General features: G+C 67.9%; 100 protein-coding genes (2 of these 100 running past the window's edge). 52 read left to right on the top strand and 48 right to left on the bottom strand.

Annotated features, from left to right (window positions below):
- The 13 genes from pyrR to FFF93_RS08815 all read left to right on the top strand — a co-directional run.
- Positions 1-306, top strand: partial view of a bifunctional pyr operon transcriptional regulator/uracil phosphoribosyltransferase PyrR gene (pyrR, locus tag FFF93_RS08875; RefSeq protein ID WP_138769234.1) — the 3' portion only. Its footprint begins 303 nt before the window's first position; only the last 306 of its 609 coding nucleotides appear in the window; its start codon lies off the left edge, out of view; it ends in the stop codon at positions 304-306.
- Positions 303-1,310: an aspartate carbamoyltransferase catalytic subunit gene (locus tag FFF93_RS08870; protein WP_138769235.1), complete on the top strand. Its 1,008-nt coding sequence runs from the start codon at positions 303-305 to the stop codon at positions 1,308-1,310. Before pyrR ends, FFF93_RS08870 begins: the two co-directional genes overlap by 4 nt.
- Complete coding sequence (locus FFF93_RS08865; protein WP_138769236.1) at positions 1,310-2,680, top strand: dihydroorotase; 1,371 nt, start codon at positions 1,310-1,312, stop codon at positions 2,678-2,680. Before FFF93_RS08870 ends, FFF93_RS08865 begins: the two co-directional genes overlap by 1 nt.
- On the top strand, positions 2,680-3,198 hold the full coding sequence (locus FFF93_RS08860; protein ID WP_138769237.1) for a hypothetical protein: 519 nt from the start codon (positions 2,680-2,682) through the stop codon (positions 3,196-3,198). Before FFF93_RS08865 ends, FFF93_RS08860 begins: the two co-directional genes overlap by 1 nt.
- Before the next feature lie 37 nt (positions 3,199-3,235).
- Positions 3,236-4,453, top strand: a complete 1,218-nt coding sequence (carA, locus tag FFF93_RS08855) for a glutamine-hydrolyzing carbamoyl-phosphate synthase small subunit (RefSeq protein WP_261375033.1) — start codon at positions 3,236-3,238, stop codon at positions 4,451-4,453.
- Entirely contained in the window at positions 4,453-7,779 is a 3,327-nt protein-coding gene (gene carB, locus FFF93_RS08850) for a carbamoyl-phosphate synthase large subunit (RefSeq protein WP_138769238.1), read from the top strand. Before carA ends, carB begins: the two co-directional genes overlap by 1 nt.
- Positions 7,780-7,834: 55 nt before the next feature.
- Positions 7,835-8,650 carry an orotidine-5'-phosphate decarboxylase gene (gene pyrF, locus FFF93_RS08845; protein ID WP_395858437.1) on the top strand — a complete coding sequence of 272 codons (816 nt, stop codon included), beginning with the start codon at positions 7,835-7,837 and terminating at the stop codon, positions 8,648-8,650.
- Positions 8,651-8,888: 238 nt separating this feature from the next.
- Complete coding sequence (gene mihF / locus FFF93_RS08840) at positions 8,889-9,206, top strand: integration host factor, actinobacterial type (RefSeq protein ID WP_138769240.1); 318 nt, start codon at positions 8,889-8,891, stop codon at positions 9,204-9,206.
- Between the two features lie 39 nt (positions 9,207-9,245).
- On the top strand, positions 9,246-9,818 hold the full coding sequence (gmk, locus tag FFF93_RS08835) for a guanylate kinase (protein ID WP_138769241.1): 573 nt from the start codon (positions 9,246-9,248) through the stop codon (positions 9,816-9,818).
- A gap of 39 nt (positions 9,819-9,857) precedes the next feature.
- A complete protein-coding gene (gene rpoZ / locus FFF93_RS08830) occupies positions 9,858-10,121 on the top strand; it encodes a DNA-directed RNA polymerase subunit omega (protein WP_138769242.1) in 264 nt (87 codons plus the stop codon).
- A 26-nt stretch (positions 10,122-10,147) separates the two neighbouring features.
- Complete coding sequence (locus FFF93_RS08825) at positions 10,148-11,434, top strand: phosphopantothenate--cysteine ligase family flavoprotein (RefSeq protein WP_138769243.1); 1,287 nt, start codon at positions 10,148-10,150, stop codon at positions 11,432-11,434.
- Between the two features lie 79 nt (positions 11,435-11,513).
- Complete coding sequence (gene metK / locus FFF93_RS08820; RefSeq protein WP_138769244.1) at positions 11,514-12,749, top strand: methionine adenosyltransferase; 1,236 nt, start codon at positions 11,514-11,516, stop codon at positions 12,747-12,749.
- A gap of 189 nt (positions 12,750-12,938) precedes the next feature.
- Entirely contained in the window at positions 12,939-15,104 is a 2,166-nt protein-coding gene (locus tag FFF93_RS08815) for a primosomal protein N' (RefSeq protein WP_138769245.1), read from the top strand.
- A gap of 99 nt (positions 15,105-15,203) precedes the next feature.
- Here FFF93_RS08815 and FFF93_RS08810 read toward each other — a convergent pair whose 3' ends face one another.
- The 4 genes from FFF93_RS08810 to FFF93_RS08795 are packed head-to-tail and all read right to left on the bottom strand — an operon-like array spanning position 15,204 to position 19,107.
- Complete coding sequence (locus tag FFF93_RS08810) at positions 15,204-16,289, bottom strand: glycosyltransferase family 1 protein (RefSeq protein ID WP_138769246.1); 1,086 nt, start codon at positions 16,287-16,289, stop codon at positions 15,204-15,206.
- Positions 16,286-17,215: an alpha/beta fold hydrolase gene (locus FFF93_RS08805; RefSeq protein WP_138769247.1), complete on the bottom strand. Its 930-nt coding sequence runs from the start codon at positions 17,213-17,215 to the stop codon at positions 16,286-16,288. The genes FFF93_RS08810 and FFF93_RS08805 overlap by 4 nt, the downstream gene beginning before the upstream one ends.
- Positions 17,216-17,226: 11 nt before the next feature.
- On the bottom strand, positions 17,227-18,096 hold the full coding sequence (locus FFF93_RS08800; RefSeq protein ID WP_138769248.1) for an aldo/keto reductase: 870 nt from the start codon (positions 18,094-18,096) through the stop codon (positions 17,227-17,229).
- 48 nt (positions 18,097-18,144) lie between these two features.
- Positions 18,145-19,107 carry a sugar-binding transcriptional regulator gene (locus FFF93_RS08795; protein WP_138769249.1) on the bottom strand — a complete coding sequence of 321 codons (963 nt, stop codon included), beginning with the start codon at positions 19,105-19,107 and terminating at the stop codon, positions 18,145-18,147.
- Positions 19,108-19,230: 123 nt separating this feature from the next.
- Between FFF93_RS08795 and FFF93_RS08790 the strand changes: the two genes are divergently transcribed.
- The 3 genes from FFF93_RS08790 (at position 19,231) to glpK (ending at position 23,522) form a co-directional block, all read left to right on the top strand.
- A complete protein-coding gene (locus FFF93_RS08790) occupies positions 19,231-21,045 on the top strand; it encodes a glycerol-3-phosphate dehydrogenase/oxidase (protein ID WP_138769250.1) in 1,815 nt (604 codons plus the stop codon).
- A 152-nt stretch (positions 21,046-21,197) separates the two neighbouring features.
- Positions 21,198-21,950 (top strand): MIP/aquaporin family protein, encoded by a 753-nt coding sequence (locus FFF93_RS08785; protein ID WP_138769251.1) that lies wholly within the window; start codon positions 21,198-21,200, stop codon positions 21,948-21,950.
- A 57-nt stretch (positions 21,951-22,007) separates the two neighbouring features.
- Positions 22,008-23,522 (top strand): glycerol kinase GlpK, encoded by a 1,515-nt coding sequence (glpK, locus tag FFF93_RS08780; RefSeq protein ID WP_138769252.1) that lies wholly within the window; start codon positions 22,008-22,010, stop codon positions 23,520-23,522.
- Between the two features lie 134 nt (positions 23,523-23,656).
- Here glpK and FFF93_RS08775 read toward each other — a convergent pair whose 3' ends face one another.
- Genes FFF93_RS08775 through FFF93_RS08760 form a run of 4 tightly spaced genes read right to left on the bottom strand, consistent with a single transcriptional unit; the run spans position 23,657 to position 31,352 of the window.
- Positions 23,657-24,571 carry a hypothetical protein gene (locus FFF93_RS08775; RefSeq protein WP_138769253.1) on the bottom strand — a complete coding sequence of 305 codons (915 nt, stop codon included), beginning with the start codon at positions 24,569-24,571 and terminating at the stop codon, positions 23,657-23,659.
- A 34-nt stretch (positions 24,572-24,605) separates the two neighbouring features.
- Complete coding sequence (locus FFF93_RS08770) at positions 24,606-27,749, bottom strand: efflux RND transporter permease subunit (RefSeq protein ID WP_138769254.1); 3,144 nt, start codon at positions 27,747-27,749, stop codon at positions 24,606-24,608.
- A gap of 1 nt (position 27,750) precedes the next feature.
- A complete protein-coding gene (locus FFF93_RS08765; RefSeq protein WP_138769255.1) occupies positions 27,751-28,215 on the bottom strand; it encodes a hypothetical protein in 465 nt (154 codons plus the stop codon).
- On the bottom strand, positions 28,212-31,352 hold the full coding sequence (locus FFF93_RS08760) for an efflux RND transporter permease subunit (protein WP_261375032.1): 3,141 nt from the start codon (positions 31,350-31,352) through the stop codon (positions 28,212-28,214). Before FFF93_RS08760 ends, FFF93_RS08765 begins: the two co-directional genes overlap by 4 nt.
- A 769-nt stretch (positions 31,353-32,121) precedes the next feature.
- Between FFF93_RS08760 and leuS the strand changes: the two genes are divergently transcribed.
- The 5 genes from leuS (at position 32,122) to holA (ending at position 39,626) form a co-directional block, all read left to right on the top strand.
- Positions 32,122-34,656, top strand: a complete 2,535-nt coding sequence (gene leuS / locus FFF93_RS08755; RefSeq protein WP_138769257.1) for a leucine--tRNA ligase — start codon at positions 32,122-32,124, stop codon at positions 34,654-34,656.
- Between the two features lie 70 nt (positions 34,657-34,726).
- Entirely contained in the window at positions 34,727-35,767 is a 1,041-nt protein-coding gene (locus FFF93_RS08750) for a DegV family protein (protein WP_138769258.1), read from the top strand.
- 49 nt (positions 35,768-35,816) lie between these two features.
- Positions 35,817-36,686 carry a helix-hairpin-helix domain-containing protein gene (locus FFF93_RS08745; protein ID WP_138769259.1) on the top strand — a complete coding sequence of 290 codons (870 nt, stop codon included), beginning with the start codon at positions 35,817-35,819 and terminating at the stop codon, positions 36,684-36,686.
- A gap of 1 nt (position 36,687) precedes the next feature.
- Complete coding sequence (locus tag FFF93_RS08740; protein WP_261375031.1) at positions 36,688-38,832, top strand: ComEC/Rec2 family competence protein; 2,145 nt, start codon at positions 36,688-36,690, stop codon at positions 38,830-38,832.
- Positions 38,736-39,626 (top strand): DNA polymerase III subunit delta, encoded by an 891-nt coding sequence (holA, locus tag FFF93_RS08735; protein ID WP_261375030.1) that lies wholly within the window; start codon positions 38,736-38,738, stop codon positions 39,624-39,626. The genes FFF93_RS08740 and holA overlap by 97 nt, the downstream gene beginning before the upstream one ends.
- Positions 39,627-39,774: 148 nt before the next feature.
- Here the strand turns inward: holA and rpsT are convergent, their stop codons facing one another.
- A complete protein-coding gene (gene rpsT, locus FFF93_RS08730; RefSeq protein ID WP_056739236.1) occupies positions 39,775-40,035 on the bottom strand; it encodes a 30S ribosomal protein S20 in 261 nt (86 codons plus the stop codon).
- A 226-nt stretch (positions 40,036-40,261) separates the two neighbouring features.
- The gene (locus FFF93_RS08725; RefSeq protein ID WP_138769261.1) at positions 40,262-40,834 is read right to left on the bottom strand and encodes a type II toxin-antitoxin system PemK/MazF family toxin; all 573 of its coding nucleotides are present in this window, start codon (positions 40,832-40,834) and stop codon (positions 40,262-40,264) included.
- A 198-nt stretch (positions 40,835-41,032) separates the two neighbouring features.
- On the opposite strand from FFF93_RS08725, the gene lepA reads away from it, so the two are divergent.
- Both lepA and hemW read left to right on the top strand, forming a co-directional pair.
- The gene (lepA, locus tag FFF93_RS08720; RefSeq protein WP_186372119.1) at positions 41,033-42,886 is read left to right on the top strand and encodes a translation elongation factor 4; all 1,854 of its coding nucleotides are present in this window, start codon (positions 41,033-41,035) and stop codon (positions 42,884-42,886) included.
- 2 nt (positions 42,887-42,888) lie between these two features.
- Complete coding sequence (gene hemW, locus FFF93_RS08715) at positions 42,889-44,127, top strand: radical SAM family heme chaperone HemW (RefSeq protein WP_138769262.1); 1,239 nt, start codon at positions 42,889-42,891, stop codon at positions 44,125-44,127.
- Positions 44,128-44,163: 36 nt separating this feature from the next.
- Here hemW and FFF93_RS08710 read toward each other — a convergent pair whose 3' ends face one another.
- Together FFF93_RS08710 and FFF93_RS08705 are read right to left on the bottom strand one after the other, a co-directional pair.
- Positions 44,164-44,583: a DUF4870 domain-containing protein gene (locus FFF93_RS08710; protein WP_138769263.1), complete on the bottom strand. Its 420-nt coding sequence runs from the start codon at positions 44,581-44,583 to the stop codon at positions 44,164-44,166.
- A 121-nt stretch (positions 44,584-44,704) separates the two neighbouring features.
- Entirely contained in the window at positions 44,705-45,559 is an 855-nt protein-coding gene (locus tag FFF93_RS08705) for a DUF3097 domain-containing protein (RefSeq protein ID WP_138769264.1), read from the bottom strand.
- A 244-nt stretch (positions 45,560-45,803) separates the two neighbouring features.
- Between FFF93_RS08705 and hrcA the strand changes: the two genes are divergently transcribed.
- The 3 genes from hrcA (at position 45,804) to FFF93_RS08690 (ending at position 48,807) form a co-directional block, all read left to right on the top strand.
- Positions 45,804-46,817: a heat-inducible transcriptional repressor HrcA gene (gene hrcA, locus FFF93_RS08700; RefSeq protein WP_138769265.1), complete on the top strand. Its 1,014-nt coding sequence runs from the start codon at positions 45,804-45,806 to the stop codon at positions 46,815-46,817.
- 80 nt (positions 46,818-46,897) lie between these two features.
- Positions 46,898-48,025 (top strand): molecular chaperone DnaJ, encoded by a 1,128-nt coding sequence (dnaJ, locus tag FFF93_RS08695; RefSeq protein WP_138769266.1) that lies wholly within the window; start codon positions 46,898-46,900, stop codon positions 48,023-48,025.
- A 2-nt stretch (positions 48,026-48,027) separates the two neighbouring features.
- A complete protein-coding gene (locus FFF93_RS08690) occupies positions 48,028-48,807 on the top strand; it encodes a 16S rRNA (uracil(1498)-N(3))-methyltransferase (protein ID WP_138769267.1) in 780 nt (259 codons plus the stop codon).
- 32 nt (positions 48,808-48,839) lie between these two features.
- Here FFF93_RS08690 and FFF93_RS08685 read toward each other — a convergent pair whose 3' ends face one another.
- Positions 48,840-49,724 (bottom strand): GerMN domain-containing protein, encoded by an 885-nt coding sequence (locus FFF93_RS08685; protein ID WP_261375028.1) that lies wholly within the window; start codon positions 49,722-49,724, stop codon positions 48,840-48,842.
- Positions 49,725-50,173: 449 nt separating this feature from the next.
- On the opposite strand from FFF93_RS08685, the gene FFF93_RS08680 reads away from it, so the two are divergent.
- From FFF93_RS08680 to FFF93_RS08660, 5 genes are all read left to right on the top strand, one after another.
- Positions 50,174-51,262 carry a PhoH family protein gene (locus FFF93_RS08680; RefSeq protein ID WP_138769269.1) on the top strand — a complete coding sequence of 363 codons (1,089 nt, stop codon included), beginning with the start codon at positions 50,174-50,176 and terminating at the stop codon, positions 51,260-51,262.
- A complete protein-coding gene (gene ybeY / locus FFF93_RS08675) occupies positions 51,259-51,732 on the top strand; it encodes an rRNA maturation RNase YbeY (RefSeq protein ID WP_138769270.1) in 474 nt (157 codons plus the stop codon). The genes FFF93_RS08680 and ybeY overlap by 4 nt, the downstream gene beginning before the upstream one ends.
- On the top strand, positions 51,729-53,060 hold the full coding sequence (locus tag FFF93_RS08670; RefSeq protein WP_138769271.1) for a hemolysin family protein: 1,332 nt from the start codon (positions 51,729-51,731) through the stop codon (positions 53,058-53,060). Before ybeY ends, FFF93_RS08670 begins: the two co-directional genes overlap by 4 nt.
- A complete protein-coding gene (era, locus tag FFF93_RS08665) occupies positions 53,044-54,003 on the top strand; it encodes a GTPase Era (protein WP_138769272.1) in 960 nt (319 codons plus the stop codon). Before FFF93_RS08670 ends, era begins: the two co-directional genes overlap by 17 nt.
- 156 nt (positions 54,004-54,159) lie before the next feature.
- Entirely contained in the window at positions 54,160-55,737 is a 1,578-nt protein-coding gene (locus FFF93_RS08660) for an LCP family protein (protein WP_395858379.1), read from the top strand.
- Positions 55,738-55,824: 87 nt separating this feature from the next.
- Here FFF93_RS08660 and FFF93_RS08655 read toward each other — a convergent pair whose 3' ends face one another.
- The gene (locus FFF93_RS08655) at positions 55,825-57,777 is read right to left on the bottom strand and encodes a M13 family metallopeptidase (RefSeq protein ID WP_138769273.1); all 1,953 of its coding nucleotides are present in this window, start codon (positions 57,775-57,777) and stop codon (positions 55,825-55,827) included.
- Positions 57,778-58,029: 252 nt separating this feature from the next.
- On the opposite strand from FFF93_RS08655, the gene leuA reads away from it, so the two are divergent.
- The 3 genes from leuA (at position 58,030) to FFF93_RS08640 (ending at position 61,466) form a co-directional block, all read left to right on the top strand.
- Complete coding sequence (gene leuA / locus FFF93_RS08650; RefSeq protein ID WP_138769274.1) at positions 58,030-59,769, top strand: 2-isopropylmalate synthase; 1,740 nt, start codon at positions 58,030-58,032, stop codon at positions 59,767-59,769.
- Positions 59,770-59,877: 108 nt separating this feature from the next.
- Positions 59,878-60,633 carry a DNA repair protein RecO gene (recO, locus tag FFF93_RS08645; protein ID WP_138769275.1) on the top strand — a complete coding sequence of 252 codons (756 nt, stop codon included), beginning with the start codon at positions 59,878-59,880 and terminating at the stop codon, positions 60,631-60,633.
- A 2-nt stretch (positions 60,634-60,635) separates the two neighbouring features.
- Positions 60,636-61,466, top strand: coding sequence for an isoprenyl transferase (locus tag FFF93_RS08640; RefSeq protein WP_138769276.1), 831 nt, complete (start codon positions 60,636-60,638; stop codon positions 61,464-61,466).
- 37 nt (positions 61,467-61,503) lie between these two features.
- Here FFF93_RS08640 and FFF93_RS08635 read toward each other — a convergent pair whose 3' ends face one another.
- The 3 genes from FFF93_RS08635 to FFF93_RS08620 form a co-directional block, all read right to left on the bottom strand.
- Positions 61,504-61,737: a hypothetical protein gene (locus FFF93_RS08635; protein ID WP_261375027.1), complete on the bottom strand. Its 234-nt coding sequence runs from the start codon at positions 61,735-61,737 to the stop codon at positions 61,504-61,506.
- Positions 61,738-61,815: 78 nt separating this feature from the next.
- Positions 61,816-62,802 carry an alpha/beta hydrolase gene (locus FFF93_RS08625; RefSeq protein WP_138769277.1) on the bottom strand — a complete coding sequence of 329 codons (987 nt, stop codon included), beginning with the start codon at positions 62,800-62,802 and terminating at the stop codon, positions 61,816-61,818.
- 21 nt (positions 62,803-62,823) lie between these two features.
- A complete protein-coding gene (locus tag FFF93_RS08620) occupies positions 62,824-64,521 on the bottom strand; it encodes an FAD-binding dehydrogenase (RefSeq protein WP_138769278.1) in 1,698 nt (565 codons plus the stop codon).
- 100 nt (positions 64,522-64,621) lie between these two features.
- Between FFF93_RS08620 and FFF93_RS08615 the strand changes: the two genes are divergently transcribed.
- Complete coding sequence (locus FFF93_RS08615; RefSeq protein WP_138769279.1) at positions 64,622-65,695, top strand: quinone-dependent dihydroorotate dehydrogenase; 1,074 nt, start codon at positions 64,622-64,624, stop codon at positions 65,693-65,695.
- Positions 65,696-65,784: 89 nt separating this feature from the next.
- On the opposite strand, the gene FFF93_RS08610 is transcribed toward FFF93_RS08615, so the two are convergent.
- Positions 65,785-66,384, bottom strand: a complete 600-nt coding sequence (locus FFF93_RS08610) for a DUF3043 domain-containing protein (RefSeq protein WP_138769280.1) — start codon at positions 66,382-66,384, stop codon at positions 65,785-65,787.
- Between the two features lie 94 nt (positions 66,385-66,478).
- Between FFF93_RS08610 and FFF93_RS08605 the strand changes: the two genes are divergently transcribed.
- From FFF93_RS08605 to FFF93_RS08585, 5 genes are all read left to right on the top strand, one after another.
- Positions 66,479-67,903: a dipeptidase gene (locus FFF93_RS08605; RefSeq protein ID WP_138769281.1), complete on the top strand. Its 1,425-nt coding sequence runs from the start codon at positions 66,479-66,481 to the stop codon at positions 67,901-67,903.
- A 185-nt stretch (positions 67,904-68,088) separates the two neighbouring features.
- A complete protein-coding gene (locus tag FFF93_RS08600) occupies positions 68,089-68,478 on the top strand; it encodes an iron-sulfur cluster assembly accessory protein (RefSeq protein WP_138769282.1) in 390 nt (129 codons plus the stop codon).
- Between the two features lie 205 nt (positions 68,479-68,683).
- A complete protein-coding gene (gene coxB, locus FFF93_RS08595; protein ID WP_138769283.1) occupies positions 68,684-69,556 on the top strand; it encodes a cytochrome c oxidase subunit II in 873 nt (290 codons plus the stop codon).
- 12 nt (positions 69,557-69,568) lie between these two features.
- Positions 69,569-71,293, top strand: coding sequence for a cytochrome c oxidase subunit I (ctaD, locus tag FFF93_RS08590; RefSeq protein ID WP_138769284.1), 1,725 nt, complete (start codon positions 69,569-69,571; stop codon positions 71,291-71,293).
- Positions 71,290-71,691 carry a cytochrome c oxidase subunit 4 gene (locus FFF93_RS08585; RefSeq protein ID WP_138769285.1) on the top strand — a complete coding sequence of 134 codons (402 nt, stop codon included), beginning with the start codon at positions 71,290-71,292 and terminating at the stop codon, positions 71,689-71,691. The genes ctaD and FFF93_RS08585 overlap by 4 nt, the downstream gene beginning before the upstream one ends.
- A gap of 101 nt (positions 71,692-71,792) precedes the next feature.
- Here FFF93_RS08585 and FFF93_RS08580 read toward each other — a convergent pair whose 3' ends face one another.
- A complete protein-coding gene (locus tag FFF93_RS08580; protein ID WP_138769286.1) occupies positions 71,793-72,083 on the bottom strand; it encodes an HPr family phosphocarrier protein in 291 nt (96 codons plus the stop codon).
- A gap of 157 nt (positions 72,084-72,240) precedes the next feature.
- On the opposite strand from FFF93_RS08580, the gene FFF93_RS08575 reads away from it, so the two are divergent.
- The gene (locus FFF93_RS08575; RefSeq protein WP_138769287.1) at positions 72,241-73,008 is read left to right on the top strand and encodes a GntR family transcriptional regulator; all 768 of its coding nucleotides are present in this window, start codon (positions 72,241-72,243) and stop codon (positions 73,006-73,008) included.
- 82 nt (positions 73,009-73,090) lie between these two features.
- On the opposite strand, the gene FFF93_RS08570 is transcribed toward FFF93_RS08575, so the two are convergent.
- From FFF93_RS08570 to FFF93_RS08555, 4 genes are all read right to left on the bottom strand, one after another.
- Complete coding sequence (locus tag FFF93_RS08570) at positions 73,091-74,770, bottom strand: cytochrome bc complex cytochrome b subunit (RefSeq protein WP_138769288.1); 1,680 nt, start codon at positions 74,768-74,770, stop codon at positions 73,091-73,093.
- Positions 74,748-75,818 (bottom strand): ubiquinol-cytochrome c reductase iron-sulfur subunit, encoded by a 1,071-nt coding sequence (locus tag FFF93_RS08565; RefSeq protein ID WP_138769289.1) that lies wholly within the window; start codon positions 75,816-75,818, stop codon positions 74,748-74,750. Before FFF93_RS08565 ends, FFF93_RS08570 begins: the two co-directional genes overlap by 23 nt.
- A 101-nt stretch (positions 75,819-75,919) precedes the next feature.
- Positions 75,920-76,708, bottom strand: a complete 789-nt coding sequence (locus FFF93_RS08560; protein WP_138769290.1) for a c-type cytochrome — start codon at positions 76,706-76,708, stop codon at positions 75,920-75,922.
- A gap of 87 nt (positions 76,709-76,795) precedes the next feature.
- A complete protein-coding gene (locus FFF93_RS08555) occupies positions 76,796-77,374 on the bottom strand; it encodes a heme-copper oxidase subunit III (RefSeq protein ID WP_138769291.1) in 579 nt (192 codons plus the stop codon).
- A gap of 208 nt (positions 77,375-77,582) precedes the next feature.
- Between FFF93_RS08555 and trpD the strand changes: the two genes are divergently transcribed.
- A complete protein-coding gene (trpD, locus tag FFF93_RS08550) occupies positions 77,583-78,641 on the top strand; it encodes an anthranilate phosphoribosyltransferase (protein ID WP_138769292.1) in 1,059 nt (352 codons plus the stop codon).
- A gap of 8 nt (positions 78,642-78,649) precedes the next feature.
- Here trpD and FFF93_RS08545 read toward each other — a convergent pair whose 3' ends face one another.
- Positions 78,650-78,931 (bottom strand): Lrp/AsnC family transcriptional regulator, encoded by a 282-nt coding sequence (locus FFF93_RS08545; protein ID WP_138769293.1) that lies wholly within the window; start codon positions 78,929-78,931, stop codon positions 78,650-78,652.
- Between the two features lie 85 nt (positions 78,932-79,016).
- Complete coding sequence (locus tag FFF93_RS08540) at positions 79,017-79,433, bottom strand: DUF3054 domain-containing protein (RefSeq protein WP_138769294.1); 417 nt, start codon at positions 79,431-79,433, stop codon at positions 79,017-79,019.
- A 96-nt stretch (positions 79,434-79,529) separates the two neighbouring features.
- On the opposite strand from FFF93_RS08540, the gene FFF93_RS08535 reads away from it, so the two are divergent.
- Positions 79,530-80,096 (top strand): cysteine hydrolase family protein, encoded by a 567-nt coding sequence (locus tag FFF93_RS08535; RefSeq protein WP_138769295.1) that lies wholly within the window; start codon positions 79,530-79,532, stop codon positions 80,094-80,096.
- 15 nt (positions 80,097-80,111) lie between these two features.
- On the opposite strand, the gene FFF93_RS08530 is transcribed toward FFF93_RS08535, so the two are convergent.
- The 5 genes from FFF93_RS08530 to FFF93_RS08510 form a co-directional block, all read right to left on the bottom strand.
- Positions 80,112-80,438, bottom strand: a complete 327-nt coding sequence (locus tag FFF93_RS08530) for a DUF1905 domain-containing protein (protein WP_138769296.1) — start codon at positions 80,436-80,438, stop codon at positions 80,112-80,114.
- A 335-nt stretch (positions 80,439-80,773) separates the two neighbouring features.
- Positions 80,774-81,220, bottom strand: a complete 447-nt coding sequence (locus tag FFF93_RS08525; RefSeq protein WP_138769297.1) for a hypothetical protein — start codon at positions 81,218-81,220, stop codon at positions 80,774-80,776.
- A 267-nt stretch (positions 81,221-81,487) separates the two neighbouring features.
- The gene (locus FFF93_RS08520) at positions 81,488-81,796 is read right to left on the bottom strand and encodes a hypothetical protein (RefSeq protein WP_138769298.1); all 309 of its coding nucleotides are present in this window, start codon (positions 81,794-81,796) and stop codon (positions 81,488-81,490) included.
- On the bottom strand, positions 81,793-82,263 hold the full coding sequence (locus FFF93_RS08515; protein WP_138769299.1) for an HIT family protein: 471 nt from the start codon (positions 82,261-82,263) through the stop codon (positions 81,793-81,795). Before FFF93_RS08515 ends, FFF93_RS08520 begins: the two co-directional genes overlap by 4 nt.
- A 179-nt stretch (positions 82,264-82,442) precedes the next feature.
- Positions 82,443-84,842, bottom strand: a complete 2,400-nt coding sequence (locus tag FFF93_RS08510; protein ID WP_138769300.1) for an excinuclease ABC subunit UvrA — start codon at positions 84,840-84,842, stop codon at positions 82,443-82,445.
- A gap of 170 nt (positions 84,843-85,012) precedes the next feature.
- Between FFF93_RS08510 and FFF93_RS08505 the strand changes: the two genes are divergently transcribed.
- The 5 genes from FFF93_RS08505 to FFF93_RS08485 all read left to right on the top strand — a co-directional run bounded on the left by FFF93_RS08505 (position 85,013) and on the right by FFF93_RS08485 (position 90,021).
- On the top strand, positions 85,013-86,245 hold the full coding sequence (locus FFF93_RS08505) for a type III polyketide synthase (protein WP_138769301.1): 1,233 nt from the start codon (positions 85,013-85,015) through the stop codon (positions 86,243-86,245).
- Positions 86,246-86,256: 11 nt separating this feature from the next.
- A complete protein-coding gene (locus FFF93_RS08500) occupies positions 86,257-86,970 on the top strand; it encodes a class I SAM-dependent methyltransferase (protein WP_138769302.1) in 714 nt (237 codons plus the stop codon).
- Entirely contained in the window at positions 86,967-88,115 is a 1,149-nt protein-coding gene (locus tag FFF93_RS08495) for an NAD(P)/FAD-dependent oxidoreductase (RefSeq protein ID WP_138769303.1), read from the top strand. The genes FFF93_RS08500 and FFF93_RS08495 overlap by 4 nt, the downstream gene beginning before the upstream one ends.
- 238 nt (positions 88,116-88,353) lie before the next feature.
- On the top strand, positions 88,354-89,316 hold the full coding sequence (locus FFF93_RS08490) for a hypothetical protein (RefSeq protein ID WP_261375026.1): 963 nt from the start codon (positions 88,354-88,356) through the stop codon (positions 89,314-89,316).
- 9 nt (positions 89,317-89,325) lie between these two features.
- Positions 89,326-90,021, top strand: a complete 696-nt coding sequence (locus tag FFF93_RS08485) for a peptide deformylase (RefSeq protein WP_138769304.1) — start codon at positions 89,326-89,328, stop codon at positions 90,019-90,021.
- Here FFF93_RS08485 and FFF93_RS08480 read toward each other — a convergent pair.
- On the bottom strand, positions 90,018-92,126 hold the full coding sequence (locus tag FFF93_RS08480; RefSeq protein ID WP_138769305.1) for a S9 family peptidase: 2,109 nt from the start codon (positions 92,124-92,126) through the stop codon (positions 90,018-90,020). The two genes, FFF93_RS08485 and FFF93_RS08480, sit on opposite strands and share 4 nt — an antisense overlap.
- A gap of 110 nt (positions 92,127-92,236) precedes the next feature.
- On the opposite strand from FFF93_RS08480, the gene FFF93_RS08475 reads away from it, so the two are divergent.
- The 4 genes from FFF93_RS08475 to FFF93_RS08460 all read left to right on the top strand — a co-directional run bounded on the left by FFF93_RS08475 (position 92,237) and on the right by FFF93_RS08460 (position 95,452).
- Positions 92,237-93,121, top strand: coding sequence for a methyltransferase domain-containing protein (locus FFF93_RS08475; RefSeq protein ID WP_138769306.1), 885 nt, complete (start codon positions 92,237-92,239; stop codon positions 93,119-93,121).
- 127 nt (positions 93,122-93,248) lie between these two features.
- Positions 93,249-93,725 carry an NfeD family protein gene (locus FFF93_RS08470; RefSeq protein WP_138769307.1) on the top strand — a complete coding sequence of 159 codons (477 nt, stop codon included), beginning with the start codon at positions 93,249-93,251 and terminating at the stop codon, positions 93,723-93,725.
- A 118-nt stretch (positions 93,726-93,843) separates the two neighbouring features.
- On the top strand, positions 93,844-94,821 hold the full coding sequence (locus FFF93_RS08465) for an SPFH domain-containing protein (protein ID WP_261375025.1): 978 nt from the start codon (positions 93,844-93,846) through the stop codon (positions 94,819-94,821).
- Between the two features lie 283 nt (positions 94,822-95,104).
- Positions 95,105-95,452, top strand: coding sequence for an RNA polymerase-binding protein RbpA (locus tag FFF93_RS08460; RefSeq protein WP_026266329.1), 348 nt, complete (start codon positions 95,105-95,107; stop codon positions 95,450-95,452).
- A gap of 78 nt (positions 95,453-95,530) precedes the next feature.
- Here the strand turns inward: FFF93_RS08460 and FFF93_RS08455 are convergent, their stop codons facing one another.
- The 17 genes from FFF93_RS08455 to FFF93_RS08375 all read right to left on the bottom strand — a co-directional run.
- Positions 95,531-96,268 carry a polyprenol monophosphomannose synthase gene (locus tag FFF93_RS08455; protein ID WP_138769308.1) on the bottom strand — a complete coding sequence of 246 codons (738 nt, stop codon included), beginning with the start codon at positions 96,266-96,268 and terminating at the stop codon, positions 95,531-95,533.
- 114 nt (positions 96,269-96,382) lie between these two features.
- Positions 96,383-98,065 (bottom strand): amidohydrolase, encoded by a 1,683-nt coding sequence (locus tag FFF93_RS08450; RefSeq protein ID WP_138769309.1) that lies wholly within the window; start codon positions 98,063-98,065, stop codon positions 96,383-96,385.
- 90 nt (positions 98,066-98,155) lie between these two features.
- Positions 98,156-101,053: an RNA helicase gene (locus FFF93_RS08445; RefSeq protein WP_138769310.1), complete on the bottom strand. Its 2,898-nt coding sequence runs from the start codon at positions 101,051-101,053 to the stop codon at positions 98,156-98,158.
- Between the two features lie 24 nt (positions 101,054-101,077).
- Complete coding sequence (gene tatC, locus FFF93_RS08440; protein WP_186372273.1) at positions 101,078-101,872, bottom strand: twin-arginine translocase subunit TatC; 795 nt, start codon at positions 101,870-101,872, stop codon at positions 101,078-101,080.
- Positions 101,873-101,920: 48 nt separating this feature from the next.
- Positions 101,921-102,190 (bottom strand): Sec-independent protein translocase subunit TatA, encoded by a 270-nt coding sequence (gene tatA, locus FFF93_RS08435; RefSeq protein WP_138769312.1) that lies wholly within the window; start codon positions 102,188-102,190, stop codon positions 101,921-101,923.
- A gap of 35 nt (positions 102,191-102,225) precedes the next feature.
- A complete protein-coding gene (locus FFF93_RS08430) occupies positions 102,226-102,624 on the bottom strand; it encodes a hypothetical protein (RefSeq protein ID WP_138769313.1) in 399 nt (132 codons plus the stop codon).
- Positions 102,625-102,629: 5 nt separating this feature from the next.
- A complete protein-coding gene (locus FFF93_RS08425; RefSeq protein WP_138769314.1) occupies positions 102,630-104,696 on the bottom strand; it encodes a YafY family protein in 2,067 nt (688 codons plus the stop codon).
- A gap of 146 nt (positions 104,697-104,842) precedes the next feature.
- Positions 104,843-105,238, bottom strand: coding sequence for an FKBP-type peptidyl-prolyl cis-trans isomerase (locus FFF93_RS08420; protein ID WP_138769315.1), 396 nt, complete (start codon positions 105,236-105,238; stop codon positions 104,843-104,845).
- A gap of 51 nt (positions 105,239-105,289) precedes the next feature.
- Positions 105,290-106,231, bottom strand: a complete 942-nt coding sequence (locus FFF93_RS08415) for an FKBP-type peptidyl-prolyl cis-trans isomerase (RefSeq protein WP_138769316.1) — start codon at positions 106,229-106,231, stop codon at positions 105,290-105,292.
- Between the two features lie 112 nt (positions 106,232-106,343).
- Positions 106,344-107,708 carry a Pup--protein ligase gene (pafA, locus tag FFF93_RS08410; RefSeq protein ID WP_138769317.1) on the bottom strand — a complete coding sequence of 455 codons (1,365 nt, stop codon included), beginning with the start codon at positions 107,706-107,708 and terminating at the stop codon, positions 106,344-106,346.
- Position 107,709: 1 nt separating this feature from the next.
- Entirely contained in the window at positions 107,710-108,417 is a 708-nt protein-coding gene (gene prcA, locus FFF93_RS08405) for a proteasome subunit alpha (RefSeq protein WP_138769318.1), read from the bottom strand.
- Position 108,418: 1 nt separating this feature from the next.
- Positions 108,419-109,243, bottom strand: coding sequence for a proteasome subunit beta (prcB, locus tag FFF93_RS08400; protein ID WP_138769319.1), 825 nt, complete (start codon positions 109,241-109,243; stop codon positions 108,419-108,421).
- Positions 109,244-109,353: 110 nt separating this feature from the next.
- A complete protein-coding gene (locus FFF93_RS08395) occupies positions 109,354-109,554 on the bottom strand; it encodes a ubiquitin-like protein Pup (RefSeq protein WP_138769320.1) in 201 nt (66 codons plus the stop codon).
- A gap of 126 nt (positions 109,555-109,680) precedes the next feature.
- Positions 109,681-111,291 (bottom strand): depupylase/deamidase Dop, encoded by a 1,611-nt coding sequence (dop, locus tag FFF93_RS08390; protein ID WP_138770466.1) that lies wholly within the window; start codon positions 111,289-111,291, stop codon positions 109,681-109,683.
- Between the two features lie 47 nt (positions 111,292-111,338).
- Entirely contained in the window at positions 111,339-113,153 is a 1,815-nt protein-coding gene (gene arc / locus FFF93_RS08385; RefSeq protein WP_138769321.1) for a proteasome ATPase, read from the bottom strand.
- Between the two features lie 80 nt (positions 113,154-113,233).
- Positions 113,234-114,319 (bottom strand): tRNA (adenine-N1)-methyltransferase, encoded by a 1,086-nt coding sequence (locus FFF93_RS08380; RefSeq protein ID WP_138769322.1) that lies wholly within the window; start codon positions 114,317-114,319, stop codon positions 113,234-113,236.
- 101 nt (positions 114,320-114,420) lie between these two features.
- On the bottom strand, positions 114,421-115,343 hold the 3' portion of the coding sequence (locus tag FFF93_RS08375; protein WP_222424672.1) for a site-2 protease family protein. Its footprint extends 214 nt past the window's final position; the window shows 923 of its 1,137 coding nt (coding positions 215-1,137); its start codon lies beyond the right edge, outside the window; it ends in the stop codon at positions 114,421-114,423.

Genomic DNA, 115,343 nt, shown 5'->3' with positions numbered 1-115,343 from the left:
ACCCAGTTGCCCCGCACCGGAATCGACAACAAAGTCGTGGTGCTGATCGACGACGTCCTGTACTCCGGCCGCACCATCCGCGCCGCGCTGGACGCGATCATCGACCTTGGACGGCCTCGCATCGTCCGGCTCGCCGTCCTGATCGACCGCGGCCACCGGGAGCTGCCGATCCGCGCAGACCACGTCGGCAAGAACCTCCCCACCTCCTCCGCGGAGAAGGTACGGGTCCGGCTCGAGGAAACCGATTCCGCGGCCGGGGCCGACGGGGCCGCCGTGGACGAGGTCGTCATCGAGGCCACCGCATGAGGCACCTGCTCTCCACCGAGGACCTCAGCCGCGCCAACGCCATCCGCATCCTCGACACCGCCGAAGAGATGGCTGCCGTGGGGGAGCGCGAGGTCAAGAAGCTCCCGGCACTGCGCGGCCGGACCGTGGTGAACCTGTTTTTCGAGGACTCCACCCGCACCCGCATCTCCTTCGAGGCGGCCGCCAAGCGGCTCTCGGCGGACGTCATCAACTTCGCCGCCAAGGGATCCTCCGTCTCGAAGGGCGAATCGCTCAAGGACACGGCCCAGACGCTCGCCGCGATGGGTGCCGACGCCGTCGTCATCCGGCACTGGGCCTCCGGCGCCCCGCACCGGCTGGCGGCCACCGACTGGATCGACGCCGCCGTGATCAACGCCGGCGACGGCACCCACGAGCACCCCACCCAGGCCCTGCTGGACGCGTTCACCATGCGGCGGCACTGGTCCAAACTCGCCGGCACCCCGTCTGCCGGGGCGGACCTGACGGGCATGCGCGTCGCGATCGCCGGGGACGTCTTGCACTCCCGCGTGGCCCGCTCCAACGTCTGGCTGCTCCGGACCCTGGGCGCGGAAGTGACCCTCGTGGCACCGCCCACCCTGCTGCCCGTCGGCGTCGAACAGTGGCCCTGCACCGTCAGCTACGACCTGGACGAGACCCTCGCCGGCGGCGTGGACGCGATGATGATGCTCCGCGTGCAGGGCGAGCGGATGAACGCCTCGTTCTTCCCGACCACCCGCGAGTACTCGCGGCGCTGGGGCTTCGACGACAACCGGCTCCGGGCCCTCGACAGCCTGGGGCTCAAGGACACCATCATCATGCACCCCGGCCCGATGAACCGCGGGCTGGAAATTTCCTCGGCCGCCGCCGACTCGCCCCGCTCCACCGTGCTGGCCCAGGTGCGCAACGGCGTGTCCGTCCGGATGGCCGCCCTTTACCTGCTGCTCTCCGGTGACACCCGCGAACCAGCAACCTCCACCGCCGCCTACTCCAAGGAGAGCCACTGATGGCATCACAGCAACAGGACCAAGGCAGCACCGGCGCCTACCTCATCCGGGGCGCCGCCATCCTCGGCGGAGCACCCGAGGACCTGCTGATCCGCGACGGCGTCATCGCGGCCCGCGGGCAGGACCTCGACGCGGACGGGGCCACCGTCATTGAGGCCGCCGGCCTCGTGGCCCTGCCGGGCATGGTGGACATCCACACCCACCTGCGCGAACCCGGCCGCGAAGACGCCGAGACGGTCGAGACCGGCACCCGCGCCGCGGCGCTGGGCGGCTACACCGCGGTGCACGCGATGGCCAACAGCACCCCGGTGGCGGACACCGCCGGCGTCGTCGAGCAGGTACTCACCCTCGGCCGCACGGCCGGCTGGGTGGACGTCCGCCCGGTGGGCGCCGTCACCGTCGGCCTGGCCGGCGAGCAGCTCGCCGAACTCGGCGCCATGGCCGACTCCCGCGCCCGGGTCCGGGTCTTCTCCGACGACGGCATCTGCGTCAGCGACCCCGTGCTGATGCGCCGTGCCCTCGAATACGTCAAGGCGTTCGACGGCGTCGTCGCCCAGCACGCGCAGGAACCCCGGCTCACCGCCGGCGCGCAAATGAACGAGGGCGTGGTCTCCGCCGTGCTCGGGCTCACCGGCTGGCCCGCCGTCGCCGAGGAAAGCATCATCGCCCGCGACGTCCTGCTGGCCCAGCACGTCGGATCCCGGCTGCACGTCTGCCATGTCTCCACCGCGGGCTCCGTGGAAATCGTGCGCTGGGCCAAGTCGCGAGGCATCAACGTCACTGCGGAGGTCACGCCGCACCACCTCTGGCTGACCGACGAACTGGTCCGCAGCTACGACCCGGTCTACAAAGTCAACCCGCCGCTGCGCACCGACGAGGACGTCCAGGCCCTGCGTGCCGCGCTGGCGGACGGCACCATCGACGTCGTCGGCACCGACCACGCCCCGCACCCCAGCGAGCACAAGGAATGCGAATGGGCGCAGGCGGCGATGGGCATGACCGGGCTGGAAACCGCGCTCTCCGTGGTGCAGCACACCATGATCGAGACCGGGCTGATGGGCTGGGCGGACTTCGCCCGCGTGACCTCCACCACGCCCGCCGCGATCGGCCGGCTGGAGGACCAGGGCAGGCCGCTGGAGGCCGGCGAGCCCGCCAACGTCACACTCGTGGACCCGGCTGCGCGCTGGACGGTGGACCCTTCTAAGATGGCAACCATGGGCCGTAACTCTCCGTTTGCCGGCCGGGAACTCCCGGGCAAGGTGGTGGCCACCTTCTTCAAGGGACATCCCACGGTCCTGAACGGCGAACTCAACACGCCGTACCGGTACCCGGCAGAGACCACCGACACCGTGGCAGCGGGCCGCCCCTGATGGTCAAGGAACTCTCCCTCCTGTTCACGCTGCTCCTGATCGGCGTCGCGCTGGTCCTGATCTGGCTCGGCTGGCGGAACCGGCTCCGGCGCCAGGCCGACGTCGAACCCTTGCCCGCGGTTCCCGCCGGGCTGGGCGAGGCGCTGGCCGCCGCCGACGGCCAGTACGTGGCCACCACCACCGCCGGCGACTGGCTGGACCGGATCGCCGTCCACCAGCTCGGCCTGCGCACCAACGCCGGGCTCAGCGTCCACCCCGAAGGCGTGCTCTTCGACCGTTCCGGGGCCGGCCCGGTCTTCATTCCCGCCGGCCGGCTCACCGGAGTCCGGCAGGAAAGCGGCATGGCCGGGAAGTTCGTCGAAAAAGACGGGCTCCTGGTGCTCAGCTGGATGCTCGGCGCCAAGGAGCTGGACACCGGCTTCCGGACCCGGCGAGCCGAGGACAAAGCCCTGCTCCTGGGCGCCCTCCAAGATTTGATCTCCGCAGCCCCTCAGGCAGAAGCCGATAGTGGAAAGTAACGACGTGACGGACCTCAACGAAGTGTCAGAAGAAACAGTGATTGAAAAAACAGTGACAGCAAACGCCTCCACCCCCGCCGCGCTCGTCCTCGAGGACGGCCGGATCTTCCGCGGACGCAGCTACGGCGCCACCGGCACCACGCTCGGCGAAGCGGTCTTCGCGACGGGCATGACCGGCTACCAGGAGACCATCACCGACCCCTCCTACGCCCGCCAGCTCGTGGTGCAGACCGCCCCGCACATCGGCAACACCGGTGTGAACAAGGACGACGCCGAGTCCCGGCGCATCTGGGTGGCCGGCTACATCGTCCGCGACGCGGCGCGCCGGCCGTCCAACTGGCGCTCGGAACGCAGCCTGGACGAAGAGCTCGTCGACCAGGGCATCGTGGGCATCCAGGGCGTTGACACCCGGGCCATCACCCGGCACCTGCGTGAACACAAGACGATGCGCGCCGGGATCTTCTCCGGCGACGCCGCAGCCGCCACCGACAAGGAACTGGTCGACGCCGTGCTGGCCAGCGCGCCGATGGAAGGCTCCCGGCTCGCCGAGGAAGTCAGCGTCGACACCGCCTACACCGTCGAACCCGCCGATTGGGGCTGGGAGGGCGAGCCGCGGTTCAGCATCGCCGCGATCGACCTTGGCATCAAGCGCATGACCCCGATCCGCTTTGCCGAACGCGGCGTCCGGGTCCACGTCCTGCCGGCCACCGCCACGCTCCAGGACGTCCAAGCCGTCAACCCGGACGGCGTCTTCATGTCCAACGGCCCCGGCGACCCGGCCACCGCCGACAGCCAGGTCAATCTGCTCCGCTCCGTGCTGGACGCCAAGCTGCCCTACTTCGGCATCTGCTTCGGCAACCAGATCCTGGGCCGCGCCCTGGGCTTCGGAACCTACAAGCTCCGCTACGGCCACCGCGGCATCAACCAGCCCGTGATGGACCGCCGCACCGGCAAGGTCGAAATCACCTCGCAGAACCACGGCTTCGCCGTCGACGCCCCGCTCGAGGGCGCCACGCAGGCCCCGGAGGAGCGCTTCGGCCGCGTCGAGGTCAGCCACGTGAGCCTCAACGACGACGTCGTCGAGGGCCTGTCCTGCCTCGACATCCCGGCCTTCTCGGTCCAGTACCACCCCGAGGCGGCCGCCGGCCCGCACGACGCCGCCTACCTCTTCGACCGCTTCATCGAGCTGATGGCGGACACCAAGACAGCGGACACCAAGACCTCCACCGACTCCAAGACTGAGGACAAGAAGTAATGCCCAAGAGAACTGACCTTAAGAGCGTCCTGGTCATCGGTTCCGGCCCGATCGTGATCGGCCAGGCGGCCGAATTCGACTACTCCGGCACGCAGGCACTGCGCGTCCTCAAGGAGGAAGGCCTGCGCGTCATCCTCGTCAACTCCAACCCGGCCACCATCATGACCGACCCGGAGTTCGCCGACGCCACCTACATCGAACCGATCACCCCCGAGGTGGTCGAGAAGATCATCGCCAAGGAACGCCCCGACGCGCTGCTGCCCACCCTGGGCGGCCAGACCGCGCTGAACACGGCGATCGCGCTGGACAAGAACGGTGTGCTGGAGAAGTACAACGTGGAGCTGATCGGCGCCAACATCGCCGCGATCGAACTCGGCGAGGACCGCGAGAAGTTCAAGGGCGTGGTGGAGCGCTGCGGCGCCGAATCGGCACGCAGCCACATCATCCACAGCATGGACGAGGCCCTCACCGCGGCCGAGGACCTTGGCTACCCGATGGTCGTGCGGCCCTCCTTCACGATGGGCGGCCTCGGCTCGGGCCTGGCCTACAACGAGGAGGACCTGCGCCGGATCGTCGGCCAGGGCCTGCAGTACAGCCCGACCTCCGAGGTGCTGCTCGAAGAGAGCATCCTCGGCTGGAAGGAATACGAGCTCGAGATGATGCGGGACAAGAACGACAACGTCGTGGTGGTCTGCTCGATCGAGAACTTCGACCCGGTGGGCGTCCACACCGGCGACTCCATCACGGTCGCCCCGGCGCTGACCCTGACGGACCGCGAGTACCAGCGGCTGCGCGACATCTCGATCGCCGTGATCCGCGAAGTCGGCGTCGACACCGGCGGCTGCAACATCCAGTTCGCCGTCGAGCCGGACACCGGCCGCGTCGTGGTGATTGAGATGAACCCCCGCGTCTCCCGCTCCTCGGCGCTGGCCTCCAAGGCCACCGGCTTCGCGATCGCCAAGATCGCCACCAAACTCTCGCTCGGCTACACCCTGGACGAGATCCCGAACGACATCACGCAGAAGACCCCGGCCTCCTTCGAGCCGACCCTCGACTACGTCGTCGTCAAGGTCCCGCGCTTCGCCTTCGAGAAGTTCCCGGCCGCTGACTCCACCCTGACCACCACCATGAAGTCGGTGGGCGAGGCCATGGCAATGGGCCGGAACTTCACCGAGGCCCTGCAGAAGGCGCTCCGGTCCCTGGAGCAGAAGGGCTCGCAGCTGGACTTCAGCCCGGTCCCGGAATGGGAAGTCCCGGAACTGATCGAGAAGGCCAAGCGCCCCAGCACCGAACGCCTGCACCAGGTCCAGCGCGCGCTGCTTGGCGGCGCCACCGTGGAGCAGCTCTTCGAGGCCAGCAAGATCGACCCCTGGTACCTGGACCAGCTCCAGCTGCTGAACGAGATCTCGCAGGAGATCCGCCACTCCACCGCCCTGACCCAGGAGATGCTCCAGCGCGCCAAGCGGCACGGCTTCTCCGACGCGCAGATCGGCTCCCTGACGCACAACTCCGAGGACGTCGTCCGCGGCGTCCGGCAGGCCCTGGGCATCCGCCCGGTCTACAAGACCGTGGACACCTGCGCCGCCGAGTTCGCCGCGTACACCCCGTACCACTACTCCTCGTACGACGAGGAGGACGAGGTGGCGCTGCACGCCAAACCGTCCATCATCATCCTCGGCTCCGGGCCGAACCGGATCGGCCAGGGCATCGAATTCGACTACTCCTGCGTGCACGCCTCGATGGCGCTGCGCAAGGCCGGCTACGAGACCGTGATGGTCAACTGCAACCCGGAAACCGTCTCCACGGACTACGACGTCTCCACCCGGCTCTACTTCGAACCGCTGACCCTGGAGGACGTCCTCGAGGTCATCGCGGCCGAAGAACGCACCGGCGGTGTGATGGGCGTGTTCGTCCAGCTCGGCGGCCAGACCCCGCTCAAGCTCGCCCAGCAGCTCGCCGACGCCGGCGTGCCGATCCTCGGCACGTCCCCGGAAGCCATCGACCTGGCCGAGCACCGCGGCGCTTTCTCCCGGGTGCTCGACGAGGCCGGACTGATCTCCCCGAAGAACGGCACCGCCGTCTCCTTCGAGGACGCCAAGAAGATCGCCGACGAGATCGGCTACCCGGTCCTGGTCCGGCCCTCCTACGTCCTGGGCGGCCGCGGCATGGAGATCGTCTACGACGAGCCCAACCTCTCCCGCTACATCGCCAACGCCACCGAAATCACCCCGGACCACCCGGTGCTGATCGACCGCTTCCTGGAGGACGCCGTCGAGATCGACGTCGACGCCCTCTACGACGGCAAGGACCTGTACCTCGGCGGCATCATGGAGCACATCGAGGAAGCGGGCATCCACTCCGGCGACTCCGCCTGCGTGCTGCCCCCGATCACCCTGGGCAACAACGTGATCGACCGCGTCCGGACCGCCACGCGGGCCATCGCGGAAGGCGTCGGTGTCCGCGGGCTGATCAACATCCAGTTCGCCCTGGCCTCCGACGTGCTGTACGTCCTCGAAGCGAACCCCCGCGCCTCCCGCACGGTGCCGTTCGTCTCCAAGGCCACCGGCGTCCAGATGGCCAAGGCGGCGGCACTGATCGGCACCGGCGTCACCATCAACCAGCTCCGCACCGCCTACAAGATGCTGCCGGAATCCGGGGACGGCTCGACCCTGCCGCTGGACGCCCCCGTGGCGGTCAAGGAGGCCGTGCTGCCGTTCAGCCGGTTCCGCACCCTTGAGGGCAAGGTCGTCGACTCCCTCCTCGGCCCGGAAATGCGCTCCACCGGCGAGGTCATGGGCATCGACAAGCACTTCGACACCGCCTTCGCCAAGAGCCAGGCCGCGGCGAACAACGCGCTGCCCACCGAGGGCAAGGTCTTCGTTTCCGTCGCGAACCGGGACAAGCGCGCCGTCATCATGGCAGTCAAGCGCCTCTCCGACCTCGGCTTCGAGATCGTCTCCACCGGCGGCACCGCTGACGTGCTGCGCCGCAACGGCCTGCAGGCCACCACGGTCCGCAAGGTCGCCGAGGGCTCCAGCGCCGAGGGCGAGGGCACCATCGCGGACCTGATCGTCGCCGGCGAGATCGACATGGTCTTCAACACCCCGTCCGGCGGCGAAGCCCGCGGCGACGGCTACGAAATCCGTGCCGCCGCCACGTCGATCGGCATCCCCTGCATCACGACGGTCGCCGAGTTCAACGCCGCCGTCCAGGCCATCGAGGCCATGCGGACCTACGAGTGGTCCGTCACGAGCCTGCAGGAGCACGCCGCGGCACTGTTCGCTTCGCAGGCACGGGTTGCGCAGGAAGCGAACGCCGGTGCCTGAGGCTGCCGCTGACACGGCCGGCCGGGAGTCCTTCGGCTCCCGGCTGGGCCGGGCCATGGCGGAGCGCGGCCCGCTCTGCGTGGGCATCGACCCGCACCCGGCGCTGCTGCAGCGCTGGGGCCTGGCCGACGACGCCGCCGGGCTGGAGCGCTTTTCGCTGACCGTCCTCGACGCCGTGGCCTCGCTCGCTGCCGCGGTGAAGCCGCAGGTGGCGCTCTATGAGCGGCACGGCTCGGCCGGCATGGCCGTGCTGGAACGGGTCCTGGCGGCGTCCGCGGAGGCCGGGGTGCTCAGCATCGCCGACGCCAAGCGCGGCGACATCGGCTCCACCATGGCCGCCTACGCGGACGCGTGGCTGCGGGACGGCTCGGCCCTGGCCGCGGACTCGGTGACGTTGAGCCCGTACCTGGGCTTCGAATCGCTCCGCCCGGCCCTGGACCTCGCGGCCGAGGCCGGAAGGGGCGTGTTCGTCCTGGCCCTGACCTCCAACCCCGAGGGCGCGTCCGTGCAGCACGTCGGCGGCGCGGACTCCGTGGCCCGGCGCATTGTCCGGGCCGCCGCCGTGGAGAACCAGCGGTACCTTGTTGACCAGGGCGCCGGGGACCTCGGTTACGTCGGACTCGTCGTTGGCGCGACCGTCGGGTCGGCGCTGGCCGACCTGGACCTGGACCTCGCGGCGGTCCGGGGCCCGATCCTGGCCCCGGGCCTGGGCGCCCAGGGCGCCACCGCCGCGGACCTGCGCCGGACCTTCGGCAGTGCCTACGGCCAGGTGCTTGGCACATCGAGCCGGGACATTCTCGGCGCGGGGCCGGGGCTCCGGGAGCTTCGGGACGCCGCCCAGCGCACCCTCGACGAACTCCGCGGAGCGTAGCCGCCCCTCGGTTCGGCTCTTGGGCCCTGTGGCGGGGTCCACCAGTTGACGCAGGTGGCCGCTATGGGCGCCGTCTTTCCGCCCATCTGCGGCAACCTGGCGCAGCCATCATCCATTGATTTCAGCCTGTGCCAGAAGGTAGGTTCAGGAGAAGTCCGTGGTCCGAGCCGGGGTGCTGTACGGTTCGCCCGGGCGGCGTTTTTTGTTTGGGCCGTCCGACTATGCAGGGAGGACCTCAGTGAGCTTGCGACCCCTTACGCCGCAGGAGCGTGCCGATGCCCTGCACAAGGCCGCCGCGGCCCGGGCGGTACGGGCGGCGGCGAAAGAACGGCTGAAGGCGGGGGAGCTGTCCATCGCCGAGCTGCTCGGCACGGGGGAGACAGACGAGGCGATCGCCCGGATGCGGGTCGTGGAGCTGTTGGAGGCACTGCCGGGCATCGGGCACGTGCGAGCCGCCGCGATCATGGACCGGCTCGGCATCGCGGCTTCCCGGCGGGTGCGGGGCCTGGGAATCCACCAGCGCCGGGCGCTGATAGATTTTATAGACGAGAAATAGCCCGGTCCGCCGAGCTTCCACCACCGCCCAAAGGAATACGTGAGCAAGAAACCCGGACTGACAGTCCTCGCCGGCCCCACGGCAGTTGGCAAAGGAACCGTGTCCACCTATATCCGGGACAACTATCCCGAAGTCTGGCTGTCAGTGTCGGCAACCACCCGCCCGCCGCGGCCGGGTGAGATCGACGGGGTGCATTACTACTTCAAGTCCAAGGAAGAGTTCGACGCCCTCGTGGCGGCAGGAGAACTGCTGGAATGGGCTGTGGTGCACGGACAAAACACGTACGGCACCCTCAAGAGCACGGTCGACGCGGCAATTGCCGAGGGCCGGTCGGTGCTGTTGGAGATTGACCTGCAGGGCGCACGCCAGGTGAAGAAGGCCGTTCCGGACGCGCAGTTCGTCTTCCTCGCCCCGCCCAGCTGGGAGGAATTGGTGCGCCGCCTGGTGGGGCGCGGCACTGAATCCGCCGAGGAACAGCAGCGGCGGCTGGAAACCGGTAAAGTAGAACTAGCCGCTGAACCGGAGTTCGATCACACGGTCATCAATGATGACGTGCGTCGGGCAGCGGATGAGCTTGTTTCACTCATGGGGCTAACGCCGCACCCGCACTAACCGCAGGGTCGGATTGGCCCGTTAGAATTTGGAGAATTCGTGTCCACGAACCTTGAAGGCATCATCAACCCGCCGATCGACGAGCTGCTGAAGGCCGCCGACTCGAAGTACGGACTGGTGATTTTCGGTGCCAAGCGCGCCCGGCAGATCAACGCGTACTACGCCCAGCTGCACGAGGGCCTGTTCGAGTACGTCGGCCCGCTCGTCGACACCAAGCTGAACGAGAAGTCGCTGTCCATCGCCCTGCGCGAAATCAACGAAGGCAAGCTCGTTTCCACGCCGATCGAAGCCGCAGCAGAGTAACTTCCCAGCTGCCTGACGGAGGTCACGTGCGCATAGTCCTCGGAGTCGGGGGAGGGATTGCCGCCTACAAGGTGGCGTCGCTCCTCCGGCTTTTTACCGAAGCCGGCCATGACGTCACCGTCATCCCCACGGAGGCCGCCACCCGATTCGTTGGCGTCGCCACCTGGGAGGCACTGTCCGGACACCCGGTCAGTAACAGCGTCTTCGACGAGGTACACACCGTCAACCATGTCCGGCTTGGACACGAGGCGGAACTGATCATCGTCGCCCCGGCAACCGCGGACCTGCTGGCCCGTGCCGCCACCGGCCAGGCCAACGACCTGCTCACCAACACGCTGCTGATGGCGGGCGGCCCGGTCCTGATGGCCCCGGCCATGCACACCGAAATGTGGCGCCACCCGGCAACCCAAGCCAACGTCGAAACCCTCCGCAGCCGGGGGATCACCGTCCTTGAGCCCGCCACCGGCCGGCTGACCGGTGCGGACTCCGGCCCCGGCCGCCTGCCCGAACCGGAGGCGATCTTCGCCGCCGCGCTGGCCCTGGCCGGCGCGCCCGCGGTCCCCAACGCACCGGAGCTGACGACGTCGGACGAACGCGCCTCGGGTGCAGTCCCCGCCGGCCGGCCGCTGGCCGGCCTCACCGTGACGATCAGCGCCGGCGGGACCCGGGAGCCCCTCGACCCGGTCCGTTTCCTGGGCAACCGATCCTCCGGCAAGCAGGGCGTCGCGCTGGCCGTCGCCGCCCGCGAGGCCGGTGCCCGCGTCCGGCTGCTGGCGGCCCACATGGACGTCCCGGCGCCCGACGGCGTTGAGGTGGTGCGGGTCGAAACCGCCCTGGAGCTGCGCAAGGCCGCCCTGCATGCCGCCGCGGACTCCGACGTCGTGGTCATGGCCGCTGCCGTCGCGGACTTCCGCCCCGCGGATGTCTCGGGAACTAAAATCAAGAAACGGGACGACAGCGCCGATCCCGTGATTTCCCTGGTCCGCAACCCGGACATTCTCCGCGAGCTCGTCGAGGTCCGCGACGCGGCCTCACGGAACCAGCTGATCGTGGGTTTCGCGGCCGAGACCGGCGACGCCGACGGGGATGTCCTGGAGTACGCCGCCGCCAAACTGAGCCGCAAGGCCTGCGACCTGCTGGTGGTCAACCACGTGGGGCAGGACAAGGTCTTCGGCGAGGACACGAACGAGGTAGTCATCCTTTCGCGGTCCGGCTCCGAACCCCAAGAGGCGTCGGGTTCCAAATCCGACGTCGCGGCCGCCGTGATTGACCGCATCAGCGCCGAGTTGAGCCGGGTTGTCCCGCCCGCTTGAGCGCTGGCGTAATCAAGGTCTCCTTAGCAGGGGGACACACGCCGCCGGACGTCCGTTTCCCAACCAGTAAGGTAGTTGAGTGACTTTACCGCTGCACCTCCCAGACTTCCACGGGTCCACGCCCGCCTCGCTCCGGCTCTTCACGTCCGAGTCGGTGACCGAGGGACACCCCGACAAGATCTGTGACCAGATCAGCGATGCGATCCTCGACGCCCTGCTGGCCAAAGACCCGGAGTCCCGCGTCGCCGTGGAAACCCTGGCGACCACCGGGCTGGTCCACGTCGCCGGCGAAGTCACCACGGACGCCTACGTTGAGATCCCGCAGATCGTCCGCGAGACCATCCTCGGGATCGGCTACGACTCCTCCGCGAACGGCTTCGACGGCGCCCGCTGCGGGGTCTCCGTCTCCATCGGCCAGCAGTCCAACGACATCGCCGGCGGCGTGTTCAACTCCCTCGAAGCTCGCGAGGGCCGCCAGGAGGACGATTACGACCTCCAAGGCGCCGGCGACCAGGGCCTGATGTTCGGCTACGCCAGCGACGAAACCCCCTCCTACATGCCGGTCCCGATCTGGCTCGCGCACCGGCTGAGCGAGCGCCTCACCGAGGTCCGCAAGTCCGGCCTGCTGGAGTACCTGCGCCCCGACGGCAAGACCCAGGTCACCGTGGGCTACGACGGGGACCGCCCGGTCTCCGTCGAGACCGTCGTGATCTCCAGCCAGCACGCCGAAGGAGCCAGCCTCGACCAGCTCCGGGCCGACCTCGCCGAGCACGTCGTCAACCCGGTCATGGCGCTGTCCAACCTGGACACCTCCCGGTCCCGCAACATCCTCAACCCTGCCGGCGCCTTCGTGATCGGCGGCCCGGTGGGCGACGCCGGCCTGACCGGCCGCAAGATCATCGTTGACACCTACGGCGGCATGGCACGGCACGGCGGCGGCGCCTTCTCCGGCAAGGACCCGTCGAAGGTGGACCGTTCGGCCGCCTACGCGATGCGCTGGGTCGCCAAGAACGTGGTGGCAGCCGGCCTCGCGAAGCGCGCCGAAATCCAGATCGCGTACGCGATCGGCCAGGCACGCCCCGTCGGCACGTACGTGGAGACCTTCGGTACCGAAACCGTCGACCCGGCCAGGATCAGCGCCGCGATCGCCGAGATCTTCGACCTGCGCCCGCGCGCCATCATCGACTCGCTCGACCTGAAGCGCCCGATCTACGCCAAGACGGCCGCCCACGGCCACTTCGGCCGCGACGAGCCCGACTTCACCTGGGAACGCCTCGACCGGGTCGACGAGCTGAAGGCATTCTTCAACGCCTGAGGCCCGGCCTCGCTGCTCCAAAGGCTTTGAACGCCAGCTGTTGAACGCCAGCTTTTGACTGTCAGCTTTTGAATGTCCCAGCCCTGTGATGTGCTGTAGCCAGGCCGCCGAACGGCGGCCTGGCTACGTGCTTAACGCTCTTGCTCAACACACTTGTCCATGACCAGCCGCTGAAGGGAGGCAGGCACCATGACGCCAGCCCGGGGCGGCGCAACAGCGCCGGACGAACCGCTGCAGCTCTCACTGCTGCACGGCTTCCCCGCCTCCGCGGCCGCGGCCGGACCGGCCCTGGCCGCCGAACTGCCGGTTGCCCGGGTGCTGCTGGAGTCATCCCTCCCGCACCTGGACTGGCCGTTCGATTACAGCGTGCCGGCCGAACTGGACGCAGCAGCCCGGCCAGGTGTCCGGGTCAGGGTTAAGTTCAGCGGCCAGGAGCTGGGCGGCTACCTCCTCGAACGAACAGCGGCCTCCGATGCCGGCCACCCCTTGGTGCCGCTATTCAAGGTCGTGTCCCCGGTACCGGTGCTCACACCCGCGGTAGCCGAACTGGCCGGACGGGTGGCGGCACGCTACGCCGGGACCGTCAGCGACGTGCTGCGTGTCGCCGTCCCGCCCCGGATGGCCAAACTGGAAAAGGAGTTCGCACCCGGCGGGCTGCTGGACCCCGCACTTTTCGCCGCAGGCTCCGCCCCCGGCGACGGCGCTCCCGCAGCTCCTGAGGCCCCCGTACCGTCCGGCTGGGCGGTGTACCACAACGGTCCGGCGTTCTTGCAGCACCTCCTAGCGGGGGAATCACCCCGTGCCGCGCTGGGTGCCCTCCAGGGGTTCGGCCCGGGCGGGTGGCCCCGAATGATTGCCGAAGCCGTTGCCGCCGTCCGCCGCTCCGGCCGGGGCGCCGTCGTGGTGGTGCCCGATTACCGCGACCTGGACCGGGTAGAGGCTGCCCTGCTGGAGCTGCTTCCGGCCGGCGACGTGGCCAGGCTCACCGCCGACGACGGACCAACCCCCCGGTACCGCAGCTTCCTGCGGGTGCTCAGCGGCGCGGCCGGGGTCGCGGTGGGGACACGCTCCGCCGCGTACGCCCCGGTCCACAAGCTGGGCCTGGTGGTCTGCTGGGACGACGGCGACGACCTGCACATCGAACAGCGGTCCCCGTATGCCCACGCCCGGGAAGTCCTCCTGCTCCGGTCGGCGCACGAAGGAGCCGCCTGCCTCCTCGCGGGCCATGCACGCAGCACCGAGACGCAACGGCTGGTGGAATCCGGCTGGGCCCGCCTGGTCGAGGCGGAGCGGACCGTGGCGCGACGCACCGTGCCGCGCGTCCTCAACACCGCCGACAGTTTCGAGCAGGAGCGTGACCCGCTGGCCCGGATCGCGCGGCTGCCCGGCGCCGCCTGGCGGGCCGCGAAGGAAGGCCTGGAGCGCGGCCCCGTCCTCGTCCAGGTTGCCAGGGCCGGCTACGCGCCCTCCCTGGCCTGTGAACGCTGCCGCGAGCCGGCACGGTGCACCGCCTGCAACGGCCCGCTGGCGATTGCCGGGCCCGGCGGCAACGCAGCCGTGCCCGTCTGCCGCTGGTGTTCCGCGGCCGCCCCGGAATGGCGTTGTGTGCACTGCAACGGGGTCCGGCTCCGCCGGGGAGCGACGGGCGCGTTGCGGACCGCGGAGGAACTGGGCCGGGCCTTTCCGGGCAAGCCCGTGGTCACTTCCTCCGGAGACCGTGTCCTGGCCACGGTCCCGGACTCCAAGGCCCTGGTGGTGGCCACGGTCGGGGCGGAGCCGGTGGCGGCCGGGGGCTATGCCGCTGCGCTGCTGCTGGACGGCGACTCGCTGCTGCGCCGCGAAAACCTCCGGGCGGGCGAGGATGCCGTCCGGCGCTGGTTCAACGCCGCAGCCCTGGTTCGGCCCGCGGCTGCGGGTGGCCTGGTGGTCATCACCGCCGAGGACACCGCCGGGGTGGGTGCGCTGCTGCGCTGGGACCCGGCAGGCTACGCCGGGCGGGAGCTAGCCCTGCGGCAGGAGCTCTCGCTGCCGCCCGCGGTCCGGATTGCGTCCGTCACCGGAGGCCGGACTGCCGTCGGACATTTCACCCACGCCATCGAGGCCGCCCTGGCCAAGCAGGGCATCATACTCAGATCGGCCGGACCCGCGCCGCTGCACGGCATCGGCGGTTCCGGGGCGGCAGCTTCTCCGCCGGGCGCAGAGCGGCACGGCGAGGAGGTCCGGACCCTACTGTTCATTCCCTATGCCCAGGCCGCCGAAGCCACCAGGGCGATGCGCGCGGTCAAGGCCGCGGCGGCCGCCAAACGCACCGACGATCCGGTGCAGCTGCGGCTCGACGGCGTCGACGTCCTCTAACGGCGCCGTTTCGACGCTTCCCTGCGCATTAGACGTCCGTGCGCGTCGAATCGGCGCGGAACCAGCGAAACGGCGGCCCTTAGCGGCGCTTGGCGGCCCTTAGCGGCGCTTGCGTGCGCGCAGGGCCACGGCCTCCTCGGCGGCGGCAAGCAGGCGCTGCGCGGAGGCGTCCCAGCTGAACTCGGCCGCGCGCTGCACCGCACGGCCCGAACGGTCCTTCCACCGGTCCGGCTCCTCAAGGGCGCGGACGGCCGCGGCAAAGGCTGACGGGGACTCCGGATCCACGTAGCTGACCGCGTCCCCGCCGACCTCGCGGAAGATCGGGATATCGCTGGCGATGACCGGAGTGCCGTGCGACATGGCCTCCACCAAGGGCAGGCCGTAGCCCTCCGCCTTGGAGAGGCTGACCAGGGCGGTGGTTCGGGCCAGCAACCCCTCGTACTCGGCATCCGTCACACCGTTGTGGAACACGATGTCGGCGCCGGCCGGGGCCAGGGCCTCCAGCTCCGCCCTGCGTTCGGGCGTGATCCGGCTCAGCAGGTGCAGGGTCATGTCCGGGAGCTCTGCCATGCCCCTGACCATGGTTTCCACGTTCTTGTAGGGCATAAAGGAGCCCATGTAGAGCAACGTCTTGTCGGCGCCGGCCCCGGGATCCCGAGGCGTGAGCCCCGGCTGCGGGGCGTTGCCGACGATCCGCACCGGCCGTTTCGTCAGGCGGTACTTGGCCATCAGGGCTTCGGTGGTGGAGCTGATGGTGGCGACGACGTCCGCCCGGTTCAACAGCACGCGCTGCGGCCAGAATGCTTTGTGGTACAGCCGCCACAGCACCCGGACCGGTGCGGGGAGGAACCCGGGAGGTGCCGGGTGTTCGTAGTAGATCAGGTCGTGCAGGGTCAGGACCAGGGCGTATTTCCGGCCCCAGCTGCCCATGGTCTGCATCGGGCATACCACCACGTCGGCCCCCAGCGGATTGACCTTGGCTGCGACGAAGAGCTCGGCCGGTGAGAGCGGGCTGTTGATCAGGGTGTAGGGGACGTCTGGCAGCAGCGCCAGCTGGCGCGTGTCGCTGATCAGCATGGAGACGTCCGCGATCTTGGCGGTCGCGGCAATGAGGCTGGCGCCGTAACGGCTGATGCCATCGTGGTGGTCGAGCCTGGTGAAGCGGGCGTCAATGAGGATTTTCACGCGGCGTGGTCCTTCAGGAAGCGTCGGATGAAGCCCGCGGCGGGCGCCGGGGTCTCGTAGTGGATCAGGTGCCCGACGCCGGGAATGACTTCGAGGGTTCCGTCCGGCAGCAGCGGCAACAGCTTGTGCTGGTCCGGGAGGGTGGCGATCTCGTCCTTCTCGCCGGCCACCAGGAGCACCGGCAGCGTGAGGCGCGGCGCCACCTCGGCGACATTGCTGCTGACGGAGGCCTTGAAGGCTTCGAGCAGGCTGTCGCGGTCGGCGAAGGCGGAAAAGTACGCGCTGTGCTGGTCGTGGACGAACTGCCGCACCACCGGGTCCTTGGTCTTGGCCATGGTCTCGCTCATCACCCGGACGATCAGCTGGTTGCGCAGCAGGGCGTTTCCGAGGCGGCGGGGGAGCCGGGCGGCGGCCTCGTAGTACAGCACCGCAGCCTTGGTCATGAGTCCCTTGGGCCCCTCGAGGGCGGGCGCGGCGATGGGGTTGATCAGGATCAGTTCGGCGACCGCGCCGGGGTTGTCGGCCACAAAGTGGCTGGTGACGATTGAACCAAAGGAGTGGCCCAGCAGTACGGTGTCCGGGCCGAGCCCCAGGGCTGCCATGAAGTCCTTGATGAACCGGCCGTAGCCCTCGACGCTGTGGCCGCCGGCGCGGAAGGCGCCGGAGGCGCCGAACCCCGGCAGGTCCGGCATGATCAGGCGCATGTCGGGCAGCTGGTCGACCACGCGGAGCAGTCCGTGGTGGTCGCCGCGGAATCCGTGGATCACCAGGATGGTCCGGGTCGCCTCGGTCTCGCGGACCGGCTCGTAGCTCCAGTAGGCGACCCTGGTGCCGTCGAGGTCCACGGCCGAGGCGCTGCTGCGCGACTCGAGTTCGGCGCTGAGCAGGGGAGGTGCGGGGGAGGATTCGGTGGCCACGTGTTCCATTCGATCGGATCCTAGTTGACGTCGTCGGGGTTCGAGCCGGTGCGGAAGCCCCGTTCCAGGCCGGCGAGGGCGTCCAAATCCGCGGTGCCGAGGCTGAAACCGAAGAGGTCGTGGTTCTCGCGGATCCGGGTGTAGGAGCTGGCCTTGGGAATGACGACGTTGCCCAGTTCCAGGTGCCAGCGCAGGATGATCTGCGCCGCCGTGCGCCGGTGCGCGGCGGCGAGCTCGACTACCACCGGGTCCTGCAGCACCTGGCCGCGGCCCAGCGGGCTCCACGCCTCGGTGGTGATGCCGAGCGAGGCGTGCAGGGCCCTCAGTTCGGCCTGCTGCAGCCACGGGTGGAGCTCGATCTGGTTGACGGCGGGCACCACTTCGGCGGTCTGAAGCAGGTACTCCAGGTGCGCGGGCTGGAAGTTGGACACCCCGATGGCGCGGACCCGGCCTTCGCGGTAAAGCGTTTCGAGGGCGCGGTAGCTCTCGGTGTAGAGCCCGCGCCGGGCGCAGGGCCAGTGGATCAGGTACAGGTCCACGTATTCCAGGCCGAGCTTGGCGATGGAGGTGTCGAAGGCCCGCAGCGTGGCGTCGTAGCCCTGGTCGTCATTCCAGAGTTTCGTGGTCACGAAGAGGTCTTCCCGGGCGAGCGGGGGGTGCAGCTCGCCGGAGCCACCGGCGGAGCCGTCGAAGGCTGACAAGGCGCCGATCGCCTTCCCGACGCCGGTCTCGTTCCCGTACATGGCAGCCGTGTCGAAGTGCCGGTAGCCGGCCTCCAGCGCCATGGTGACGAGCCCGGCGGCGTCAGCGGGTGGAACCTTGTAGAGCCCGAACCCGAGGCGGTCCATCAACACACCGTTGTTCAGCGTCAGCCGGGGGGAAATTCTCATAGCACCGACTCTACCCATTTCGGCGGCCCGGCCGGCGCCGGCCGGCCGTCAGCTTGGGCCTTCAGAACCGACCAGCCGCCGGGCTGTGGCCTCGTCGAGGATCAGGTCTGTGGCCAGCCCGGCGGCCAGCGCCCCGCGCAGCCCGTTGATCTTGGACGCCCCGGACACGACACAGATCCGTCGCCGGACTTGTCGGAGCTGGGCCAGGTCCGGCCCCGTGGAACGCTCGTTGAGGGTGATGCCGTCGGAGGAGCCGTCGGCGCGGAAGAAGACGGTGGCAACGTCCCCTACGACGTCGGAATTGGCCAGGACGTTCAGGTCGTCCTCGTCCAGGTAGCCGCCGGCGTAGACGTGGCTGGGGTAGTCGGCGTCGACCGATCCCACCCCGAAGATAGCGATGCTCATCCGGGACTGCAGCCGCAGGATGCGCTGAACACTGCGTTCATTCCACATGGCCTCCTTGGTGGCCGCGTGGTCAAAGAACGCCGGCACCGGGAACTGTTCCACCCGCGCACCGTAGGCGCTGCCGAAGCGCCGCATGATGTCCGAGGCGTAGGTGATGCCTGTTGTCTGCATGTTTCCGGCCCCGTTGAGCTGGACGATGATGCTGTCGTGGGTGATCTTCCGGGTCAGGTGCCGGCTGACGGCGCTCAACGTGGAGCCCCAGGCCACGCCGATGATGGCGTTCGAGTCCACCAGCGGGCCGATGGTGCGTGCAGCCTGCATCGCCACCCGGTCCAGCGTTTCCGCCTCGTTGAGCGTGTCCACCACCGGGACGACGTGCACATCGACCTTGTACTCGGCCCGGATCATGCTCTCGAGTTCGGGGCCGGTATCGAGCGGGCTGCGGATCTGGACCTGCACCAGGCCGGATTCACGGGCCGCGGAGAGCAACCGGGAAACGGTCGAACGGGAGGTGCGGAGCTCACGGGCGATCGCGTCCATGGTCAGGTCTTGGAGGTAATACAGCTGGGCGGCCCGGAGGGCGTCGGACTGGCGGGTGGGCGACATTCCATTTCCAATCTGCACGTTTGTGCATAGTGCTTGACTCCATTTTCCATTAGTCCAAAGAATAGTGTTGAACGCGACGTGCCAGACGGCGCGCCGCGCAGTAACAAGCCCCAAGGAGCAGTTTTGGGAAACAAGGTTTCATCCGGCCAATCGGCGACGAACAGCCAGCGCACGTCGGTGCAGCGGCTGCGGAACCGGCCGCACGCGCAGGTGCTGATCATCGGCGGCGGAATCAACGGAGTCGGGACCTTCCGTGACCTGGCCCTCCAGGGCGTAGACGTGGCCCTCGTCGAACGGGGGGACTTCTGCCAGGGCGCCAGCGGTGCCTCCTCGCACATGATCCACGGTGGCATCAGGTACCTCGAAAACGGCGAATTCCGCCTCGTCCAGGAGTCCGTCGTCGAACGCAACCGGCTCCTGCGCATCGCGCCGCACTACGTGAAGCCGCTGCAGACCACCATCCCGATCTTCAGCACCTTCTCCGGCATCCTCGCGGCGCCGCTGCGGTTCCTGACCCACAAGCAGCAGGGCGCACCCAAGGAGCGCGGCGCCTTCCTGATCAAGCTGGGACTGAGCATGTACGACTTCTTCTCCCGCGACGGCGGCACCGTCCCGCGCCACCAGTTCCGCGGCCGGAAGCGCGCCCTGGCCGAGCTGCCGCGGCTGCACCCTGGGATCAAATACGCTGCGACCTACTTCGACGCTTCCGTGCACAACCCGGAGCGGCTGACCCTGGACGTCCTCCAGGACGGCGAGAAGGCCGGCGAGGCCGGCGGCAACGGCGCCCGCGCCAGCAACTACCTTTCCCTCGTCTCCATGGACGCGGCGACGGAAGCCGGCGGCCGGTCCGGCGCGGTCCAGCTCCGTGACGAACTGACCGGCGAGGTCTTCGATTTCAGCGCCGACGTGGTGGTCAACACCACCGGTGCCTGGGTCGACCTCACCAACCAGGCCATGGGCGCCGCCTCGGCCTTTATGGGCGGCACCAAGGGCTCGCACATCGTGCTGGACCACCCCGAACTGCTTGAGGCGTGCCAGGGCCGGGAGATCTTCTTCGAGCACACGGACGGCAGGATCGTGCTGATCTACCCGATGGGTGACCGCGTCCTGGTCGGAACCACCGACGTCGACGCCGACATGGCGGAGGACGCGGTCTGCACCGAAGCCGAGATTGACTACTTCTTCGACCTGATCGGGCATGTCTTCCCGGACGTCGCGGTGGACCGGGAACAGATCGTCTACACCTTCTCCGGTGTCCGCCCGCTGCCCCGGCACGACGCCACGCAGCCCGGCTTCGTCAGCCGCGACTACCGGATCGAACGCCGCGGGCCGGCCAGAAACGGCCAGGGGAGTGGCAGCGGCCGGCAGCAGGCCGACGGCGGCGCCGTCGTTCTCAGCTTGGTGGGCGGGAAGTGGACCACCTTCCGGGCCTTGGCCGAGCACCTCAGCAACGACGTCCTGGCCGAGCTCGGCTTGGAGCGGAAAGTCTCCACCGCGAAACTCGCCATCGGTGGCGGTGCAGGCTTCCCCGCCACCGAGGACGGCGTCCAGCGCTGGATCAAGGCGCACATGGACGCCGGCCGTGATGCGGACCGGACGGCGGGCCTGCTGACCCGCTACGGCACGCGCGCGGTGGACGTGATGGCCTACCTCGACGCCGGGCCGGACCGGCTGCTGCACTCCACCCGCGAACTGAGTGTGCGGGAACTGGAGTACATGGCGGAGAACGAACAGATCGGCCACCTGATCGACGTGCTGGTCCGCCGCACCTCGCTCGCCTTCCGCGGGCTGGTGACCGGGGAGCTGCTGAACGAAGCCGCCGAGATCCTGTCCGGCCCGCTGGGCTGGGATACCTCGGCGCGGGCTGCAGAGATTATCCACGCCCAGGAGGTGCTCGAACGGTTCCACGGAGTCCAGGTCCACAGCCTGGTCGCCTAGTGCTTGCGTGCCCGGACGGGTTTGTCCGGGCGCAAAGACTGCAGGGCCCCTCGAGGGCCCGGCAGTGGCCGGCCGGCAGCGCGAAACCGCTGCCGGCCCAACGGCCCTTCAAACTCGCGAAGGGCTGACAACAGAAAATAGAGGAGTCAAAGATGTCTCTTGGAATAGTTTTCCTGTCCGAAGTATTCGGCACCGCAATGCTGACCCTGCTGGGTTGCGGCGTTGTGGCCAACGTCGCGCTCAAAGGCACCAAGGGCAACAACGGCGGGTTCCTGATGGTCACCTGGGGATGGGGCATTGCCGTCTTCTCCGGTGTCTACGTTGCCGCCAAGTCGGGCGCGCACCTGAACCCTGCCGTAACCTTCGGCTTGCTGCTCAACGGCAAGAAGGAGTACGCCCCCGGCGTCGCGGTCGACTTCGGCTCCACCTTGACCTACTTCGGCGGTGAACTGCTCGGTGCGTTCCTGGGCGCCGTCGTGATGTGGCTGGCGCACAAGCAGCACTTCGACGCCGAACCCGAGCCCGCCAGCAAGCTGGGCGTCTTCTCCACCGGACCGGCCATCCGCTCCACCCCGTGGAACCTGATCACGGAAATCATCGGCACCTTTGTCCTCGTCTTCGTCATCCTGACCTTCGGCGGGACCCCCTCCGGCCTGGGCCCGCTGGCCGTGGCCCTGTTGGTTGTCGGCATCGGTGTATCCCTCGGCGGCCCCACCGGATACGCCATCAACCCCGCCCGTGACCTTGGTCCCCGCATCGCCCACGCCCTGCTGCCCATCAAGGGCAAGGGCTCCTCGGACTGGAGCTACTCGTGGATCCCGGTGGTCGGACCGCTCGTCGGCGGCGGACTCGCCGGCATTGTCGCAGCAGTGGTGCCGATCATCGCCACCGCCGCCGCTTCCTAGAAATCCCAGCCGTACGCATCAAAATCAACCGCAGGCCCAACCGACAAGGACGTCAGCATGAACCAGTATGTAATCGCCATTGACCAGGGAACCACGAGCACCCGCGCCATCGTGTTCGACCACAGCGGCAACATCGTTTCCTCCGGCCAGATGGAACACGAGCAGATCTTCCCGCAGGCCGGGTGGGTGGAGCACGACCCCGCCGAGATCTGGAACAACACCCGCGAGGTCATCGCCTCCGCACTGTCCAAGGCCAACCTGACCCGCCACGACATTGCCGCCGTCGGCATCACCAACCAGCGTGAAACCGCGGTGGTCTGGGACAAGACCACCGGCAAGGCGGTCTACAACGCGATCGTCTGGCAGGACACCCGGACGCAGCCGATCGTCGACGAGCTCGCCAAGGATGGCGGCCCGGAACGCTTCAAGCAGAAGGTGGGCCTGCCGCTGGCGACCTATTTCTCCGGCACCAAGATCAAGTGGATCCTGGACAACGTCGAGGGCGCCCGCGCCAAGGCGGAAGCCGGGGACCTGGTCTTCGGCAACACCGACTGCTGGGTGCTTTGGAACCTCACCGGCGGGACCGACGGCGGCGTCCACGTCACGGACGTCACCAACGCCTCAAGGACCATGTTCATGGACCTCGAGACGCTGTCCTGGGACCAGGAAATCCTGGACGCCTTCGGTGTCCCGGCCTCCATGATGCCGGCCATCAAGTCCTCCTCCGAGGTCTACGGCACGGTCCACACGTCCCAGCTGCTGCGCGAGGTGCCGGTTGCCGGCATCCTTGGTGACCAGCAGGCGGCGACGTTCGGCCAGGCCGCCTTCGACGCCGGCGAGGCCAAGAACACCTACGGCACCGGCTGCTTCCTCATCTTCAACACCGGTGAGGAGATCGTCCACTCCAAGAACGGTCTGCTGACCACGGTCGGCTACAAGCTGGGCGACGCCAAGCCGCACTACGCCCTGGAAGGCTCCATCGCCGTCACCGGTTCGCTGGTGCAGTGGCTGCGCGACAACCTCGGCATGATCGGCAGCGCCCCGGAAGTGGAGACCCTGGCGGCTGCGGTCGAGGACAACGGCGGCGTCTACATCGTGCCGGCGTTCTCCGGCCTCTTCGCTCCGTACTGGCGTTCCGACGCCCGCGGCGCGATTGTCGGCCTGACCCGGTTCGTGAACAAGAACCACATTGCCCGCGCGGCGCTGGAGGCCACCGCCTTCCAGACCCGCGAGGTGCTCGACGCGGTCAACGCCGACTCCGGGGTGCCCCTGACGGAGCTCAAGGTCGACGGCGGCATGGTCGCCAACGATGCGCTGATGCAGTTCCAGGCCGACATCCTGGGTGTCCCGGTGATCCGGCCGAAGGTGGTGGAGACGACCTCGCTCGGCGCCGCCTACGCAGCCGGACTCGCCGTCGGCTTCTGGAAGGACCTGGGCGAATGCTCCGCCAACTGGTCCGAGGACAAGCGCTGGGAGCCGAAGATGGACCAGTCCGAACGCGAGCGCCAGATGCGTCTCTGGAAGAAGGCTGTCACCAAGTCCATGGACTGGGTCGACGAGGACGTGAAGTAGCCTTCACCCCGGGCGGTCAGCCGCACCACGGAAGAGCTCCGGTCAGCCAGGCTGACCGGAGCTCTTCCGTGTACCGGAGCTCTTCTGTGCAGGGGCGGGGCCGCCGTCCGGCGTCGGCGGCGGTCCCGCGCCCGTCAGGAGCCGGTACGCGGATACGCCACCACGGCGCACGGGGTCTTTGCGTAGACGTCCTTGCTGACGGTGTAGCCGCGCCGGTCCAGTTTGAGCGCCTCGGCGTTCACATGCTCCAATTCGGAACGGTTCAGCTTCTTGATCTTGGCGAGGTCCATGAACTCCTGGCTGTCGCCGCCGGAGGCTGTGACCTTCACCAGACCGGTGCCCGGCGAGTAGTACTTCCGCTGGTGGCCCGCGCTGGGCGGATCCAGCGGGTTGAACTCGTCGATCACCATCACATCGTTGTAGCAGCCCGTCGGAACGCAGACCCGCAGGTTCTTGTACAGCACGTCACCGCAGTCCAGGAAGTCCACCTTGGGTGCGTAGGCCTGCACGTAGGCGGGGGTGTTCCGGTGCGGTTCGCCCTGCATGGCAATTCCCGCCCGTGCCCTGTCGATGCCGCTGATGAAGGTGCTCGGCGCACCGATGAGCTTCCCGTTCTCGTATTCCTCCGGGTACTCGCCGAACAGCCAGACATCACCCTTGTCCGACTGGGCAAAGAAGGCGAGTTCGGACTCGGTGAGCACCCCGTCGGAGTAGTCCCGGTCCCACATCACGAGGGTTTTGACGCCGTCGATCACCTTGGTCAGGCCGGTGACGGTGTGGACCACCGAGTGGGCGTGCGTGCCGTCGGCGTCCGTGACCCTTCCGGTCGTTGTGAACTGCATGCCGGGCATCAACGGGAACCACTTGTTGTCGATCCGCGGTGACGACGGGTAGTCATCCCGGTCGAACCGGATCGCCGACCCTGGCCCGCAGAGCTCCTGGCTCGACGGCGCGGCGCCCGCCGCCGGTGCCGACGTCGCGGTGAACGTCGCCAGCACCAGCAGGGCCGCCGAGCCGTAGGCGGTGAACCGCCTTCGTCGCTGAAACATGAAACACGCCTCTCTCTGGGGTTGTTTGCCGCGGCTAGCCGGCGGTAGCCGGCTGGGCCGCATGGTGCCCGTGCTCGCGCTCCGCGCGGCCCTTTGCGAACCGGAGGTAGAGCGAGGGGACGATGAACAGGTTCACCAGCGTCGAGGTGACCAGGCCGCCGAGGATGACGACGGCCATGGGGTGCTCGATCTCATGCCCCGGGATGTTGCCCATGACCACCAGCGGCACGAGTGCCAGGGCGGTGGCCAGGGTGGTCATCAGGATCGGGGACAACCGCTCGGCCGCCCCGCGCAGGACCAGTCCGGGGCCGAACCGCACGCCTTCGAACTGTTCGAGGTGCTGGCAGTGGTTGATCAGCAGGATGCCGTTACGGGCGGCAATGCCCATCACCGTGAGGAAACCGACCAGCGAGCCCAGGGACAGGATCCCGCCGCTGAGGTGCGCGGCCAGGACACCGCCCACGAGCGCCGCCGGCAGGGTCAGGATTACGAGCGTCGCCAGCCGCCAACTGCGGAAAGCCGCCTGCAGCAGCAGGAAGATCACCGCGATGGCGCCTACCGAGAAGACCAGCAGGCGCTGTGAGGCAGCCTGCCGTTCCGCGTACTCGCCCAGGACGTCGGCATGGTAACCGGTGGGGAACTCCAGCGTCTCCAGGTTGCCCTTGAGTTCCTCCACGACCTTCACCAGGTCGCCTTCCTTGACATTGGCGCTCACGTCGAGCCGGCGGGAGCCTTCCGAGCGCTCAATCACGTTCGGGGTCGGCTTGACCGAGATCTTGGCCACGTCGGCCAGCTTGATGCGTTGCCCGCTCGGCGTGTCCATCTGCAGGTTTTGGATGCTGGTGACGCTGGTGCGCGTCTCCGGCGGGCTCCAGACCTGCACGTCGTAGGCCTTCCCGTCGCGGTACACGTCGCCGACCTCCTCGCCGGCAACCAGCGTGGCCGCGGCCCGCCGGACGTCGCCGGGCTTGAGGCCGTACTGGCTGGCCGCGGCCAGGTCCACTTCGACGTCGATCTGCGGCACGTCCACCTGCAGGGCAATCTTCGCGCCGACGGCGCCTTCGATGCCGCCGAGAATCTTCTTGACCTTGTCCGCCTCCTTCCGGAGGACCGCGAGGTCGTCGCCGTACACGCGGACAACGACGGCGTAGCCGGTGCCCGTGAGCACCTCCCGGACGCGTTCCTTGAGGTAGGTCTGGACGTCCCGGTGGATGCCCGGGTAGCCGTCGACCAGTTCCTGGACCGAGGCCAGGGTCTTGTCATGGTTCGCCGCGGGATCGATGCTGATCCAGTTTTCGCCGAAGTTGACGCCGACCACCTCGTCCGCCGCAAACGCCTGCCCGATGTGGGATCCGCAGTTGCGCACCCCGGGCACCGTCATCAGCTCCTTGCAGGCCAGCTGGCTGACCCGGACCTCCTCGGCATTGGATGTGCCCGGCTGGGTGACCCAGTGCATCAGGAAGTCGCGTTCCTTGAAGGACGGCAGCAACGACTGGCCCAGGAGGGGTGCGGCCACAATGCCCACCACACCCAGCGCAGCCAGCGACAGGTAGCCCGGGAGCGGGCGGCGGACTATCGGCCGCAGCCCGGCGCCGTACCAGCGCTTGAGGACCCGGACCAGGGGCGGGTCGCGGTCCTCGAGCTTCGCGTTGCGCAGGAAGATGTAGGCCATGGCCGGGGTAACGGTCAGGGCCACCAGCATGGAGGCAAACACTGCCAGGGTGTAGGAGATGGCCAGCGGCCGGAAGAAGGATCCGGTCAGGCCGTCCAGGAAGAAGATCGGCACGGTGGCGGCCACGATGATCAGGGTCGCGTAGACGATCGGGCCGCGGACCTCCAGGGAGGCGTTGACCACCACCCGCGCCACGCTGTCGGTGCCGCCGGCCGCCCGGTGCTGGCGGAGCCGGCGGACGATGTTTTCGACGTCGATAATGGCATCGTCCACCACCACCCCGACGGCGATCACCAATCCCGCAAGCACCATCGTGTTGACTGTTCCTCCCGTCCAGTAGAGGACGAGGGCCGCCGTCAGCAGCGAGAGCGGGATCGCCGCCACGCTGACCAGGGCGGTACGCCACTGGAACAGGAACACGCTGAGCACCAAAATCACGAGCAGGCAGCCCAGGAGCAGTGCCACGCTGAGATTGCCCAGCGACTCCTCAATGAAAGTCGCCGGCCGGAACAACGTCGTGTCCACCGCAATGCCGGTGAGGCCCGGCTGCAGCTCCTTCAGGGCCTCTTCGACGCCGCGCGTGACCTCCAGGGTGTTGCCCCACGGCAGCTTCTCCACGATCAGCATCAGGCCGGGGCCTCCGTTGATGACGGCGTCCCCGATCAGCTGCTGGTGGTCCTCGACGACGGTGGCGACGTCGGCGAGCCGCAACGGCTGCTGGCCCTCACGCTGCTCCAGCGCGACCTGGGCCAGCTGCTGCGGACCAGTGATCGGCTGGACGTGGCGGATGCTCATGGTCTGGCTCGGCGTCTCGAGGGCGCCCCCGGTGCCGATCAGGGCGCCGGGGGAGTACTTGAGCAATCCGGCGTCCAAGGCGTCCGAGGTGGAGTTCATCACGTTTTCCAGCGTGACGTTGTTGGCAGCGAGCTTCGCCGGATCCACCTGGACCTGCAGCATCTGGAGGCGTTCGCCCCAGATTGCCACGTTGGCCACGCCCGGCACCCGCAGCAGGTGCGCCCGGATGTTCCAGTAGGAGATCATCGACATTTCGATCAGGGAACGGGTCTCCGAGGACAACCCGATCTTCATGACCCGGCTGGTCGAGGACAGCGGCTGGAGCATCACCGGTGGTGCGGCCCAGGTGGGCAGCGTCGGGATGACGGTCGCCATCCGCTCGGAAACCATCTGCCGGGCGTTCAGGACGTCGGTCCCGGGCTTGAACTCAAGAACGATGGAGGAGAGCTGGGACACCGACTTGGACCGCATGTGGTCGAGGCCGTCGATGCCGTTGAACGCCTCCTCCATCGGGACAGAGACGAGTTCCTCGACCTCGGACGCCGTCAGGCCCAGGCAGGCGGTCTGCACCTCGACCTTGGGCGGCGCGAATTCGGGGAACACATCCACCGAGGCTGTGCTGAGCTGGGCACTGCCTACGATCATCAAGGCAGCGGCCATCGCAACGATGATGGACCGGAACCTTAGGCTCGTCGCAATGATCCGGCGCATGTCAATGCGCCGTATCGAACTCTGCGCCGAACAGTTCCGCCGCGCCGACGGTGACGATGGCGGTGCCGGCCGGAGGGCCCGCAGTGGCCGTCACGACGCCCGCCTCCACCTTGGCGACCGTGACTGCCTGGCGCTGGTAGACGCGTTCCTCCGGGTTCGTGTACACCCAGGTCTTGCCGTTCGCGTCGTAGAGCAGGGACGCGTACGGGAGCAGCACCTCGGTGCCGGTGGCACCCGGTTTGACCGTGTCCGTCTTCAGCTGGAGCCGCTGGACGGCGCGGGCATTGAGGGTGATCTTGGCGATGCCGGTGGACGCGTTCTTCTCCACCTTGGCCGGGTCATTGGCCAGTTGGACCGAGGAGCTGCTGGACGCCGGAGTCGCCGCGCAGGCGGGCAGGGAACTCAGGAGTGCTGCACAGACAGCGGCCGCCAGGGGCAGGCGCCGGAGGGGCTTTTGGCTGGTCATTTTACTTCCACCTTTTCCTGCAATACCGGAACTTCGGATTCGTTGACGGATTCCCACTCCTCGGGCCCTTCCTTCGGGCCGAACCAGAACATCAGGAGCGGGAACACAAAAAGCGAGCACAGCGTCGAAGTGACGAGGCCGCCGACGATGATCAGCAGCATCGGGCCAAGCACGGTCTGGCCGATGACGCCGCCGAAGACGGCCGGCGGGATCAGCACGAGCACGGTGATCAAGGCGGTCTTCAGGACCGGCGAGATCCGTTCGCGTGCAGCCGCCATGACGACCGCCGCCCGGGAGGCCGCTGGATCTTCGCGCCACAGTTCGTCGCAGCGTGTCGAGAGCAGTGCCGCGTTCCGGGCCGTAATGGCCAGGACCGCCGCGAAGGCTGTCAGCACGATCTGCGAGTTCACCGCTCCGAACAACCACGCCGCCACGGTGCCGCCGGCCAGTGCCGCCGGCAGGGACAGGAAGACCGCGAGCGCGAGCTTCCAGCTCCGCAGGGCCGTCTGCAGGAGGATCAGCACGGCCAGGAAAGCCGCGATCGCCAGTCCCGCCACCATGGCGTCGGCCGCCTGGTTCTCGCTGTACTTGGAGGGGATCTCGGCGTGATACTCGAGCGGGAAGTCGATCTTCCGGACGGCGTCGTTGATGTCCCGCTGGACGTCCGCCAGAGGGCGTCCGCTGACGTCCGCGACGACGTCGATCCGGCGGGAGGTGTCATCGTGCAGGATCACCACCTCGTTGGGAACCAGCCGCACCGCGGCGATCTCGCCGAGCTTGACGTGGCCGCCGTCGGGGGTGTCCAGCAGCAGTTCCCGCACGCTGGTCAGGTCGTCCCTGACGTCGACAGCGCCCCGGACCACGACCTCGAAGACCTTTTGCTGTTCGAAGAGGTTGCCAACGACGATGCCCTGCATCAGGGCCGCCGCGGCGCGCCGGGCGTCACCTGGTTTGATTCCGACCTTCTGAGCCGCTTCCAGATTGACTTCGACCTCCACGATGGGTGTCTTGGGCGTCGAAGTGATCCTCGGGTTACCCACGCCGCTGATGCCGGAGATGGCCTTTCGAACTTCCTCGGCCTTCTGCTGCAGCACGGTCATGTCCGTGCCGTAGACGCGGACCGCGAAGCCCGGGTCCAGCGTGGTGCGGAGTTCACCGATCTGCTGCTGTGAATAGTTGACGACGTTATTGGCGATGCCCGGGTAGCCCTTGACGACTTCGCGGACGGCGCTTTCGGTCGCGGCATAATCCGCGTCCGGCGCGATGGACACCCACAGTTCCGCGGAACTGTTGCCCACCACCTGGTCCGCGGCGATCGCGCGGCCGACGTGTCCGCCAACCCCGGAGACGCCAGGCACTGTCCGGAGTTCGTCCGAGGCGCGCGCGGCTATGCGGGTGACCTCCTCGTTGGAGGTGCCGGCCATGGCGTCCCACTGGACCAGCAGGGTCCTGTCCGGGAGGGTCGGAACCACGGGCCGGTTGCCGATCAACTGGGATCCGGCTGCCAGGCCCAGCACGCCGACGACGGCGACGGCTGCAAGGCCGAGGGCCGTACGGGAGCGGGCTGCTGTCAGCGTGCGCTGGTAGGACGCCCGGGCCCGGTCGAACCCGGGCGATTGCCGCCGGAAAGAAGTGTCGCGTGGCAGCAGCATGTGCGCCAGCACCGGCGTGACGGCGAGGCCCACAATGAGCGAGGCGAGCAGCGCCAGCAGCACGGTCCAGATCAGCGGCCGGAAGAATGCACCGCCGATCCCGGAGGCAAACAGCAACGGCACCAGGGGGATCAGCATGATCAGCGAGGCGTGGAACAGTGCGGTGCGCACGCTGTGGACGGCGCGCCCGATCCGGGACCGGAAGTCGGCGGCCGGGTCGGACACATCGTTGTCGGCCCGGCGCCGCCGTTGGGCCTGCACATCTTCGACGACGTCGCCCACTATCAGCGAGACCGCCAGGAAGATGCCGACCAGGACCGCCACGTTGAGGGTGGCCCCTTGCACCTGGAGGACCACGGCCGCCGTCGTCACCGAAGTGGCCAGGGCGACCAGACCGATGACCGCGACCCGCCAGGACCGGAACAGCAGCCAGAACAGCGCCACCGCGATCAGCAGGCTGAAGAGCAGCGCGAGCGCGAGGCCATCCACGGAGTCCTGCAGTGCTGCGGCCGGCCGGAACACCGAGGTGTCCATCTGGACTCCGGCGAGGCCGGGTTCGAGGTCTTTCAGCGCCGCTTCAATGTCTTTGGTGACTTCGAGCGTGCTGGTTCCGGGGAACTTCTCGACGACCAGCAGCAGGCCCGGATCCTGTCCGACGACGGCGTCGCCGATCAGCGGCTGGTGGTCCTCCCGGACCTTCGCGACGTCCCCGAGGAGCAACCGAGGGTTGGTGTCCTCCACGGCAACCTTGGAAAGGTCAGCCGGGGTGCGGATCGGAAGGACATGCTGGATCCCCAGCCGCTGGCTGGGGGACTCGACGAAACCGCCTGTTCCCGGGGTGGAGGCTTCCAGGAAGCTCAGCGGCGAGACCCAGACGGCGTTGCCGGTGGACTTGATCACCTGCTCCAGGGTGATGCCCTTCTCCTGCAGCTGCGTGGGGGTGACCTCCACCTGGAGTTGCTGTTCGCGCTGGCCCCAGATGGCCACGTTCGCCACCCCCGGGATGCCGATCAGACGCGGCTTGATCTTCCATCTCGCCAGGACGGACATTTCGATTCCGGAGAGCTGTTTGGAGCTCATCCGGACCATCATGACGCGGCTGGTCGATGACATGGGCTGCATGATCAGGGGCGGCGAGGACACGTTCGGCAACGCATGTGCCTGGGTCATCCGTTCCGCCACCAGCTGGCGGGCCCGGAGCAGGTCCGTCCCCGGCTGGAAGACCAGCTCGATGGAGGACAGGCCGGGAACCGATTTCGAGCGGATTTCGTCCAGCCAGGCCACCCCGTTGAGGAGGTCGGCTTCCATCGGCGAGGTGATGAGCTGTTCGACTTCAACAGCGGAGAGGCCCAGGGCCTCAGTCTGGATCTCGACCTGCGCGGGGGCGAACTCTGGCATGCTGTCCACGGCCATGTGCGGCACGTTCACAACGCCGAAGGTGACGAGTCCGGCCGCGAGCGCCAGAACCAGGATGCGGAATTGCATACTGAACCGGGTTATCCAGCCGAACATGGCTAGACCTTTTCCGGGCTGCTGCCGGCGGCGTGCGGGCGCGCTGGCAGGTGGGTGAATTGTTGCAGGGCAGACTCACGCAAACGATACATAACAGGCTCCTCAACCCGAGACCATTTACGAATCCCCCCGAGATCTTGAGTGCATAGTGTCCCTGTTCGAAATTTTTAGCAAGCTCCCAGCTTTTTCGCCGGTGGGGTCCGGAAAACCCCTGTATATTGCGCCAGTATCCCTGCTGGAGGGTAGAGTGCGGACCGGCCGGAATATCACTTGCCGAGGCGCCAGCTAATACTTATAACCAGACGCCAAACTACTTGGATTTGAATTTGTATTACTTACGGCGTATTTGCGTTCTACGGGACGCCGGCGGAAGGCTATTGGCGTAAGTACCGACGCCAATTAATAAAGAATATGTAACAATTTGGCATCGGCGACGCCGTTCGTGTGGCTCGCGCTGGGCCCGGCGTCGCCCCGGAGGCCGTTCAAAGGCGCTAAAGTAGTTCCATGCGCGCGATCCTTCTGCTTAGCTAGCCGCCCGGCATCCCGGATTCATCTCGGATTGCCGAGCGGCAGCCCCTCCATGTCGAGGGGCTTTTGTGTGTCTGGGGGTTCCCCGGAACCGGCGGCAGGAGAGCCGCGGAGGATTAGCTGACGGGGGTGGGCGACCGCCCCCGGCAGGGCGGAAGCTTGACAGGACCAGGGCTTGGGATTCCCAAGCCTGAAAAGACAGAAGAGGCCAGCAGTGAGCGTTCAGCCGGAGACAGAGACCGGAACAGCAGCAGCCGCAGCGAATGAAGGCCCCGAGGAGGGCGCCTACAGCTTCGCCGCCATGGAGGCCAAGTGGCCGCAGGTTTGGGAGGACCTCAAGGTCTTCACGCCCCTGGATGACGGCTCCAAGGAACGGCGCTACGTGTTGGACATGTTCCCTTACCCGTCGGGTGACCTGCACATGGGCCATGCCGAGGCTTTCGCGATGGGCGACGTCGTCGCCCGTTACCTGCGCCAGCAGGGCTACGATGTCCTGCACCCGATCGGCTGGGACTCCTTTGGCCTGCCCGCGGAGAACGCCGCGATCAAGCGCAACGCGCACCCCAGCGAGTGGACCTACGCCAACATCGACACCCAGGCGGCGTCGTTCAAGCGCTACGCCATCTCCGCCGACTGGTCCCGCCGGCTGCACACCTCTGACCCCGAGTACTACCGCTGGACGCAGTGGCTGTTCAAGCGCTTCTACGAGCGCGGCCTGGCCTACCGCAAAGACTCGCCGGTCAACTGGTGCCCCAAGGACCAGACTGTGCTGGCCAACGAACAGGTGGTCAACGGCGCCTGTGAGCGCTGCGGAACCGCCGTCACGAAGAAGTCCCTGAACCAGTGGTATTTCAAGATCACCGACTACGCGGACCGGCTTCTGGATGACATGGAGGAGCTGCGCGGGCACTGGCCCGAGCGCGTCCTGGCCATGCAGAAGAACTGGATCGGCCGCTCCGAGGGCGCGCACGTGACCTTCGTAGTCGAGGCCGACGGCGGCAAGCCCGCCAAGGACGTCACCGTCTTCACCACCCGCCCCGATACCCTGTACGGTGCCACGTTCTTCGTGGTCGCCGCGGACGCGCCGCTCGCCGTCGAGCTGGTCACCGAAGAACACGCCGGTGCGCTGGACGCGTACCGCGAACAGGTCAAGGCGCTGTCGGAGATCGAACGCCAGTCCACCGAGCGGGAAAAGACCGGCGTCTTCACCGGCCGGTATGCCATTAACCCGCTCAACGGCGAGAAGCTGCCCGTCTGGGCCGCCGACTACGTCCTGGCCGACTACGGCACGGGCGCCATCATGGCTGTCCCGGCCCACGACCAGCGCGACCTGGACTTCGCCAAGACCTTCGACCTGCCGGTCCGGGCGGTGCTGGACACCGGTGAGGAGGACCCCGCGGTCTCCGGCACGGCTACGGCCGGCGAGGGAACCCTGATCAACTCCGGCGCGCTGGACGGACTGCCGAAGGCCGAGGCCATCCCGGCTGCCATCGCGATCCTGGAGCAGCAGGGCACTGGCGAGAAATTCGTGAACTTCCGCCTGCGGGACTGGCTGCTGAGCCGGCAGCGTTTCTGGGGCACGCCGATCCCGATCATCCACTGCCCGGCCTGCGGCGAGGTGCCCGTCCCGGACGAGCAGCTGCCGGTCACCCTGCCGGAGAACCTGCGCGGCGAGGACCTGTCCCCGAAGGGCACGTCCCCGCTGGCCGCCGCCGAGGCCTGGGTCAACGTGGAGTGCCCCAGCTGCCACGGCCCGGCCAAGCGCGACACGGACACCATGGACACCTTCGTGGACTCGTCGTGGTACTTCCTGCGCTTTGTCTCGCCGCACTACACCGAGGGCCCGTTCGATCCGGCCAAGATCAATGACTGGATGCCCGTGGGCCAGTACGTCGGCGGGGTCGAGCACGCCATCCTGCACCTGCTGTACGCCCGCTTCTTCACCAAGGTCATCCACGACCTGGGCCTGATCGAAGCGGACGAACCGTTCCGTGCGCTGCTGAACCAGGGCCAGGTGCTCAACGGCGGCAAGGCCATGAGCAAGTCGCTGGGCAACGGCGTGGACCTGGGCGAGCAGCTGGACAAGTTCGGCGTCGACGCCGTGCGCCTGACCATGATCTTCGCCTCCCCGCCGGAGGACGACGTCGATTGGGCTGACGTCTCGCCGTCGGGCTCCGCGAAGTTCCTGGCCCGCGCCTGGCGCCTGGGCCAGGACGTCACGAGCGAACCCGGCATCGACTTCGCCGCCGGGGACCGTGCGCTGCGCACCGTCACCCACCGCACCATCGCGGACGCCGAGGCCTTGATGGAGCACAACAAGTTCAACGTGGTCGTGGCCAAGCTGATGGAGCTGGTCAACGCGACCCGCAAGACCATTGATGCGTCCGGCGGCGCCGGGGGCGCGGATCCGGCGGTGCGCGAGGCCGTGGAGGCCGTCGCGGTCATCCTGAGCCTGTTCGCCCCCTACACGGCCGAGGACCTGTGGAACGTGCTCGGGCACCCGGCCTCGGTGGCCAACGCGGGCTGGCCCACGCACGATGAAGCCTTGCTGGTGCAGGACACGGTGACCGCTGTCGTCCAGGTCCAGGGCAAGGTGCGCGACCGCCTGGAGGTGTCCCCGGGCATCTCCGAGGACGAGCTGCGCGAACTGGCGCTGGCCTCGGAGAACGTCCAGCGCGCACTGGACGGCCGGGGAATCCGCACCGTCATTGTGCGGGCGCCTAAACTGGTCAACATCGTCCCGGCCTAGCCGGACAGGCCACTCTCAACCCGGCCGCCGGCGGAAGCCGGCGGCCGGACCATTTTCCAGGAGGTGCATCGTGCCCGACCGTGAGCCCCCGGGCTGGCTGTGGCTGCGCGATCGCCTCATCCGGCTCCGCCAGGCCACCCGGCCCGGTGCCGCCGAAACCGTACCCGCGCCGGCGGCGCGCACCGCGGTGGTCACCGACTCCGCGGCGGCCCTGCCAGCGGACTGGGTGCGTGACTTCACCGCTGACGGCCGCCTGGCTGTGGTTCCGATGCCCGTCATGGTGGGCGCCGAGATCTACGGCGAGGGCGAGGACGACATCGCGGAAACCATCGCCGTCGCCCTGGCCAGCGGGGTCCCGGTCCGGACCTCCCGGCCCTCGCCAGGCCAGTTCGAACAGGCCTACCTCGCCGCGGCGGCGCGCGGCTTCGAATCGGTGGTCTCAATCCACATCTCCGGTGAGCTCTCCGGCACGGCCGACTCCGCCAGGCTCGCCGCGGGCCGGGTAGGGATCCCGGTGGAAGTCCTCGATTCCCGCACCGTCGGGATGGCGCAGGGCATGGGTGTGCAGAGCGCCGTCGTCGCCGCCGCCGACGGCCGGAGCGCGGATGAGGTCAAGGCCTTTGCCGAAGAACGGCTGGCCAGGACCAAGGTCTACTTCTACGTCCCCAGCCTTGAACAACTGCGCCGCGGCGGCCGGATTGGCGCGGCCGCCTCGCTTTGGGGCACCATGTTCGCGATCAAGCCGATCCTCGCGGTCGACGGCGGCAAAGTCGTCCCGCTGGAAAAGGTCCGCTCCGCGGCCCGGGCCATCGCCCGCCTGGAGGAGATCGCCGCCGCCGATGCGTTGTCCCGGCCCGCCGGGGAAGCCCGGATCGCGGTGCACCACTTCGGCAACCCGGCCGAGGCGGAGCAGGTGGCGTCCCGGCTGGCGCTTTTGCTTCCGGACTGCCCCCCGGCGCAGATCAGTTCACTGCCCGCCGTGCTGGCCGCCCACGCGGGCCTCGGCGTGCTGGCCGTGATCGTGGGGGAGAGCAGCACCCCGCTTCCCGGGGCTGGCCCGACTCCCGGGGCAGCCGGGACCGCCGGCGGTTCCCGGACGCTTTCCACATAGCCGTTCCGGCTTCTGCCGCGGGCGCGGCGCCGTCCCTAGGCTGGGCATCATGTCGCGCCGATATCCGGGAGCCGAACCCCGCAGCGCAGTCCACCCGGGGACGGGCGCCGCCCGGCACCGCTGGGCCGCCAGCTTGGGCCCGGATGGGCACGATGCGCTGATTGATGATGCGCCGGCGGCAGCCGCCACGGACGGGGCCACCGCTACTGGGATGCCGGCCGCACGATTCAGATGGCGCACCGGCCGTCGTGCCGCGGCGCTGCTCGCCGTGATGTCGGTGCTGCTGGGCGGCTGGTTCTGGTGGCAGGCGGCCGACGGCGCGCCCCGGGTCCAGCCCCTGGGCGAACCCGCCGGGTCGGGTGCCGCGGACGGTGCGGGGCCAGGCGGCTCAGCCGTCGGTGAGGCACGACCCGGCGGACGGGAGGCCGCCGGGGCCCCGCCCGCGGCGTCCTCAGGGGCAGCGGCCGGCGGCACGGTCGTCGTCCACGTCGCCGGAGCCGTGGCGAGTCCCGGCGTCGTCGAGCTTCCGGCCGGCAGCCGGCTCCACGAAGCCATCAAGGCCGCCGGCGGAAGCACCGGAACCGCGGACCTGGACCGGCTCAACCTCGCTGCCATCCTTGACGACGGCCAACGGGTCCTCGTCCCGGAGCGCGGAAGCGCGGACGCGGCCAGCCCCGACGCGGGAGCCGAGGGCTTGGGGAGCCCCGGCGGGGCCGGGCCCCCGGCCCCGAAGGTCAACCTGAACACCGCCGGCGTCGAAGAGCTGGCGACGTTGCCTCGCGTCGGACCTGTCCTGGCCCAGCGGATCGTGGACTGGCGCAAGCAGCACGGCAAGTTCCGGACCGTTCAGGAGCTCGATGCCGTAGAAGGGGTCGGCCCGAAGCTGCTCGAGGCACTCGTGCCGTTGGTGCGGGTCTGACGTGGCCACGGAACAGCAAACGCGCCGCTGGCAGTCCTTCCGTGACGCTGCCGCCGGAGCCATGCTCCGGGCCGCTGCACCGGGAACGCCGGCCACGGAGGTTGCAGCCCCGTCGGCCGCAGCCGCGGAGGCCGCCGCGCGCGGTCCCGGCGCCCGTGCGGCTGGATCGGTGCGGGCCAGCCTGTCCGGGCTGGATCACCGCGTCCGGGAGGTGCGGCGGGTCCGGAGCGCTCGGATCGCCGCGCCGGAGCTACGGCGCCGCACCGACCTGCGGCTCGTGCCCGTTGCGCTGATGGTCTGGGCGACGGCCCTCGCTGCCAGCCTGCTCGAACCCCAAGCGATTGCAGGCCTGTGCGCCGGGCTGGCGGCGGCTGCCCTCGGGCTGCTGGCGCCATCGTTCCGGCGCCGGAAGCCTGCTGCCCGGAGCCTGCGTGCCACCGCGGCCGTGGCACTGCTGATCTCTTGCGCGGCCGGGGCCCACGCGGCGGTGGCCTCGGTGCAGCGGCATGAGGGCGCGGTAGCAGAGGCAGTCTCCGCTGGTGCCTCCGTGGTGGCCGAGATCGATGTTGCGGGGGTGCCCAGGCAGCTCGCCGTGCCGGGCCGTTCGGGGACGCCGGCACGCTGGGCGGTCCCGGCCACGGCCCGCGTCCTGATCTATGACGGGCGTCGTGTGGAGGCCCGGGCGGGGCTGCTGGTGCTGGGCGGAGACGAATGGGGGCGGGCCGTGCCGGGGCAGCGGTTCCGAACGACGGGCGTCCTCACGGCGGCCGGGGCGGGCGAGCCGGAGGCCGGAATCCTGGCCGCGTCGTCGGCTCCGGTCCCCATGCCGGCACAGGACGGCTGGGGGCGCACCCCGGCCGGCCTGCGCAGCGGATTCAGCGCCGCGGCCGCCGCATTGCCGGGCGACGCACGTGGCCTCCTGCCCGGTATGGTCACCGGTGACACCGCCTCGCTGGACCCGCAGCTTGCCGCCGCCATGAAGACCGTCGGGATGACGCACCTGACGGCCGTCAGCGGCGCCAATTGCAGCCTGGTCCTCGGCGTCCTGCTGCTGGCGGCGCGCACCCTGAGGCTGCCCCGGCCGGTGGCTGCCGCTGCCGCGTTGACCGGTTTGGGGTTCTTTACCCTGATGGTCGGGCCGGATGCCAGCGTGCTGCGGGCCGCCCTGATGGGGGCGATCGGCCTCGCCGCCCTGGTTTTCGGCCGGGCCGGGCGCGGCTTGAGCCTGCTGTGTGTTGCCTCGACGATGCTCTTGTTCGCGGATCCGGCACTGGCAACCGACTTCGGCTTCGCACTTTCCGTCCTGGCCACCCTCGGCATCGTTGCGGCCGGCAGGGCGATGATGGGGTGGCTTCCCGGGGTTGTGCCCCGCTGGGCCGCCGCCGGCCTTGCCGTCCCGTTGTCCGCGCAGCTCTTCTGCGGCCCAGTGATCGTGCTGCTCCAGCCGCAGTTCTCCAGCTACGCACTGCCCGCAAACCTGGCGGCTGCCGTCCTGGTGGCACCCGTGACCCTCGTCGGCACGGCCGCCGTACCGCTCGTCCTCCTAGCCCCTGCACTGGCGGCAATACCGATCGGCGTTGCCGGTACGTTTGCGGCCGGAGTGGCCGGCATCGCCCGGTACTTCGCGGCCCTTCCGGGCGCGGCGTTGCCCTGGCCGGAGGGCGCCTTCGGCGCGGCCACCATGGTGGTGCTTTCCGGACTGTCCCTGGCGGGCATGTGGCTCGTGACCCACCCGGCCGCGGTGGTGCACCTGGCCCTGGCAGCACACGGACGGATTATCCTTCTGCTGGAAGGAATCCTCGACCGGAAGGAGCATCCAAACCGCCGAACGCTGCCGCGGAACGGGCCCGGCCGCCGCGGCTTGGTGGAGCGTCTCCTCCGTGGGAGGCTTAGATTCTGCAAACCAACTTCCCGGAGGATTCACGAGTGGCTGCTGCCCAGACCCAACGCACCCGCACCTCGGCGGCCAACACCGCCACCTGGCGCGATGTGGCGCCGGCACCGGTGGTGCTGGTCGGCGGCCCCGAAGACTACCTGGGTTCCCGCGCCATGGACCGGATCCGCTCCCAGGTCCGGGCGGCCGCCCCCGACGTCGAAGTCACCAGGCTCAACGCCGGCAGCTACGAGCCCGGCGCCCTCGCCATGAACGTCAGTCCGTCCCTCTTCGGCGAACAGAAGCTGATCGAGGTGGAGGGCCTGGAAACAATGAATGACGCCTTCCTTGCCGACGCCCTGAAATACCTGGCCCAACCCGAACCCGACGCCGTGCTGGTGCTGCGCCACGGCGGGGGAGTGCGGGGCAAGAAACTCCTCGATGCGATCAAGGCGGGCGGCTGGCCGGTGGTTGACTGCCAGCCGCTGAAGAAGGACGCGGACAAGGCCGCTTTTGTCACGACCGAGTTCAAGGCGGCCTCCCGCCGGATCGAGCAGGACGCCGTGCACGCCCTGGTCAACGCCGTGGGTGCGCAGCTCGCCGAACTCGCGGCCGCGTGCAGCCAGTTGATCGCTGACGCCACCACGGCAGTGGATGCGGAAATGGTGGACCGCTACTACGGCGGCCGGGTGGAAGCCACGGCCTTCAAGGTCGCCGACGCCGCCATGGCCGGCAATGCACCGTTGGCGCTCTCCACCCTCCGGCACGCCCTCGATACCGGGGCGGATCCGGTACCGATCGTGGCGGCCCTTGCGTCGAAGCTGCGTTCCCTGGCCAAGGTCGCGGGAGCTCAGGGGTCGTCCTCGCAGATCGCCAAACAGCTGGGCATGCAGCCCTGGCTGGTGGAACAAGCCCAGCGTGACGTCAGGCGCTGGACGCCCGAAGGCCTCGTCCGGTCCATCCAGGTCACCGCCGAGGCGGACGCGCAGGTCAAGGGGCTGTCCCGGGACCCGGTCTACGCCGTCGAGCACGCGGTCACCGTGATTGCAGGCTCGGTCCGCCGCTGACGCCGCCCGCCGCCCGACGCCGGGCGGCGGTTGGGCATCGGCGACAGGATCCCCGATGTTCCGGGGCCAGCACGAGCGCTTTAACTGGCTGTGGCCGGCACCCAGGGGGTGCCGGCCACAATCGTCAGTTCAATTGAACTGGAAAACCTTAGAGTGCGTTGACCTTCTTGGAGATCGCGGACTTGCGGTTTGCAGCGTTGTTCTTGTGAAGAACACCCTTGCTGACAGCCTTGTCGAGCTTCCGGCTGGCAGTAACCAGTGCAGCAGCAGCGGCATCCTTGTCGGTGGACTCAACGGCGGTGTTGACGGCGCGGATGGCCGTCTTCAGCTCGGACTTGACTGCGTTGTTGCGCAGGCGAGCCTTTTCGTTGGTCAGGATGCGCTTCTTCTGGGACTTGATATTAGCCACGTGTGAACTCTCTTTTTCAATGCGGAAAATGGTCTAGAGGGCTTTCAGATTGGCCATTGACTGAGCGGCGTGGGGATACCTATGGCGACCAACCATCTGTGGCCGTCGACCTGCACGGACACACAGCTGTCAATAATAGCAGAGACGCGCGGCTGGTGGCGATTTCCGGCGGCAAGCGCGGGTCGCGGGGGAGTCCCGTTACCAGCGGACTCCCGGACCGGGCCGGTCAGGACCAGCCGTGCCGGCTGCGCAGCGCCGAGGAGATGGCCCGGAACCGTCCGGCGTCGAGGATTGCACCCTCCCGGCGCACGTCTGCGGGGTTGATCTGCAGGATGCGGTCCAGCCGCGCTTCGCTGGGACGCCACTGCCGGTCCCAGGGGCCGGTGCCGATATCGACGTAGTCGTCGGCGCGGCGGTCGTCGCCGTCGTGGTCCTTGCTGGTGAGCATCAGGCCGAGCAGGTAGCGGCCATGGCTCCCCACGAGCAGCACCGGGCGGTCCTTGCCCTTGCCGTGGTCCTCTTCGAACGGGACCCAGGTCCAGACGATCTCGCCGGGCTCGGGCCGGCCGTTGGCGGCCGGGCTGTACTGCACTTTGGCCTTGCCCCGGAAATCACCCGGGTAGGTTCCGGTGAGACCGCCGGTGAGACCGCCGGAGGGGCCGGCTGTCCGCCGCTCGGACGTTTTGCCCGGCTTGCCGCCGGGACGCCGCGTTTCGGCCGGAGCGCCGCCGCCGAGCCGGTCGAGGAAACGCAGGGCGCCGCGGACGGCGTTGCTGAGGGATCTGAGGTTCAGGGCCATGGGGAAACCCTACCGGCCGCCGTGCGCCCGTCCCGACTGATGCAGGGCCACCCGCCGGGACGTGGGAGACTATAAGGAACGAGAAATGCGGCGTGCCGCAGCGCGGTGGAACAAGCAACATCGAACACCGGCTGCGTTCGTCCGTGGAACAGCCAGCCAGTACAGCTCCCAGGTATTGCCAACAGTAAGGACCCCTGCGTGTCTCCCATGGCCCGCACCGCCCCGGTGCCTGCCGCAACAGATCCGGCCCTCATCCGGAACTTCTGCATCATTGCGCATATTGACCACGGCAAGTCCACGCTGGCCGACCGGATGCTCCAGTACACCGGCGTCGTGCAGTCACGCGACATGAAGGCCCAGTACCTGGACCGGATGGACATCGAGCGTGAACGCGGCATCACCATCAAGTCCCAGGCCGTCCGGATGCCGTGGGAACTCGACGGCACCAGCTACGCGCTGAACATGATCGACACCCCCGGCCACGTCGACTTCACCTACGAGGTGTCCCGGTCCCTGGCCGCCTGCGAAGGTGCCGTGCTGCTGGTGGACGCTGCCCAAGGCATCGAGGCCCAGACCCTCGCCAACCTCTACCTGGCGATGGAAAACAACCTCACTATTATCCCGGTCCTGAACAAGATCGACCTTCCGGCCGCGCAGCCGGAGAAGTACGCCGAAGAACTCGCCAACCTGATCGGCGGCGACCCGGACGAGGTGCTTCGTGTTTCCGGCAAGACCGGTGCCGGCGTCGAAGTCCTGCTGGACAAGATCGTCCGTGACCTCCCCGCGCCGGTCGGCGATCCGAACGCCCCCGCCCGGGCCATGATCTTCGACTCGGTCTACGACACCTACCGCGGCGTGGTCACCTACGTCCGCGTGGTCGACGGCATGCTGCACCCGCGCGAACGCATCCAGATGATGTCCACCCGTGCCACCCACGAACTCCTCGAAATCGGCGTCAGCTCCCCGGAGCCCACCCCGTCCAAGGGCCTGGGCGTCGGCGAGGTCGGCTACCTGATCACCGGCGTGAAGGACGTCCGCCAGTCCAAGGTCGGCGACACCGTCACCAACCTGGCCAAGCCGGCCAGCGACTCGCTCCCCGGCTACGCCGATGCCAAGCCGATGGTCTTTTCCGGGCTGTACCCGCTCGACGGCACGGACTACCCGGTGCTGCGCGATGCGCTGGAGAAGCTGATGCTCAACGACGCCGCCCTGGTCTACGAGCCGGAAACGTCGGCCGCGCTGGGCTTCGGCTTCCGCGTCGGTTTCCTGGGGCTGTTGCACCTGGAGATCACCCGCGAGCGGCTCGAACGCGAGTACAAACTGGACCTCATCTCCACCGCCCCGAACGTGGAGTACGAGGTGACGCTGGAGGACAAGAAGGTCGTCCACGTCACCAACCCCAGCGAATACCCCACCGGCAAGGTCTCCGAGGTGCGCGAGCCGATGGTGGCAGCGACCATCCTGGCCCCCAACGAATTCGTCGGCGCCATCATGGAGCTGTGCCAGAGCCGCCGCGGCGTGATGGGCGGCATGGACTACCTCTCCGAGGACCGGGTGGAAATCCGGTACCGCCTGCCGCTGGCCGAAATCGTCTTCGACTTCTTCGACATCCTCAAATCCAAGACCCGCGGCTACGGCTCGCTGGACTGGAAGGCCGACGGCGACCAGGTGGCCGACCTGGTCAAGGTGGACATCATGCTCCAGGGCGAACAGGTGGACGCCTTCAGCGCCATCACCCACCGCGACAAGGCCTACGCCTACGGTGTGATGATGACCGGCAAGCTGCGCGAGCTCATCCCGCGCCAGCAGTTCGAGGTGCCGATCCAGGCCGCGATCGGATCCCGGATCATTGCCCGCGAAAGCATCCGGGCGATCCGCAAGGACGTGCTGGCCAAGTGCTACGGCGGTGACATCACCCGAAAGCGCAAACTGCTGGAAAAGCAGAAGGAAGGCAAGAAGCGCATGAAGATGGTGGGCCGCGTCGAGGTCCCGCAGGAGGCGTTCATCGCCGCCCTGACCACGGAAGAGTCCAAGGACAAGGCCAAGAAGTAGCCATGCCAAGCGCGCTTCCCCTCGGTGACCCCGCGCCGTCGGACGGGCTCCTGCCCGGCCAGGCGCTGGAGGGCGCCGCGGACCGGGCCTTCGGGCTCTATGTGCACATTCCGTTCTGCGCCGTGCGCTGCGGCTACTGCGACTTCAACACCTATACCGCCACGGAGCTCGGCGGCGGCGCCTCGCAGGACGCCTACGCCGGCACCGCCGTCGCCGAAATCGGTTTTGCCGGCGGCGTCCTGAAGGCATCCGGGCTGCCGGATCGCCGGCTCAGCACGGTGTTCTTTGGCGGCGGCACGCCGACGCTCCTGCCGGCCGGGGACCTGGCCCGCATCCTGGCTGCCGCGATCGAAACCTGGGGCCTGGAACCCGGTGCCGAGGTGACCACCGAAGCCAACCCGGACTCGGTCACGCCCGAGTCCCTGCAGTTGCTCGCCGACGCCGGCTTCACCCGCGTCTCGTTCGGTATGCAATCCGCCGTGCCACACGTCCTGAAGGTGCTGGACCGCACCCACACACCCAGCCGCGTGCCGCAGGTGGTCCAGTGGGCCCGTGAGGCCGGCCTCGCGGTCAGCCTGGACCTGATCTACGGCACGCCCGGTGAATCACTGGAGGACTGGCGTTTCTCCCTGGAGACGGCCCTGTCCTATGGTCCGGACCACATCAGCGCCTATGCGCTGATCGTTGAGGACGGCACCAAACTCGCCGCCCAGATCCGCCGCGGCGAGGTCCCGGGGATCGACGACGACGACCACGCCGCCAAGTACGAGCTTGCCGACGAACTGATCTCCGCTGCCGGTCTGGGCTGGTACGAGGTCAGCAACTGGGCGCGCACTCCCGGGCAGGCCTGCCGGCACAACCTGGCCTACTGGCGGGGGGACGACTGGTGGGGCGTCGGACCCGGTGCGCATTCGCATGTCGGCGGGGTGCGTTGGTGGAACGTCAAGCATCCCACCGCCTACGCCGCACGCCTGGGATCAGGGGTGTCGCCCGCCGCCGGCCGGGAAACCCTGGATTCGGAGACCCGCAACGTGGAGCGCGTGATGCTCGAGGCGCGGCTGGTTACGGGGTTGGAGATCCCGGGCCTGGGCGGTCTGGGGGATACCGGGCGGCACGCCGTGGCCGGGCTGATTGCCGACGGGCTGGTGGACCCGGTCCAAGCCTTCAAGGGACGCCTGATGCTCACGCTCAAGGGGCGGCTGCTGGCCGACGCGGTGGTCCGCAGGATCCTGCCCGACTAGGCCAACGCCCGCGCGGGCCTGAAGTGTACGTTCGCGCTACTTGATCCAGCGGAGGTTGTACTCGTAACGGTGCGGCTGGCCGCGGTTGACGTGGATGCCGGCGGCAACGGAGAAGCAGGCGAGGGCAAGCCAGATGGCCGTGGCCAGCACCGCGAACAGGTTGCCGACCACCGGGACGAAGACCAGGAGATTGGCGAGCACCGCGGCAATCGTGGGCGGCAGCGTGAAGTTCAGGGCTTCCTTGGACTCCTGCGCCGTGAACGGGCCGCGGTCCTTGAAGATCAGGTAGATCAGCAGCGAAGGGATGCAGCCCAGAATGCCGCCAAAGTGCGCCAGGGTGGCCCACTGCCGGTCCTCGCTCGCGGTCAGCGGGAGGGCATTAGCGGGCACGCCGTGGTACTGCGACTCGCCATGGCCTGCCTGGTGGTCCGTGTGTTCGCGTGCATCTTCTGCCACGTTTCGTCCTTTGGATTGCGGTGGAGCATTAGTACTTGTACGGGCTGCGACCGCAACAAACACAGCGGGCGCCGTTCCAAGAATACTTGCTCGGGCCGCGAACTGAAGCACGGCGAGGCGGCTACGGCACCGTGAGGAAGTCGATGACCTCTTCCACCCGGCCCAGCAGCGACGGTTCCAGGTCCGCGTAGCTGCGCACCGCGCCGAGGAGTTTCTGCCAGCCCAGGCCAATGTCCTCCTTGGTGCTGTGCGGCCAGCCGAAGGCCGTCAGGATCCCGGTCTTCCAGTCCATCCCCCGCGGAATCACCGGCCAGCGCTCAATGCCCAGCACGGCCGGGCGGATGGCCTGCCACACGTCCACGTAGGGGTGCCCCACGATCAGCACGTTGCCGGCGGCTCCGGGGGAGGCCATGACGGCGTCGGCGATCCGGGACTCCTTGGAATCCGGCACGAGGTGGTCAACCAGCACACCAAGACGGCGGCCCGGGCCCGGCCCGAACTCCTTCACGGCCGCCGCGAGGTCGTCGATGCCATGCAACGGCTCGACGACGATGCCCTCGACCCGCAGGTCATCACCCCAGACCTTCTCCACGAGTTCGGCGTCGTGCTTGCCTTCCACCCAGATCCGGCTCGCCTTGGCGACCTGGGCGCGCTGGCCGGCCACCCGGACCGAACCCGAGGCCGTGCGGGCCCCGGTCCCGGCGCCCGCAGCGGCGGCCCGAGGGGCGGGCGGCACCAGGCGGATGGGCTGTCCTTCCAGCAGGAAGCCGAAGCCCAGCCGGAACGAGCGGGACTTGCCGCGCCGGTCCTCGAGGGCCACCACGTGCATGCCGCCGGACTTCTCCACCCGGGTCACGGCGCCGACCCAGCCGGACTGCACATCCTCCAGCACCATGCCGCGTTCCACCGGAATTTCCGGCAGTTGGGCCTTGGCGGGGGCGGACAGATCCTGCGGGCCCCAATTCTGGTACGTCATCTGCTACACACTGCTTTGCACTCGGAAATTTCGGGGGAGGGAACCCTCCTGCGGCCTGCGGTGTGCCCGGAAACACCTCTTCCGGCGGTCACGCCCGCAGCGAATCCAATGCTAACAACGGCGCGACTCATATTAGACTGGTTAGCACTTAGGCATGTCGAGTGCTAACAGCGGGTTTCCTGGGCGCGTCCCGTACCGCCCGCCGGCACCGGCTCCGCGGAAACAGGTCGATTGGAGGTGGGGCGTGAGCGAGCCACGCAAACTTGAAGTGCTGCGCGCCATCGTGGAGGACTACGTCCATTCCCGGGAACCGGTGGGGTCCAAGGCCCTGGTGGAGCGGCACCATCTTGGGGTCTCCAGCGCCACGATCCGCAATGACATGGCAGCCCTGGAGGACGAGGGCCTGATCACGGCGCCGCACACCAGCGCCGGGCGGATCCCCACCGACAAGGGCTATCGCCTGTTCGTGGACCAGATTTCGGCCGTCAAACCCCTGTCATTGGCGGAACGGCGCGCCATCCAAGCCCTGCTCGAGGGCTCCGACGACCTCGACGACGTGCTGGACCGGACGGTGCGGCTGCTCTCGCAGCTGACCAACCAGGTCGCCGTCGTGCAGTATCCCCTCTTGAGCAGGGCGAGGGTCCGGCACATCGAATTCGTGCTGCTCGCACCGCGCAAGGTGCTGACCGTGCTGATCGCAGACACCGGCAAGGTGGAACAGCGGGTGATCGACGTCGGACAGGAACTCGGCGACGATGCCCTCGCAGAACTGCGCACCCTGTTCCTGGCCCGGCTTTCGGGGACCCCGTTGAGCCTGCTGCCGCAGTCGCTGCAGTCCGTCGCGGACGGCTGTCCGCCGGCCCGGCGCGGCGCCGCGCAGGCCCTCGCGCGGGGGCTCGAGTCGCTGGCGGCGAGCAGCCGGGAGGAACGGATGGTCATGGCCGGGACGGCCAACCTGGCCCGGTCCAACGTGGACTTCCCGCTCAGCATCGGCCCGGTGCTCGAGGCGCTCGAGGAGCAGGTGGTGATGCTGCGCCTGCTCAGCGACATGGCGGAGGACCCCCGCGGCGTCACCGTCAGCATCGGCCGGGAGAACCCCTACGACGGTCTTTCCGAGGCCTCGGTGGTGGCCACCGGCTACGGCCCGGATGCCACCGCCAAGGTCGGCGTGCTCGGACCCACCCGGATGGACTATCCCACCACCATGGCCGCCGTCCGTGCGGTGGCCCGTTACCTTTCGAGGATCCTCGGGCCCTGACGGGCCGCTCCCGCTACCAGACGTCTTGCCTGTCGCAGGCAGTGCCCCACCGGCAGTACAAAAAGGAAGAGATACACACTTTGAGCAGCCACTACGACGTTCTTGGAGTCTCCCGCGAAGCGACGGGGGAAGAAATCAAGAAGGCCTACCGCAAACTCGCGCGGACCCTGCACCCGGACGTGAACCCCGGTGACGACGCTTCCGAGCGCTTCAAGGCGGTCACGCACGCCTACGAAGTGCTGTCTGATCCGCAGAAGCGCCGGGTCTACGACACCACGGGCAACGAGAACGGCACCGACAACGGCTTCGGCGGCGGCTACGCCGGCCAGGGCTTCGCCTTCCAGGACATCTTCGAGACCTTCTTCGGTGGCGCCGGCGGCCAGGGTGGCCCCGCATCCCGGGTCCGCCGCGGGCAGGACGCGCTGATCAGCGTCCGGATCGAGCTCCGCGACGCCGTCTTCGGCGTCAACAAGAAGCTCGAGGTCGACACCGCCGTCACCTGCCCCACCTGCGAGGGCTCCTGCTGCCGCGAGGGCAGCCACCCCGAACGCTGCGACATCTGCGGCGGCAGCGGCCAGGTCCAGCGCGCCGTGCGCTCCATCCTTGGCCAGGTCATGACCACCGCTCCCTGCGGCAGCTGCGAGGGCTTCGGCACCGTCATCAAGGACCCGTGCAACGAGTGCGCCGGCCAGGGCCGCATCCGCAGCCGCCGCTCCCTGACCGTCAAGGTCCCGGCCGGCGTCGCCACCGGCACCCGTATCCAGCTTTCCGGCCAGGGCGAGGCCGGTCCGGCCGGCGGCCCGGCCGGTGACCTCTACGTCGAGATCCGGGTCAACAACGATCCGACTTACCTGAGGGAAGGCGATGACCTGCACGCAAGCCTCAACATCCCGATGACCGCGGCCGCCCTGGGCACAGAGCTGACCCTGGAGACCTTCGACGGCCAGCAGGAAATCGACGTCAAAGCCGGCACCCAGTCCGGCGAGGTCATCACGCTGCGCGGCCTGGGCGTGACGCACCTGCGCGGCTACGGCCGCGGCGACCTCAAGGTCCACCTGCAGGTGGACACCCCGGCCAAGCTCGACGCCGCCCAGGAGGAGCTGCTCCGCCAGCTCGCCAAACTCCGCGGCGAGCAGTTCACCGAAGGCAAGCTCGCCGCCAGCGGCGGCGTCTTCGCCAAGCTCCGGGACCGGCTCGGTAACCTGTAGCGGTGAGTAACCCGGTCTTCTTCACCCCCGCGGGATCCCTGGACCAGCAGGCCCCGGGCACAACGTTCGTCCTCACGGGCGCCGAAGCGCGCCATGCGGTGACCGTCAAGCGGCTGGCCGTCGGGGAGGCTGTTGACCTCGCCGACGGCGCCGGCACGCGCATCACCGGCACCGTCACCGACGTCGCCCCGCAGGAACTGACGGTCGAATGCGTCGAGGCCAGCACCGAGGCCAGGCCCGAGATCAGGCTGGTCCTCGTGCAGGCGCTGGCCAAGGGCGACCGCGACGAACTCGCCGCCGAAACGGCCACGGAACTGGGCATCGACGCCGTCGTGCCCTGGCAAGCGGAGCGGTCGATCGTCCGGTGGAAGCCCGAACGCGCGGCCAAGGCACACGCCAAGTGGCAGTCGGTGGTGACGGCAGCCGCGAAGCAGGCGCGACGCGCCTGGATCCCGGAGGTCCGGGACGCCGTCGACGGCGGCGGGCTGCAGGCGGCCGTCGCAGCCGCGGACCTGGCCATCATCCTGCACGAGGACGCGGTGCGGCCGCTGCGGCAGGTCCTGGAAGCCTGGCAAGGGGCCGGGCAAGGGGACGGCGACGGCGGCAAGCCGCGCGAGGTGCTCCTGATCGTGGGTCCGGAGGGCGGCATCAGCCCCCGCGAGGTCACCCGGTTGTGTGACGCCGGCGCCGTGACCGCCCTGCTGGGCCACCACGTGCTGCGTTCGTCCACCGCCGGGCCCGCCGCCACCGTGCTGGCGAGCGACATCCTCGGACGCTGGTAGCCCCCGGACGCTGTGAGCCGCAGGGGACCGGACTAGCGGACGGTGAACCCGCGGGTATCGACGTTCAGGTCCTGCACGGCGCCGGTGGGATCCACCTGCGACACCCGGGCCTCATAGCTTCCGGGCCCGAGGTTCAGCGAAAAGTTGAACAGGCCGGCCTGCGCGCCGTCGGCGGAGGCGGTCATATTGCCGTTCAGGTAAGGAGTCTTGGTGGTGCCGTCGACCCGCAGAATCTCCCAGCGCAACTTGCCGCCCGGGACCGTGCTGCGGCCGGAAAACTTCACGGCTCCGTCGGCTTCCTCGGTGCCCTCCTGCGGATCGATAATCCACACGGGCGCCACCATCCCGGCGCTGCGCGACGTCGGCGCACCAAGCCGCACCCGGTTGAAAGCCACATAGTCGGTGTGCCCGTCCACGAGGATGACGACCTGGATCTGCTGCCCGGCGTCCGTCAAGCCCGCACTGGCCCCCGCTGCCGTGGCCGTGTAGACCAGCTGCTGGATGGCGCGTTCTGCCATGTCGGCGTCGACGTTGCTGTTGAACGCGTCTGCGGACACATCCACGGTGATGATGTTTTTGCCTGAAATCGAGGTGGCGAGCTTTTTCGGATTCTGCCACGGGGTGAAGAAGTCGGGGTCCAACGGCTTCTCCGACATCATTACCCGCAGGGCCCGCGTGATGGGGTTGTCCTGCTCGGAGACGTCCCGGAATTCCCGGTACAGGAAGACATTGTTGTTGCTGCGTCCGATCCAGTAGACCGGTGCCTTGTTGGACGCCTGCGTGGATTCCAGCGGGGCGCTGGTGGTGGCGACGCCGGGTGCCGGACCCGGCACCGTCTGGGTGGGGGTACCCGAGTCGGTGATCCCGGGCTGGGGTGTGGCGACGCAGCCGGAAAGGGCCAGGGCGGCGGGCAGCACCAGCAGCAGGACCCCGCGGCGCGTACGCCGGCCTGCTGCCTTGATGCCTCCACGCTGACTGATCGCCGCTGTCCCTTCGTTGTGTGTTCGCTCCGTGCCCGCAGGGTCTCTTCCACGGGCCGGTGTCCGCCGCGCCGGGATACAAACGGGCCGTCAAAGGTACGGCGGCGTCGGGCCCGGCAGGGCCGAATCCAGCATTACACAGGACGTCCGCGCTCCGGGCGGGTTTCCGCACCGGCCAGGGAACTGCAACGGGAACGATATGAGGACGATATGAAGTTGATACCTAACGGCGTTGCCGAGGCCCTCCGCGCCGGTACCGGGCCGCGCTGGCGTAAGATGGAAGGACCCGCCGGAACCCGGCGCTGATGGCCCGGATGGCCGTTGGCCGGCAACGGCGGGAGACCATTTCCGAACTGGAGGGGACCAGAGGCCCACGGGCCAACACCATGACTGAAGCAGCCAACGGCAAGGCCCGGATCAGCGCGGGCGAGCGCACCGCAGGGGAATTTCCCCACTCCCTCCCAGGCCTGCGGACGGAGGTGGTGCTGTTCGACAACTCCGACCAGATGGTGCAGTCCCTGGGTAGCCACGACGAGGCCTTGCGCTTCATTGAAACCCAGTTCCCCGACGTCGACTTCCATGTCCGCGGCAACGAACTTGCCATCAGCGGCCCGTCCGCCGACGTGCCCCGGATCATGCGGCTGCTTAACGAAGTGCGCGGCCTGGTGGCCCGCGGCACCGTCATCACGCCGGCCGTGCTGCAGCAGCTGGTGTCCATGCTGCGCAGCCAGTCGCTGCAGAACCCCGTGGACGTCCTGACATTGAACATCCTGTCCAGCCGCGGCAAGACCATCCGGCCCAAGACCCTGAACCAGAAGAACTATGTGGACGCCATCGACGCGAACACGGTGATCTTCGGGATCGGCCCGGCCGGTACCGGCAAGACCTACCTGGCCATGGCCAAGGCGGTCCAGGCGCTGCAGCAAAAGGAAGTCAGCCGGATCATCCTGACCCGCCCGGCCGTTGAAGCGGGGGAGCGGCTGGGGTTCCTGCCCGGCACGCTGAGCGACAAGATCGACCCCTACCTGCGCCCGCTTTACGACGCCTTGCACGACATGATGGATCCCGAGTCGATCCCTCGGCTGATGGCCGCCGGCACCATCGAGGTGGCACCGCTGGCCTACATGCGCGGGCGCACGCTCAACGACGCGTTCATCATCCTGGACGAGGCCCAGAACACCACGCCGGAGCAGATGAAGATGTTCCTCACCCGGCTCGGCTTCGGCTCCAAGATGGTCGTCACCGGCGACGTGACCCAGGTGGACCTGCCGTTCGGCACCCGCTCCGGGCTGCGGATCGTCGAAGAGATCCTGCAGGGGATCGAGGACGTCAATTTCTCGGTCCTGGACGCCTCCGACGTCGTCCGGCACCGGCTGGTGGGCGACATCGTGAACGCCTACAGCAACTGGGACGAGACACAAAGGAACCGGGTCAAGCATTCCGTCGCCCGGGAAAACCGGGGAGAACGCGCATGAGCATCGAGGTCAACAACGAATCCGGCGTCAGCGTCGACGAAGCCGAACTGGTGGCCCTGGCCCGGTTCGTCTTCGAACGGCTCTTCATCCACCCGCAGGCGGAGCTCTCCATCCTGCTGGTCGACGAGCCCGCCATGGAGAAGCTCCACATCGAACTGATGGACGAGCCGGGCTCCACGGACGTGCTGTCCGTGCCGATGGATGAACTCACCCCAGGTACACCGGACAAGCCGACCCCGCAAGGGATGCTGGGCGATATCGCGATTTGCCCGCAGGTGGCCGAGGTCCAGGCGAAGAACGCCGGCCACTCGACCCAGGACGAGATGCTGCTGCTCACCACCCACGGCATCCTGCACCTGCTGGGCTTTGACCACGCGGAACCGGAAGAAAAGGAAGAGATGTTCGGACTGCAGCGCGAACTGCTCTCCGGCTTCACCGGCAAGGACGCCCCGGCAGAGACGATTCAGTGACCCCACTGATCCTGGCCGGCATGGCGCTGGTCTTCCTCAGCTTTGCCGCCGTATTGACCGCGGCCGAGGCTGCCTTCAATTACCTTCCCCGGCACGACGCCGAACAGGCGATCCTGCACAGCCGCGGCACCGCGCTGAAGCGGATCATGGGCCAGCCGGTGGCGCACATGCGCGCCCTGAGGTTCTGGCGGGTCTGGTTCGAGATGGCCTCCGCGGTGGCTGTCACCGTGCTGTTGCACAGCCTGCTCGACAACGCCTGGCTCGCGGGCCTGGCCGCCACCGGCATCATGGCGCTGGTCGGCTTTGTGATCGTCGGGGTGTCCCCGCGCCAGCTGGGTCGGGTGCACTCGGCCGGCCTGGTCCGCTTCTCGGCGCCCCTGATCCGGTGGCTCTGCTGGGTGCTGGGTCCGATTCCGGGCTGGCTGGTCACGGTCGGTAGTGCCGTCGCGCCCGGCGCGCCGGCGGACAACGAAGCCTTCTTCAGTGAAGAGGAGTTCCGCGAACTGGTCGAACGTGCGAGCGAATCCGACGTGATCGAGGACAACGAAGCCGAGCTGATCCAGTCGGTCTTCGACTTTGGCGACACGCTGGTCCGCTCCGTTATGGTGCCCCGGACGGACATCCTCTGCATCGACTCCGGCTCCAGCCTGCACCGGGCGATGTCGCTGTTCCTGCGCTCCGGATACTCGCGGATCCCGGTCATCGGTGACAACACGGACCAGATCCTCGGCATCGTCTACCTCAAGGACGTCGCCGCCGTGGTCCACAACCTGGGCCCGGGCGAGGAGCCGCCGCTCGTCGACGAGCTGGCCCGCGAGGTGCGCTACGTTCCCGATTCGAAGCCCGTGAGCGAGCTGCTCCGCGAGCTGCAAAAAGAATCAACGCACGTCGCCATCGTGATCGACGAGTACGGCGGGACCGCCGGGCTGGTCACGCTCGAGGACCTGATCGAGGAAATCGTCGGCGAGATTGTGGACGAATACGACACCGAAGCCGCCGAAGCGGTGGAACTGGGCGACGGCAGCTACCGGGTCAGCGCCAAGATGAGCATCGACGACCTCGGCGAGCTCTTCGACCTCGAGCTCGAAGATGACGAGGTGGACACCGTGGGCGGCCTCCTCGCGAAGGCGCTTGGCCGGGTGCCGATCGTCGGGAGCACCGTCGCCGTCGACGGCGTCACCCTCCGGGCCGACAGGCTCGAGGGCCGCCGGAACCGCGTCAGCCACATCATTGCGGCCGCAGTTCCAAAGGAAGAAACTGACCTTGAAGACCTTCTCGACGAGGCCGAACCAACGCAACAGGGAGTTCCACGTGAGCAAGCAGAATAAGTCCGACGGCGAAGCGCCCTACGGCGGTTACCGGGCCGGGTTCGCGGTGCTGGTGGGACGTCCCAACGCGGGCAAATCCACCCTCACCAACGCCCTGGTCGGCCAGAAAGTCGCCATCACTTCGGCCAAGCCGCAGACCACCCGCCACACCATCCGCGGCATCGTGCACCGCGAGGACGCGCAGCTGATCCTGGTGGACACCCCCGGACTCCACCGTCCGCGCACCCTGCTGGGCAAGCGCCTCAACGAACTTGTCGCGGACACCCTCGCCGAGGTGGACGCGATCGGCTTCTGCCTGCCCGCCAACGAGAAGATCGGCCCCGGCGACAAGTTCATCGCCGCGCAGCTCGCCGCCGTCGGGAACAAGCCGGTCATCGCCGTCGTGACGAAGGCCGACACCGTGGACCGCCAGGCCCTGACCGAGCAGCTGCTCGCCGTCGCCGCCCTGGGCCGCGAGGTGCTGGGCGAGGACGGCTGGAAGGACATCGTCCCGGTCTCCGCCACGGACGGCTTCCAGGTTGGTACCGTCGCCGACGTGCTGATCGGCCACATGCCGCCGTCGCCGCCGCTCTACCCGGACGGCCACCTGACTGACGAGCCCGAAGCGGTGATGATCGCCGAGCTCATCCGCGAGGCCGCGCTTGAAGGCGTCCGCGACGAACTTCCGCACTCCCTGGCCGTTGTGGTCGACGAGATCGTTCCGCGCGAAGGCCGGCCGGAGGACCGCCCGTTCCTGGACGTACGGGTCAACCTCTATGTGGAACGGCCCTCGCAGAAGGCCATCATCATCGGCAAGGGCGGCGCCCGGCTTCGTGAAGTGGGCACCACGGCGCGCAAAGCCATCGAGGCCCTCCTCGGGGCCCGGATCTACCTGGACCTGCACGTCAAGGTCGCCAAGGACTGGCAACGCGATCCGAAGCAACTGGTGAAACTGGGCTTCTAGGCCCCCGGCGGCGCCCGAGCGCGCGGTGCCCCAAAGGCTGGCCGCGTGTGCGGCCGGCCCGCGGAACGCCGCCGCGGACCGGCACGCCCATCGGGATTTTCCCAGTTTCGGACACTAAAATGGTGAGACTCCCGCTCGCTAAGGAAGGCATCACCCGTGGTTCGACCCCGTGACAACCGTGCAGACGGAACCGGCCCCCCGGTTCGGTCAAATGCCGCTGCCCGGCACACGGAAGACACTTCCGTCGGCCCGGCCCGCCACTTGGGAGCCGCTTCGCGGACCCCGATGTGGCTCAAGGCCACGACGCTCATCATTTCCGTCCTGCTCGTCGGGGTGATCGCCTTCGGCGCCTACTGGTTCATCCGCCTGCAGGGGAACATCACCAAACAGGCCCTGGGGGCCGGCAACAGCCGGACCGAGGACGCGGTCGACGAAGCGAAGGACAGGATGCAGATCCTGATCCTCGGATCGGACACCCGCGACGGCAAGAACTCGCAATACGGCGGTGCAGCCGATTCCACCGGCTACGGCCACTCAGACGTCATGATGCTGATGGACATTTCCGCGGACAACAAGCGCGTCAGCGTGGTCAGCTTCCCGCGCGATCTGCTGGTTGACATTCCCAAGTGCGTGGACCAGAAAACGAAGCAGGAGTTCCCGGCCCAGAAGAACGTCATGATCAACGCGGCGATGTCCGAGGCCGGCATCGGCTGCGCCGTGGACACGGTCAACAAAATTACTGGCCTCGAGGTCGACCACTTCATGATGGCGGATTTCAACTCGGTCAAGGAGCTGTCCAATACCGTCGGCGGCGTGGACGTATGCGTCAGTGACGCAATCTACGACCCCGACTCCGGACTCCGCCTGCCCAAGGGCACCTCCAAGGTCCAGGGCGAGCAGGCGCTCTCCTTCGTCCGCACGCGGCACGCCTTCGGCGACGGTAGCGACCTCGGCCGGATCAAGGCCCAGCAGGGCTTCCTGTCCTCCCTGGTCCGCAAGATCAAGGACGACGGCACACTCTCCAACCCCGGTCGGATGCTCGGCATCGCGGACGCGATCACCAAGAACCTGACGATTGACGAGGGCATGGCCTCCGTCCCGACGCTGCTCACGGTCGGAAACCGGCTCAAGAACATCGACGTCGGGAAGGTCGCCTTTGTCGCCGCCCCGACCGAGCCCGCGGTGTCCGATCCGAACCGCCTGCAACTGGCCCAACCGGCCGCCTCGCAGCTGTTCGCGGCGATGCGCAACGACGTCGACCTGACGGATCCGGCCGCCAAACCGGCCGCCTCTGCCAGCGCCTCGGCCAGCGCGGAACCGTCGGCCAGCCAGAGCCCTGCCGCCCCGGCGTATAACAAGGCGCTGCAGCCCGTTACCGTGGCCAACGGGTCCGGGGACCCGGCCCGGGCCAAGGAACTCGTGGCCGCCCTGGCCGCGGGAGGCTTCACCAAGACGGGCCAGTTGACCGCCAAGGCGGTGGCCACAACGGCGGTGTACTACGGGGCGGAGTTCGCCGACGTGGCCGCAGACATCGCCGCGCTGCTCGGCATCCCGGCCTCCCAGGTGCTCCCGGCGGCCGGTGTCACCGGCGTGCAGGTCTACGTGGGCCGCGACTACGCCGCCGGCGCTACCCAGCAGCCGAACGCCCCGGCGACACTGCCGCCGAACATCGTCAACCAGACCGCCGGGGACACCGTGTGCCAGCAGGCCAACCCCGCGCTGATCACGCGCTGATCACGCACTAGGAAACAACACAACAAAGGCGGGTCGGGTGATGTCACCCGGCCCGCCTTTGCTGGTCCTGCGGCAGGACGATGGCCGCTACCAGATGCTGACCCGCTCCTCCGGCGCCAGCCACATGCCGTCCTGCTCGGTGGTTTCGAACGCCGAGTGGAAGGCATCGAGGTTCTTGGCGATGGTGTTGGTGCGGAATTCGTTGGGGGAGTGCGGATCCGTGGCGAGCCGCCGGAGAGCTTCCTCGCTTCGGATCACCTGCCGCCAGCTTGCGGCCCAAGAGGCGAAGAAACGCTGGGCGCCGGTGAGTCCGTCCAGCACCGGCGGCTCCTGCCCGCCGAGGCTGATCTGGTACGCCTTGTAGGCGATGGTGAGGCCGCCGAGGTCGCCGATGTTCTCGCCCAGCGTCAGCTTGCCGTTGACGTGGTGGCCGGCGGCTTCGGCAGGGGAGAGGGCATCGAATTGGGCCACCAGCTTGGAGGTCAGTGCCTCGAAGGCGGTCCGGTCCGCCTCGGTCCACCAGTTCCGGAGCAGGCCGCTGCCGTCGTACTGGGAGCCCTGGTCATCAAAGCCGTGGCCGATCTCGTGGCCGATCACGGCCCCGATGCCGCCGTAGTTGACGGCGTCGTCGGCGTCGGCGGTGAAGAACGGCGGCTGCAGGATGGCGGCCGGGAACACGATCTCGTTGAGCAACGGGTGGTAGTAGGCGTTCACGGTCTGCGGCGTCATGAGCCACTTCTCCCGGTCCACGGGCTTGCCCACCTCGTCCAGGTGCCGGTCGACGTCGGCGCTGTGGGCGCGCTCCACGTTGCCCAGCAGGTCAGCCTCGTCGATCACCACGGCGGAGTAGTCGATCCACTTGTCCGGGTAGCCGATCTTGGCCCGGAAGGAATCGAGCTTTTTCAGCGCCTCCACCTTGGTCTCTTCACCCATCCAGGCCAGGTTCGTGATCGACCCGCGGTACGCCTCGATCAGGTTGGCCACCAGCGCGCGCATGTGCTCCTTGTGGCTTTCCGGGAAGTGCCGGGCCACGTAGATCTGCCCGACCGCCTCGCCGAGGGCGGCCTCGACGACGGCGACACCGCGCTTCCAGCGGTCCCGGTTGCGCGGCGTGCCGCTCAGCGTGGTGCCGTAGAACGCAAAGTTCGCGTCAACGAAGGCGGCCGAAAGGTAGGGGGCGGCCGCGCCGACCACCCGCAGCGCAAGCCACTCCTGCCAGACGGCCAGCGGCACCGACTCCAGCAGGGCAGCGGCGCCCGCGAAGAAGTCCGGCGTGCTGACCACGAGTTCGGCGCGCTTGTCCGCTGCGATGCCGGCAGCGTCGAACCAGTCCGCGAGCAGCGGGAACAGCTGCGAGACCTCCTCGGCCGACTTCAGGTTGTAGGTCTTCTGCGGATTGCGCAGCGTTACCTTGTCCCAGTGATGTGCCGCCAGGGAAGTCTCCAGCTCGACGACGCGGGCCGCCGCAGCCTCGGCGTCCGGGATGCCGGCCAGCCCGAACATGGTGCGGACGTAGTCGCGGTAGGACTGCACCATCGGCGCGAATTTTTCTTCGCGGTAATAGGACTCATCCGGCAGGCCCAGGCCCGCCTGGCCGGTGTAGAGCAGGATCCGGTCCGGGTTGCCCGCGTCGGGCGCCGGGTAGATGTAGAACAGGCCGGAGACGTCGGCGCGGAACAGCCGACCGGCGAGCCGGACCAGTTCGGCAACGGACGCCGTCGCGAAAACCTCGGCCAGCCGGGCGCGGATCGGCTCCGCCCCCTTGGCCTCCACGGCCTCCTCGTCCATGAAGCTGTTGTACAGGTCCCCGATCTTGCGTTCGATGCCGCTCGCGTCCTCGCCGCGGCCGGCCGCCTCCAGGATGATCTCCTTGACCGCCAGTTCGGAGCCGTCGCGCAGCGCTGTGAACGTGCCTTCCAGCGGCCGGTCGTCCGGTATGGGGGTGTTCTTCAGCCAGCTCCCGTTGAAGTGCCGGTAAAGGTCGTCCTGGGGGCGGACGCCGGCGTCGATGGTGGACTGGTCAATCCCGGAAAGCGGCACTGCGGCTCCTTCGAGTGGGAGGCTGCACCGGGCCTGGCACCGGTACAGCGTCTGCATGGTGGACGTTGCGGAGGTATGGCTCCTTCATCTTACGCACCCGTGTTAGTGTGAAAATGTGCGCGCAGAACTGCTTCTTCTTAGCTGCCGCGGCGAGGCCTCAGACGCGATCTAGCGCAAGGCCAAACCTCGCTGCGGAGTTTGTGTTGCCCGGCCACCCTTTCACCAGGAACCACAGAAAAGGCCCCGATAGTAATGCGAAACGCACAGCAGCCCTCAGGAATGCCGGTCCACCGCTACGTCCCGTTCCAGGACCTGATCACGGTCGAACTGCCGGACCGCACCTGGCCCGACAAGGTCATCACCAAGGCCCCGCGCTGGTGCGCGGTCGACCTGCGTGACGGCAACCAGGCTCTGATCGACCCGATGAGCCCGGCCCGCAAGATGAAGATGTTCGAGCTGCTGGTCCGGATGGGCTACAAGGAGATCGAAGTCGGCTTCCCCTCGGCCTCGCAGACGGACTTCGACTTCGTCCGCCAGCTCATTGAGGGCAACCGCATCCCGGACGACGTCACCATCCAGGTCCTGACCCAGGCCCGGGAACACCTGATTGAGCGGACCTACGAGTCCCTGGTCGGCGCCAAGCAGGCCATCGTGCACCTGTACAACTCGACGTCGGTCCTGCAGCGCCGCGTCGTCTTCAACCAGGACGAGGACGGCATCCTCGACATCGCCCTGCAGGGCGCGCGCCTGTGCAAGAAGTACGAGGAAACCCTCCAGGACACCCACATCACCTACGAGTACTCGCCGGAATCCTTCACCGGCACCGAGCTCCCCTACGCCGTGCGGGTCTGCAACGCGATCGCTGACGTCTTCGAGGCCTCCGCCGACCGCCAGGTCATCATCAACCTGCCGGCCACGGTCGAAATGGCCACCCCCAACGTGTACGCGGACTCCATCGAGTGGATGAGCCGGCATCTGCACCCGCGCGAAGGCATCATCCTCTCCCTGCACCCGCACAACGACCGGGGGACCGGCGTCGCGGCCGCCGAGCTGGGCTACCTGGCCGGGGCCGACCGGATCGAAGGCTGCCTGTTCGGCAACGGGGAGCGGACCGGCAACGTAGACCTGGTCACCCTGGGCCTGAACATGTTCGTCCAGGGCATCGACCCGATGATCGACTTCTCCGACATCGACGACGTCCGCCGCACCGTCGAGTACTGCAACCAGCTGCCCGTCGCCGAGCGCTCCCCGTACGGCGGTGACCTGGTCTTCACGGCCTTCTCCGGCTCGCACCAGGACGCCATCAAGAAGGGTCTGGAGGCGTTGGAGAGGGACGCAGCCGCCGCGGGCAAGGATGTGGCCGACTACGCCTGGCAGGTCCCGTACCTGCCGGTGGATCCCAAGGACCTCGGCCGCAGCTACGAGGCCGTCATCCGGGTGAATTCGCAGTCCGGCAAGGGCGGCGTGGCCTACCTGCTCAAGAACGAGCACAACCTGGACCTTCCGCGCCGGGCGCAGATCGAATTCTCCGGCGTCATCCAGCGGCGCACCGACACGGTGGGCGGCGAAGTCAGCGGCGGCCAGCTGTGGCAGCTCTTCCAGGACGAGTACCTGCCCTCGGCCGCCGCCGAGGCCCAGTGGGGCCGCTACGCCCTCGGCGCGGTCAGCACCGAGTCGGACGAGGACGGCACCATGACGCTGACCGCCGCGCTCAAGGTGGATGGCAAGCCGCTGCGGCGCACCGGGACCGGTAACGGCCCGATCGCCGCGCTGCTGAGCATCCTGCGCGAGGACGGCGTGGATGTCCGCGTGCTCGACTACAGCGAGCACGCCCTGTCCGAAGGCGGCAGCGCCCAGGCCGCGGCCTACGTCGAATGCGCCGTGGGGGAGCGGGTGCTGTGGGGTGTCGGGATTGACGCCAACACCTCCATGGCCTCGCTCAAGGCTGTCATCTCGGCCGTCAACCGTGCCATCCGGGACGCCCGCGCCTAGCAGCCCGGGACGCCGCGCCGCCAGAGTTTCCGGCGGCGCGGCGCTTCGTCCCGGCAGGGCCGCTTTTCCAATGGCAGTGTTTCCCCAAAGTCAGTGCGAAGATTAACTGTGGCCCAACCTTCCTCCTTTGCTGCGCGCGCGTACCGCGACGACGCCGTCGTCCTGCGCACCCACAAGCTCGGCGAAGCGGACCGCATCATCACCCTGCTGACCAAGCACCATGGCCAGGTCCGGGCCGTCGCCAAGGGCGTCCGTCGAACCAGCAGCCGCTTCGGCGCGAGACTGGAACCCTTTATGGTTGCCGACCTCCAGCTCATCTCCGGCCGCACCCTGGACGTCGTCACGCAGGCCGTCGCCAAGGGCGCCTACGGCTCCAACATCGCCGCCGACTACGGCCGCTACACCGTCGCCGCCGCGATGACCGAAACTGCTGAGAAGCTCACCGACGTCGACGGCGAGGCCGGAACCGCCCAGTACAACCTGCTGGTCGGGGCGCTGGCGTCGCTGAGCCGGGGCGACCACGCCCCCGAGCTCATCCTGGATTCCTACCTGCTCCGTGCCCTGTCCACCGGCGGCTGGGCGCCCAGCTTCACCGACTGCGCCCGCTGCGGCGCGCCGGGGCCGCACACCGCGTTTTCCGCCTCGCTGGGCGGCATGGTCTGCGGGGAGTGCCGGCCACCCGGTTCCCCCGCGCCCGCCGCGGAGACGGTGCTCTTGCTGGGGGCGCTGCTGACCGGTAACTGGACGGCGGCGGACGCCTCTGCGCCGGCCCACCGCCGGGAAGCGGCGGGCCTGGTGGCCAGCTACCTGCAGTGGCATTTGGAACGCGTCCTGAAATCCCTCAAACATGTGGAGCGAACATAGCCGTGGCCTTGGGAAAGAAGAAGAATCCGGTCCGCCGGCGAACCGCCGAGGTGGTGGCGCCCTACCCGCACCCCTCCGGTGCCCTGCCGCCCGCCATCCCGGCGGAGTTCATCCCGAAGCACGTCGCGATCGTGATGGACGGCAACGGCCGCTGGGCCAACCAGCGCGGCCTGCCCCGGATTGAGGGCCACAAGGCGGGGGAGCCGGCCCTGCTGGACGTGATGGCCGGGGCCATCGAACTCGGCATCGAGCACGTTAGCGTCTACGCGTTCTCCACCGAGAACTGGCGCCGCTCGCCCGAGGAAGTGCGCTTCCTGATGGGATTTAACAAGGATGTGCTGCGTCGCCAGCGGAACCAGCTCGACGAGTGGGGCGTGCGGATCCGCTGGTCCGGGCGGCGGCCCAAGCTCTGGGGTTCGGTGATCCGGGAGCTCGAGGAGGCTGAGGAGTACACCCGCGGCAACAGCACCTGCACCTTGAACATGTGTGTTAACTACGGCGGCCGGGCAGAGATCGCCGACGCCGTCTCCGCGATCGCCGAGGAGGTCGCCGCGGGCCGGCTCAAGCCCGGCGCCATCACCGAGCGGACGATCCAGAAGTACCTCGACGAGCCGGACCTGCCCGACGTCGACCTGTTCCTGCGCAGCTCTGGCGAGCAGCGGCTGTCCAACTTCATGCTCTGGCAGTCCGCCTACGCCGAGTTCGTCTTCCTCGACACGCTATGGCCGGACGTGGACCGGCGGACGCTGTGGGACGCCGTCGAAATCTACGCCCAGCGGGATCGTCGGTATGGCGGAGCCGTCGACGCGGCCGCCCCGCTGAACCCGGCCTGAGCCCGGGGGACCGGGCCGCCTCAGCCGGCCGGCTCCGTTATCCGGGGTACAGGCTCAGCCAGAGCAGCAGATCCGCGTAGGTTTCCCGCCGCACCGCGGGGCGCGAGAGGAAGACGTCGTGGATCGCCCCGGGGTAGCGGAAGACGGCTATCCGGCGGCCCAGCCCGAGCGCCCGGCGCGCCGTTTCCTCCACGTCGATCACGGCGTCGAGGTCCATCTTCCGGGTGCTGCCGTGGACGGACCAGGGTGGCGACGACGGGTCCCTCGTCATCCGGGCTCAGGGCCAGCTCCAGGGACTCGAAGCGGTTCCCCAGGACATCCCGCTGCCAATGCTGCGCCGCGGGCACCGTCATTGCTGCCCGCCGTCGTCGGTGACATAGGCCCGGATCCAGCGGGCGAGACGGGCATACGCGTCGGCCCGGACCCGCGGGGCGGAGAGGAAGACGTCGTGCAGGGCGCCGTCGATCCGTTCGAGGGTCACGGTGCGGCCCAGGCTGAGGGCGCGCAGGGCGATCGTGTTCACATCCAGGACGGCGTCGGTGCGCCGCATCGACTCTTTCCAGAACATTCCGTTGGCGCTGGCGCCGGAGATCAGCACCAGGATGGGGACGTCGATATTCAGTCCCCGGGCCACGCGGGACTGGCCGGCGAGTACGGCGCTGAGCCAGCCGGCCCGCACCGGGAACGCCCGCGGCGGCCGGTAGTTGTCATCCAGGACCCATTCGCCTTCCGCGGCGCTGCTGATGCTGCGCCAGTAGAAGGCACGCTCGGGCAGCCGGATCACGGATTCGGGCCGGAAGCGTGCCAGCGGCTCCACCATGGCCCGTGCGGCGCGGCGGACGGCAGGGCTGCCGTGCATCTCGAGCCAGGGGCTGTCGAGGACCAGCTGGGCGGCCCGGCCAGGGTGCCGGCTCGCCCAGAGCGCGGCGATGAGTCCGCCGGTGGAGTGCCCCATCAGGGTTACCGGCGGGGGAGGCGCGCCCTTGGGGGCCAGGGACTCGATGATGCCGATCGCGGCCGTGATCTCGGCGTCGTAGTCGGCCAGGTCCGCGACGTAGCCGCCGTGGGTGCCGGGCCGCAGGCTCCGGCCGTGGTTGTGCATGTCCAGTGCGAAGAAAACAAACCCCTGACCGGTCCAGAACTCCGCGAGTTCCTCGTTGAAGAAGTAGTCGCTCCAGCCGTGGAGGAACAGCACTGCACGCCGGGCGGCGCTGCCGGCGCCCGAGGCGGGAATGTGCCGGACCAGGGTGGCGGTGCGTTCGACGCCGTCCGGTCCGGTGGTCTGGAAGGGGCACGCCGCGAAGTCCTCACCCAGGATGTCGGTCTGCCAGTCCATCTGATCCTCCCGGTCGGCCGGCTAGAGGGCTGAGGCCGCGGCGCGGCCCGCCGCACGGCCGGAGAACAGGCACCCGCCAAGGAACGTTCCTTCCAGGGCGCGGTACCCGTGGATGCCGCCGCCGCCAAAACCGGCCGCCTCGCCGGCGGCGTAGAGCCCGGCCACCGGGCGGCCGGCGCCGTCCAGGACCCGCGAGTTCAGATCCGTCTGGATCCCGCCGAGGCTCTTGCGGGTGAGGACCGAGAGGCGGACCGCCAGCAGCGGCCCGTGCCGGGGATCGAGCATGCGGTGCGGCGGCGCCACCCGCATGATCTTGTCCGTGGCGAAGCGCCGGGCGGCGCGGATCGCCGCGAGCTGCGGATCCTTGCCCAGCCCGCTGGTGAACTGCCGGTCCCTGGACCGGACCAGGCGGTCCAGTTCCGCGGCGTCGATGAGCGGCGCACCGGTGAGGGAGTTCATCTTCGCGGCGAGCTCCGCAGGGCTGCCGGCCTGCAGGAAGTCGACACCCCGGTCCAGGAAGCGCTGCAGCGGGCTGTCCCCGGCCGGTTTGAGGCGGTTGGCGAGCAGGCGGAGGTCCTTGCCGGTCAGGTCCGGGTTCTGCTCGGAGCCGGAGAGCGCGAATTCCTTCATCGCGATGGTCTTGTTCAGCACGAACCAGGAGTGGGTGTGCCCGGTGCCGAGGATGTGCCGGAGCGCGCCGAGCGAGTCGAAGCCCGGGAAAAGCGGCGCGGGGAGCATTCTGCCCGTGGCATCGAGCCAGAGCGCAGACGGGCCGGGCAGGATCCTGATCCCGTGCTGCGGCCAGACCGGGGAATGGTTGTGGATGCCTTCCGGATAGTGCCACATCCGGTCGCCGTTGATCAGCCGGCCGCCGGCGCGGTCCACCGCGGCCAGGAAGTCGCCGTCCACCGAGGCCGGGACACCGCTGAGCATCGACGCCGGAGCGCCGCCGCCAGGCCATTGCCGCCGGACCGCGTCGTGGTTCCCGCCAATGCCGCCGGTGGTGACGACGACGGCGCCGGCGTCGGCCTCGAAAGCGCCGGCGGCCGTGCGGGAGGACTGTTCGCCCCGCGCGGCAGCGCTGGTCGCCAGGACCTCGCCGCGGACCCCGCTGAGCCGGCCCGCCGTCGTCGTCAGTTCGGTGGCGCGATGCCGGAAGTAAAAGGACACGCGTCCGGCGGCCACGCCTTCGCGGAGCTTGGCGAGGAAGGGCGCGACCAGCGCCGGGCCGGTGCCCCAAGCGACGTGGAAGCGCGGGACGGTGTTTCCGTGGCCGTCGGGGCCGTAGCCCCCGCGCTCGGCCCACTGCACCAGCGGGAACAGGCTCACGCCCAGGGAGGCAAGCCAGGCACGCTTCTCGCCGGCCGCGAAGTCCACGTAGGCCTCCGCCCATTGCCGGGCCAGGGCGTCCTCGGGCCGGTCAAAGGCAGCGGAGGAGAGCCAGTCCGCCAGGGCAAGCTGCGCGCTGTCGCGGACGCCCAGCCGCCGCTGCTCCGGGGTGTTGACCAGGAAGAGGCCGCCGAAGGACCAGTGTGCCTGGCCGCCCGCCGAAGCCTCGGGTTCCTGGTCCAGGACCGCCACCCGCCGGCCCGCCGCATACGCCTCCGCCGCGGCCACCAGCCCGGCAAGTCCGGCGCCGACAACCACCACGTCAGCCTCGATCCGTGCCTCGGAAGCCGCCGCCGGGCCGTTGCTGTGGACTGCATCATCGCTGGTCATGGCTTCATGCTAGCGCCCGCCGGGCTGAGGTTTTGTCTGGTTTTGGCGCGTTTGCCGGCGGCATTTTGGTTTGTGCGGCCGGAACCGGAAAACTAGGGGCATGCGCGTATATCCCACCTTCTTCCGGCTCGCCTTCTCCTGGATGGACGCCGAGCGCGCCCACAAGATCGGTTTTCGGGCCATCCGGCTGGCCAACAGTTGCGGGGCCGGACGGGTGTTGCAGCGGTTCACCGCGCCGGCGGCCTCGTTGCGGACCGAGGCCTTCGGCCTGACGTTCCCTTCACCGTTCGGGCTGGCCGCGGGCTTTGACAAGGAGGGCCACGGCATCGAGGCGCTGACCGACCTCGGCTTCGGCCACGTCGAGGTCGGCACCATCACGGGTCAAGCGCAGCCCGGCAACCCGGCGCCCCGGCTGTTCCGCCTGGTCGAGGACCGCGCCGTGATCAACCGGATGGGTTTCAACAACGACGGCGCCGCCGCCGTGGCACCCCGGCTCCGCTCCGCACGTGCGGCCCTGCAGCGCCGCTACCCCGGCGTCCGCCCCGTCATCGGCGTCAACATCGGCAAGAGTAAGGTCGTGGAGCTTGAGGACGCGGTGGCGGACTACCTGGTCAGCGCCCGCAGCCTGGCGCCCGCAGCCGATTACCTGGTGGTCAACGTCAGTTCCCCGAACACCCCGGGGCTGCGCCTGCTGCAGGACGTCAACACCCTGCGGCCGCTGCTGACCGCGGTGGGGGAAGCGGCGGACAGCGCCGCCGGGCGGCACGTGCCCCTGCTGGTCAAGATCGCCCCGGACCTTAGCGACGAGGACATCGACGACGTCGCCCGGCTGGCCCTTGACCTGAAGCTGGACGGCATCATCGCCACCAACACCACGATCGGCCGCGCCGGGCTGGTCTCCAGCCCGGAAAAGGTCGAGGCGTGCGGCGCCGGCGGACTCTCCGGCGCGCCGCTGAAGCAGCGGTCGCTTGAAGTGCTGTCCAGGCTCAAGGCCGCTACCGGCGGTGCCATCACCCTGGTCTCGGTGGGCGGCGTGGAGACGGCGCAGGATGTCCAGCAGCGCCTCGACGCCGGTGCCACCCTGGTGCAGGGCTACACGGCCTTCCTCTATGAGGGTCCCTTCTGGGCGGCGCGGATCAACCGGCTGCTCGCGAAGCACCCGTCCCGGCGCTAGGCCGCGACGGGGCGCGCCCTCCGTGGACCCCGGACGAACGAAAAGAGCCCCCGGCAGCTGCCGGGGGCTCTCCTTGTTGAAGGCGTGGATCAGGCGGGGAATTCGCCGCGCTTGACCTGGGGCTTGGGCAGCCGCAGGCGGCGGAACTGCAGGGAGCGCATGGAGCCGTACCAGACGGTGCCGCGCTCGACCTCGCCGAACTTCTCGGCAAGACGCTTCTTGAGCTTGCGGGAGAGGATAAAGACGTCGACAAAGACGGCCAGGAACATCACCCAGAAACCGCCGAGGACGTAGATCATTTGTTCGCTGCTCGCGGGGACCAGCAGGGAAATGATGACGAAGACGAGGGCGCCGAACATCAGGTACTCGCCGAGGCTGAACCGCGCGTCCACGTAGTCGCGGGCGAACCGCTTCTGCGGGCCCTTGTCGCGCAGCGGCAGGAACTTCTCGTCACCGGTGTCCATGGCCTGGCGCATCTTGAGGCGCTGCTCCGCGACGGCGGTGCGCTCGGCTGCCCTGGAGGCCTTGCGGTCCTCAGGAACAAGCGGCCGCTTGCGGGCGGCCACCTGGGCGCTGCGCTTGGGCGTGGGCGCGCCCTTGCCGATGGCGGTGTCCCGGGCTGCCGCCTCGGCTACCTGCTGGTCAACTACGTCCTGCGCCGAGGGCGCTTCTTTTCTACGTCCAAACACCCCTACAGAGTACCCTGCCGCGGGCGGCGGGAGGCCCAGTCCGCGGCGCCGTGGCGCTGATGGTCGTGATGCCGGACACGGTAGTGTTTTGGCCATGACTTCATCATCCGCGGGGATCCCGCAGCCCTCAGCCAGCGGCTCCATCGATGCCGCAGCCCTCCGCCAGGCCGTCACCGAATCCTTCGACGCCACCGTCGAGCAGTTGAAGGAGCTCGTGGCCATTCCCGGCATCGCCTGGCCCAGCTTCGACCCCGCCCCGCTGAACGCCAGCGCCGAGGCCGTCGCCGAGCTGGTCCGCGCCAGCGGATTCGAGGACGTCCAGATCCTGCGCTGCGACAAGGAGGACGGCACCCCGGGCGGCCCGGCCGTCGTCGCGACCCGCCCGGCCGCGGCCGGCAAGCCCACCATCCTGCTCTACGCGCACCATGACGTCCAGCCCACCGGCGACCTCGCGCTCTGGGAGACCGAGCCGTTCACCGCCGTCGAACGCGAAGGCCGCCTCTACGGGCGCGGCGCCGCGGACGACAAGGCCGGCATCCTGGCGCACGTCGCCGCCTACTCCGCCGTCACCCGCGTGCTCGGGGACGAGCTGGGCCTCGGCGTGACCTTCTTCTTCGAGGGCGAGGAGGAGGCCGGCTCACCGACTTTCCGTTCCTTCCTGGAAACCCACAAGGAACTGCTGCGCTCTGACGTGATTGTCGTGGCCGACTCCTCCAACTGGAAAGTCGGTATCCCCGCGCTCACCACCAGCCTGCGCGGCCTGGTGGATGGCACCATCGAGGTCAAGGTGCTTGACCACGCCGTCCACTCCGGCATGTTCGGCGGACCGGTCCTCGATGCTCCGACCCTGCTGGCGCGGCTGATCGCCACCTTGCACGACGCCGAAGGCAGCGTAGCGATCGAGGGCCTCGTCAGCCGGGACGACGTCGCCGTCGACCTCACCGAGGAGGAGTACCGCAACGATGCGTCCGTGCTCGACGGCGTGAAGCTCGCCGGCACCGGTTCCATCGCGTCGCGCATGTGGACCAAACCCGCACTGTCCATCATCGGCTTCGACGCACCCGCCGTGGATGTCGCGTCCAATACTCTGTTGCCGCGCGCCCGCGCCAAGTTCAGCCTGCGGCTCGCCCCGGGCCAGGACCCGGCTGCGGCCATGGAGGCCGTGCGGCGGCACGTTGACGCCCACGCGCCGTTCGGCGCCGAGGTGGTGTTCACCCCGGGGGAGAGCGGCAACGCGTTCCTCACGGACACCACCTCTACCGCCGCCAGCATGGCGATGTGGGCGCTGGGCGAGGCCTGGGGCGTACCCGCGGTCGAGACCGGGATCGGCGGCTCGATCCCGTTCATCGCGGACCTGACCGAGCTCTACCCGGACGTGCAGATCCTGGTCACCGGCGTGGAGGATCCCGATTCGCGGGCGCACAGCGCCAACGAGTCGCTCCACCTGGGTGACTTCCGGAACGCGATTATTGCCGAGGCGCTCCTGCTGGCCCGGCTGAACGCGGAGGGCCTTGCCTGAGCGCGCAGCCTGCTCGGGCCCGGCGTGCGGCTTTTCCGGGGAACATTCAGCCGGTACCGACGGTTACGCCAGGAGTTAGAGCTACACCGCTGATCGACGTAGCATGTAGCTATAGCCCATACCGTTTAAGTAGGGGCGGGCACCGCGCAGGCGGAGCCGCCACGACCGTCGTAAGAAGGTAGGCCATGAGCACTACAACCAATGAAAACAGCGCCGACACCACCGTCCAGGCGGACCAGGAACTGGCCAGCCACGAGGTGCAGCTGACCGACGTCGCAGCCGGCAAGGTCCGCAGCCTGCTGGAACAGGAAGGCCGCACTGATCTTCGACTCCGCGTTGCCGTGCAGCCGGGCGGGTGCTCCGGGCTGATCTACCAGCTCTACTTCGACGAGCGGCTCCTCGAGGGTGACGCCGTCCGCGACTACGACGGCGTCGAAGTCGTTGTCGACAAGATGAGCGTCCCCTATCTGAGCGGTGCGAGCATCGACTTCGAGGACACGATCTCGAAGCAGGGATTCACCATCGACAACCCCAATGCCGGCGGATCCTGCGCCTGCGGGGACTCCTTCCACTAAGGTCTAAGGCCGGGCAGTCAGCCTGGCCTTAGTGCCGTCCGGGGAGCGGTCGGCGGAAGCATTGAAAATGCCTCCGACGCACGGTGCGGACATGTGGGCGAAAACTCGCGGGGAGCGGTAAGCTCTACACCGAGTAGTAAAACTTTTAGTGTGCCCGGAGCGCCATCGGCGGCCGGGCGACAGCAACAAGTAGGAAGGGCCGTCTGTGAGTTCGCAGAACCGAACCGGCAGCCGACGCAAACAGATCACTACGATCACTGGCTTGGCACTAGCCGGCGCGTTGGCATTGACTGGATGTTCACCAGAGGTACAGAAAGGGTGGCTGCCCACTGAGCGTGGCACCACCAACCACACTGACCGCATCATGGACCTCTGGGTCAACTCATGGATTGCCGCGCTGGTCGTCGGCATCATTACCTGGGGTTTGATGATCTGGTGCATCGTCGCTTACCGGCGGCGCAAGGGCACCGTGGGTTTCCCCCGCCAGAACAGCTTTAACCTGCCGCTCGAGGTCTTCTACCTGACGATCCCGCTCTTTATGGTCCTGGTGTTCTTCTACTTCACCGACCGCGACCAGCAGGCCATCGACAACCGGGACCAGCCGGCCGACGTCGTCGTCGACGTCCGCGCCAAGCAGTGGGCCTGGGACTTCAACTACAAGAAGGGCGACGTCGTCACCGGCGACGTCCACGAGGCCGGCGTCCAGGCGCACCTCACCGGCAACGAGGTGGACAAGGATAAGCTGCCCACCCTGTACCTGCCGGTTAACAAGTCGGTTGACCTCGAGCTCAACTCCCGCGACGTCATCCACTCCTTCTGGGTTCCCGCCTTCCTGCAGAAGCGCGACATGATCCCGGGCAAGACCAACTACATCCGGTTCACCCCTACCAAAGAGGGAACCTACGACGGCAAGTGCGCCGAACTCTGTGGTGAGTACCACTCCGAAATGCTGTTCCGTGTGAAGGTTGTCTCCGATGCGGAGTTCAAGGCCCACCTGGACAAGCTCAGCCAGGACGGCAACACCGGACTGCTCGGCGAAGAGTACGACCGCAACCCGGCCCCGACCGAGAACAAGTAAGGGGAGCGCGAAGTGGCAACGACCTACTCTCAGCCCTCAGGGATCCTTGAGGCTCCCGTAGTACCCAAATCCAAGGGGCGCATCGTCGTCAACTGGATCACCTCCACCGACCACAAGACCATCGGGTACATGTACCTGATCGCGTCCTTCGTGTTCTTCTGCTTCGGCGGCGTGATGGCGCTGCTGATCCGCGCCGAGCTGTTCGAGCCCGGCATGCAGATCCTGCAGACCAAAGAGCAGTACAACCAGCTTTTCACCATGCACGGCACCGTCATGCTGCTGATGTTCGCGACGCCGCTGTTTGCCGGCTTCGCCAACGTCATCATGCCGCTGCAGATCGGCGCCCCTGACGTCGCCTTCCCGCGGCTCAACGCGTTGGCTTTCTGGTTCTTCCTGTTCGGTTCTACGATCGCCGTTTCCGGCTTCATCACCCCGCAGGGTGCCGCGTCATTCGGCTGGTTCGCTTACGCGCCGCTGTCCAACACGACCTTCAGCCCCGGCGTGGGCGGTGACCTCTGGGTCTTCGGCCTGGCGCTCTCCGGCTTCGGCACCATCCTCGGTGCGGTCAACTTCATCACCACGATCATCTGCATGCGTGCCCCGGGCATGACCATGTGGCGCATGCCGATCTTCACCTGGAACACCCTGGTCACCGCCATCCTGGTGCTCATGGCCTTCCCGCCGCTGGCTGCAGCCCTCTTCGCCCTCGGCGCAGACCGCCGCTTCGGTGCCCACATCTTCGACCCCGAAAACGGCGGTGCCGTCCTCTGGCAGCACCTGTTCTGGTTCTTCGGCCACCCCGAGGTGTACATCATCGCGCTGCCGTTCTTCGGCATCGTCTCCGAGATCTTCCCGGTCTTCAGCCGCAAGCCGATCTTCGGCTACAAGGGCCTGGTTTACGCCACCATCTCCATCGCAGCGCTGTCCGTGACCGTGTGGGCCCACCACATGTACGTCACCGGCTCGGTCCTGCTGCCGTTCTTCTCCTTCATGACGATGCTGATCGCGGTTCCCACCGGCGTGAAGTTCTTCAACTGGATCGGCACCATGTGGCGGGGTTCCATCACCTTTGAAACCCCGATGCTCTGGAGCATCGGCTTCCTGGCGACCTTCCTCTTCGGCGGCCTGACCGGCATCATCCTGGCGTCCCCGCCGCTGGACTTCCACGTCTCCGATTCCTACTTCGTGGTGGCGCACTTCCACTACGTGGTCTTCGGCACCGTGGTGTTCGCGATGTTCGCAGGCTTCTACTTCTGGTGGCCGAAGTGGACCGGCAAGATGCTCAACGAGCGCCTTGGCAAGATCCACTTCTGGATGCTCTTTCTGGGCTTCCACGGCACCTTCCTCATCCAGCACTGGCTCGGCGTCGAGGGCATGCCCCGCCGCTACGCGGACTACATGCCGCAGGACAACTTCACCTGGATGAACCAGTTCTCCACCTACTCGTCCTTCCTCTTGGGCGCGTCGCTGATCCCGTTCTTCTGGAACGTCTACATCACTTGGCGCAGCAACGAGAAGGTCCTGGTCGACGATCCCTGGGGCTTCGGCGCCTCGCTCGAATGGGCGACGTCCTGCCCGCCGCCGCGGCACAACTTCACCTCGCTGCCGCGGATCCGCTCGGAGCGTCCTGCCCTGGACCTGCACCACCCCGAGCTCTCCCAGTACTACACCGTCGACTCTCCTGCCCCGGCAGCAGCGGCGCTCGGTAACGCCGACCAGAAGGATCAAGCCAAGTGAAAATCGAATCACGGATTTTTGGATTCGGAGTCTTCTTCTTCATCCCGGTCTCGGTGGTTTACGGCTTCCTGACCGGCTGGTCGGAGTGGGTCGGCATCCTCGGTGTCCTGCTGCTCGGCGGTCTCGCCGGCATGATCGGGGCCTACTTGGGCTTCACCGGCAAGCGCGTTGGGATGCGCCCCGAGGACCGCAGCGACGCGGAGATCCACGAGGGTGCCGGCGAGCAGGGCCACTTCAGCCCCTGGAGCTGGTGGCCGCTGGTCCTCGGCCTGTCCTGCGCCGGCGGTTTCCTCGGCCTGGCCGTGGGCTTCTGGATCACGTTCATCGCCGGCGGCCTCGCCGTGGTGGCGCTGATCGGCTGGGTTTACGAGTACAGCCGCGGTGACCACGCGCACTAAGCAACTACGCTGACAACAACGACGTCGGGCCCCACCTTCTGGTGGGGCCCGACGTCGTTTGTGCTGGTGTTGGCCCGTGTTTTTCTGCTCACCCCGCCTGCTCAGCCGGCCTGGGACTCGAGCAGGGCGCAGAGCTCGGCAAGCGTCCGCTCGGCGTCTGCAGCGCTGGAGTCCGCCGGGACCGCGTCGGCCCGGACCGACAGCTCCACCTCGCAGCCGCACGGGAAGTCCTCGGTCATGACCTCCAGGAGCGAACGGGCGTCGACGCCGGGCCGTCCGTCCCTGCTGATGGTGACCGGCAGACCGCTCTGCGTCACGGCGCGGACGAAGACTGCTGCCGGACGGGCATGCAGTCCGATGGAGGCCTGGACGATGGCCTTGCGTGCGGGCAATGGAACTCCTTCAGCTGTGGGGCATTTCCAGCGTAGCCGGGGGAGGGGCGCCGGGCGAACCGCGTCATCCGGTGGTCTAGACCTGCCGCCAAAGTGCCCTAGGCTTGAGGTATGAACGATTGCGGCAGGGTTTTCCGTGGGCTCTAATGCGGCGCGGATGGCCGGGGAGATTGACCGGCACAGCGGGGTCCCCATCTACGTCCAGCTCCGCGAGATCCTTCGCGCGCACATTGCCAGCTCTTGTCCGCCGGGTTCGGCCCTGCCCTCCGAGCGGGACCTCTCCGAGCGTTTCGGCCTGGCCCGGATGACCGTGCGCCAGGCTATCGACGCCCTGGTGGGCGAGGAAGTGATCGAACGTGTTGTCGGCCTTGGCACGTTTGTGCGCAAGCCCAAACTGGACCTCCAGGTAAAACTCACCTCCTATAGCGAGGAGATGCAGCGCCGCGGCATGGTCCCGGCCGCCAAGGTCCTCAGCTTCGAACAAATCAACGCCAGCGCCTTCCTGGCCCGCGAGCTCCAGCTGGAGGAGGGAACACAGCTGGTGCGGTTCCGGCGCCTCCTGCTGGCCGACAATGAGCCGATGAGCGTGGACGAGAACTTCATTCCCGCGCACCGCGTGCCCGGCCTGCTCGACGGGGAGCCGCCGACGTCGCTCTACAACGTGCTGAGCGAGCGCTACGGGCTCGTGATGGAGTGGGGCGAGGACATGATCGAGGCGACGGCGGCGTCGCCGTCGACGGCCCGGCTGCTCAACGTGGAGGTAGGGTCGCCGCTGCTGAAGATCCAGCGGCATGCCTTCGTCGCCCGGGCCATGGTCGACTATTCGGTCTCCTACTACCGGGCTGACCGGTACAAGCTCTGGGTACCCCTGCAGCGTCCCGGCGTCCGACCCACCCGCAATTACGCCACGGGCTACCGCGCCTGACCAGCTGTCTGCCGGCGCGAGTGAGACAACAGAAAGGCCCGGTCCTGATGGACCGGGCCTTTCTGTTGGCTAGTGCCGGGTGCTAGTGGCTGAGGCTCTTCTGCTCCGCAGCCGGGGCAACCGCCTCGTGCTCACCGTGGTGGCCATGGGCCGCCGCGAGCTCGGCCGGGGTTGCCGGGGCGACCCGGTCCTCGAAGAACCACTTGGAGAGCAGCGCGCGGCGCTTCTCCTTGCGGTCCACGATGCCGTGGCTGTTCGGCTCGGCCGGGAGCGGCGACGGGGATTCGAAGCCGACCAGCTTGTAGCGCTTGTATTCGTCCAGCGGCGCGTGGACCTCAATGAATTCGCCGTGCGGCAGGCGCACGATGCGGCCGGTCTCGCGGCCGTGAAGGGCGATCTCGCGGTCCTTGCGCTGCAGGGCCAGGGCGACGCGCTTCGTGACGATGAAGGCGATGACCGGGCCGATGAAGAACAGCGCGCGGAGCCAGTAGGTGACGTCGTTCAAGGCCACGTGGAAGTGCGTGGCGATGAGGTCCGAACCTGCCGCAGCCCACATCACGCAGTACCAGACGAAGCCGGCCATGCCGATGGCCGTACGGGTCGGCGCGTTGCGCGGACGGTCCAGGACGTGGTGCTCGCGGTCGTCCTTGGTGATCCAGCGTTCAATCCACGGGTAGGTGAACATCACGGTGAACAGGATGCCCGCGGGGACCAGGGCCGGCAACAGCACGTTGAACGTGAAGACGTGGCCGAACCAGACCTGCTCCACATGCCAGTTGCCGAAGGTACCCGGCATCAGGCGCAGCGCGCCGTCAACGAAGCCGATGTACCAGTCAGGCTGGGTGCCGGCCGAGACGGGGGAGGGGTCGTACGGACCGTAGTTCCAGATCGGGTTGATCGTGAAGAAACCGGCCATCAGGGCGATGACACCGAACACGATGAAGAAGAACCCGCCGGCCTTTGCCGCGTAGACCGGGCCGAGGGGGTAGCCGACGACGTTGCCGTCGTTGCGGCCCGGGCCGGGGTACTGGGTGTGCTTGTGCACGACCACCATAAAGAGGTGCGCGGCGATCATCAGGAGGATCAGCGCGGGAACCAGCAGGATGTGGAGCATGTACAGGCGGCCGATGATGGCGGTGCCGGGGAATTCCCCGCCGAAGAGGAAGAACGAGATGTAGGTGCCGATCACCGGGATGGACTTGATCACGCCGTCGATGATGCGCAGGCCGTTGCCGGAGAGCAGGTCATCGGGGAGCGAGTAGCCGGTGAAGCCGGCGGCCATGGCCAGGATGAGCAGGACGCTGCCCACCACCCAGTTCATTTCGCGGGGCTTGCGGAAGGCGCCGGTGAAGAAGACGCGCAGCATGTGCACGGATACCGATGCCACGAACAGCAGGGCCGACCAGTGGTGGACCTGGCGCATGAACAGCCCGCCGCGGACATCGAAGGAGATGTTCAGCGAGGAGTTGTAGGCCACCGACATTTCGACGTTCTTCAGCGGCAGGTAGGAACCCTGGTAGTGGGTTTCCGCCATCGACGGATCGAAGAAGAAGGTGAGGAACGTGCCGGAGAGCAGCAGGATGACGAAGGAGTACAGAGCCACTTCGCCGAACATGAAGGACCAGTGGTCCGGGAAGACTTTGCGGCCGAACTCCCGGAGCATTCCGGAACCGCCCACGCGCTGGTCAACAAAGTCGGTAATGCGGCCGCCCTTGGTCTTGGCGACAAAGGTGGGGGTGTCAGCTGTTGATGTTGCGCTCATGCTCATCACGCTCCCAGTAGCTAGGTCCAACAGGTTCTTTGAAGTCGCTCGTCGCGTAGAGGTAACCCTCGTCGTCGACGGCGATGGGCAGCTGCGGGAGCGGCCGGCTGGCCGGGCCAAAGATAACCTTGCATTCCTGGGTCAGGTCGAAGGTGGACTGGTGGCACGGGCAGAGCAGGTGGTGCGTCTGCTGCTCGTAGAGGGCAACAGGGCAGCCAACGTGGGTGCAGATCTTGGAGTAGGCAACGATGCCGTTGTAGCTCCAGTCCTCGCGGCCCGGGGAGGGCTTGAGGGATTCCGGGTTCAGGCGCATGAGCAGGACGACAGACTTCGCCTTCTCGTTCAGCTTGCCTTCTTGCAGCTCGTTCAGGCCTTCCGGGATGACGTGGAAGGCGGAGCCGATGGTCACGTCCGAGGCCTTGATGGGGGTGCCATCGGGGTCGCGGGTGAGTCGCTTGGTCTTGCCGTCCACCGGTGCCCACATGGTGTGCGCCAGCTTGTTGTCCGGACGGGGACCCAGGTCGCCGAAGACGGCCAGGGCCGGCAGCGGGGCCAGCGCGACGGCGCCAAGCAGGGTGTTGCGGATCAGCGGGCGGCGCTTGATGCCGGTTTCCTCGACGATGTCGTCGACGATCCGGACGGCGGCCAGGCGGTCCTCTTCGGTGCGGATGGCGTGGCGCTCTTCCGACACTTCGTGGTCTGGCATAAGTGCCTTGGCCCAGTGCACGATGCCGGTGCCGATGCCCAGCATGGCAAAGGCGGTGCCGATGCCCAGCAGGGTGTTCTGCAGCCGGATGGTGGCGATCGAGGAGTCAGCTCCAAGATCGATGGCGAAGTACGCCACCAGGAATATCAGGGTGCCAACGACCGAGGCGCCGAACAGAATGGCCACCTGCCGTTCCGCTCGCTTGGCGGCCCTCGGGTCCGTGTCAGCCAGGCGCAAACGATGCGGGGGAATTCCAGGATCCTGGAACTTCTCCACCTCATTCTGACCAGCCGTAGCTACGGTGCCCGAGTGGCTCGGACTGCCGTCACTATGGTTGCCCATAATTCGCCTCATCCTTCTCTCGTCTCGGCCAACGCCGAGTTAGTTTTCAATTCAAACTGCTGACGGATCAGCAGAAAATTCTTACAGGTTCCGCGGGGCGCCTAGGACGTCCGCGAAGTCAACCAGATCGTGAAGGCGATGATGACGCCCAGTCCGGCGATCCAAACAAACAGGCCTTCGGAAACCGGACCCAGCGCGCCCAGGTCGTTGCCGCCGGGGGAGCCGTTGGCTTCGATCTGCTTGAGGAACGTAATAATGTCGCGCTTGCCTTCGGGGGAGACGTTGGCGTCGGAGAAGACAGGCATGTTCTGCGGGCCGGTGACCATGGCTTCGTAGATGTGCTTGCCGGAAACGTCCGCGAGTGCCGGGGCGAACTTGCCCCGGGTCAGCGCGCCGCCGGCGGCAGCAGCGTTGTGGCACATGGCGCAGTTGGTGCGGAACAGCTCGCCACCCTTGGCGGCGTCGCCCTTCTCATCGAGCACACCAGCCTCGGGGATCGACGGGCCGGGGCCGAGCGAAGCGACGTAGGCCGCGAGCTGGTGGGTCTGCTCCTCGTTGAACTGGGCGGGCTTCTTGTAAGCCTGCGGGCCGTTCATCTGCATGGGCATACGACCGGTGCCAACCTGGAAGTCAACGGCGGCGGCGCCGACGCCGACAAGCGACGGTCCGGCCTGCGAGCCACTGGCACCCATGCCATGGCAGGTGGCGCAGTTGGCGGCGAACAGCTTGCCGCCCTCCTCTGCGTCGCTTGCGCTGAAGCTTGTGGTGTCGGCCTTGGCCTGGTTGACGGTGGTGGCAACGGCGTACAGCCCACCAGTGATGAGGAGGCCCATCAGCAACAGTGCAACTGCTGCCAGTGGGTGACGTCGCTTCTGCGAGAGTGCCTTCACGTGGTGGTTCCTTTATTCGATGCTGCGTTGGCTCCGGGAGCCGCTTCTTGAAATTCTGCCTCTTGTAGAAAAAGAGTCAAGTCGTGGCTACTTGAGGACGTAGATGACCAGGAAGAGGCCGATCCATACGACGTCGACGAAGTGCCAGTAGTACGAGGTGACAATCGCGGAGGTTGCCTCAAAGTGTCCGAACTTCTTCGCTGCGAAGGAACGTCCGATGATCAGCAGGAAGGCAACCAGGCCGCCGATAACGTGCAGGCCGTGGAACCCGGTGGTCATGTAGAACGCGGAACCGTAGGCGTTGGAAGAGAGCGAGACGTGCTCGGAGACGAGCATGGCGTACTCGGTCGCCTGGCCGGCCACGAAGAACGAACCCATGATGAATGTGAGCGTGAACCACTCATTCATTCCCCAGCGGGTAAAGCTCAGCGGGCCGCCGAGCCTGCGCGGCTGAAGCCGTTCGGCGGCGAAGACGCCCATCTGGCAAGTGAAGGAACTGGCCACGAGGACGATCGTGTTAACGAGCGCAAAGGGGAAGTTGAGCTTGGCTGTCTCTTCGGCCCACATCTGTCCGGAAGTCGAACGGAGTGTGAAGTACATGGCAAAGAGACCGGCGAAGAACATCAACTCACTGGACAGCCAGACGACGGTTCCAACGGAAACCATGTTCGGGCGATTCAGCGTCGGGTGCGCCGGGGTACTGGGGGCATGGGTCGCAGATGTCACATAGACATTATGTCTGTAAAAGTCCCTCCTGCCCAACGCAAACCGCGTTTCGGCAGGACTTTTTCTACAAAGCCGCGAAATCGTGCGGAAAAGTTCCCGGTCCCCTTCGCATTGGGCATTGCGGCCCGCGGCTCGATAGCATCAGGACGTGACTTCACAGGCATCAGCACAGGCGGTAGGTAAGACCTGGCCGCGCCTCATCGGCGCCCTTATCAACGGCAGCAACCTCACTGCCGGCGACACTGAGTGGGCAATGAACTCCATCATGTCCGGCGAGGCGACGCCTGCCCAGGTCGCCGGCTTCCTGGTAGCGCTGCGCGCCAAGGGGGAGACGGTGGAGGAACTTACCGGCCTGGTGGAGGCGATGATCGACTCCGCCAACCCGATCGAGATCGCGGGCGAAAAGCTGGACATCGTCGGTACCGGCGGTGACCAGCTGAACACCGTTAACATCTCCACCATGGCGGCCCTCGTCTCGGCCGGGGCCGGCGCGAAGGTGGTCAAGCACGGCGGCCGCGCGTCGTCGTCGACCTCTGGCTCCGCCGATGTGCTGGAGGCCCTGGGGGTCCGGCTGGACCTGCCCATTCCGCGGGTGGCCCGGAATGCCGAAGAAGCCGGCATCACGTTCTGCTTTGCCCAGGTATTCCACCCTTCGATGCGGCATGCCGCCGTGGCGCGGCGTGAGCTGGGCGTGCCCACGGCCTTCAACTTCCTGGGGCCAATGACCAACCCGGCCCATGTCCAGGCGTCCGCCGTCGGCGTCGCGAACGAGCGGATGGCGCCGCTGGTGGCCGGGGTGCTTGCGCAGCGCGGCAGCCGGGGCCTGGTTTTCCGTGGCAACGACGGGCTCGATGAGCTAACCACCACGGGCCCGTCGCGGATCTGGGAAATCCGCGGCGGTCAGGTGGCGGAGGAAGTCTTCGACCCGCGCGAGCTGGGGATCCGCCAGGCGACCGTCGAGGAACTGCGCGGCGGGAACGCCCAGGCCAACGCCGCCGTCGTCCGATCGGTGCTGGCCGGTGAGCCCGGCCCGGCCCGTGACGCCACGCTGCTCAATGCCGCGGCGGGCCTGGTCTCCTTCGATCTGGACGCAACGGCTCCGCTGATCGACCGGATGGCCGCCGCAATGAAGCGGGCCGAGGAATCGGTTGAGTCCGGCGCCGCGGCCGCGGTACTGGACCGCTGGGTCTCACTTTCCCGCGACTGACGCGCTTCCTACTGTTCGAAGCCCAAGGCAAACGCCGCGTCGAGGTCGTGCTGTGAGTATGCACGGAAGGCGATGTGCGTCGTGGTGTGCACCACCGCCGGGACCTTGGACAGCTTGTCCGCGATGACGTCCGCGAGGTCCTCGTGCTTGGCGACGCGCGCAATAGCGATCAGGTCCCATTCGCCGGTCACCGAATAGACCTCGCTGATGCCGGGAATCGCGGAGATTTTTTCAGCGGTTTCCGGAATGGCGGAAGCGTCTGTCTTGATCAGGACGAAAGCGGTGATCACGTGGGGACCTTTCGGATCTGGGGCGCCGTTGCCGGCGTCGTAGGGGCCCGGGAGGGCCGTGCCGTGTGCTTGCAAGCCTAGTCCATCAGCCCCGCGGGCGGCGTGCCCGGAACCGCCGAGCTGCCGCGACCAGCAGGCGGTAGCCGAGCAGGAAAACTGCCAGGCTGAGCAGTGCCACGATCACGAACGGCAGGACCACGGTCTGCCCGGTGAGCGCCCGGAGCAGCATGCCGACGGCCACCGTTCCGATCCAGACGGCGACGCCGGCCGGCCACAGTGCGAGCGGCCCGCGCCACAGGCGCAGCGCCAGCCAGGCCACGGCGGCGCCGGCCAGGAAGGGCCACGCCGTTGCCAGGACCCCGGTGATGATCTCGCCGCGCTGGTGGGCATCCCGTCCGATTGCGGCGAAGAGCAGGATCAAGATTGCGTCGGCGGCCGCGGCCAGTAGCGCTGTGCGCAGGGTCGACGGCGGGTGGGGCAGCGGGGGAGTGGTGGCTGGCATACTTCCAGCGTAGCTTCCGAAAGGCATGGAGCCCGTCGGCGTTGCGGTCTACGATGAGGCGCGGAACCCCGGAGCAGCGAGCCTGAGGAAATGCCCATGACAACGTTGTCCGATCGGCCCAACACGGCCTTGATGGTGATCGATGTGCAGAACGGCGTGGTGGAGGGGGCGCACCAGCGCGACGCCGTGATCGCAAACATCGCCGAACTCGTCGACAAGGCCCGTGCAGCCGCCGTCCCGATCATCTGGGTCCAGCATTCGGATGCGCAGCTGGAACGGGGGAGTGAGACCTGGCAGTACGTCCCTGAGCTGTCCCGGCAGGAATCGGAGCCGCTGGTGCACAAGTCCTACGGCGATTCCTTCGAGGGCACCGACCTTGAAGAAGTCCTGGCCGCCGCCGGCGTGGGCCGCCTCCTGGTGGCCGGGGCGCAGACGGACGAATGTATCCGGTCCACCATCCACGGCGCGTTCGTGCGGGGCTACGACGTCACCCTCGTGGCCGATGCCCACAGTACCGAGGACCTGACGGCCTGGGGCGCGCCGCCGCCTGAGCTGGTCATTGCGCACACCAACCTCTACTGGGAGAACCAGTCGGCTCCCGGGCGGACGGCAGGCGTCGTCAAGACGTCAGAGGTGGCGTTCAACGGGGAGGGGCGTCGGTAGGAATTTACTCACGCCTCACACCGTCGGTCCGGAGCCGTTGGCCGCCCGCCCGCCACGGGGAGCCACGCTCATGGCAACCGTCACCGTGTCGCCGTCGCCGAACTGCTCCCGCGTGCGGACGTCCTTTTTCACCGGCAGCACGTACTCGCCGTCGCGCGGCAGCAACGAGGTCTCCCATTCGGTACCACCAATTCGCACACGCACCGGGATGGCGCCCCACCCGTACGTGGCCGCCGCGGCTTCGGCGCGGACGTAGTCACAGACGTCCCCGGGCAGCGACAGCCAGTAGAACGGCGCAGGACCACGCCATTCGAACAATTCCGCGCTGAAGGTCGTGTCCACGTCACGCAACGCTAATGGTCGAACATCGCGCGATCAACCAAATGTGCTCCAGAACAGGGGGAAGTGGCACTACGCGGCTCAGCCGTCGTCAATGTGAGCTTCTTGCTCCCGGGATTCGCCGGGCCCATCATGGTGACGCTGCCGTGCATCGCCGGTTCAGTTCTTGCCACCGCCGCGTATTTCCTCCTGGACCCAGCGAGGTCACGCCCAGACAGCCTTGAGCTGGACTCAGCCGCATCGACATCGACCTGACCTTGGTGGGATCACCGGCCATGGGTGAGTGTCGACCAAGCGGCCCGGGAGATCCAAAGACCTCCCGGGCCGCTGGCCGGCTGTCAGCCTCGGCAGTCTGTTGTCGTGCTCGTGCTCCCATCCGGGTTGAAGTGGACGATGATCACTTGGTTGGGTGCCGATCCCTGGCTGACCATCAAGACCCGGATATCCTGCGAGAACTCGCTGCTCGACGCGGTAAGCCTATTCGTCGTATTCATCACGTATCGATTGCCCTGGTCGCCAAGGCCGGTGCCTTGATAGACGTAGCGGTGCAGATATGTCCCGTCCTTCTGCAGCTTGGTTACGATGTGGAAACTGCCCTTCACCTCGACATATTCACCGTTGCAGGTGTTGATCCCACTGTTGTATGACTGATGTCGTTCGGATTCCGCGGGGTCAGCTGACGCCGTGGCAGCGGGAGCCAGAAAAGCCACGAGCAGGGCAATCGGGGCAAGAATTCGGATCACTAGACGCATGACAACCTCTTCGTTGTTGGGGTGGAAGCCCACGGGGCTCGCCGTAGCAGATGTGCACAGATATGCGCACTGAAGAAAATGCTGCTGCCATCACCCCAGCAAGTGACAGGGCATCAAGCTACCCGAACCGGGGAGGTTGCGGAAGAGTAAAACTGACCCCGCCGAACCCTCGCATCGTTATGAACTGAACCAACTTTACATAATGTTGATTATCGGCGTTATGCAAGCAAGCTCGGTAGAGCCGGTGCCGTCAGGTTTGAATACACGTCGAGGGCGCTGAATCCCCATCGTGCAGGTTCTCTAGAACCACAGTCTGAGGCGGAAGCGATACTTGTTTCCGAGAGCGTCCTCGAGGGCGTCTCGGAGACGGACGCCCTCGAGGTCAAAATGCTTGCGCAGTCTTTCGCTGCCAAACATTCCTGTTTCGGAATTCGCATGGTCGTTGAAGAATTTTGCCCAAGCCCTCAGATCCTCGTAGAGCTGTGCCGGAAGCTCACGCTCCCAGTCAGGGATGTCCTCAGGCTCCCAAAAGATCGTCGACATTGGCCACGAATACCCGTAGTCGACGTCGAGAAGAATCTCAGGCCTCGGGTCGTCCCAGGGATTCACACCGACAGGTTCTTAATCTGCGCTGTAATGGCGGATCTGTAGGGCTCATGTGCGGGGCTCAGTGCGGTAGCCGGGTCGGACCAGTTGGTTCGTGGGTAAAGCCACACCGGTTTGGTGCGCAATTCGGGTTTTTCCCATTGGTACCGCGGCCAGATATGCGTGTGCAGGAATGGATCTTTGTTGCCGAGAATTTCGATATTGACCCGGAGGAATGCGGGGTCCAATTCCGCGCAAGCAATTTCGACGGCCTCGGCCAAAATGTCGACGCTGCTCAAATAGGCCGCCCGTTCGGCGCGCGGCAGATCGGTCAATCGGTCAACACCGACCCTGTCCGCAATCAGCACCGAGTAGCCAGGCAGCCACTGGACGTCTCCGATAACCGCAAACCCGCCATTGAGCCGGGCCATCACGGTGGGGTTCTCCCCCGCTATCGCCGAGCCCACCCTGTCGGTCTTCCAGGACTCCATGTGTTTACCCTTCGTAAAGCACGAACTTCGGCCCCGCCGCTCAATGTACGGCCGCATTTCGAATTATTTATATCAATACTAGACATTGTTGAATAACGCTAGAATATACATACGCGGCACGTTTGTTTGTCTCAAAGGACAACAACCAGACAAATCTGGCTTTTCGGCTGGAGCGGCCCTCACTCCCCCACATAAGCCGCCAAATGTTCCCCCGTGAGGGTGGGCCGCGTGGCGACCAGCTCGGCCGGCGTACCCTCGAAGACGATCCGGCCGCCGTCGTGTCCGGCGCCGGGGCCAAGGTCGATGATCCAGTCGGCGTGCGCCATGACCGCCTGGTGGTGCTCGATGACGATCACTGACTTACCGGAATCCACCAGCCGGTCCAGCAGACCGAGCAGGTTTGCGACGTCGGCTAGGTGCAGGCCCGTGGTCGGTTCGTCGAGGACGTAAACGTCCCCCTTCTCGGCCATCTGGGTGGCCAGCTTGAGCCGCTGCCGTTCACCGCCTGAAAGCGTCGTCAGAGGCTGCCCCAGGCTGAGGTAGCCGAGGCCGACGTCGACGAGACGGTCGAGGATCTTGTGGGCCGCCGGCGTGCGGGCCTCCCCGTCGGCGAAGAACAGCTCGGCCTCGGTCATCGACATCGCCAGCACTTCAGCGATGTTGCGGCCGGCCAGCTTGTACTGCAGTACCGATGCCAGGAACCTCCGGCCCTCGCAGTCCTCGCAGGTGGACTCGACGGTGGCCATCACGCCCAGGTCGGTGAAGATGACGCCGGCGCCGTTGCAGGTAGGACAGGCACCTTCCGAGTTGGAGCTGAACAGTGCCGGTTTCACGCCGTTGGCCTTCGCGAACGCCTTCCGGATCGGCTCAAGAAGGCCCGTGTACGTCGCCGGGTTGCTGCGCCGTGAACCCTTGATGGCGCCTTGGTCGATCAGGACCACACCGTCCCTGCCGGCCACCGACCCCTGGATCAGCGAGCTCTTACCGGATCCGGCCACGCCCGTGAGCACACAAAGCACACCGAGCGGGATGTCGACGTCGACGTCCCGGAGATTGTTCGTGGACGCGCCGCGCACCTCAAGTGCGCCGGCCAGCGCGCGCACCGTGTCCTTGACCGAAGCCCGGTCGTCCAGGTGGTGGCCGGTGATGGTATCGCTGGCCCGGAGGCCCTCGACGCTTCCCTCGAAGCAGACATTCCCGCCCGCGGTGCCCGCCCCGGGGCCCAGGTCAACAACGTGGTCGGCAATGACGATGGTCTCCGGCTTGTGCTCCACGACGAGCACGGTGTTGCCCTTGTCGCGGAGTTGCAGCAGCAGCTGGTTCATCCGTTGGATGTCGTGGGGGTGCAGACCGATTGTCGGTTCGTCAAAGACGTAGGTGATGTCGGTCAGGGATGATCCAAGGTGGCGGATCATCTTGGTGCGCTGTGCCTCTCCCCCGGACAGGGTGCCCGCCGGCCGGTCCAGCGAAAGATAGCCCAGCCCGATCTCGGCAAACGAATCGAGCAGGTGCCGCAGCCCTTTGAGCAGCGGCTCTACCGAGGGCTCGTTGAGTCCGCGGACCCAGAGGGCCAGGTCGCTGATCTGCATCTGGCACAGTTCGGCGATGTTCTTCCCCTGGATCTTCGAGGACCGTGCCTCCTTGCTGAGCCGGGTGCCGTCGCATTCTGGGCATGCCTGGAAGGTGATGGCCCGTTCGACAAAGGCCCGGATGTGGGGCTGCATCGCCTCCACGTCTTTGGAAAGCATTGATTTCTGGATCTTCGGAATCAATCCCTCATAGGTGAGATTGATGCCCTCGACCTTGATCTTGGTCGGCTCCTTGTAGAGCAGGTCGTTCATTTCCTTTTTGGTGTACTTCGCGATCGGCTTGTCCATGTCGAAGCCGGCGCCGCTGAAGATGCGGCCGTACCAGCCGTCCATGCTGTAACCGGGGACCATCAGGGCACCCCCGGCCAGCGACTTGCTCTCGTCATAGAGCGCCGTCAGGTCGAAGTCGGAGACCGAACCCATGCCCTCGCAGCGCGGGCACATTCCGCCCAGATAGACAGCGTTCTGGACCACGCTCTTCTCAACCCTGCCGCCGGCCTTCTCGGTGCTCATCACGCCGCTCGCCTTCCGGGTCGGGACGTTGAAGGAGAAGGCCGTGGGCGGCCCCACCTTCGGTGTCCCCAGACGGCTGAACAGGATGCGCAGCATGGCATTGGCGTCGGTGGCGGTGCCAACGGTGGACCTCGGGTTCGCGCCCATCCGCTCCTGGTCGACGATGATGGCCGTCGTGAGCCCCTCCAGGAGGTCGACGTCGGGCCTCGCCAGGTTGGGCATAAAGCCCTGCACGAAGGCGCTGTAGGTTTCGTTGATCATCCGCTGCGACTCGGCGGCGATCGTGGCGAACACCAGCGAACTCTTTCCCGAACCGGAGACACCGGTGAACACCGTCAGCCTGCGCTTCGGAATCTCGATGCTGACGTCCTTGAGGTTGTTCTCCCGCGCGCCCTGCACCCGGATCAGATCGTGGGTGTCGGCGACGTGGAGCGCCCCCGGCTGCCGGTCCGCGCTGGTGCCCGTGGCCGTGCTCATCGTGTCTCCCTCTGTCAGGCGGGGCCTCCGCCGCGGTGAACGACGGCATCGGCTGGCTCAATGGGAACAGCTTAGAACAGTCGATGGGCTTATCTTCGGACAGGCTTGTCCGGCGCACAGGGCGACGGAGAATCCATTGTCATATCCGGCAGGCTCACTGAGAATGAACCATGACGGTCTACCTGAGGTCCCTGGAAACTGCAGTCCCGCCCACCGTACTGATCCAATCCGAAGCCCGTGACGTCTTTGCCGCCCAGCCGGGGCTCAGCCGCCTTGGTTCCCGGCTGGTGAACACCTGCTTTGACTCCGCCGCCATCGACACCCGCTACACCGCCGTCGGGGAACTGACCACCGGCAGCAGGGCGGAGAACCCGCAGTTCTTCGATCCCGCCACCGGCCTGCTGCTTAGCCCCAGCACCAAGGTCAGGAACGACATCTTCGCCACCGAAGCCACCAAGCTCTTCATCGATGCCGCGGAAAAAGCGGTGGACGCTTGCCCCGGCCTCGATCGCGGCGACATCACCCATCTGGTCACCGTTTCCTGCACCGGCTTCTTCAACCCCGGACCGGACTACAAGATTGTCAGGGCCCTCGGGCTGAATCCAGCAGTCCAGCGTTACCACCTCGGGTTCATGGGCTGCTATGCCGCCTTCCCGGCGTTGCGTGCCGCGAAATCTTTTTGCGACGCGGACCCGGACGCGGTGGTGCTGGTGGTCTGCGCGGAACTTTGTTCCCTCCACGTCCGTACGTCCAATGATCCGGACACCATCATGGGATCGGCGCTGTTCGCCGACGGCGCCGCGGCCGCAGTCATCAGTGCCCGCGAACTGCAGGACCAGCCCGCCCTGCTGACCCTGGACCACTTCGAAACGGTCCTGACGCCGGTGGGCGAGGAAGCGATGGCGTGGAACATCGGCGACGAAGGCTTTGAAATGGTCCTCGGGACCTACGTCCCGCACATCATCGACGATCACATCATCGGCGCCCTCGAACCGCTGCTGTCCCGGGATGCCTCGCTGATCGGCATTCCCTACCGCGACATCCGCCACTGGGCCATCCACCCCGGCGGCCGCAGCATCCTGGACAAGGTGCAGGCCCGGCTGGAGCTCAGCGACGAACAGCTGGTGCCGGCCCGGGAAACCCTCCGCAACTACGGAAACATGAGCAGCGCCACGGTCCTCTTCGTGATCCGGCACATCCTCGACCTCCCCGCTGCCGGAGCCAGCGAGGAACCCGGCGGAACAGTCGACGACGGCGGTGAACGCATCTGCTCGATGGCGTTCGGACCGGGGCTGACGGTGGAGACAGCGCTCTTCACCAAGATCACCGCCCCGCAGGCACCAGGGCCCGACGCCCGGCAGGAGCGGCCCGGTCTGACCCGGGCGGAAACGGCCCTCGCCTGAGCGCCGGAGCCATGGCCCTGCTGCGTACGCGCGCCCTGGACGCCGTCGAGGAGATGGACCGGCCCGACTGCGACCCGGACCGGCTTAACCGGACCTATGCACAGTTCGCGCTGGTCAACCGCGCGGTGTCCGGCTGGCGGGGCATCTACCGCGGGCAGCTGCGGCCCCGGCTCGCCGCGGGGACGGCCACGACGCTGCTGGATATCGGCTGCGGCGGTGGCGACGTGCCGGTGCTGCTGGCGCGCTGGGCGGCCCGCGACGGGCTGCGGCTTGAGATCACGGCGATCGACCCGGACCCGCGTGCCGCCGCGTTCGCCACACGCTGGCGGAGCCACGCCAGCGTGACCTTCCGGCGCCAGAGCGCGGCGGAGCTGCTGGGCGCGGGAGCGCGCTTCGACGTCGTGGTGTCCAACCACGTGCTGCACCACCTGGGCGCCGCGGAGCTGACCGGATTTCTCGCCGAATCTGCTGCCCTGAGCACCGGAACGGTCATCCACAATGACCTCCGCCGCAGCGCAGCTGCCTACGCGCTGTTTTCCGCAGCTGCGTTGCCGTTCCACGGCTCCTATATCCGGCAGGACGGCCTCACTTCGATCCGGCGCAGCTACACGGCGGCCGAACTCCGGGCCGCCGCTCCCCCGGGCTGGATCGTGGTGCCCCGCCCACCCTTCCGCAACCTGCTGATCCTGGAGAGGACCGGGTCGCCGCGTAGGGGCCCCGCGTGAGCGAGGTCGTCATTATCGGCGGGGGCCCGGTGGGCCTTTATCTGGCGGCCCTGTTACTTCAGCGGGGCGTTTCGGTCACGGTGCTCGAACAGCGGACCGCGCCGGAACCCAACTCACGGGCCATCGGCATCCACCCGCCGGCGCTGGAGGCTCTCAGCCGGATCGGGGTGGCCCAGAAGCTCGTCCGCCGGGGTGTCCCGATCCGTCGGGGCCTGGCCCTCAGCCGCGGCGCCGCCTTGGCCGAAATGTCCTTCGCCGAAGTGTCCGAGCGGTTCCCGTTTGTACTCTCGCTACCGCAAGATTCCACCGAGTCCGTACTCGAGGATCGGGTACGCGGACTTGACCCGTATGCCCTGCGCCGCGGCGTACGCGTCACGGGGCTGCACGACAACGGCGGCCACGCCACCGTTGAAGCCTGCGTTGCCAAAGAGCAGGAGCGGATCAGCGCACCACTCGTGATCGCCGCCGACGGGGTCCGGTCAGCCGCCCGGATGGCCCTCGGTGCACCGCTGCGGCGCCGGGACTACCCGGACCGTTATCTTATGGGCGACTTCGCGGACAGCACCGCTTTTGGTTCCGACGCCGCGCTGTTCCTGGCCGGCGACGGCATCGTTGAGTCGTTTCCGCTGCCGGGGCAACGGCGGCGCTGGGTGGTCAGGCGCGGTCCGGCCGACGACGGCGGTGCCGACGACGCTGCCGGTCTCGACGCCGGCTGGCTCGCCCGGGAGGTCCGGCGGCGCACCGGGATCGACGTCGACGCCGGCAGCAACAGCATGCTCAGCGGCTTCGGCGTGCGAGCCCGCTTGGTCCGGCGCATGGTGTTCGGCCGCGGCATCCTGATCGGCGACGCGGCGCACGAAATCAGCCCGATCGGAGGCCAGGGCATGAGCCTGGGCTGGCTCGACGCCCTGGCCCTGGCACCCCTGGTGCCGGCCCTCCTCGCGGGCAGCCGCGACGGACTGGCGGCATTCGAACGGAACCGGCTGCGCGAGGCGGGGCGTGCGGCACGGCAATCCGAGATCAACATGGCGCTGGGCCGGCCGCTGCACGGAGGCCTGCTGGCCGTCCGCAACGGCGCCATTACCGCCGTGGCCGCCGTCCCCGCCGCCAACAGGCTCGTGGCCCGCCGCTTCACCATGCAATAGCCACACCCGGCCGCGGCGCCGACCCCTCAGCGCGGCGTGTAGTAGCAGTCGTAGCTGCGCTGGCTGACGATCCGGCCGCCGCCGGCCTCGATGGCCCGGAACAGGCCCGGCACAACGTCCACGGATGTCGGAGATGTCATGGACTGAGAGTAGCCGATCGGGGCAGGGACCCCGCCGGACCTTCCGATGCATGCCGGTGCCCATGCCGGACACCGCCACCGCGGCCTAGACTGGCCGCATGGTCAGCATTCCGCTGTCACTCCGGTGGGCCGCCGTCGCGCTGCTGCTCCTGGCGACGGCGTCGTGCAGCGCGGGCACCGGGGCTGCCGGTCCGGGGAACGGGAGCGGTACGCCGGCGTCGCCGTCGCCCTCCGCGTCGGTTGCCGCCCCGCTGACGGCGGAGATCAGCCAGTTCCGTGACAACTACAGCCGGCAGATCATCGAGATCCAGCTGACCAACACCACCGGCGAGCCGGTCACCGTGCTTGCGGCCGGGCTGCGGAGTCCACTCTTCGCGTCCCGAATCAGCTGGACCGCGGCGGCCGCCGGAACAGAACTGCCGCCGCACCAGACGAAAAGCCTGCCCGCCAGCCTCCCGGCCGCGTCCTGCCCCGACCAGGCCGCCGAGCAAAGCCGGGCCCCTGAACAAAGCCGGGCAGGGCAACCGCCCGCCGCCGTCGAGGTGCTGCTCGCGTCCGCCGCCGGGGCAACCGGACAAACGGTCACAACGGACGCAGCCGATCCCTTTGGCGTGCTGGCAAGGAACAACGTCGAAATGTGCGTGGCGCAAGCCGCCGCCGCCATTGCCGAGCTCCGGTTCGCCCCCGAGCTGGAGCTCTCCCCGGACGCCCGGACCGCGTTCCTGCACCTCCGCATCTCCCCGCGGAACTCCGCCACTGATCCTGCGGACCGGGCGCTGACAATCGACAGCGTCGGCGGAACCACCCTCCTGGAGGAGGATCCCAGCGCACCCTGGCCCAGCGGGCTGCGGATCGACGCCACGGGCCCGGCGCGCGAGCTGCGGCTCGGCATCCGACCTGCCCGATGCGACCCGCACGCGGTGGCGGAGGACAAGGTGGGCACCCTGATCCCGCTGCGCGTCTCTGTCGCCGGCCGGGAGGGAGTGCTGAAGATCGACGCGGGCGCGCAACTGCGGGGCCGGATCTACGATTTCGTTACTTCTGCGTGTGGACGCCAGTAGTCTGGTCCCATGTCCGCAGATGCCAGGAACGACGTAAGTTACACCGCCCCCACCGCCGAGACCAGCGACGACATCATCCGGGAGGCCGTCGAGCAGATCCTGAACGCCGGGGTGCTGCCGCCGATCGTCCAGGTGGGGCACCCGGTTCTCCGGCAGCAGGCGGTCCCGTTCACCGGCCAGCTCGACGACGCCGAGCTCGGCCGACTGGTTGACCTCATGCGCCGCGTCATGCACAAGGCCCCTGGTGTCGGGCTCGCCGCCCCGCAGCTGGGGATCCCGCTGCAGCTGGCCGTCCTGGAGGACAGGTTCGACGTCGACCCCGAGGTCGCGGCGGCGCGCGGCCGGGAACCGCTGCCGTTCTTCGCCATGCTGAATCCGCGCTACGAGCCGCTGGGTACGGCGAAGAGAGCTTTTTACGAGGGCTGCCTGTCCCTGAACGGGCTGCAGGCCGCCGTGCTGCGGCCGGAATCCGTGCGGCTGGACTTCACCGCGGTGGACGGGACGGCGCAGCAGCGGGACTTCACCGGATGGCAGGCCCGCATTGTGCAGCACGAAACCGACCACCTGCACGGCGTCCTGTACCTGGACCGGGCCGAACTGCGTTCGCTCAGCAACAACGCGGAATACTCCGCCCGCTGGGCCCAACCGGACATCAGCCTCGCCCGGCAGGAACTAGGGTTCCTGCCGGGCGAACCCGACGCTTAGCCGGCGGCGGGCTCCGCGGCAGCCGCGTCGTCCCGCGGCGCCGGGTTGGCCGCCGTCGGAAGGTGCCGGGACCACCAGTGCAGGATCTGGTCGAAGCGCTGCCTGCGGTGATGCGGGGTGCCGGAGCGCGAGAGCTCATGGTTCTCGCCCGGGAAGACCAGGAACGCGGCCTCCACACCCAGCTGCTTGAGGGCGGTGAAATAGCGCTGGCCCTGCTCTACCGGGCAACGCAGGTCCTCCTCGCTGTGGATCACCAGCGTGGGCGTCCGGACCTGGTCCACCCTGGCCATCGGGCTTTGCGCCGCCATCTGCTCGGCCGAGCGGCCGGTGTACTCGCCGCCGAAGAACCAGCCGATGTCCGAGGATCCCGTGAAGCTCACCGGATCGAGGTACCCGCGCTCCACGATGGAGGCCTTGAAGCGGTGGTCATGGCTGATGGTCCAGGCCGTCAGGTAGCCGCCGTAGGAACCGCCCATGATGCCGAGGGCATCGCCGTCGAGCTCTTCGAACTTTTCGAGCGCCCCGTCGAGGAACGCCAGGACGTCCTGCATGTCCACGGTTCCCATGCGCTCCTTAATGGCGCGGCCGTGGGCCTGGCCATAACCGGCGGAGCCGCGCGGATTGCACATCAGCACCGCGTACCCGGCCGCGGCATACACCTGGGCCTCGTCGAAGAGAGCGCCGGTGAACTGGGCGAACGGGCCGCCATGGATGTTGAGCAGGACCGGGTGCGGGCCCTCCCCCGCCGGGGTGACCAGCCAGCCGTGCACGGGATAGCCGTCGGCCGCGGCGAACGTGAGTTCCTGTGGGGGAAGGATGCCCGCGTCGGCGCGCAGCGGCGCCGAGAAGTCCGTCAACACCCGGAGCCGACCGGCTTCGAGGGCGGCGACGTCGCCGGCGGTCCCCGCATCGCTGAAGCTCAGCAGCACCGATCCCGCGCGTTCGGCCGCGCCGGTCACCACACGGTCGCCATCGAGCAGGGTGTTGCGAAGCCCGTCGGGACCGAACTCCAGCAGCTGCGTGGTGCCGCGCGCGTTGTTCAGGACCAGGACACCGTCCGAGCCGGCCGGCTCGAGGCCGCCGCCGAGGTCCATGGTTTCCACGTCGCTAAGCGCGACGGCGTGGCCGCCGTCTGCGGACATAGCGTAGAGCGCCGTGTTGCGGGCGACGAAGTCCTGGCCCGAGGTGCCGAGGTCCTGCGCCGCAAAGTACAGCCACTGACCGTCCCGGCTCTGGCGGACCGCGGAGACGGACAGCCCGTCCGTGCCCCCCGGGATCACGGCTTCGGGCTCGGCCGGCCCGGCCTCCTGCCCGGCCTGGGTGCCGCTGTCGCCGGGCAGCGGCAGCCGGTAGATCCCGGTGACCAGGTCGTCGTCGCTGTCCTCGTGCAGAGCCGCGGTGAAATAGATGGCCGTGCCGTCAGTGCTGTAGCTGGCGCCGTTGTGGTCGGTGGCGGCAGTGGTCAGCTGGCGCGCCTCCGGAAGGTTCCGGGCCACCTTGCCGCCGGCCTCCTTGCCGCCGTCGGCGGACTTGGCCTTCTTCAGCGCCCGGCCTGCCGGGGCCACTGCGGGTTCCTCGTCCAGGGACGGGACCGCCACCAGGAAGAGTTGCAGGGGCTTGTCCGCCGTGTAGCCGACGCCGTTCATCCGGTACTGGTAGTCCGTGATCAGCCGGGCATCCTCGCCGCCGGCGGAGACCCCGTCTACCGTGCCGTAGCGGCCTTCCTCGGGCGTCCGGGCGCTGAAGACGATACTGCTGGAGTCCGGGGACCAGGTGAACGCACTCACGCCCAGCGGCGCGTCCGTCACCGGCACGGGCTCCCCGCCGTGGGCCTCGACGACGTGCAGCTGGGGTTTGCCGCCGGGCTCGGCACGGAGGAACGCCAGCACCTCCCCGTCCGGGGAAAAGTCCGGCGCGGTGTCGCGGAAGCCGCGGGTCAGCCGGCGCGGGCGCTGCGCCGGGTCCGCCGGCACGGACCAGAGCTGGCCTACGTAGGAATCGGCGTCGAAATCGGGGCGAACCACGGACACAACGGCCCGTGAGCCGTCGGGGTGCACGGCGGGGGCCGAAACGGACTTGAGCAGGGGCAGATGTTCGGATTTCACGAGTGCGAGCCTAGCCGCTACCGCCCGCGAGGTGAAATGCCTCACACCGGCGCGCCGCGCCCCGGACTACACGCTGCCGGGCCGGACGTGCCGGCCCTACGATGGACTCTATGCCAGCAGCCTCCCTCGCCGCCCTCGTGTGCCCCGTATGCCGGAGCCCGTTCGCGGCACGTGACGGTGGACGTTCCCTCGCCTGCCCGGCGGGGCACCACTTCGACGCGGCCAAGCAGGGCTATTTCAACTTCCTGACTGGCAAGGGCACGGTCTTCGAGGCGGACACCGTGGACATGGTCGCGGCCCGCTTCGACTTCCTCTCAGCCGGGCACTACCGGGGCCTGGCCGACGCCGTCGCCGACCTTGCCGCACCGTCCCTTGCCGCCGCCGGGTCCACCGTGCTCGACGCCGGCACCGGCACCGGCCACTACCTGCGGGCCGTACTGGACCGCGCGCCCGCGGCGGCCGCCGTTGGCCTGGACATCTCGAAATTCGCGCTGCGCCGGGCGGCGCGGCTGAATCCGGAGGCGGTTAACCTCGTCGCCGACGTGTGGCAGCCGCTCCCGCTCGCGGACGGCGCCGTCGACGTCGTCACCGTGGTTTTCGCGCCGCGCAACGCCAGCGAATTTGCCCGCGTGCTCGGGCCGGGCGGGCGGCTGATCGTGGTCACGCCCAGGCCCGGCCACCTGGCCGAGATCGCCGGCCAGACCGGCATGCTGGGAATCGAGCCAGCCAAGGACGAGCGCCTCGAGGCCTCGCTGGCCGGGCAGTTCCAATCCCATGGCGGACGCGAGCTGGACCTGGCGCTGAGCCTGACACCTGACGACGTGGCCAACCTCGCTCTGATGGGCCCCGCAGGGCACCACCTGGACCGCGGCGCCCTGGTCGCCCGTGTGGCAGGACTGCCAGCGCGCACCGCCGTGTCTGCCCGGTTCCGGATCAGCGTCTTCGAGCCGTTGCCCGTGCCCGCAACGCCGGCGGCAAAGTCGGCGGCTACGTAACGACTTGGCCACGTTCGGGAGCTGGCTTCCGCATCCCGTGCCGGTCCTTGCCGTCCGGCTTAGGATGGAACCACGTCACGGAGGCCTGCGCCTGCAGCCGCCCGTGCGGACCGGCAAGGGGGAAAAGATGTTTGCATGGTTGGCCGAAAACTGGTGGGCGTTGTGGCTCACGATTTTTCTGGTGTTCGCGGTGGTGGAGATGCTCACCCTCGACCTCTTCTTCATCATGCTCGGCGGCGGCGCCCTGGCCGGGCTGGCTGCCGCGTTCGCGGGAGCCGACCTTTGGCTTCAGATCGTCATCTTCAGTGTCGTATCCCTGCTGATGATCGGCTTCGTGCGGCCCGTGGCCCTGAAGCACCTGCGCAGCAGCCCGGCCGACCAGCGCAGTAACGTCGAACGCCTGATCGGTGAATCCGCCCTCGTCGTCGAGCCTGTGAGCGCCCTTGGGGGCCGGGTCAAGATCGGGGGGGACGTCTGGAGCGCCCGCATGGAGACCGGGGAACTCGCACCCGGGCAGCATGCCGTCGTCAGGGCCATCGACGGTGCCACCGCCGTCGTCGTTCCGGAGCAGGATCCGGCCGCGCAGGATCCGGCGGCGCAGTAACGACCCTCCGGGTCCGATTCAGTTCTCACAGTCTTCCTGGAGCCGCCACCGGCAGCAGGATCCGCGGCAGCCGAACCGCCGCACAAACAAAACCACATATCTGGGGAAAAGGTGATGTATGGATATCGCAGTCGCAATAGTGCTGCTGGTACTCGTTGCGTTCGTAATAATCGTTCTGGTGCGCTCGGTGCGGATCGTGCCGCAGGCCCGCGCCGGCGTCGTGGAACGCCTCGGCAAGTACCAGCGGACGCTGAACCCGGGCCTGACTATCCTGATCCCCTTCGTTGACCGGCTGCTGCCCCTCCTCGACCTGCGCGAACAGGTGGTCTCCTTCCCGCCGCAACCGGTGATCACCGAGGACAACCTGGTGGTCTCGATCGATACCGTGGTCTACTTCCAGGTCACCGACGCGCGGGCGGCCACGTATGAGATTGCCAACTACATCCAGGCAGTCGAACAGCTCACGACCACGACGCTCCGTAACGTTGTCGGCGGTTTGAACCTCGAAGAAGCCCTGACTTCGCGTGACCAGATCAATGGCCAGCTCCGCGGCGTGCTGGACGAAGCCACCGGCCGCTGGGGCATCCGGGTCTCCCGGGTGGAGCTCAAGGCGATTGACCCACCCCACTCCATCCAGGACTCGATGGAGAAGCAGATGCGCGCCGAGCGTGACCGCCGCGCCGCCATTCTGACCGCCGAAGGCACCAAGCAGTCCGCCATCCTCACCGCCGAGGGCCAGCGGCAGTCCTCGATCCTGAAGGCCGAGGGTGACGCCCAGGCGGCAATCCTGCGGGCCGACGGCGAGGCACAGGCCATCCAGAAGGTCTTCGACGCCATCCACAAGGGCAACCCCGACCAGAAGCTGCTGGCCTACCAGTACCTGCAGACGCTGCCGAAGCTTGCCGAGGGCAGCTCCAACAAGCTGTGGATCATCCCCAGCGAGGTGGGCGAGGCGCTCAAGGGCATAGGCAACGTCCTGGGCGGCACCAACCCGGACCCGCGCTCGGACGGCGCGCCCGGCAGTGCGGCGGGCTCATCGCCGGCCTCGCCACCGCCAGCAGTGGCGACAACGCCGGCCGTTACGCCGGGGGCCTGAGGCACGCGGCACAGCCCGAGGAACCAGGAGGCACCCGTTCCGGCGGGTGCCTCCCCTCGTTCGCCAGCTTTACCTGCGGTGCCGCACCCGCGTATACTTGAGTATTTGTCCGGAAGGTTCAACCTGCCGGAACATTTACGCTTCGCGGCGCGTTATACCTACTGACGATTTCTATAGTGGGTACGCCGTAGAAAATCGCATGCAACAAGTAGTCCGGCGTGGTCCTGGTGGCCGCCGGCTAGCGCAGGGCCCGGCCCTGCGAACCGACCATAAGGGAGAAAAGATGAGCGATCGCAGCCTGCGGGGTATGCGCCTTGGCGCACAGAGCATGGAGACCGAATCCGGCGTCGAGCCGGCTCCGCGCCAGCGTGTTGAGTACCGCTGCGAGGACGGCGAGCAGGTGTTCGTGACCTTCTCCTCCGAAGCAGAGATCCCTCCGGTCTGGGTTTCGAAGACCGGCAAGGAAGCCCTCCTGGTCGACGGCGAACGCCCCGTGAACAGCAACGAGAAGGCCGTCCGCACGCACTGGGACATGCTGCTGGAACGCCGCTCCCTGCCGGAGCTGGAGCAGATCCTCGAAGACCGGCTCACCATTCTGCGTGAACGCCGCGGTGAACGCCGCTCGGCGTAGCCAGCTAGCCGCTCAGCAAAAAAGGCCGGGCCTGCACCTCATGGAGGTGCAGGCCCGGCCTTTTCTGTGCGGGAGGCGCTACTTGCGCCCCAGCTTGCGGCTCAGGGTGTTCCAGCGGGCGGTGAGGCCCCACTTGGTGACGTTGATCATGGCCTCGACCACGATGTTGCCGCTCATCTTCGAGGCGCCCAGCTCGCGCTCAACGAAGGTGATGGGCCGTTCCACGATGTTCAGGCCCAGCTTGGCCACGCGCCAGGCGAGGTCCACCTGGAAGCCGTAGCCGACCGAGTCCACCGAATCGAGATTGAGCTTTTCGAGCGTGGTCCGGCGGAAGGCACGGAAGCCGCCCGTGACGTCCTTGATCTTGACGCCCAGCATGATGCGCGCGTAGGTGCTGCCGACGCGGGAAATGGCCTGGCGGTACAGCGGCCAGTTCACCACGCTGCCGCCCGGGACCCAGCGGGACCCCATGGCGAGGTCTGCGCCCTGCTCGACTGCTTCGATCAGCTGTGGCAGCTGCTCCGGCTTGTGCGAGCCGTCGGCATCCATCTCGACGAGGATGTCGTAGCCGGCGTCCAGGCCCCACTTGAAACCGGCGATGTAGGCCGCTCCGAGTCCGGCCTTGCCCTCCCGGTGCAGGACGTGGACCTGGCCGTCCTCGGCGGCGATGCGGTCGGCCAGCTGGCCCGTGCCGTCGGGGCTGTTGTCGTCAACCACCAGGACGTCGGAGGCCGGCACGGCGGTGCGAAGGCGCCCAAGGGTCTTGGGCAACGATTCCAGCTCGTTGTAGGTCGGGATGATCGTGAGGACACGCACAGCGAGGCCTTTCCTTGAAGGGAGCGGTCGAGGGGCCGGGGCAGCCGGCGGTAAGCCGACGACAGGCACAGCTCCCCATTATAGTCAGTCAGCCGGCCGCCGCCCGGCGGGACGCTAGCTTCCGAGCGAGCCGGCGGAGAAGAGTTCGACGCCGTCCCGCACCGTCTGCAGGCAGACCGGATCGTTGCCGGTGTCCAGGGCCGGCAGCAGTGGTGTCCGGGCGCGCGGGTCCGTGCTCCAGGACTGGACCCTGCCGTCGGCCACCTGGACCATGAGCTCTTCGACTTCCCAGACCGCGAAGCTGGCCGGAGCGCCGGGAACCAGCTGGCCCGCCATCGGGTTCCGGTAGCGGGCGGCACGCCAGCCTGCCCTGGTGTGGCCCAGGAAGGCGGCCCGGGCGGAGATCCGCTCGTCGGCGTTGTGGTGTTCCAGGCAGGCGCGCACGCTCGACCAGGGCCGCAGCGGGGTGACCGGGCTGTCGCTGCCGAAGCAGACCGGAACGCCGGCGGAGTAGAAGGAGCCGAAGGGGTTCATGGCTGCGTGCCGGGAGCCGAGACGCTGGGCGTACAGGCTCCCCTGCCCGCCCCAGAGGGCGTCGAAGGCGGGCTGGGCGCTGACCGTCACCGAGTACTTAGCCAGCCGGGAGATGGCCTCGGGGTCGGCGATTTCGACGTGTTCCAGGCGGTGACCGGCTGCGCGGACGCGCTGTTCGCCGACGTCGGCGGCGGCGCGGTCCAGGGCCTCCAGGGCGGCGTCGAGCCCGGCGTCGCCAATCACATGGAACCCGGCCTGGATGCCCAGAACCGAGCAGGCCGCAATGTGTGCCGCTGCTTCGTCGGCGGAGAGGTACTGGCTGCCCCGCTCCCCCGCCGCGTCGCTGTAGTCGCTGCGCAGCGCGGCCGTGCGCGAACCGATCGAGCCGTCCATGTTCAGGTCCCCGGCCAGGCCCAGCACCGGGACGCCCAGGCTGTCGAGGATGGACTGGGCATGCTCCGCGGAGCCGGCCAGCTGGCCCCAGTACGGCAGGATCTCCGGGACGGCTTCGCCGGCGCGGCCGCCGTCGTTCCAGCCAGCCGCGAGTTGCAGGTCCTCGATGCTCCCGATGTGCGGGGCCGCCATTTCGGCCAGCGCCACGTACCCGTTGGCGGCCGCCTCGGCCAGGGCAGCCTGCTGGTAGCCGCGCAGGGCGTCCGCCGGGAGTTTCCGCGCGGCGAGCCGCGCGGCGGTGTGGGCGGCCCGCTTGACCTGCCCGTCGGAGTCGCCGTCGGAATAGCCATCGAGTCCCACGAGCCCGGACGCGGCCGCCAGCGACGCGGACACCAGGGCCGAATGCACGTCCACTCGGGAGAGGTACACCGGCCGGCCGCCGGCGGCCCGGTCCAGTTCTTCCCGGCTCGGCAGGGTAGGGTCGGCCCAGAGCGTCTCGTCCCAGCCGTGCCCCAGCACCGGGCCGCCCGCTGCGGAACCGGAGCGGGCGACGGCGTCGAGCAGCTCGGCGGCGGAACGCACACCGCCGAGCTGCAGTGAGTCCAAGGCGATTCCGGTTTCCGTCAGGTGGACGTGCGAGTCGACGAAGCCGGGAGCGAGGAGGCCGCCCTGCAGGTCAATGACCTCCATGGAGGAGTCGGGGATGGACGTGGCTGCCTGTTCGGAGCCGACCCAGGCCACGGTGTCGCCGTCGACCAGCATGGCCGTCGCGAAGGGGTCCGCAGCGGTGTAGACGGAGCCGTTGCGGTACAGCGTCACCTTGCGCTGCGCTTTAGGTGACTCGGGTGCCTCGGACGGTGAAGCGGTCATGGTGCGGATCTCCTTGTTGCTGGGCGCCGGCGGCAGGCCGGCAGGGTGAAGAATGGGCGGGCAGCACGGGTCGCTGCCGCTAGGGCAGGCTCACGCGACGGCCGAGTAGGCGACGACGCCACGCTTGACCAGCGTGATCGCGTCGGCGCAAAGCCGGGCAACACGCGGGTCGAGGCCGGGAATCTTGGCGAGCTGGTCCAGCAGGTCGATGACCTGCTTGACCCAGCGGACGAAGTCGCCGGCGGCCAGGTCCGTGCCGCTGAGCACCTCCTGGAGGTGGCGGCCCTTGGCCCACTTGAAGATAGGCCAGACCAGGCCCAGTTCGGGCTCCCCGGTGAGGGGCAGCTTGTTGGCCTCCTCCACGTCTTCCAGGGCGGACCACTCGCGCACCACGGTGTCGACGGCGGACTCCAGCGAGACGCTCGGCATCTTGGGCCGCAGGCCGCGGTCCTCCCGCTTGGCCTGGTAAACCAGGACGCTCGCCAGTGCAGCGATCTCGGCGGCGTCGAGGTCGCTGAAGGCCCCCATCCGCAGGGACTGCGAAATCAGCAGGTCCTTTTCACCATAGATCCGTCGGAGCCGCTGGCCGTCCGGGCTGATCGAGAGGGTCCCCGCGTCCGAGGTCTCGAGGTAGCCGTAGCTGGACAGGACCCCGCAGACCCGGTCAAACGTCTTGGCGATGGTGTTGGTGCGGCCCTGGATCTGGCGGATCAGGCCGTCGGTCTCCTGGCGGAGTTTCCACCAACGCTCGGACCATCGGGCGTGGTCCTCGCGTTCGCTGCAGCCGTGACAGGGGTGGGCCCGGAGTTCGCGGCGCAAATCCGCGATCTTCTTCTCCATGTTTGGGAGCGCGGCAGCACGGCCGAAGTCCTCGTTGCGGTTCGGCGGTGCCGGCGGGCGGCTCTCCCGGATGGCGTTGCGGACCGAGGAGGCCAGGTCGCGCCGGGACTTCGGCACCTTTGCATTGAACGACTTGGGGATCCGGACCCGGGTGATCGGCGCGAGCGGACCTTCGACGTCGTGCAGGCCGATCCGGCGCAGCTGGTTGTCCATGGTCATCACCGCGGGGCGCGGTTCGCGCGAGTGGTGGTCCGAACTCAGCACGACGGCGAGGCCGGGCGCCCGGCCCGAGGGTACGTCAACGACGTCGCCGGGCAGCAGCCGGCTCAGCGAGTCCTCGGTCAGCGACTTGCGGGCCCTCGAGGTGCCCTTCGCGGCGTTGTTCTCCGCATCGGACAACGCCCGGCGCAACCTGGCGTATTCGGTGAAGTCGCCCAGATGGCAGCTCATCGACTTGCTGAAGCCGGCGAGTGATTCCTCCCGGCTGCGCACCTGCTTGGCCAAGCCGACGACCGAGCGGTCCGCCTGGAACTGGGCGAAGGAGGACTCCAGGATCTCGCGGGCGCGCGGCCGGCCGAATTGTGCCACGAGGTTGATCGACATGTTGTAGGTGGGCCGGAAGCTGGAGTTCAGCGGGTAGGTCCGCCGGGAGGCGAGGCCGGCGACGGCCGCCGGATCGGTCCCCGGCTGCCACAGCACGACGGCGTGGCCCTCGACGTCGATCCCGCGGCGCCCGGCCCGGCCGGTCAGCTGGGTGTACTCCCCCGCCGTAATGTTGACGTGCGCCTCGCCGTTGAACTTGTCCAGCTTCTCCAGAACCACGCAGCGCGCCGGCATGTTCACACCCAGGGCGAGGGTTTCGGTGGCGAACACGGCCTTGACGAGGCCGTCGACGAACAGTTTTTCCACCACTTCCTTGAACGTGGGCAGCATGCCGGCGTGGTGCGCGGCGAGGCCGCGGAGCAGTCCGTCCCGCCAGCTCCAGAAACCGAGCACGTCCAGGTCGTCGGAGGGGATGTCCTGCGCTGCCTCGTCGACGCGCCGGGCGATGATGAGCTGCTCCTGCTCGGTGGTCAGCCACAATCCCGCGGAGACACACTGTGCCACGGCGGCATCGCAGCCGGCGCGCGAGAAAATAAAGGTGATCGCCGGCAGCAGGTCCATCCGGTCCAGGCTGGCGATGACCTGCGGGCGGCTGGCCTTCCGGACCGGGCTGCGTGTGCCCTGCGGGGCCTGGGCACGCTGGCTGCGCTGATTCCGCTGGCGCTGGTTGCGGCCGCCGTGGCCGAAGCGCCCGCGGACGTTCATCTGGCTCTCGGCACGCGCCATTGACAGCAGTTCCGGGTTGACCTCGAAGCCGGCACGTTCGGTGATGACACCGCTGCCGGCGGTTTCCGCGGTGGCGGACACGGCGGTCTCGCCCGCGGGGGCGATCTCGTCGAAGCTGGTGTCACCGGCAAACAGGTCCACGATCTTGCGGCCCACCATAACGTGCTGCCAGAGCGGGACGGGACGGTGCTCGGAGACGATCACGTCGGTCTGGCCGCGGACGGTGTCCAGCCAGGCACCAAATTCCTCCGCGTTGGAGACTGTGGCGCTGAGCGAGGCCACCTGCACCTCGCTGGGCAGGTGGATGATGACCTCTTCCCACACGGCGCCGCGGAAGCGGTCGGCGAGGTAATGGACCTCGTCCATCACGACGAAGCCGAGGTCGTCCAGGGTCGCCGAATCCGCGTAGAGCATGTTGCGGAGCACTTCGGTGGTCATCACCACCACGGGTGCCTCGCCGTTAATGCTGGTGTCACCGGTCAGCAGGCCCACCTGGGCGGCGCCGTACTTGTCCGCGAGTTCGGTGTACTTCTGGTTGCTCAGCGCCTTGATCGGCGTCGTGTAGAAGGCCTTCAGCCCGCGCTGGAGCGCCAGGTAGATGGCGAACTCCCCCACGATCGTCTTGCCGGCCCCGGTCGGGGCCGCCACCAGCACGCCGCGGCCTGCCTGCAGGGACAGGCACGCCTCGCGCTGGAAAGGATCAAGGTCGAACGCGAGCGAGCGGGTAAATCCGCCCAGGTAGGTCTTGGCTTCTGCGGCCCGCTCGGCGCTGGCACGGTAGCGCTCGGACGGCGACTCCGGCCCGGGTAGTGAGGACATGCTTCCAGCCTAGTGCGCCAACGGCTAGAGATTCTCCAGCTCGGAGCTTGGAGTCGCCTGGTCGGCGGTGGCTTCGGTTTCCGCGGCCACCCTGGCGGCGCGTTTGTCCCGCCGGCGGTCGTTGAGCAGGCACAGTCCGATAGCAGTGAAGAAGAGCACCAGCATGGGCACGGCAAGGTAGAACATGCTCATCGCGTCCGCGCCGGGGGCGGCCATGGCGGAGAAGAGGCAGACGAGGAACACGGTGATCCGCCAGCTCTTGACCAGCTGACGGCCCTTGATAAGTCCCGCCAGGTTCAGCCCGAACAGCACCACCGGCAGCAGGAATGCGATGCCGAACGCCAGCAGCAGGCGTAGGACAAAGGACAGGTACACCTGGGCGCTGATGAAGTTCGAGCCGCCGGAGGGGGTGAAGTCGGTCAGCACGCGCACGGCGTTCGGCAACACCAGCCAGGCCAGCAGCACGCCGCCGACGAACAGCGGCACGGCGGCCGCTACGAAGGACAGCGCCAGCCGCCGTTCCTTCTTGTGCAACCCCGGCACAATAAAGGCCCAGAGCTGGTAGAGCCACACCGGACTCGCGACGATCAGGCCCAGGAAGACGGACACCTGGATCATCAGGTCGAAGGAGCTCGCCACGCCGTCGAAGTTCAACGAGGCCTGGCGGCCCTCATGTTCGTTCAGGTCGCGGATTGGTTTGATCAGCGCCGCCAGCATGGGCTGGTAGACGAGGAAGCCGACGACGGTCCCAAGGACGACGGCGATGGCCGACTTAAACAGCCGGTTCCGCAGCTCCTTGAGGTGGTCCAGCAGGGCCATCCGGCCCTCAGGGTTCGATCGGCGGCTCATGGTTACTGCCATGTGGTTCTAGGCGCGGTTCGGCGGTGGAACGTCGGTTCCCTCGCCGGGACGGCTTTCGGTGCCGGTGGACCGGGGGTGGTTCACGACTTTGCCTTCAACGGCGTCGGAATCGGCGCCCGCTTCCGGGTTGCCGTCCTTCTTCATTTCACGGACCTCGGATTTGAAAATCCGCATCGACTGGCCCAGGCTGCGGGCCATTCCGGGCAGCTTCGGCGCAGCGAAAAGCACCAGTGCCAGAACGATGATGATGATGAGATGCCAGCCTTCAAGCCTCATGCCGGGTGGTCCTTTCGTTTGAATCCATCGTATGTCTAACGGAGATTGATGTCGCGCAGCGCCTGGGGCTGGCCACGCTCCGTCTTGCGCCGGACCCGGCGCAAGCGCCGGGCTTCCTGCCGGGCAACTTTGGATGCATGGTAATCATGTCGCATCAATGCGGGCGGGGCAAAAACGGCTGAACCTGGTACAGCATACGCACCGGATTCGGTTCCTCCCCCGTCGCCGTCCGAGCCTACGGCGCCCACATGAACAGCAGCTGAACCGGAGGTAAGGGGCGCTGCGGCGAAGTTCGAGAAGCGGTCCCCCGCCTCCCCGAGTTCCTTGACCGTGGCCATGAACTTACGGAACAACCGGACGCCCAACACGCCGTAGAAGAGCAGTGACAACGCAATGAGCGCTATCCAGATAACGATCCAAGTCCACCAAGGCATGCTGATCAGTCTAGCTGGCGCGCTGCGTGCTCCCCGTACCCGGCCAGGGCGGCGTCCAGCCATTCCCGGGCCGCGTTTGCCAGGTCCCGGGGCTGCAGGATCCGGACAGCACCCCCGTGCTGGGCCACGAACATCGGCAGCCAGTCCGCGCTGCCGAAGCGGATTTCCGCCAGCATGTTCCCGTCCGGAAGCGCTGCGGTCCGCTCGGCGTAGTAGTCGTCCGCCAGCCCGGCGCCCTGCCGGGTCAGCTCCAGAACCACGACGGCGTCGTCGTCGTTCGGGGTGAACAGCTTGACCGGGAAACCGCCGGCCGGGTTGCCGGCCGAGGATGCCGCGCGGCCGGTGGGCCGCAGGTCCTGGATGCGGTCCAGCCGGAAGTTCCGCAGGCCCTCCGCGGTGTGGCAGTACGCCTCGAGGTACCAGGTGCTGTCCAGCGAGTAGAGCCGGTGCGGATCAACGTCGCGTTCGGACACGGCGTCGCGCTGCGGGGCGAGATAGCTGAGCCGCAGCTGTGCTCCGGTGCGGATGGCCTCGCGGGCTGTTTCCAGGGTGGCGGAATCCTCCGGTGCCACCTCGGGCCCGGAGACCGCGGCGGCCTTGAGGCCCTCCTCGCCCGCGGCAGCCATGAGCTTGAGCGTGACCGACTCCAGGGCGCCGCCCTCATCGAGTCCGGGCAGGCCGTTGAGGGCCTCCAAACCGGTCAGCAGGGCACAGGCCTCGTCTACGCTGAACCGGACCGGGCGCTTGAGGTCCAGGTCCTCGAAGATGTACACATGGTCGTCGTCCCACCGGATGTCCAGCAGATCGTCCGGATAGCCCCCCGGCAGGCCGGAGCAGATCAGGATGCGCAGGTCGTCTTCGAGTTCCTTGCGGGTGATGCCAAAGCGGTCGGCAACTTCGCTGATGTGCAGGCCTTGGTTGTGGACCAGGAACGGGACCAGTTGGAGCATCCGCTTGAGCTGGTCCTCCGAGGTGCGCTTCCGGCGTTTCGGCTGTTCCGAGCGCGGAAATTTGATCGGCGGCTCCGGTGCCGCGGCGAAGGCCGCGGCGGCAGCCAGCCGCCTCCGTACGGCCGCGTGCAGGCCTGCCGGGGAGACGGCGATGGCTTTAGGTCCGTAGGAGGCGAGTTCTTCCGCGAGGGTTTCAGCGTCCCGGTATGGCACGCTGAGCCGGTCGAAGCCGGCGCGGGGCGGGACGGCGGCGCCCCCGGCTGCGGATTCCGGGACTGATTCTGCGGCTGTTTCTGCGGCTGCGCCGCCCCCGCTAGTGCCGCCGTCGAAGGGTTCGGAGTGCTTGCGCAGCCCCAGCAGAGCACCGGCGGCGACGTCGACGACGGCGTGCCGCACGGGCAACTCGGGCAGCGCGGCCAGTTGTTCGCGGACGTTGAACGACGGCGGGGGCGTGAAGGTGTCCTCCAACACTGTGACAGCGGATGTGAAGCGCGAAAGCCGGAAGAACCGCTTGTCGCCCCGGGCGCGGTCGTGGCCGACGAGGTACCACTGGCCGAAGCGGCTGCCCAGTCCCCAGGGTTCGACCGTCCGCATTTCCTCCTGCCCAGTGCTGCCTGCCAGGTAGCTGAAACTCACGGGGTGTTGGGCGTGGATGGCCGCGACCAGGTCCTCGAAGGCCTGACCGGCCGGCCGAATGCGGGGCTGGACGCCGGCGGGAAGTTCGGCGTCCACGAGGCCGCCGGAGGCCTGGAGTTTGCGCATGGCGTTCTGCGCGGCGGAGCCGAGGGCGGCCTGTTCCCAGAGCTGCGCGGCCAGGATCAGGACCGTGCACTCCGCGGGGGTGAGGCTGACGTCCGGGAGCCGGTTGGATTCCTTGCCGATCCGGTACCGGGTGGTCGCGGGATCATCCGAGCCCCAGCCCTTGTCCGTCACGGTTTCGACCTCAAAACCAAAGTGGCGCAGTTCGCCCTTGTCCCGCTCGAACATCCGCCCGAAGGCGGCCTCGGAGCTGGTGGTGTCGTGGTAGACCTTTTCGCGAAGTTCGCTGCGGCGCAGGCCGTACTTGGTGTTGAGCAGCGCGATGAGCAGGTTCAGGAGTCGTTCGGTACGTGAGGCGGACACTCCGCAAGGTTACTAAAGTCCCCGCGCTTAAACGGCGAAAGCGCGGCAACAGCCGGAAGAACTTTCCGATTGTTACCGCGCTCGCGCAGGATGACGCTAGGCCGTTGGGCCCACGCCCGCGAGGGCTGGGAGCCGGTGGGTGGGGACTAGCGGACGGCCACGAGGTCGACGACGAAGATCAGCGCCTCGTTGGGGCCGATCGCTCCGCCGGCGCCACGGGAGCCGTAGGCCATTTCGGAGGGGATCTCCAGCCGGCGGCGGCCGCCGACCTTCATGCCCAGCAGGCCCTGGTCCCAGCCCTGGATGACCTGGCCGACGCCGACCCGGAAGTCCAGCGGCGCGCCGCGGCCCCAGGACGCGTCGAACTCTTCGCCGGTGGACCAGGCCACGCCAACGTAGTGGGTGGAGACGGTGTCGCCGGCCTTGGCCTCGGCGCCGTCGCCCTCGATCAGGTCGGTGATGACAAGCTCGGTGGGTACGGCGCCCTCGGGGAAGTCAATCTCCGGCTTCTGGCGGTCGATGTTGCGCTGTCCAAATGACATGGGTTACTCCTTCGTGGGTGGTGCTTGGTGGTGCTGCGTTTTACGTGAGGTTTACTTCACGCCGAGGATGTCGACGACAAAGACCAGGTCACCGACCGGCTGGCCACTGGCAGCAGTGGCGTCGGGGTAGGCGAGGGCCTTCGGGATGACCAGGAGGACCCGGGAGCCGACGGTCTTGCCGGAGAGGCCCTGGGTCCAGCCCTTGATCACGCCGTTGAGCGGGAACGTGGCCTTCTTGCCGCTGTCGAAGCTGGAGTCGAAGACCTTGCCCCCGGCCAGCGCCACACCGACGTAGTTGACGGTGACGGTGTCGGTTTCCTTGATCGCCTGGCCCTTGCCCTTGATCAGGTCCTGGGAGATGAGGGCGGTGGGTGCGGCCACGCCGTCGACGGAGATGACGGGAACGCCCTTGTCGTTTTCCTTCACGGTCGGCAGGCCGGCCGGCGGGGTTACGGCGTCGCCCTCGGGCTTGTCCAGCACCTTGGGGGCGTCCTTTGCGGCGAGGATCTTGATCACCAGCAGCTGCGAAGGCTGCGCATCGCCGCCCTGGGCGCTGGCGGCCTTGCCGGGGACTGCCAGGGCAAGGTGGGAGCCGACCTTGGCGCCGACGAACGCGTTGTAGATGACCGCGCTGCCTGACTTGAGGTCGTCGTTCAGCTCGAGCTTCTCGGGATCCTTGGCGAAGGTGTCCTCAACGGTCGAACCGTCCTTGCCGTTGAAGGCGACGATGGAGATGTCCGCAACCTGGTTGGCTTTGACGCGGTCGCCGTCGCCCTCCTTGACCACCTTGATGGTCGGGTCCTTGACGTCGAGCGGCTTCGTGAACTCGACGCCGGGGGCCTTCTTCTCGCCATTGTCCGTCAGTTTCAGGGAGTCGAGCTTGGCGGTCTCACCGGCGGACTGGCTGGTGGGCTCGGGGGCGGCAGGTTCCCCGCCACCACAGGCGGTGAGCAGCAGCAGTCCGGGGATGAGAATTGCTAATAGTCGGCGCACGTAAGAACTTTCGTCGGGGCAGGATGGACGCTTCACCGGACGGGTGCCAGCGGCAAAGCATGCGGTAGCCGTGAAACGGCACCTTCCCCAGAATAACGCGGAAAGCTGGGTATCAGCCCATAGAGTCCAGCAACGCGTCTACCCGGTCGTCCACACTGCGGAACGGATCCTTGCACAGAATGGTCTGGTGGGCGCGGTCGTTGAGCTTCAAATGGACCCAGTCCACGGTGTAGTCGCGGCCCAGTTCCTGGGCCCGGCGGACGAAGTCGCCGCGCAGTTTGGCCCTGGTGGTCTGCGGCGGGGCGTCGACCGCATCCTTGACCGCGGTGTCGTCCACCACGCGCCGGGCCGCGCCCCGGGACTGGAGCAAATAGAACAGCCCGCGGCTGCGTGAAATGTCGTGGTAGGTGAGGTCCAGCTGCGCGATCCGGGGTGCGTCCAGCTCAAGGCCGTGCCGTTCCCGGTAGTTATCCATCAGCTTCTTCTTGATCGCCCAGTCCACCTCGGTGTCGATGGCGCTCGTGTTCTCGCTTTCAATCGCGTCGAGGGTGCGTTCCCACAGGTCCAGGATCAGCGGGACGTGGGCGTTGTGGGCGCCCCGGTCCGCCACGAACTCGGTCACCTTGGCCAGGTATTCGCGCTGAATTTCCAAGGCGGTCAGCTGCCGACCGTTGGCGAGGCGCACCACGGCGCGTCCGGTCAGGTCGTGGGAGATTTCCCGGATGCTGCGGATGGGGTTCTCCATCCGCATGTCGCGCATGATCACGCCGGCCTCGATCATTCGCAGGATCAAGTCCACGGTCCCGACTTTGAGCAGGGCCGTGGTCTCGGACATGTTCGAGTCCCCCACGATCACGTGGAGCCGCCGGTAGAACTCGGCGTCGGCGTGCGGTTCGTCACGGGTGTTGATGATGGGCCGCGAGCGGGTCGTGGCCGAGGAGACGCCCTCCCAGATGTGGTCCGCACGCTGGGAGAAGGCGAAGGTGGCGCCGTGCGGGGTCTTCAGGATCTTGCCCGCGCCGGCGATCAGTTGCCGGGTCACAAGGAAGGGGATCAGGATTTCGGCCAGCCGGGAAAACTCCCCCCGGCGGGGTATCAGGTAGTTTTCGTGGCTGCCGTAGGAGTTGCCGGCCGAGTCGGTGTTGTTCTTGAACAGGTACACGGTGCCGTTGAACCCTTCGGCCGCCAGGCGTTCCTGGGCTTCGTCGACGAGGTCATCCAGGATCAGTTCGCCGGCACGGTCGTGGGCGATGAGCTGGGCCAGGTCGTCGCACTCGGCGGTGGCGTACTCGGGGTGGGATCCGACGTCGAGGTACAGCCGGGAGCCGTTGGTCAGGAACACGTTGGAGGACCGCCCCCAGCTGACCACCTTGCGGAAGAGGTAGCGGGCCACCTCCTCCGGCGCCAGCGGGCGGGACTCCGGGCTCGAGTAGGAAATTCCGAATTCGGTTTCGATCCCGAATATGCGCTTGTCCATCTCAGTTCTCCTCAGCGAGCAGTGTCACAACATCGGCGTCGTCGAGGCGGCGGAAAGCGCGCCGGGTGCCCCGGGTGCTTTCGGAGCCGCGGTCCAGCACGGCGACCTCCACGGCCGATGCCGGGAGGGCATCGGCTTCCTTGTCCGCGACCAGTCCTGCCAGTGCCAGCCGGATGGCCCCGGCGAAGTCCAGCTCTCCCCGCCAGCCGGCGGCGACGGCCTCGGAGACCTTGTCCGCCTGGCCGCCCATCACGATGAACCCCTGCTCATCGGCGATGGATCCGTCGAAGGTGAGCCGGTAAAGGTGGTCTGTTTCCGGGCTGGACCCGACCTCCGCGACGGCCAGCTCCACCTCAAAGGGCTTCTGCTCGGCCGTGAACACGGCGCCGAGGCTTTGCGCGTAGACGCTCGCGAGCCCGCGGGCCGTAACGTCCTCGCGGTCGTAGGAATAGCCGCGGACGTCGGCGTACCGCACCCCGGCCTGTCGCAGGCTCTCGAATTCGTTGTACTTGCCGACGGCGGCGAAGGCGATTTTGTCGTAGATTTCGCCGATCTTGTGCAGCGACGGCGAGGGGTTTTCCGCCACCAGGGCAATCCCGTCGCGGCAGCTGATGACCACCACCGAGCGCCCCCGGGCGATTCCTTTCCGGGCGAAGTCCGCCCGGTCCTTCATCAGCTGTTCCGGTGAGACATAGAACTGCTGGGTCATCTTAGGCCTCCCGCTGGGCTACGGCCCGTGAATCGATGATGGTGCCGGCCGCGGCCGCGAGCTCCCGCTCCGGGACTCGGACGGCGCCGGTCCGGCTGACCACGTAGACCACCGGCCAGAGCTGCCGCACCGGGTCCGGGCCGCCTGTGGCAGAGTCGTCGTCGGCCGCGTCGTACAGTGCTTCGACGGCCACTTTCACGGCGTCCGCCTCGGAGAGGCCGGGACGCCAGAGCTTTTTCAGCGCGCCGCGGGCAAACATGGAACCCGACCCGACGGTGTGGTGTTCCTGTTCCTCGTAGCGGCCGCCGGTGACGTCGTAGGAGAACAGGCGGCCGACGCCGGCGGGCCGGTCAAAGCCGGCGAACAGCGGAACGACGGCGAGGCCCTGCATGGCCATGGGCAGGTTGCCGCGGATCATGGCGCCGAGCCGGTTGGCCTTGCCGTCCAGGCTTAGCTGGGTGCCTTCGATCTTTTCGTAGTGTTCGAGTTCCACCTGGAACAGCCGGGTGATGTCCAGGGCAATGCCGGCCGTCCCGGCGATGCCGAGCACGGAGTACTGGTCCGCGGGAAAGACTTTCTCGATGTGCCGGCTGGCGATCACGTTGCCCATGGTGGCGCGGCGGTCCCCCGCCATCAGCACTCCCCCGGCGTAGGTCATGGCAACGATCGTGGTCGCGTGCGGGGTCTGCAGCGGCACGGCGGCGGTTCCGGACGGTAAGCCCTGCAGGACGGAGTACGGTAACAGTTCGGGCCGTGAACGCTGCAGATGCTCGGTGAATGAGGACGTCGCGTTGGCTGCTACCTGGTTGGCTGATGTTTCCTGCACTGGTGCACTCCCTCAACGTAGTGGATCAACGACTTCCGGCCTTCAGCCCTGCGTCTCCTCAGTTCCGGTTCTCCTCCGGTAGTGCCGCGGTCAGCCGGTGGCCGGTCGGCCTACTGGCCGCCCTTCTGGACGAAGGCCCGCACGAACTCTTCGGCGTTGGACTCAAGGACGCCGTCGATCTCGTCGAGGAGGTCATCCACGCCCTGGGTCGCGGCAGAGGCCTGGGCCTCGGGCGCCGCCGGCGGTGCCGGGACGTCCTCTTCGACCTCAGTGTCGCGGGACTGCGGCTGCTGCTGCTCCTGGCCTGCCATCGTTATCTCCTTCGTGTCGTCCCACTGCTCTATCCCACTGTTTTGTCCCACTGTCTGCCCCGTGGTGCGTGGGACATCCTGTAAGCAATATTGCCACGCCCGGGCCCCGCGCGGGGGTCTTTGCGGTTACGAACCGGGGGTCAGTCCCAGCAGCTCCGCCAGGAACGGTCCGGCCTCACGGTGCCGGGCGAACAGGCCGCCGGTCAGGGCCTCCGTGCCGCGCAGTGGTTCCCGGGTGGGGACCCGCTGCAGCTTCCCCCGGCTGGGCAGGTCGAAGATCACCGAGTCCCAGCTCGCCCCCACCAGGTCCTTGCCGAAACGGCTGACGCAGCGCCCGCGGAAGAACGCCCGGGTGTCCGTCGGCGGCTCCGTCGCTGCGCGCGCGATCGCTTCGTCGTCGACGAGCCGCTGCATCCGCTCGCGGGCCAGCAGCCGATAGTAGAGCCCTTTCTCCGGGCGGATGTCCGCCCACTGCAGGTCCACCAGGCCCAGCCGGGCGTCCGACCACTCCAGCCCGTCGCGTTGACGGTAGCCCTCCAGCAGGGAGAGCTTGGCCAGCCACTCCACGGTCGACGCGGCGGCCGTCCGGTCGCCGTCCAGCGCGGTGAGGGTCGCGGACCAGCGCTCAAGCACCTCATGGGTGTGCCCGTCACCGTCGACGGCGTCCGCGACGCCGGTGTCCTGCGCGAGTTTCGCGGCAGCCTCGAAGTACATCCATTGCAGGTCCAGCGCGGTGACGCGGCGCCCGTCGAGCAGCCGCAGGGTCGCGGTCAGCGAGGTGTCGTGGCTGACCGCCTGCAGGGCCGCCACCGGCTCGTGGACTTCGATCCGGGGCGCCAGGCCCGCCTCGATCAAGCTCAGGACCATGGCGGTGGTGCCGAACTTGAGGAAATTGGAGCCCTGGCTGAGATTCGCATCGCCGATGATGACGTGCAGGCGGCGGTACTTGTCCGCGGTGGCGTGCGGCTCGTCCCGGGTGTTGATGATCGGGCGGCGGATGGTCGTTTCGAGCCCGACCTCGGTTTCGAAGAAGTCCGCGCGCTGGCTGATCTGGTAGCCGGGCCGGGAGCTGTCCTGGCCCAGTCCGACGCGGCCGGCGCCGCAGATGATCTGGCGGGTGACGAAGAACGGCGTCAGCCCGCGCACGATCTCCCCGAAGGGGACCGAACGCGGCATCAGGTAGTTCTCATGCGAGCCGTACGAGACCGACTTGTTGTCCGTGTTGTTCTTGTACAGGTTGATCGGCGGCAGGTCCGGGTCCGCGGCCAGGCGGCGGACGGCGGCGAGGGCCACAAGGTCCCCGGCGGCGTCCCAGACGACCGCGTCACGCGGACTGGTGACTTCCGGGCTGGAGTATTCCGGGTGGGCGTGGTCGACGTAGAGCCGCGCGCCGTTGCCGAGCACCATGTTCATGAGGAGTGAACCGGACTCGTCGTCGCCGTCGTGGTCCAGTTCGGCGCGGCCGTAGGCCAGGGCGATCGCTTCCGCGTCCAGGGCCGGGGGCCGGTCGGTGAGCTGATCGGGCTCGGCCGCGCTCCGCTCCAGGGTCCAGCCCCGGGCATCGTGCAGGGGCTCCTCATCGGTATAGTCCCAGCGCGTCTCCGCGCCGCCGGCTGCGCGCTGGCGCGTCACCTGGGCGTAGGCCTGGATGACCCGGGCCGACATCATGGTGGCGTTGGCGCCCGGCGCGGAGGGTGCGTGGATGCCGTACTCGGTCTCCGAGCCCATCACGCGCATGGCGCCGCCAGCCGGCAGGCCTCCGGAAACCGACGAGGGTCCGGCCGTCACAGGTACTGGCCCGTGCTGGGCATCGTCTCGATGGACTTCCCGGGCTCCTGGCCGGCCTTGCCTTGGACGATGGTGCGGATGTAGGTGATGCGTTCGCCCTTTTTGCCCGAAATCCGTGCCCAGTCGTCCGGGTTCGTGGTGTTGGGCATGTCCTCGTGCTCCCGGAACTCGTCAATGACGGCGCGGAGCAGGTGGTCGATGCGCAAACCCTTCTGGCCGGTGGTGAGCAGGTCCTTGATGGCGGACTTCTTGGCCCGGTCCACCACGTTCTGCACCACGGCGCCGGAGTTGAAGTCCTTGAAGTAGAGCATTTCGGTGTCGCCGTTGGCGTAGGTCACCTCAAGGTACTCATTGGACTTCTCGGTGGAGTACATGGCCTCTACGGTGCGCTGGATCATGGCGTCCACGGTGGCCTGGATGTCGCCATTGTGCTCGGCCAGATCCTGCTCATGGAAGGGCAGGTCCGTGGTGATGTACTTGTTGAAGATGTCCGCAGCAGCCTCGGCGTCGGGGCGCTGGATCTTGACCTTCACGTCCAGCCGGCCCGGGCGCAGGATGGCCGGGTCGATCATGTCCTCGCGGTTGGACGCGCCGATCACGATCACGTTGTCCAGCCGCTCGACGCCGTCGATCTCGCTGAGCAGCTGCGGCACGATGGTGGTCTCGACGTCCGAAGAGATGCCGGTGCCGCGGGTGCGGAACAGCGAATCCATCTCGTCGAAGAACACCACCACCGGGCTGCCCTCTGAGGCCTTCTCCCGGGCACGGGCGAAGATCAGGCGGATATGCCGTTCGGTTTCGCCGACGTACTTGTCGAGCAGTTCAGGTCCCTTGATGTTCAGGAAGTAGCTCTTCATGTCCGTCTTGCCGGCACGCTCGGCGGCCCGGGCGGCCAGCGAGTTGGCCACGGCCTTGGCGATCAGGGTCTTGCCGCAACCCGGGGGACCGTATAGCAGGATGCCCTTCGGTGCCTTGAGGCCGTGCTCCCGGTACAGGTCCGGGTGCAGGAACGGCAGTTCGACGGCGTCGCGGATCTGTTCGATCTGCGGGCCGAGGCCGCCGATGTCCTGGTAGGTGATGTCCGGAACTTCCTCGAGGACCAGGTTCTCCACCTCGGAGCGGGGAATCTTCTCCAGCGCGTAGCCCGTGCGGGAGTCGATTGAGAGCGCGTCGCCCACCCGCAGCTTCTGGGCCAGCAGGGCGCCGGAGAGCCGGATAACACGCTCCTCGTCGGCGCGGCCCACCACGAGGGCTCGGTCGGAGCCGAGCAGTTCCTTGAGCGTGACGAGGTCGCCGGCCCGCTCGTAGCCCAGTCCGGCGACCACCAGCAGGGCCTCGTTGAGCAAGACTTCCTGACCGACGGCGAGCTGGTTGATGTTCACCAGCGGGCTGATGCCGACCCGCATTTTGCGCCCGGCGTTGAAGATGTCCACGGACTCTTCAGTGGCGGCCTGCCCGCTGCTGCCGGGGGCCGGGTGCCGCTTCGGGTTCAGTTGCAGGATGGTGCCGAAGCTGTACGGCGGCTGCCCCTCCTGGTCGAGGGCGTTTTTCAGCCGCAGGATCTCCGCTTTGGCCGTCTCCAGCATGCCGACGAGTTTGGAATTGTTCTGCGTGGCGGCCGCGAGCTGACGGTCGATATGGCGGAGTTTGTCGCGCAGGATATTGACCTGGCGCTCGGCGACGGACAGCTCGGCCGCCGCGTAACGGTCAACCTCGCCGGCCACCGATGGCTCGGGCCGGTCGGCCGCGCCGGCGGCCAGGTCCTCGTCCTGCGCCGGCGTACGGCCGTTCTCGTTGTTGGGAGTCTCCATCGTGCATCAGCCCCTTCAGTACTTCTATTAAGACCTTAGCCCCAAGACGGCCGTGCTGCTGAAGACTTCCGGAATGCGGACTAGTTCGTATCCCCGGGAGTGTCCTTGACGTTGGTACCGGCGATCGCATCGCGGGCCGCCCGTCGCAGTTTCTTGTCCGAGACTGCCCGTTCGCCCACGGCGCCGGGAGTCCAGGCGTTGACATCCTCGGCGTCGAACTCGGTCTTGGAGGGGCGGCGCTTCACGGAGATGCCGGTGACGCCGTCGGCCAGCCGGCGGGTGACCAGCAGGAATCCGGTGTGGGCCACCATCCGGTGGTCCGGACGTACGGCGAGGCCCTCAAGGTGCCAGCCTCGCACCATCGACTCCCAGGCGTCCGGCTCGGTGAAGCGGCCGTCGGCGCGGATGGCCTCGGCGGTTCGGGACAGCTGCGTAACAGTCGCGACATAGTTGATCCAGACGCCGCCGGGAGCCAGCACCGTCGCGACGGCGTCGAGGCATTCCCAGGGGGCCAGCATGTCCAGGACCACCCGGTCCACGGAGCCCGGGGCCTCGGTCCGGACGACTTCCTCCTGGAAGTCGCCGAGGGTGATCTGCCACGCCGGGTGGGGGCCGCCGAAAATCGTCTCGACGTTGCCGCGGGCAATGTCCGCGAATTCCTCACGCCGCTCGAATGAGTGCAGGTAGCCGTTGTCCCCCACTGCGCGCAACAGCGAAATGGACAGCGCGCCGGAGCCAACGCCGGCCTCAACCACGCGGGCGCCCGGGAAAATGTCCGCCATGGTGACGATCTGGCCGGCATCCTTGGGGTACACCACGGCAGCGCCGCGCGGCATGGAGAGCACGAAGTCGGAGAGCAGCGGGCGCAGGGTCTGGTACTGCTGGCCGACGTTGTTCACCACAACCGAGCCATCCGGCTTGCCGATGATCTCGTCGTGGTTGAGGAAGCCGCGGTGCGTGTGGAACGCGCCGCCTGCCTCAAGGCTGATGGTGTTCATCCGGCCGCGTTCGTCGGTGAGCTGGACCCGCTCACCCTCTCGGAACGGTCCGCGGCGCCGGTTGGCACCCACCGGCGCAGTGGCTGTTTCAGTGGCTGGCGCCATTGTGCTGTCGACGGCGGTGCTCTCCCCGCTGGGGGTCGCGTTGGCGGCGGTGTCGCTGCTCATGGAATGTTCCTCGCTCCTGTAAAAGCTTCGGTGGCCGCGGCTGTGGCGGCTGGCACCGGCCCGTTTTCGTGGGCCGGAAAATTCACGACCGGCAGGTAACTCTACCGGTTCCGGTCCCGATTTCGGCCTTCGCCCCCGGCGGGGGTGCCCGCGCTGCCGCGCTGCTGCTTGCCGGTCAGGGCATTGAGCACGGTCAACTGCCGCAGCAGCCCCGTAACCGAGCCGGCGTCGTTGACCACCGCGTAGTCGGAGCCCTCGAGCTGGGCCAGGTACGCCAGCAGTTCGGCGCCCCGGTCGGTTTCCTTCACGTACGCGCCCGCGGCGAGCGGATAGGCAACGGCGGTTGCCGGGGTCGTGCCGGCCAGCGCGGCTGGAACGTCGGCGGCAGCAGTTTCGTCGACGACGGCGGCGGGCCGTGCATCCGCACCGTAAAGCACGACGGCGGGGACCCCGGCCGGCGAGTGCCGCAGCACGTCAGCCACGGTGGCGGTCTCCGGCAGCCCGAGCGCCGGTTCGGCGAGGGCGGCGGCGTCGACCAAGTGCAGCCGGCTCCGGTAGCGGGCCTGCTGGATCGAAGCGGTGGCGCCGAGCCAGAGGAAGCTGCCCACCAGGACGGTGATCAGCATCAGGGAGGTGTCCGGGCGGTTGCCGCTGAGCAGCGGCAACGCAACGAACCAGACGGCGAGGGCGATCACGATGATCCTGCCGGCCCACCCGGCCGCGATGGTGCCTTTTTCATGGCTGCCGGTGGCCTTCCAGACCGCGGATTCCACCAGCCGGCCGCCGTCCAGCGGCAGGCCGGGCAGCACATTGAAGACGCCGATCAGCAGGTTGGCCCAGACGAAGATGTTCGCCAGGGTATCCGCGACGCCGGTGAGCTGGCCGCCGGAGATCAGCAGCCAGCCGCCGGCCGCGAGGACCAGATTGGCGGCGGGGCCGGCCATGGCCACCAGCACGGACCGGCCCGGTGAGGCGGTGAAGTCTTCGAACTGGGTGTGGCCGCCCCAGAGGTTAAGGACGATCT

The organism is Arthrobacter sp. KBS0702 (assembly GCF_005937985.2).
Classification (GTDB): domain Bacteria; phylum Actinomycetota; class Actinomycetes; order Actinomycetales; family Micrococcaceae; genus Arthrobacter.
Note: the sequence above shows the minus strand (reverse complement) of the source record. Positions and strands in the feature narration are given on the sequence as shown.

Excerpts from the sequence above, each read along its gene's own strand:
- dop (WP_138770466.1), bottom strand. The coding sequence starts at position 111,291 with ATGCGCGTGATGGGCTCGGAGACCGAGTACGGCATCCACGCACCCTCC.
- FFF93_RS08475 (WP_138769306.1), top strand. The coding sequence starts at position 92,237 with ATGCCAGCAGCCTCCCTCGCCGCCCTCGTGTGCCCCGTATGCCGGAGC.
- FFF93_RS08625 (WP_138769277.1), bottom strand. The coding sequence starts at position 62,802 with ATGGACTGGCAGACCGACATCCTGGGTGAGGACTTCGCGGCGTGCCCC.
- pafA (WP_138769317.1), bottom strand. The coding sequence starts at position 107,708 with ATGGACAAGCGCATATTCGGGATCGAAACCGAATTCGGAATTTCCTAC.
- FFF93_RS08510 (WP_138769300.1), bottom strand. The coding sequence starts at position 84,842 with ATGAGCACGGCCACGGGCACCAGCGCGGACCGGCAGCCGGGGGCGCTC.
- FFF93_RS08575 (WP_138769287.1), top strand. The coding sequence starts at position 72,241 with ATGGCCGGGGAGATTGACCGGCACAGCGGGGTCCCCATCTACGTCCAG.
- FFF93_RS08745 (WP_138769259.1), top strand. The coding sequence starts at position 35,817 with ATGTCGCGCCGATATCCGGGAGCCGAACCCCGCAGCGCAGTCCACCCG.
- FFF93_RS08805 (WP_138769247.1), bottom strand. The coding sequence starts at position 17,215 with ATGGAACACGTGGCCACCGAATCCTCCCCCGCACCTCCCCTGCTCAGC.
- FFF93_RS08760 (WP_261375032.1), bottom strand. The coding sequence starts at position 31,352 with ATGCAATTCCGCATCCTGGTTCTGGCGCTCGCGGCCGGACTCGTCACC.
- FFF93_RS08470 (WP_138769307.1), top strand. The coding sequence starts at position 93,249 with ATGTTTGCATGGTTGGCCGAAAACTGGTGGGCGTTGTGGCTCACGATT.
- FFF93_RS08555 (WP_138769291.1), bottom strand. The coding sequence starts at position 77,374 with ATGGTTTCCGTTGGAACCGTCGTCTGGCTGTCCAGTGAGTTGATGTTC.
- FFF93_RS08380 (WP_138769322.1), bottom strand. The coding sequence starts at position 114,319 with ATGAGCAGCGACACCGCCGCCAACGCGACCCCCAGCGGGGAGAGCACC.
- leuA (WP_138769274.1), top strand. The coding sequence starts at position 58,030 with ATGCGAAACGCACAGCAGCCCTCAGGAATGCCGGTCCACCGCTACGTC.
- FFF93_RS08615 (WP_138769279.1), top strand. The coding sequence starts at position 64,622 with ATGCGCGTATATCCCACCTTCTTCCGGCTCGCCTTCTCCTGGATGGAC.
- FFF93_RS08445 (WP_138769310.1), bottom strand. The coding sequence starts at position 101,053 with ATGTCCTCACTACCCGGGCCGGAGTCGCCGTCCGAGCGCTACCGTGCC.
- FFF93_RS08395 (WP_138769320.1), bottom strand. The coding sequence starts at position 109,554 with ATGGCAGGCCAGGAGCAGCAGCAGCCGCAGTCCCGCGACACTGAGGTC.
- FFF93_RS08705 (WP_138769264.1), bottom strand. The coding sequence starts at position 45,559 with ATGACGTACCAGAATTGGGGCCCGCAGGATCTGTCCGCCCCCGCCAAG.
- ybeY (WP_138769270.1), top strand. The coding sequence starts at position 51,259 with ATGAGCATCGAGGTCAACAACGAATCCGGCGTCAGCGTCGACGAAGCC.
- glpK (WP_138769252.1), top strand. The coding sequence starts at position 22,008 with ATGAACCAGTATGTAATCGCCATTGACCAGGGAACCACGAGCACCCGC.
- holA (WP_261375030.1), top strand. The coding sequence starts at position 38,736 with ATGGACCGGATCCGCTCCCAGGTCCGGGCGGCCGCCCCCGACGTCGAA.
- FFF93_RS08485 (WP_138769304.1), top strand. The coding sequence starts at position 89,326 with ATGTCCGCAGATGCCAGGAACGACGTAAGTTACACCGCCCCCACCGCC.
- FFF93_RS08505 (WP_138769301.1), top strand. The coding sequence starts at position 85,013 with ATGACGGTCTACCTGAGGTCCCTGGAAACTGCAGTCCCGCCCACCGTA.
- FFF93_RS08450 (WP_138769309.1), bottom strand. The coding sequence starts at position 98,065 with ATGACCGCTTCACCGTCCGAGGCACCCGAGTCACCTAAAGCGCAGCGC.
- FFF93_RS08460 (WP_026266329.1), top strand. The coding sequence starts at position 95,105 with ATGAGCGATCGCAGCCTGCGGGGTATGCGCCTTGGCGCACAGAGCATG.
- prcA (WP_138769318.1), bottom strand. The coding sequence starts at position 108,417 with ATGACCCAGCAGTTCTATGTCTCACCGGAACAGCTGATGAAGGACCGG.
- FFF93_RS08815 (WP_138769245.1), top strand. The coding sequence starts at position 12,939 with ATGACGCCAGCCCGGGGCGGCGCAACAGCGCCGGACGAACCGCTGCAG.
- FFF93_RS08465 (WP_261375025.1), top strand. The coding sequence starts at position 93,844 with ATGGATATCGCAGTCGCAATAGTGCTGCTGGTACTCGTTGCGTTCGTA.
- FFF93_RS08725 (WP_138769261.1), bottom strand. The coding sequence starts at position 40,834 with ATGGCCCTGAACCTCAGATCCCTCAGCAACGCCGTCCGCGGCGCCCTG.
- pyrF (WP_395858437.1), top strand. The coding sequence starts at position 7,835 with ATGGCGGAGCGCGGCCCGCTCTGCGTGGGCATCGACCCGCACCCGGCG.
- FFF93_RS08490 (WP_261375026.1), top strand. The coding sequence starts at position 88,354 with ATGGTCAGCATTCCGCTGTCACTCCGGTGGGCCGCCGTCGCGCTGCTG.
- FFF93_RS08680 (WP_138769269.1), top strand. The coding sequence starts at position 50,174 with ATGACTGAAGCAGCCAACGGCAAGGCCCGGATCAGCGCGGGCGAGCGC.
- tatC (WP_186372273.1), bottom strand. The coding sequence starts at position 101,872 with ATGGCCCTGCTGGACCACCTCAAGGAGCTGCGGAACCGGCTGTTTAAG.
- FFF93_RS08565 (WP_138769289.1), bottom strand. The coding sequence starts at position 75,818 with ATGGGCAACCATAGTGACGGCAGTCCGAGCCACTCGGGCACCGTAGCT.
- hemW (WP_138769262.1), top strand. The coding sequence starts at position 42,889 with ATGCCAAGCGCGCTTCCCCTCGGTGACCCCGCGCCGTCGGACGGGCTC.
- FFF93_RS08800 (WP_138769248.1), bottom strand. The coding sequence starts at position 18,096 with ATGAGAATTTCCCCCCGGCTGACGCTGAACAACGGTGTGTTGATGGAC.
- FFF93_RS08515 (WP_138769299.1), bottom strand. The coding sequence starts at position 82,263 with ATGGAGTCCTGGAAGACCGACAGGGTGGGCTCGGCGATAGCGGGGGAG.
- FFF93_RS08500 (WP_138769302.1), top strand. The coding sequence starts at position 86,257 with ATGGCCCTGCTGCGTACGCGCGCCCTGGACGCCGTCGAGGAGATGGAC.
- FFF93_RS08535 (WP_138769295.1), top strand. The coding sequence starts at position 79,530 with ATGACAACGTTGTCCGATCGGCCCAACACGGCCTTGATGGTGATCGAT.
- FFF93_RS08795 (WP_138769249.1), bottom strand. The coding sequence starts at position 19,107 with ATGTCGCCCACCCGCCAGTCCGACGCCCTCCGGGCCGCCCAGCTGTAT.
- FFF93_RS08770 (WP_138769254.1), bottom strand. The coding sequence starts at position 27,749 with ATGCGCCGGATCATTGCGACGAGCCTAAGGTTCCGGTCCATCATCGTT.
- FFF93_RS08605 (WP_138769281.1), top strand. The coding sequence starts at position 66,479 with ATGACTTCATCATCCGCGGGGATCCCGCAGCCCTCAGCCAGCGGCTCC.
- FFF93_RS08540 (WP_138769294.1), bottom strand. The coding sequence starts at position 79,433 with ATGCCAGCCACCACTCCCCCGCTGCCCCACCCGCCGTCGACCCTGCGC.
- FFF93_RS08635 (WP_261375027.1), bottom strand. The coding sequence starts at position 61,737 with ATGACGAGGGACCCGTCGTCGCCACCCTGGTCCGTCCACGGCAGCACC.
- FFF93_RS08860 (WP_138769237.1), top strand. The coding sequence starts at position 2,680 with ATGGTCAAGGAACTCTCCCTCCTGTTCACGCTGCTCCTGATCGGCGTC.
- FFF93_RS08785 (WP_138769251.1), top strand. The coding sequence starts at position 21,198 with ATGTCTCTTGGAATAGTTTTCCTGTCCGAAGTATTCGGCACCGCAATG.
- tatA (WP_138769312.1), bottom strand. The coding sequence starts at position 102,190 with ATGAGGCTTGAAGGCTGGCATCTCATCATCATCATCGTTCTGGCACTG.
- FFF93_RS08420 (WP_138769315.1), bottom strand. The coding sequence starts at position 105,238 with ATGTCATTTGGACAGCGCAACATCGACCGCCAGAAGCCGGAGATTGAC.
- carB (WP_138769238.1), top strand. The coding sequence starts at position 4,453 with ATGCCCAAGAGAACTGACCTTAAGAGCGTCCTGGTCATCGGTTCCGGC.
- FFF93_RS08600 (WP_138769282.1), top strand. The coding sequence starts at position 68,089 with ATGAGCACTACAACCAATGAAAACAGCGCCGACACCACCGTCCAGGCG.
- FFF93_RS08765 (WP_138769255.1), bottom strand. The coding sequence starts at position 28,215 with ATGACCAGCCAAAAGCCCCTCCGGCGCCTGCCCCTGGCGGCCGCTGTC.
- FFF93_RS08620 (WP_138769278.1), bottom strand. The coding sequence starts at position 64,521 with ATGACCAGCGATGATGCAGTCCACAGCAACGGCCCGGCGGCGGCTTCC.
- arc (WP_138769321.1), bottom strand. The coding sequence starts at position 113,153 with ATGGAGACTCCCAACAACGAGAACGGCCGTACGCCGGCGCAGGACGAG.
- FFF93_RS08775 (WP_138769253.1), bottom strand. The coding sequence starts at position 24,571 with ATGTTTCAGCGACGAAGGCGGTTCACCGCCTACGGCTCGGCGGCCCTG.
- FFF93_RS08865 (WP_138769236.1), top strand. The coding sequence starts at position 1,310 with ATGGCATCACAGCAACAGGACCAAGGCAGCACCGGCGCCTACCTCATC.
- FFF93_RS08570 (WP_138769288.1), bottom strand. The coding sequence starts at position 74,770 with ATGAGCGCAACATCAACAGCTGACACCCCCACCTTTGTCGCCAAGACC.
- FFF93_RS08870 (WP_138769235.1), top strand. The coding sequence starts at position 303 with ATGAGGCACCTGCTCTCCACCGAGGACCTCAGCCGCGCCAACGCCATC.
- FFF93_RS08430 (WP_138769313.1), bottom strand. The coding sequence starts at position 102,624 with ATGCCTTGGTGGACTTGGATCGTTATCTGGATAGCGCTCATTGCGTTG.